This is a genomic window from Brevibacillus schisleri (assembly GCF_055685845.1).
Genome location: NZ_JBVNDM010000001.1, coordinates 5,031,030 through 5,146,372, shown reverse-complemented (window position 1 = coordinate 5,146,372; position 115,343 = coordinate 5,031,030). Strand labels below are relative to the sequence as shown.

The following is a 115,343-nucleotide window of genomic DNA, read 5'->3' as shown; positions in this document are numbered from 1 at the left end:
ATCTACAATCCTTCTCGCTGGGGAAGCGAGTATACCGAGCTGATTGCGACAAGTGATCCGGGAGAACCGGAGTTCCGCGGCATTTTCCTCACGGCGCACTATGGAAAAGGGACGTACACCTACAGCTCGCTTGCCTGGTTCCGCGAGATTCCACAGCTAGTCCCTGGCGCTTTTCGCTTGTTCGTCAACATGATCAGTCAGAAGCAGTAATGCCCCATCCACTCCGGGCCAACCGTGGGTCGATCCATGGCTACATCAATGAAATGCATACGTACAGACCGCCATGATTGATATAGACATCAATCTGAATGGAATGGAGGAGTTGTTCATTGAGTAAGGGGAAACTTGCCAAGCTGTACACGATTACGACTGCTGCGGTGCTGGCCATGAGTCTGATTATGCCGATAGCACCCGAGACCGCCCATGCAGACCGCGGGGTTGTCGACCTGTGGAAAGCCATTAAGCCGCTCACCACGATTGCCAGTGCGATGAACACTGGAGCACATCCGGACGATGAGCACAGTTCAATGCTCGCGTACTTGTCGCTTGGCAAAGGGGTGGACACATCCAGTGTCATTGCGAACCGAGGCGAGGGAGGACAGAACGAGATAGGCAGCGAGCTGGGAAATGCGCTGGGGATCATTCGTACCCGCGAATTGCAGGAAGCTTCCAAAATCACGAACATCCATCTGGAGAACCTCAGTGAAAAAATCGATGACCCTATTTTTGACTTCGGCTTTTCCAAAAGCCCGGATGAAACCTTGCAAAAATGGGGCGAGGATGTCGCGTATGAAAAGCTCATCCGTCGTATCCGAACACTGAGACCCGATGTCGTGATTCCCGCATTTTTGAACGAACCTTCGACTCACGGCCATCATCGCGCCATTAATGTTATTACGGTGCGGGCATTCAAGGATGCCGCAGATCCAAACGTTTTTCCACAGCATGCAAAGGAAGGCTTGGCTTCTTGGCAGGTGAAGAAGCTGTATCTGCCTGCAAAGGAACAGGATTACTCGGTTAAGGTGCCTGTGGGCGACTATGACGAAATTTATGGTGCCTCGTACGTCCAGCTCGGCGAAGAATCCCGTTTCATGCATAAGAGCCAGGGAATGGGACGTCACTATGACGAAGGGCCAAGCTTCAATTATTACAAGCTCGATCAATCTATCGTGGAGACAAAAGACAAGGAAGCAGACTTTTTTGAGGGAATCGCCTATTCGTTTGACGATTTAGCCAAGGAAGTTGCCGGCCAGTCTGGCGGGGAAAAAGTCGCAGGCGAACTGAAAAAGCTGCAAAAGGATGCCGCTGAGGTCATTGCTGCGTACCCAAGCTTTGCCTCCGTAGCCAAGGAAGCGCATGAGATGTTGGCGGATGTGGAAAAAGCGACGGCAGCAGCCGAAGCCTCCTCCTTGCCAACTGACACAAAAACAGACTTGCGTCATCGTTTGGGAGTGAAGAAATCCCAGCTGAACAAAGCCAGTGCCGAAGCGCTCTCGCTCGTAACCAAAGTAAAGCCTGAGACAACTGAGCTGGTAGCAGGTCAAACCACGAAAGTAACGGTCACGGCTTACAACGGCGGCCAAGCAAAAGTCGGGAAGATCAATCTCGCGCTGAATGTACCAAAAGGCTGGCAAGCCAAGCCGCAATCGACCACCAGCTTTTCATCGCTAGGCTACAATCAGACGGTGAAAACGACATTTGATGTCACAGTTCCTTCTGATGCCGCTCTGTTCCAACCGTATGCCGCTCCTGCCATTACAGCAGACGTCAGCTACAGCTTTGCAGGCGCGACGGCGAATAGCCATGTGACACCAGCAGATGCCATTGCAGTTCTTCCATCTTTTTCTATGGTGCTGAGTCCAAATGCGACGGTTTTGAATACGCAGAAGCCAGAGGAGCCAATCCCGGTTAAGGTTACGGTGAAAAACTACAATCCAGGTGCAGCGAAAACAACCATCTCTCTCGATGTACCAAAAGGCTGGAGCGTAGAACCACAAGCAGCACCGCTCGCCTTTGAAGCCAAGGGAGAAACGAAGTCGGTTGCCTTTACGGTCAAAGCAGATGCCTCCGTTCAACCGGACAAGTACACGGTGACAGCCGTAGCGTCTGGCAGTGGAAAAGAGAGCCGACATGGAGCCCAAGTCATCCGTTACCCGCATATCGGCACGACTTACTTTGTCCAACCAGCGACGCTTGCCATCCAGGCATTTGACCTGAAGGTGCCGGAAGGATTGAAGGTCGGTTACGTATCCAGTGGCTTTGACAATATCGATCAGTATTTGTCTCAATTGGGGGTCAATGTGACCAATCTGTCGGCAAAAGACATTGAGTCTGGCGATCTGGATCAATACGATACGATCGTGCTGGGCATTCGCGCTTATGGTTTCCGACCTGAGCTGATTCCTTCGAATGCACGCTTGCTGAAATACGTGGAAAACGGCGGTAATCTGGTCGTGCAATACCACAAGCCTGAGGATAAATGGAAGCCGGAGCTGGCCCCTTATCCGATCAAAATCGGTGCTCCGCTGATTCAATGGCGTGTCACAGACGAAAACTCCAAAGTGACAGTATTGGCGCCTGATCATGCCTTGTTTCACTTGCCAAACAAAATCACGGAGAAAGATTGGGACAACTGGATTCAGGATCGTTCCGCTTACAATCCATCCGAGTGGGGCAAGGAATACACCGAGCTAATCTCGAATGGCGACGAAGGCGAGAAGGAATTTACGGGTACGTACCTCACTGCCAAGTATGGAAAAGGAACATATACCTATAGCTCGCTTGTGTGGTATCGCGAAATTCCGTCACTCGTACCAGGTGCGATCCGATTGTTTGTCAACATGATCAGCCCACAGCAGTAATCATAGTAGAAGGGAAGGCGATCGTTCAGGCGGTCGCCTCCCTCCCAAAAGAAGATCAGACGCAAAAATAGAAGCAGCTTACGAATGGGTAGGGAAGGAGATGCAAGAAAGATGAATTACAGAGAGCGAATTTTTCAACAGGAGGGAGCCAGTTTCCCTGGCAAGACATACGTGGAGGCGGTTTTGGAGCCTGCATTTAATGAAGCAAAGCACCATTTGTTGCATCCGATGATGGCGATCAACAAGGCACATTTGATCATGCTTCGTGAACAAGAATTGCTCACCGACGATGAGGCCAAAAGAATTGCTGGTGCACTGTGTGGGATCGAAATGGAAGAGCTGCGCCAATCGCATTACACCGGGCAGTTTGAAGATTTGTTCTTTCAGGTAGAGAGCCGTTTGCTGGAACTGGCTCCTGATGTGGCAGGAAATCTGCATCTGGCTCGCAGCCGCAATGATATGGGGATTACCATATACCGCATGGTGCTGCGCGAAAAATTGTTGGTGACCTTGACTTCTGCCCTCTATCTGAAAGAGCATTTGCTCCTCTTTGCAAATGAGCATGTGGATACGATTATGATTGGCTACACACATACACAGCAGGCACAGCCGACGACAATGGCGCATTACATCATGGCGGCTACTGACATGCTCAGCCGTGATATCAAGCGACTGATTCAAGCCTATCACACAGTCAATCGCTCACCCATGGGGGCAGCGGCATTGACGACTTCTGGCTTTGCGATCAGCCGGGAGCGGATGCGCGAATTGCTCGGATTTGATGAGTTGGTGGAAAATTCTTATGATGCAGTCTGCGGCGCGGATTATTTAGGGGAAGTAGCGACAGCTGTACAATTAGCAGCCATTAATTTGGGGCGTACGGTTCAAGATATGCTGCTCTGGTGCACACAGGAATTCGCGGGGTTAAAAGTCGCAAGTCCATACGTGCAGATCAGCTCCATCATGCCGCAAAAGCGCAATCCGGTTTCCTTTGAGCATATGCGCTCGCTGTTGTCCAGTGCGGCAGGCAATGCGACGACAGTGCTTACGATGATGCACAATACGCCTTTTGGCGATATCGTGGATACCGAGGATGACATGCAGCCATACGCGTGGCGGAGCATGGGCGTGCTCGAACAGATGTATCGCTTGATGGCGAGCGTTGTGGGGACGATGGAAGTGAACAAGGACGTCCTTTTGGAGCGGGCAAAGGGCAGCTTTGCGACCGTCACCGAGCTCGCGGATACATTGGTGCGCACGGATCAGCTTTCGTTCCGCAAATCTCATCACATCGTGAGTCGTGTGGTAAAAGAAGCGATGAGCGAGCAGCTCGCTGCAAACCAAATCAGCTTGGAGCTGGTAAACCGTGCAGCCGTGGAAGTAATCGGGCGGGAGCTGTCGCTCACAGCAGAAGAGCTCAGACTGGCGCTTGACCCCGTTCATTTTGTAATGATCCGCAAGCTTCCAGGTGGACCAAATCCAGAGGAAATGAAGCGCATGATCGCCGTTCGCCAAGCGGTACTTCAGCAGGAAACAGAATGGCTGACACAGAAAAAACAGGCGAATGCGAATGTGATGAAAGGGCTTGATCAGATGACAGCTGAATGGAGTGTGGGGTAATGGCAGTGGTGCGAATACCTCTTCTGGCAGTGGACGGAGGGGGCACCAAGTGTCTGGCGGTACTGGTGGACCGCTCCAGAAATGAAATCGGTGCAGGACGCTCCGGTTCATGCAATTATCAAGGGATCGGGGAGGAAGCGGCAGCTCGTGAGTTGGTTGCAGCGATCAGCCAAGCTCTGGCCGATGCAATCGCTCGTCAGACCGTTGCTCCCTTTATGAGCGGCACTCCGACACCGGATGGACCAATCGAATGGGAAATCGAGTACGCGGTGTTCGGGATCGCTGGCCTGGACACGGAGTATGATCGACAGGTGATCTCGCGGATGGTGAGCAAGGTACTGCACCAGCTTGGTATTCGTGTCCAGCAGCTGATTGTGGAAAACGACGGGTTTGCGGCCTTGCTCGGTGCGACCGGAGGCAGCCCCGGCATTCTGGTCATCGCAGGCACTGGCTCGATTGCCTTTGGTGTAAACGAGGAACAGGAAACGGCACGAGCAGGAGGCTGGGGGCATCGGGTCGGTGACGAGGGGAGCGGCTACTGGATCGGCAAGCAAGCGATTATGGCGGTATTAAAAGCAGCAGATGGCCGCGGTGAGCCGACCGCATTGAAGGAGTTGCTTCTCCCGCACGTGGGACTGGGACGCGTAGATGAGTTATTTAACTGGACATATAGTGAGCATTATTCCGTCGAGAAGGTAGGAGAGCTATCGCCGCTAGTCAGCCAGGCTGCACTCGCCGGAGATAAGGTGGCAGTGGCTATCTTGCAGGTCGCAGGCGAAGAGCTTTTCGATGCTGCTCGGGCGGTCATTGATACGTTGCAAATGAAAGCCAAGCCGTTTCAGATGATTATGCAGGGAGGCGTTTTGCAAAACGATGATCGCGTTAGAGAGATCGTCGTAGAGCGCGTCCGAGAGTACGCTTCTCAGGTCGTCATCGAAAATGCGCAAAACGATCCGATTTACGGTGTCATAGCAAAAGGATTGGCTTATCTAGAACGCCAATCGGGCGGTAAGTGAGGTGCCAGAAATGAAAAAAGTAATGGTCGTTTTCCCCCACCCGGACGATGAGTCTTTTGCCTGCGGGGGAACGTTGGCAAAGTGCAAGGACGCCGGACATGAAACGTGTTATTTGTGCATTACCTCCGGCTGCAAAGGACGCAGCGGTCCATTCGATATCGATTGCAGAGAAAAGCTGGCAAAACATCGAGAGCTAGAGCTGAAAACAGCGGCGGAAGTGCTGGGAATCAGTCGTCTCGACTTGTTCCGGTACCCGGATGGTTCCTTGCAAAATGCCGATCTGAATGAGCTGGTGGGTAAGATTCGGAAAGCGATAGAAGAATGGAAGCCGAATGTCGTTGTTACGTTTCCGCCGGACGGGGTAACGGGTCATCCCGATCATATCGTCACGTGTGAGGCAACGACGCGAGCGGTCGAACAAGCGGAAGCGAGCATGACCCCGTCAGAATATCCTGATCTATACTATGTTTCGATCCCACACTACTACGATCATTGCCCGGATCATGGTCCAAAGCCAGCGGTTCCGATTACAGGCAAGGTCGATATTTCGGGCTATCGGATACAAAAAGGAGAGGCGCTGAAGGCTCACTTAAGTCAGGAGTATTCCGTGAATCGCGCTTATCCGGGTGTGATCGATGGGGACTTTGGTGTCATTGGCTGCTATGAGTACTTTACATTGGTGCGGTCGGCGGGCAAGGCGATCGAGCCCGTTAGTGTGGGTGGGAGTATTCCTCTCATTGATCTGTAACTAAAAAGTAGAAAGGGCTGACCAGCATGATTTTTGCTAGTCAGCCTTTTTCATTGGATAGCCCATCCGTCGGATTGTTTTGTCCTGCTAGATTTGTTTACAATGTTGTCAGAAGCAATTGGAAATCAAAGGGAGAGAAGACATGTCACACAGAGTCTATGTATATAACGTCAGTGAGCCTTCTCAAGCGCAAGACAACGACACGATGATGGTGGAATGGGGCTATGAAGTCCCACTACTCTTGCAGCCGCTCTTCATAGAAGGTGGTATAATCGCCGGAAACAATTACAACAACCATACCGAACCGGACAATTCTGGACTCTATTACGACGCGCAGGCAGGCATCGAAAACGTGAAGCGGTTTTACAACTTCCTGGAGAGACAGGAAGGGTTAATCGGTAACAAAGAAGCATTTTCGGAAGCGAGAAATCAGCTTTTCAGCTATCTGGAAAAACGAACGCTTCCGTATTTTCACATCGATGCCTGGGACGTATTCAATATGGATGACATCCCTCATGACGAGCAGGCGGAAACCCTGCGCGCCAATATTGCCCATAACAACGAGATCATGACAAAGGCAATGGACAACGATGACATCTCACTGCTGAACTACTCCGAATTGATGGACGTGAACCCGGGCTTTCGTTCTTTTGCCGAGCTGCTCAATTATGAGGACTACCAATACGGCTGGGGACACATCTGGCAGCCTTATGAAGAGCAACCTGACGTGGAGATTTTTGAGGAAGCTGGCTTGCTTGGTCTCAAAGACGCAGAGGGAAACGTATTGCTCGCCCCTCAGTTCGATGCCTTTTACGATTTCGCTTCCGAAGATCTGGCCGTGGTTGCCCGAGATGGTAAATACGGCTATGTACATAAATCCGGGAGAATCGTCATTCCGTTGGAGTGGGAGGATGCCTACGATTTTGAATACGGCTCTGCTTGTGCCATTGTCAAACGAAACGGTCGATATGGTCTGATCAATCTGGAAGGCCAAACGATTGTCCCTACCCACTATGAAGAGTTAGAACTGCTTGATTACCAAGGATTTTATACGGCAAAGAAAGACGGAAAATGGGGTGTGCTGGGGGGAGCTGGTTCTGTAACGATAGATTTTGAGCATGAAGAAGCTTTCAAGTGTGGGGACGGCTTTTACCATACGGCGGTCAAAGGTAGGAAGAATCGGAAAATCTTTAACGAATATTGGAAATACGTCGGGGAATTCCCTCTGGCGGCGGTGGAACAGATTGACGAAGGGCTTATCCTCGTCAAACCACACAAGGATGCAAATCATAGCACCTTGTACAAAAAAGACGGCACTATCGGCGCATCCGGCTTCGATAAATTGAATCGGCAAACCCATTTTCCGAATCTGCTCGTTCTGCGCAAGGGGAAAAAGTACGCCGCTTATGGCAAACAGCAGGAGAGCCTTTTGCTGCCGTACGAATATGATGAACTGATTGATTTACAGGTGTATACGGAGGCTGGACAGGGCAATCAGGTGCTGGCGAAAAAAGATGGAAAGCTAGGTGTTTTTCATGGGGATGCCGATCAACCAGCGTGGTTATTCCCCTTAGACGGTTATGAGAACATTTTTTGGCTGCATCAGGATGCGTATGCTTTGAAGAGAAATGGATTATGGAGCATTGCCTTATCGCCGGAAAAGCGATGGAGTGATTTCGAATTCGATCTGGTGGTGAAAAAGGCACTGGTCGAGGGTTTTGCTTATGCCTTCAAGGGCCACGACGTTTATTTAGTAAGCGAGTACGGGCTGTCGAGGGCAGATAAAACGCTCGTGCTGGAGGAAATCGAAGATCGTTATTACAGCTATTATTTTGATGCCGAGGTTCGCAAGCGACTGCTGGCCTATGCCAAAGGGGAGCAATCCGATGGTGACAGCATAGATCAGTACACGCCGGTAGAAACGTTGTACAACCTGGGCATGGAAGCGTATGAAGCAGGTGATTATGAGAAAGCCATTCTGTACGATACGCTTGCTGCTGAAAAGGGCTATGCCCCCTCCATGAACAACCTTGCTCATATTTACTACAGTCTAGAAGGCTTCGAGGATGCTGATAAAGCTTTTTACTGGTATGGATTAGGGGCTGCGGCAGGCAACCACCATGCTATGAATGGATTAGGCTGTTGCTATCGACACGGGATAGGCACGGAGCCTGATGCTGATCAGGCTATGTACTGGATGGGCAAGGCGGCAGAACACGGTCATGCGCTGGCTCACAACAATCTTGGCGCCACCTATTATGACGGGGAGCTGGTGTCGCAAGATTTGGACAAAGCTCTCTGGCATTATGAACAGGGAGAGGTATTAGGCTCTCCGGTTTTTGATTGGCTTGGCTATTTGCATGATTCAAAAGGGAATTATGAAAAGGCGCTGCATTATTATCAGCAGGATTACGAAGCAGGCAGCGATTTCAGTGCCTATAATTTGGGGATTTTCTACAGTAATGGGTATGGTACAGCCAAAAATATCGACGCCGCCATCACATATTTTCATGCTGCTTTGGAAAGAGATTACCCGCATGCGCATATCGAACTGGCAAGAATTTACCGGAACGAAGCACAATATGAGGACGAGCTTCTGGCGAAACATCACCTCGAAGAAGCAGAAAAGGCAGGTCTTGATATCCCTGAGGAGCTCACACAATCGTAGAAAAAGCAAAAAGCGGATCGACAGGAAAAGTCGTCGGTCCGCTTCCAACTAACCAGCATGCTAAACAATGGCTTCCACTTCAATTTCAACGAGCAGACGCGGGTCGATCAATGCCTTGACCTCAACCATCGTAGCGACTGGCTGAATCTCGCGGAAAAACTCTCCATGTGCTTTTCCGATCTCTTCCCACTTGCTGATATCCGTTACAAACATCCGCGTTCTTACCACATGAGACAAATCAGCATCTAGTTCTCGCAATGCTTTTTCAATCGTCTCCAGGATAAACCGCGTTTGTTCATAGGCATCGTCCAAACCAACGACTTCCCCGTCCTTCATGGCAGTAGTGCCAGCTACTTCAATACGGTCGCCGACTCGAATTGCACGGCAATAGCCCACGACAGGTTCCCAAGGCGAACCCGTGAACACTTTCTTTCGATTCATAGGAGAATGCCCCTCTCTTTTCCGCAATAATAGGAATATACTACAAAAAAGAAGGGGAGTGGAGCGGATGATGGATTTTTTTCTCACCCTTTTTTCCAAGTACAAGTGCTTGATCCACACTGCGTTTGGTCATGAAGGATACATACACGTGGTAAACAAGCTAAGTGCTCATGGCATTCGTTTTCGCACACGCATTCATTCTCATGCGCTTCGTCATTTAGGGGGAGAAATGGGGATGTTGCCCCAAGAACAAGATCATAAGCAATATGATATTTACGTGGCAAAAGAAGACGAACACCTGGCACATTTAGCGATTCATTCCCGTTGATGGGTGCCTATACGATATAATAATTGGGATTCGAATGAAAATGGTAAACCGAGGAGGAACCAGCATGTCCGTACTAGAGGCACTCAAAAACAGAAGAGCCGTACGTAATTATATTCCAAAAGAAGTAGAAACCGAAAAAATCCAAGCGTTGCTAGATTGCGCAGTGCTAGCCCCGAACGACCGCTTGCGTCAACCGTGGCATTTTTACGTGATCAGAGGGGAAGCGAAGCTACGGTTCGAGGAAATCGCGAAGGAATTTTTGCTGGAGCGTTTTCCGACCAAGCCGAATCTCGTGCAGGATTCCTTGGCTGTTCTGGAAAAAACACCGCTCGTCATTGTTGCCACTGCTGATGTGATCCCAGGGGATGAAGCATCCTCAGAGGATAATGAATACGCGGTTTGCTGCGCGATTCATTCCATGTGGCTGGCAGCGAAGGAACTGGGACTGGGCATGGTATGGCGCACGAGAGGAGTCGGCTTGGTTCGCGACGAGCGCTTGCTGCAATTCCTCGGATCGCCTGAAAATAAAAAGGTCGTAGGCACGCTGTTCATTGGCTATCCCGAGGCAGATGCTCCGGAGACAAGTCGGGTAGCAGCGGAAGAAAAGACAACCTGGCTGTAATGCTCCAGCTGGCTTTTTTGAGAAGTCTGATCATGCTGATCGGTGATGTTCTCGCAGGCCTCCTCAAAAAACTTGATGAAGCACAGTAGTTGTTTGCAACTAAGCCTCCCCACGCACGTATAAATGGTAAAGGTTACACCGTACATATCGAGGGGAGTTGTTTCATTAATGTTTGGAAAGCTTGCAGCAGACGCGCTCGGCTTGAGCAATGTGGGAATTGTGGTAAAACCAGCGGATTACGACAAGGTGGACGCTGATGATTACATCATGCATGAGGACCATGAGAAAATCTATTTTTTGATCAAATCAAAGTCCGACGAGTATTGCTTCACCAATCTGGGACTAGTTCACCTGGATGGAACGAGTGCCACCAGTAAAAAACGCATGCTGCGCCGCTATTCCTACCACACACACCCGATCTCTAACGTGTATCTGGAAACAGCCGGAACCGTCGATTTGGATGTGGAAATCAAGTTCACGATGGGCAATGAGCACTACTCGATCGATGTAAACAAAAAGCATTTGGAGGAATTAAAAGACCTCTACAAAGCACTTGTGAAGATCGCCTCGACTATGCACGATAACGAACTTGCGCTCCAACATGCAAAAGAAAGCCTCCACGTCGCCCAAAGCACACTGGGTCGCGTAACTGGCCAGCAAGCAGACGTAGCTTCACAATTCAAGTCCATCAACCAATACACCTTCGATTGGCTGGAGGACATCCGATACAAGTATGTCGTCAAAGATTTTGGTAAAGTCTTTGAAAAATATATTCATAACTAACAAAAAGAGCCTCTTTCAAAGAGGCTCAGGCTGTCGAGAAAGTCGACAGCCATTTTTATTTCACTTAGTTTTAATACGACACCGCGTTAATTTGTTATAATTCTTATAATTACATTTTATAGTAGGTGATAATTGTGCTTACCTCCAATGATAAAAATCCGCAAATGCATTACGAATTTGTGTGCCTTGATGAATTGGTCCCAGAAGACCATTTATTAAGAGTCATCCAGAAACATATAGATTTCTCCTTCATCCGGGAAAAAGTACGTCAATATTATTGCGAGGATAACGGTAGACCTTCCATTGATCCTATTGTTTTATTTAAAATGATTTTCATTGGATACCTTTACGGTATCCGCTCAGAGAGGCAGCTCGAAAAAGAAATCCAGACTAATATCGCCTATCGTTGGTTTCTTGGCCTTTCTTTAACAGATCGAGTTCCAGATCACACAACAATCAGTTGGAATCGTCGAACCCGTTTTAAAAATACAAATGTTTTTCAGGAGATTTTTGATGAAATTGTGCGCTTGGCGATTCAGCATCGAATGGTCGCTGGCCGTGTATTGATAAGTGATTCCACACATCTTAAAGCAAATGCGAATAAACGAAAATTTAAGAAGCATGTCATCGAGAAAACGAGTCGTGCCTATCTCAAAGATTTAGAGGTAGCAATTAATGAAGACCGTGAGGTACATGGAAAAAAGGATTGAAGCCTAGAGAGGGTGTGAAGGAAGAAAAGGAAATCAAGGTGAGTACCACGGATCCGGAAAGTGGCTACATGGTTCGAGACAGCAAGCCCGAAGGCTTTTTCTATCTCGATCACCGGACTGTCGATCATAAGTACAATATTATTACCGATGTCCATGTCACTGCTGGTAATGTCCATGATTCCGTTCCTTACATAGATAGGCTGAATCTCCAAATCGAGAAGTTTGGGTTTCAGGATACAATTGAAGCTATTGCATTAGATGCTGGTTATTTAACTACTCCAATCTGCAAGGCACTTCACGCTATAAATGTATTTGCTGTCATCGGTCATCGTTCCTTTACACCTGTTAAAGGTCTTTTTGCTAAATGGCGCTTTAAATATGATCCGGAGTGTGATGTGTACACATGCCCTCAAAAACATACGCTTACTTATTCGACTACCGATCGAAACGGATACAGGATGTATAAGTCCAATAAAGAAATATGTAAAACTTGTCCAAGGCTTACTGAGTGTACCCGATCTAAAAATCACCAAAAGGTGATAAGCAGGCACGTTTGGGAAGAGAGTAAGGAATGGGTTCGACAGAACCGTTTAAGTAAATCGGGGAAATATTTATATAGATTAAGATACCAAACCATAGAGCGAAGCTTTGCAGATGCTAAAGAACTGCATGGGCTTCGCTATTGTAGGTTACGCGGACGCGAAAATGTCCAAGAGCAAGTATTGATGACAGCAACAGTACAAAACATTAAAAGGATAGCACTACACCTAGCGAAAGCAAGTTAGGTGCAGGCTATCCTTTTTTCAGCACTTCGTGCTGGAACAATACCAAAAGAAATCCCCCAAAAGGGGGTTTCTCTTCAGTCTGAGCCTCTTTCAAAGAGGCTCTTTTTGTATTTTAAGCGAAATCTTCGACAAGCCCTTACTCCTTACGAGTAGTTTAAAACGAGCCACCCAAACAGCTGTACGGGAAGGTGTGTCACATGTTTGAAAGGAGACCGCCCGAACAAAGTGAGGAAAAAGGCGACTGGAAAACATGTGGCACGCCTTCCTCCCGACCACAGTAGCAGGAAGACAGCGCTCTTTCGAGCGTTACTCCTTGTGCAAAAGCTTGCCGATCTTGAGCGCCAGCTGGATTTGAAGCAGCTCCTCCGAGTTTTTCAAATCCATGTTCAAAATCTCCTTGATTTTCTCGATCCGGTAAATAAACGTATTGCGGTGAATGAACATCGCTTTCGCCGCTTCACTGACGTTTTGATTGTACAGAAAGTAATTGTCCAAGGTCACCATGAGGCTCGTACCGAACTCTTGATCATGCTCGTACAGCTTCCCCAGACGCTTCAAAAAGAAGTCTTCCAGTTCAATGTCCTTAATGTTGGAACCCAGGAAATGATAGACGGAGTAATCATCGAAATGAGAGACGTCGCCCTTGCTGTTGAACTTTTGCATCAGGCGGATCGCTTCATGTGCTTCGGTAAAGCTCTTGTGCAGCGAAGCGATGTTTTTATACTGACGTCCGACCCCAATAAAGAACAAGGTTTTCTTGATTTTGTCCACGAGAGCGCTGTACAGCTCATTCGCGAATTGCTTGGCTTCACTTGCAGACACCACAGGTTTTTGATCATTCTGTCCGATGAGGATAATGATCCGATTGTTCCGATAAAAGCAGGTGATTTCCCCAGGAGCTTTACTCGAATTGTCATAGACGAGGTCGACACATTTTTTTGCGATCCGATCCAGCTCGTATTTGCGATCGATGATATCCTCCAAATTTTCCAGCTCAATCGGCTCGATATTCATGACCATACAAAAATACATGTAGCTTGATTGCAGTCCGTGCAAATCACATAAGGTTTGCAGCGAGTCAGAGGACGTAATTTTACCTGTGAGCAAGTCATCGAAAAAGTCTTGCCTGATCTTCAGCTTCACTTCCTCGATTTCCCTCGCCTTGATCCGCTCCAGCGCCACGATTGTGGATGCCTGCTCCAACACGATGTAGTCAAATTCGGTAAGCTCCCAAACGGTTTGCCAGACGACGATGTATCCATAGATGTGATTGGCTACAGCAACGGGTAGAATCCTGCATTTAATTTCATAATCCTTCGCATGGTAGATACGCTTGATCGACTTTTTGATCTGGCTAATATTTCGCGGAACGGACTCCGTGAAGTCACGGGTAAAAACAGGCCTGTTTTTGCTTAAGGTCAGGCAGGAGTCAAGCGGAATCGGATTGTGCCAGATTTCCGTGTAATGAAGCAGATGCCAGTCCTGGTCCAGTATAAGGATCGGGTTGTTGATCGTCTCAGACAGCTCGGAGGCGATGCGATCCAGTCCGCCACCTTCAAGCGCAATGCGAAACAGGGCGTTATGCATGTCCAATGTTTTGCGGTTCAACAAATCGTAGCGACCAGAGGCTTTTTCATTAATAATGGCAATCACTTTCGACAGCGTGTATTCAAAAGGCAGGGCCAAAAGCGGGAGACCGTACTTGTTGGCATGATCAATCATGTTTTGCGGGATTTGATCGAAATAGCGATGCATCTTAATGCAGAGCCCGGAGCAGTTGATCTCCGCCAATTCCTTGATGATTGTATTTTGCAGATCGGGATTGTCCTTGAAAATATATCCGGTGGAGAGCAGTAATTCATTAGAAGACAGCCAGTCAAAAGCATCCGGGTTCTCCATGATATTGACGATGGAAATGACGTTGTTAATGCCTTGCTCTCCCGCAATGATTTTGATGCCGTCTATGGATTGAATGGTAAGCAAATCTTTGATGGTCAGCACCTTGTTCACTCCTTTGCCACAAAGGGATTCCTGTAATTGTGCAATGTGCACAAGTGAACCTCGATTTTTTTAGTTTCCATACACAATGACGATTCCATCCACCCTGTCTAAAATAATGATGGAAGTACGTGGTGCTTGTCTAATTGTTTTTTAAAAGAGCAAGCACCGAGCCAATCTTGGCGGGTTGTTCAATCACGAGATCATGGAGGGCTTACTATGACAGACAAAAGCGTAGTACAAGCATTTCTCGAGGCAGCGGCTGAGGGGAATATCGAAGCACTGAAAAAGCATCTGGAGCAGGGCGTAGATATTAACGCAAGAAACAGACAAAAGCGTACAGCGATTCTGACTGCTGCGATGAACGACAAATTGGAAGCGGTATCGTTTTTGGTAGAAGCAGGTGCAGATGTAGATTTGCAGGATGAGACATGCTTCAACCCGTTCTTGTTCGGTTGCATCAACGGCAAGCTCGAGCTCGTCAAAATGATGATCAAGGCAGGAACAAACCTGGAGCTGTTGACTCGTTTTGGTGGCGTAGGGATTACCCCAGCGTCCGAAAAAGGTCATGTGGACATCGTACGTGAGCTCGTAACGACGACTGACATCAATGTAAACCATACGAACTTTGTGGGCTGGACACCACTCATCGAAGCGATCATCTTAGGTGATGGCGGTGAAAAGCAGCAAACGATCATCAAGCTGTTGATTGAGCATGGCTGCAATGTGCACATGGTAGATAAATACGGCGTAACACCGCTTGAGCTTGCGAGAAGAAAAGGCTACACCGAGATCGAAAACATCTTGCTGGAAGCAGGAGCAAAGTAAAGCGTCCCATGTACATCCAGGCGTTGTCTGGCGATGCTGGTTTCCTTGAGCGTTTGGCACGAGCAAACTTTAGCGGGACCGTACACAGTACTTTTGAGCGCACGATCAATCTGATTTGCAACGAAAACGGGGAATTGTACACCATTGGCAACCATCAGCTAGACAATGCACCGAACACGCTCATTATTGATGTAAAAGGCTTTTCAGAGCTGGAGCTGCCCGTTAATGCTCCGGTCATCACGGAAGATGGCACGCTCGTTATCGGAGCGGATTTGCGAATATGGATTCAGCAAGCAGCAAAGTGGGAAGGGGTCCTTCCTTCCTATCCTTGTGATATAGAAGACGTAGAAGTATTGCGCCGAAATGTGGCGTTCACGAAAAACTACGTAGACGAATACGGCAAGACGGGGGGCATGAAGATGTCCTCCCAACCTGCCAGTCCGTTTGAGAAAGAGATGTCCCGTATGCTGATCCAGCGTGCAGGTATGCTTTCCGACGATCTGGCGAACAAACGCATAGAGTCAGCTACTCAGCATGCGATAAGTCTTATCGGTCTGGGGCCGGGGTTAACACCATCGGGTGACGACTTTTTAGTGGGATTGTGCAGTGTATACAAAATGCAAAACATTTCCTCTTGTTTGTCATGCCCATTTTTCGATGAAATCGTCCGTTCGTCCCAAGCATTAACGAACGAAATCAGTGCGATCACGCTGAAAAAAGCAGCCCATGGACAAGTAAGAGAGTCGCTAAATGACCTACTTTCATGCATGATATCCGGCTCCTTGAAAGAGCTTGTCCCTGCTTTAGACAAAATCATAGGGATCGGCTCGTCGTCGGGTACGGATATCCTGCTTGGCATCCTATGTGGTTTGGAACGAAATCTAGAAGCTGGAGGTAATGTATGTCTACCAAAGTCGTAATCAAGCAAAGCACGTATTTTGACTCGGTATCCCTGATGTCTCTCTCTACAAAAGCGAATCAAATTGAAGGTGTCGAACAAGCGGTTATCGCGATGGGAACCGACATGAATAAAGAGGTATTGAAAAACGTCGGTTTGCTCACACCTGAGCTGGAAGCAGCGAAAACGAGCGACTTGATGATCGTGGTGAAGGCAGCGACAGACGAGCTGAGCGAGAGCGCTCTCATCGCCATCGAAGAGCTGTTCAAGAAAAAAGGCGGCAGCAAATCTGCAACGGAGATCAAATACTCCACGATTGATTCTGCGGCAGCCAGCATTCCAGAGGCAAACCTCGCTGTCATCTCGGTAAACGGTGCATTCGCAGCGAGAGAAGCGAGAAAAGCATTGGAAAACGATCTGCATGTCATGCTGTTCAGCGATAACGTAAGCATCGAGGAAGAAATCGCCCTCAAGCAATTCGCGCACGAAAAAGGTCTCTTGATGATGGGGCCTGACTGCGGTACAGCGATTATCAGCAATGTAGCTCTGTGCTTCGGAAACGCTGTGAGAAAAGGCAGTATCGGGATTGTAGGTGCATCTGGTACAGGCAGCCAAGAGGTGAGCGTGCGTATTCACGACTTCGGCGGCGGTATCACGCAGCTGATTGGTACAGGCGGTCGCGACCTCTCCGAGCAAGTCGGCGGCATCATGATGCTCGACGGAATCAAAGCGCTGGAAGAGGATGAGGCGACAAAGGTCATCGTACTCATTTCCAAGCCACCAGCAGCAAGTGTACAGGAAAAAGTGTTGGCGCAAGTGAAAAGCTGCAAAAAACCTGTGGTTGTGTACTTCATTGGTGGAGAAGAAACGCCAGTTCTGGAAGCGGGCGGACATTTTGCCAAGACGAGCAAGGAAGCAGCCATCAAAGCAGTTGTGCTGGCTGGTGCCAACGAAGATGAGCTTAACAAGCGCGCACTCAACTGGCCGCTGATTGAAGAAGTGCGGGCAAAGCTGACACCGGAACAAAAGTACGTTCGCGGGCTGTTCTGCGGCGGTACGCTGTGCGACGAAGCCATGTACCTCGCGATGGACAAGTATGAAGACGTATACAGCAATATCCAAAAGAAAGCAGACTACAAGCTGAAAAACATCCATGAGAGCAAGGCTCACACTTTCCTCGACATGGGCGATGACGACTTTACAAATGGCAAGCCGCACCCGATGATCGATCCTTCCACGCGCATCGCAAGATTTTTGGAGGAAGCAAAAGATCCTTCCGTCGGCGTCATTCTGATGGACTTTATCTTGGGCTTCGGTTCTCACGAAGATCCTGTCGGCGTGATGCTGCCAGCGATTATGGAAGCAAAAGCGAATGCTGCCAAGGAAGGCAGACACCTGGAAATCCTGGGCTACGTGCTGGGTACAGACCTCGATACACCGAACTTTGATGAGCAAGTGAAGAAGCTCATGGATGCGGGTGTCACGATTGCGAGCAGCAGCACGAACGCAGGTCTTCTAGCTAGAGAATTTGTTGCGAAAGGGGAATAATCATGAGCAAAATCAACAAGCTGTTTAACGGGAAAATTCATGCGATCAACGTAGGGATCGAGTTTTTTAAAGACGATATCATCAAGCAAAATGCGAATGCGTCTCATCTGGATTGGAAGCCACCAGGCGGCGGAAAACCTGAGCTGATCAACGCCCTCGACAGACTGGAAAATGCAGCTGTCGCCGAGAAAATCGCTGCGGCAAACAAGCTGGCGGTAGAGCGTATCATTAACTCCCAGCCGATGCTTGTTGGCTTCGACCGAGCGATCAATGTGGTACCAGGCATGACCAAAACCACGATTCTGCACGCAGGTCCGCCGATCACTTGGGACAAAATGTGCGGCTCAATGAAAGGTGCTGTAACCGGAGCAATCGTATTCGAGGGCTTGGCAAAAGACATCGAGGAAGCTGAACAGGTAGCTGCTTCTGGCGCAATCACGTTCTCTCCATGCCACGAACACAACTGCGTAGGCTCCATGGCGGGTGTTACATCCGCTTCGATGTTCATGCATGTAGTCAAAAACAAAACGTATGGCAACGTCGCTTACACCAACCTGAGTGAGCAAATGGCTAAAATTTTGCGCATGGGTGCCAACGATGAAAGTGTTATCGCCCGCCTGAACTGGATGCGCGATGTATTGGGACCAATGCTGCGTGATGCAATGAAAATCGCTGGCGAAATCGATCTGCGTCTCATGCTGGCGCAAGCGCTGCACATGGGTGACGAATGCCACAACCGCAACAACGCAGGTACGAGCCTGTTGATTCAAGCGCTGACTCCGTACATTTTGGAGACGGATTTCACAAAAGAACAGAAGCGTGAAGTATTCGACTTCGTCGCAAGCAGTGATTACTTCTCTGGCCCGACATGGATGGCTCTGTGCAAATGCGCACTTGACGCAGCGCACGGCATCGAGAATAGCACGATTGTCACCACGATGGCGCGTAATGGCGTTGAGTTCGGTATCCGTGTAAGCGGTATGGCTGGCAACACCTGGTTTACTGGGCCAGCACAAAAGGTAGTCGGTCCGATGTTTGCAGGCTACAAGCCAGAGGATTCCGGCTTGGATATCGGGGACAGTGCGATCACCGAAACATACGGGATTGGTGGTTTCGCGATGGCGGCCGCTCCAGCGATTGTTGCACTCGTAGGCGGAACGGTTGAAGAAGCGATCGGCTTCTCCACTACAATGAAAGAAATCACGACAGCAGAAAATCCAAACGTAACGATTCCACTCTTAGACTTCCAAGGTGTCGCAACAGGAATCGATATTCGTCAGGTGATCCAAACAGGCATCCTGCCGATTATCAACACCGCTATCGCGCACAAAGACGCAGGTATCGGCATGATCGGTGCGGGTATTACCTATCCGCCAATGGAAGCTTTTGAAAAGGCATTGCTCGCAGTGACGGAAACGATTAGCCAATAGCTTTTCATCCTAGGTGACTCAGCTTTCGCAGCAAAAGAAGAGTGCGAAAGCTGGGTCGAATGAGGAAGGTGAATGAACATGGGACAGGCAACCGTAAAGGAATCATATGAAGAATTCAAGTCCTATGGATACGCGGACGATATTTTGCCAAAGATTTCCGAAAATCGAGATTGGGGCACCTTTAACTACGTAACGGTGTGGATGGGCGCTGTGCATAATCTCATGTCGTACATGACGGTAGCCGGATTCTTTGTCCTCGGATTATCCGTTCCGCAAGTCTTGTGGGCAGTCATGATTGCTGCCTTGATTGTTTCGGCGGGCTATGTGTTGAATGGCTATGCAGGACAGAAATACGGGATTGGCTATTCGATGCTGTTGCGCAGCTCCTTTGGTGTAAAAGGCTCGATCATTCCTGCTATATGTCGTGGGCTTATCGCTGGGGTTGTGTTTTTTGGGACAAAAACAATTATTGGGGCACAATCCTTTAATGTCATTTTTGAGAAAATATTCCCTGGCTATAAGAGTATGGTTCCAGGCTTTGATTTTCTCGGATTAGATTTCCCAACCATGCTGTCTTATGTGATCCTCTGGGTCATTACTGTTGGATTGTTTTTAGGTGGAATGAAAATTCTCAGTCTGTTTAGTAAATGGTCTTCACCGATCATCTATATTTTCATCGTAGGTGCAGCGATTTGGGCGATCAGCGTTGCTGGCGGATTTGGTCCAATCTTTGCTTATGCTCCTGCCAAACCGATGGAGAATTGGCTTGTATTTATCGCGTGTGTAAGTGCTTTGGTATCGAACTGGGGTGGTCCGATTGTCAATATCGCAGACCTTACGCAAAGGGCAAAACACCCGAAAGCTCCGATGATTGGTCTGCCGCTTGGAATGATTGCATCCTACATCTTGTTTGGAATTACGTGTGTAGGATTGTTGGTTGGGACGCAAATCGCGTTTGGCATCAAAGACTTTAATGTAGTCGTTGCCATTGATCAAATTGGGAATCCTGTTGCCGTCATTATCTTGTTGCTGGCACTGAATATAGGTTCGACGAGCTACGTTGTATTTGGGAATTTGCTTCCATCTGGACTGCAAATGACAGCGCTTCTTCCGAAAATGTTTACAGTGAAATCAGCAGCTATCTTGACAGCTGTATTGGGGACTGTCATTTTACCTTGGAAGCTGGTAAATGGTACGGCCGCGCTGTATATGTTCTATAGCTTTATTGGCTCCATGTACGGTCCAATTACGGGGATCATGCTAGTCAGTTTCTTCATTGAAAGAAAAAGAAAGCTAGATTTATCTGCGATCTACGTAAAACCGGGTGAAAATGGAGAATTCAAGAACGGCTTTAATATGGTGGCATGCGGCGTATTGATCGTCAGCTTCTTGATTACGCTATCCGGCTCTTTCCTGCCAAATGTGCCACTATTGGCAAACATCAGCAAGTCAGCATTCCTTAGCGGGACGATCATATCCGGCGTCTTATATGCGCTGTGCTATAAATGGAACAAACCAAGTACGATCACACAGAGTGAAACAGCTGCAAAAGCATCTTAACAAAGGGAGAAGTGCCCAGTGGAAAAACTCGTTATTGTTGCTATCGGCGGCAACTCATTAGTTAAGGATAATGGTCGCAACACGATTCAAGACCAATATGAAGCCGTATGTGAAACGGCAGCAAATATAGCAGATATGGTGCAGGAAGGGTACAACGTTGTCGTTACTCACGGCAACGGACCGCAGGTTGGATTTGCTTTGCAACGATGCGAAATCGCCAATGAAGTGTCCGGGATGCCTACGATCCCGCTAGTCAATTGCGTGGCGGATACGCAGGGCGGAATCGGCTACCAAATCCAGCAGGCACTCACCAACGAATTTGCCAAAAGAGGAATCAACAAAAAGGTTGCCAGCGTCATCACACAGGTGGAAGTTAGCAAGGATGATCCGAACTTCCAAAATCCAACGAAGCCAGTGGGCTCCTTCTTCACGCTGGAGCAAGCGGAAGAAATGCGCAAAGAGCATCCGGACTGGGTATTTATCGAGGATTCCGGTCGCGGCTACCGAAGAGTGGTTCCATCCCCTAAGCCAATCGACATCGTGGAAAAAGACGCAATCGAATCGTTGATCGAAGCGGGATATGTGGTAGTCGCTGTTGGCGGCGGTGGTATTCCGGTTGTGAAATCGGGCGAAAATACGTACGATGGGATTGATGCTGTCATCGACAAGGATTTTGCCACCAGCTTGCTGGCAGAACAAATCGATGCACAGACCTTGATCATTACGACAGGTGTTCCACAGGTATGCATTAACTTCGGCAAGCCGAATCAAAAGGCGCTGGAACGCATCACGGTAGAGGAAACGAAGCAATACGTTCGTGAAGAGCATTTCGCAAAAGGCAGCATGCTGCCGAAAATTGAGGCAAGTCTGAGCTTTTTGGAGAAAAACGGGTCAAGCGTGATCATTACGAACCCGGAGAGCCTAAAGGATGCGATTACGAACAAAGCAGGGACACACATCGTAAAATAAAGGCCTCTTAAGGGAGGATGCAAGTCTATGGATTACATGAAGCTAGCAGTGGAAAAAACGCTGGAAGGCATGAACAACAAGCTCGGCGGACCTTTTGGAGCGGCTGTCGTGAAAGGGAACGAAATCATCGCTGTATGCAGCAATCGCATGATGGCAGATATGGACCCGTCCCAGCACGCAGAGATGGTAGCCATTCGTGAAGCTTGCAAGACGCTCGGTACGATGGACCTGACAGGCTACGAAATTTACGCGACATGCGAGCCTTGCCCGATGTGCGTAGGTGCCATCATTTGGTCTGGCATCAAGGTCGTTCATTACTGCTCGACTGCGGAGGATGCGCATGAGCACGGTTTTTCGGATAAGCATCTACGCGACTATTTTTCCGGTAAGGATCAGAGTGTTTTGAACATGATCAAGGTCTAGAAGCGTGAGGACTGCGATCAGTTGTTTACGCACTTTCACCGGCTGAACAAAGTCTGAATAGCAGACAAGAAATACGGATGTTCGGAGCATGAAAAAAGGGCCTTATATGGGCCCTTTTTCAGCGTATAGGAATTTATAAGTTTGCTGTGTGCGAAAGCCCGTATCCTTTCGATAGGCGGTTATTCGTTCTGAGATAACGGTTGTGACATCTTGAAAGAACAATCACAATGATCATTCTACCGTTTTATAAGGTACCGATGAACCAACAAAGCTGGTGAGAAGAAAAAGCACAGAGCTCGTAGACCTTGACAACGCCTACCCAGTCGGAACTTCCAAAAGGGGACCAGCTTGTCGAACACTTCTTCCTTGAGAAACTTCCGCCCGTAGGGTGGCTTTGGCTCGACGGTCCCCTTTTGGAAGTGGAGACGGACACTCAATCCCCCAGCTGGCGTGTCAGAGTCGAAGAGAACTGTGCTTTTTCTTCTCCTCCGCTATGTTTACTCAAACCAAATTTTTTTGTGAGATATGTTTTCTTATCATGTGACAATCATTTCCAAATATCGTCTTATTGTGTAAGCTTCAACGTCAAGAAAAGATGGAGGATACACGTATGACCTCGACCTCTCAAAGGCGTTATCCTGTACTGGCAAGGAGCGCTCTCCTAACAGCCACACTGCTCCTGTCACCAGCCACGGGCACAGTCATGGCAAACCAGACAGGCAATCAACAAGCAGCCACTCACCTTCAGGAAAATCAGCTTAGCGAAAAGGCAAAACAAACGGAGCAAAAGCTGCAAATGCTCTTCGCAGCTCTCGATGACACATCAAGATATATTACCTTGGAAACGAAAGACCAGCAGCCTGTGTACGAGATCCGTTATGAAAAAAATAATGAATTCTTTGCCAGAGCCTATATCCATGCAGAAACCGGGAAACTGCTCACGTATTTATTGGATGACAAGGATCTTGAAAATCCTGATGACAAGCTGGCCTATAAGAGCGCCGATACCTTCATGGAGGGGTGGATCGGTGAAATGCGCAGCCTGTACAAGGTAACGCGAGCTCCGGTAGGCGATGTCATCTATAGCCGCTATGTAAATGGTATTGAGGTAGTTGGCGATGAGTTTCGGTTGTCAGTAAACAGTGCGGGACAGGTAACCCACGTTTCGGGAGGAGAAAACACGCTGACAAACATCGATCCAGCTGACTTCCTCCCCCCAGCCCAAGCGATGAAGAAAGATCAGCTCAGTCGCTTTATCCCACCTCAACTGCAACTCATGTACATCCTTGGTGAAAATAAAACCGATCTCGTCTACAACACTGTAGGCTCCCATTATTTGGACGCAGTAACAGGAGCGGAGTTGATCCCTGTTCGGCAATACATAACCTGGAGGTGGAACCCAATCTCCCTTACACCTGGTGGAAAGGTAGTAAAGGTGAAGAATGAGCAGGAGGCAACTCGGATTTATGAAAGCGAGTTTGGTATCAACTTGAAGGGTAGTACCTTCAACGGCGTCAGAGACGAGAAGGAGAGAGTCTATGTTTCCCCTGATGAAAATGAGGTTTTGTTTACGAAGGATGGCGTTGTGATCGGTTTTACAAGCTATTCGAACGCCGAACCCAAAAAAGGGAAGCCAACATTGTCGGAAAAGCAGGCTCTTGAAAAAGCTGTTCAGTTCCTGCAACCATATCTCAAACAAGAAGAAAAGGAGTTCTACTACATGGTGAATCCTGATACGCAGAATCCACACGAGTATGTAGTAGAGTTTGTGCCATCTGTTGAGGGACTTCCGCTGGAATACGGACGAAGCATTGGTATTGGTGTGAATGGAGTCACGGGGAAAATCACCGAGTACCATCAACAACTCGACCAAAGGCCTGCCAAGCTCCCGGATAAGAGGAAGGCTGTCTCCATAGATGTGGCAGCCAAGGCCTTGTTAGAGAAACCCACTGAACTGCTATACATCTACCCATTTAGTAATGGAAAGAGGTTGGTCAAACCGGTTCTTGCCTATTCCATTGATGGTAGCAATATCAATGCCCTGACAGGTAAGGTCGAAGAGTAGGACTCAAGGATGTTGTCAGGCAGAAACTGGTATGTTAAAATCGTGCTGACAATTAACGATAGGAGATGAAGAGGATAATGTAATCATTCTTGCCACTTTTTTAAAGAATAAAGCAGAATTTGTCTTATTCTTTATTGGCAAGATCGTTACCTTATTCTTTTCTCTCAGAAAATATATCCTTTTTATACCCTGCATGGGTTGGATGTGCCGTATTTTTTGAGCTACAAGAAAGGTAACTTTCTTGTAGCTCTTTTTTATTCTGACAAGAGATAAGCCATTTCTAGGAGGATGAAAGCGATGGAGATTGAGGTTGTAGATGATTATGTGAACCGGTTCTTACTGTGTGAAGCGGTTCACAAAAAAACAAATCGGTTGCCGGAGATTTACCTATTTATCGACAGATGCACGTAGATGAATGTGTCATAGTGCCAATTGACGGTTGCTTTATATGGTTTCTCCGGCGGTAAGGAGAAGACATGAAACTAACCTCGAAATATGAAACGATGCGGCAAATACTGTCCGAATGCAAGCAGCCCGAGTATCGGTATGCTCAGATTATGGACGCCATTTTCAAGCAAAACATCGGTGAATACGAACGGATGACCATCCTACCCAAATTTTTGCGCGACGAGTTGAACCGGGTACTTGGTCCGAACGTTTGCAGTATCGCTCCGGTAAAGGAACTCACGTCGAAACAGGTTAGCAAGGTGCTGTTTGCGATTCCGGGCGACGAACAGGTCGAGGCCGTACGACTTACTTATGAGCGGGGGTGGAAATCGTATTGTATTTCCACACAATGCGGCTGCGGATTCAGGTGCAAGTTTTGTGCTACCGGTACCATTGGTCTGAAACGAAATCTAACCGCTGACGAAATTACCGACCAATTGCTGTACTTTCGCTTGAACGGCCACTCTTTGGACAGTATCTCATTCATGGGCATGGGGGAGGCGCTCGCCAACCCGCATATTTTTGAGGCCATGACGATATTGACCGACCCTTCTCTCTTTGGTTTAGGACACCGACGAATTACGATTTCCACGATCGGCCTGTTGCCGGGGATCGACAAGCTGACTCGGGAGTTTCCCCAGGTCAATCTAACCTTCTCGCTACATTCACCGTTCGACGATCAGCGAAGCGAGCTGATGCCGATCAACGACCGATTCCCAGTCCGCGACGTACTGATGGCATTGGATCGCCACATCAGGGAAACAGGGAGAAAGGTATATATCGCGTATATTCTTCTTCGTGAAGTAAATGACTCGACAGCGCATGCGGAAGCAGTTGCCGAGTTGCTAAGGGGAAGGGGATCTTGGGAACATCTCTATCACGTTAACCTGATCCCATTCAATTCGACCGAAGTTACGCCAGACAGCTATCGGCAATCTGATCCTTCGCGGATTAAAGCGTTTGTTCGGATCTTGAAGTCAAAGGGGATAAGCGTCACGGTCCGAACTCAATTCGGATCGGACATAAACGCGGCATGCGGTCAGTTATACCGTTCTGAATAATGTGGTATATTGGATCATAATGGAAATGGTAAGTGATGAAGGGGGGACATGCCATGGAGAAACGCTGCGTATTGTTGATGGGGGCTAGCGGCTACTTGGGAAGTCAAATCTATCAGGAGCTTTTGCGGGATAATGCCATTGATCTGATAGGTACATGCTTTTCTGCACAAGCTGACCATCAATTGCTTCGGGTCGACGTGACTGACACCCCTTCTTTTTCAGCGATACTGCAAGAGTATTCACCGCATGTTGTCATTTGGGCGTTGATGAGTGTAACAGATGAACGAGAGCTAATAGAAAAAGGCTTGGATGTTCTGCTTTCTCAGTTGCCGGAAAAGAGCAAATTCATCTTCATCTCCACAGACGGTATTTTCGGTAGAGGGACAGGCTCTTATCGGGAAGAAGATCAGCCCGAGCCATTAAATGAGAGAAATCCGTTAGCTGCTTATTCAAATGCCAAAATACATGGGGAAGCTACAATTCGCCAGCGGCATCCCAATCATGTCATCGTGCGAGTGGGTCCGATCTATGGTCGCAATGCGGTTGGGCAATGGGATAAACGCGTCGCTTCGATGTGTGCAGATCTGGAAGCTGGGAGAGAAATAAGCCGGTCAGGTAATTTGTACAAGTCGTTTGTCCATGTGGAAGACGTGGGGAATGCCATTCACGAATTGCTGCATGGTCCTTACCTTGGAACCCTACATCTAGGCCCAGCAGAGAAAGAGAGTTATTATTCTTTTTACAAAAAGATGGCTCTAGCATTAGGGTTGAATGCTGATGGTGTAAAAGAAACCTTGTTAACAGAAGCGGAGACGCTGGAAAGAGTGATTCCGTTGGACACTTCGTTGTGTACGAAAAAGGCGCATGAACTACTAAAAACCCGTTTTCGTCAGGCGGGATGGAAAAACGCGCATGGAAACGATAACGACTAAGGAGAGTAGAGAACAATGAAAACAATCGGATTAATTGGCGGCATGAGCTGGGAGTCCTCCTTGGTCTACTACCGTTTGATCAATGAAACCGTCAAGGAGCGGCTGGGCGGTTTGCATTCGGCAAAAAGCATCCTGTATTCCGTTGATTTTGCCGAGATTGAAGAAATGCAACGAGAAGGACGATGGGAAGAAGCCGGCGAGCGGATGGCACTTGCGGCGAAAAGTCTGGAAGCGGCAGGAGCCGACCTGATCGTTCTTTGTACAAATACGATGCACAAGCTGGCGTATGCCATCGAGGAAGCGACCAGCTTGCCTTTTCTTCATATCGCAGATGCGACAGCGCAATCGATTACGAACCACGGGCATAAACGAGTGGCACTTCTTGCGACACGATTTACGATGGAGCAGGATTTCTATACAGGGCGTCTGCGTGATGTTCATGGATTAGAGGTACTGCTACCGGATGAACAAGAGCGAACACTCGTCCATGAGATCATTTACAATGAGCTGTGTGTCGGGAGCATTCGCGAAGAATCCAAGCGTACATACCAAGCGATTATTGAGCGACTGGTCAAGGAAGGCGCCGAGGCAGTCATCCTCGGTTGCACGGAAATCGGTCTATTGATCACAGCCCAAGATTGCACGGTCCCAGTCTTTGATACGACTGCGATTCATGCAGAGGCAGCTGTGGAGGCTGCTTTGCGGTAGATCATAGGCAAAAAATAAAAGACTGAGTACATTCCATTTGCTACTAGAATGGATGACTCAGTCTTTTTTTGTGCAAACGTATTTTATGAAACCAAAAGATCGCAACCAAAAACACATAAAAACAATCAATTTACGTTGCGTTCATATCCGCTTAATATTTTCCCCGTAAGATTGGTGTCGTAGGAACCAAGAAATGAACATTCCGCAAAGAGGAGAGGTTCTCATGAAGAAATGGCATTATCCTTTACTTGCTTCCGTTCTATCAATCGCGTTTTTAGCAGGATGTGGACAAGCACCAGGATCACAACCAAACACACAAACCTCCACAAAGGAAAGTACAAACGCCTCAGGTGAGATTACAGTGTATACGGCGCTTGAGGATGACCAGATCAAAACGTATTTGGAATCCTTCAAAGCGAAATATCCAGATGTAAAGGTCAATATCGTCCGCGATTCTACAGGGATCATCACAGCAAAGCTGCTGGCGGAAAAAGATAATCCACAAGCAGACGTCGTATGGGGAACAGCAGCGACAAGCCTGCTTGTACTCGAACAGCAAGGCATGCTCGAAAGCTATTCGCCGAAAGGGATCGAGAGGGTATCCCCGGAGTTTAAGGATTCCAAGGAACCTGCAAGCTGGGTAGGAATCGATGCATGGGAGACTGCGATCGCGGTCAACACCAAGGAGCTGGAAAAACGCAATTTGCCAATCCCGCGTTCATACGAAGACCTGATCAAGCCGGAGTACAAAGGGCTGATCGTGATGCCGAATCCAGCGTCCTCTGGAACTGGGCTTCTCACCGTCAACGGAATCATGCAACTAAAAGGGGAGAAAGAAGGCTGGGCGTACCTCGACAAGCTGCATGAAAACATGGCGATCTACACGCATTCCGGCTCGAAGCCAGCGAAAATGGCCGCATCGGGCGAATATCCAATCGGCATTTCCTTTGGCTACCGTTCGATTACTGAGAAGAAAAAAGGCGCACCAGTGGAAGTCGTCTTTCCAACAGAAGGCTCAGGCTGGGATGTAGAGGCGAATGCCTTGATCAAAAAGAGTCAAATCAAGCCAGAATCCAAGCTGTTCTTGGACTGGGCAATCTCGGATGAAGTCATGAAAGCTTATAACCAGAACTTCGCCATCGTCAGTGTCAAGCAAGAAGGCGCGACACTCCCGGAAGGCTACGCAGTAGATCCGATCAAGCAATTAATCAAGCTCGACCTGAATCAAGCCGCACAAAATCGCGACAACGTCTTGGCGGAGTGGGAAAAACGATACGCGACCAAGAGTGAACCCAAGTAAGCAGCGAGGAGAACAGCATGACACAATCCTATCTATCCATTCAAGGGGTCAGTAAACGCTTTGGTTTGTTTGCCGCATTGGAGCACATTTCCATCGAAATTGACAAGAATGAATTTGTCTGTCTGCTCGGTCCCAGTGGCTGCGGTAAAACGACATTACTGAGAATGCTGGCTGGATTGGAACAGCCGACAACAGGCAAGATGATTCTGGGAGGCAGGGAGATTACTTCTCTGCCTCCTGCAAAACGAAACATTGCGATGATGTTCCAGTCGTACGCCTTGTTTCCCAATTTGACGGCTGCCGAAAACATTGCCTTTGGCCTGCAAGAAAAGAAGCTAGGGAAAAAAGAGATCGCAGCCAAAGTAGAAGAGGCGCTAGACATGGGTGATTTGTCTCATGCCGCCGCCAAATATCCCAGCCAGCTCTCAGGCGGTCAACAGCAGCGAATTGCCTTGGCGCGAGCGATTGCACTATCGCCGGATATCTTGCTTTTAGATGAACCACTATCCGCATTGGATGCAAAGGTAAGACAAAAGCTGCGCCGGGAGATTCGGCGTTTGCATGAGCAGTATGGCATGACAACAGTGATGGTCACCCATGACCAGGATGAAGCATTGACCATGGCAGACAAGATCGTCGTCATGGATCACGGAGAGGTCGTTCAGGTAGGTACACCCGAGGAGATCTATAACAGACCAGCGACTCCGTTTGTTGCTGATTTTATCGGAGCGATCAACTTTTTTGAGTACAGTCGCTTTGAGAATGTGCAATCTGATCCGAATCGCTTACTTGCGATCAGACCGGAGCATGTGCGGCTTTTGCAGCAAGAATCCGAATGCACCATGCCTGCGACTATTTCCGAAATAGAGTTTCGCGGTGCTTTTTACCGAATCTTTCTGGAATGGCAAGAGGAAGGGCAGAGAAAAAAAGAGCTTCTGACAATCGATTTAATAGCGGCCGAGGCACAAAGACTTGGAATTGCCCGAGGCAAAAAGATGTGGCTGGAGTTTCCGCTAGAGAATTTGCTGACATTTGAGCATGCGCCAACCATAGAGGAACAGGAGTGAGCAGCATGAAGGAAATGACATCGATCTTCGATGGAAAAGCCATGCAAAAGTGGCTCATCGGCCTTGTCGTTCTTGGATTGTCAGCGAGTGTCCTGTTGCCACTTGGCCAGCTGTTTTCCAAAGCATTTTATAACAAGAACGGTCAGTTCATCGGCCTGGACAATTTCGTTACGTACTTTTCCACCCCAGCACTGGCAGGGTCGCTGAATAACACCTTGTATATTTCTGGGATGACCACGCTGATTGCAGTCACACTCGCTTTTTTGTTCGCGTATGCCTTGACGCGCAGCGGGATTCGCGGAAAACGAGTCTTTCGGGCGATCGCGCTGCTGCCGCTGTTTGCGCCCACGATGATGCACGGAATCGCCCTGACCTACCTTTTTGGGAATCAAGGGCTGGTGACGACAGGGATCTTTGGATTACTCCCGTTTCAATGGGACATCGATCTGTACGGCCCAGTGGGGGTTATTTTGGCGGAGATTGTCTATGTTTTCCCACAAGCGTATTTGATTCTCGCTGTTTCCCTTGCTTTTGCCGACTATCAATTGTATGAAGCGGCGGATACGCTCGGAGCGAACCATTTACGCAAGTTTTTTGTAGTGACGATTCCCAGCGTGAAATACGGTATCGTCAGCGCCTGCTTTGTTTGTTTTACTCTCTCGTTCACTGACTTCGGAGCACCAAAGGTTGTCGGCGGACAGTTTTCCGTACTGGCAACAGACGTCTATAAGCAGGTCATCGGTCAGCAAAATATGACGATGGGCGCAACGGTTGGGCTGCTATTGATCATTCCTGCTCTCGTAGCGTTTGTCGTGGACCGGATTGTTGAGCGAAAGCAGCATGCGGCTGTAACAGCCAAGTCCAAACCGTATCGAATCAAGGAAAATCGTTTGCGCGACACGTTTTACTTTATTCTTTGTTTGAGCGTCAGTGGATTTTTGCTGCTTCTTATGGCTGCGGTAGTACTAGCTTCTTTCATTAAAGTATGGCCGTACAATCTGACTTTCGGCTTGGATCATTACGATTTTTCCAACGTAGCTGGAGAAGGGATCGAGCCACTGTGGAACAGCATTCTCGTCGCCTTGCTGACGGCAGTGATCGGGACGGCGGTGACGTTTATTACGGCCTACACCATAGAAAAGTCCCAAGTGTGGAAGGGGCATCGCCAAGCGGGATACTTCCTGTCGATTCTCCCGCTGGCATTGCCGGGGATGGTCATTGGGCTAGCGTACATTTTCTTCTTCAATAATCCGTCGAATCCATTTCACGGTATGTACGGAACGCTCTGGATTTTGATTTTGGCGAACGTTATTCATTTTTTCGCAGTTGGCTTTATTACAGCAACGAGCGCATTGAAAAAGCTCGATCCCGAATTCGAGCAGGCGGCAGAATCCATGGGGATCTCGCAGACAAAGGTATTGTGGCGCGTCACGATTCCCGTTTGTATGCCGGCAATTGTCGAGATGGCGGTGTACTTTTTCATCAACTCGATGGTGACGATCTCGGCGGTTGTTTTTCTGTACGCAGCCGATTTTAAATTGGCATCTGTCTCCATCGTGAACATGGATGACGCCGGGGATGTGGCTCCCGCAGCAGCGATGTCGGTATTGATTGTGTTCCTCAACATCCTCGCACGTGCTGGTGCAGAATGGATCGCATCCAAACTTCGCAAACGGACAACAGGGTCCTACCAAGAGAAAGGTCAGGTGGCATAAAGCATGAAAGCAATAGTATTTGATTGGGCAGGAACGATGGTAGATTACGGATGTTTCGCTCCTTTAGCTGTCTTTTTACAGGTATTCAAAAAACGGGGGATCGAGCTGACAGCAGCAGAAGCACGCGAACCGATGGGGATGCTCAAGCGCGATCATATCCAGGCGCTTTGCAAAATGGAGCGGGTAGCAGCGCTATGGCAAGAGCGTTACGGTCGACTTCCGAATGAAGCGGATGTGGACGAATTGTACGCTGACTTCGAACCGATGCTGATGGCTACGCTGCACGAGTATGCCACTCCTGTTCCGGGAGCAATTGAATTGGTAGGGCGCCTGCGTGAGCAGGGCTTCAAAATCGGCTCGACCACAGGCTTCACAAGAGAAATGATGAATGTTGTAGCAGCATCGGCTAAACAACAGGGCTACGAGCCGGACGTACTGATCACCCCAAGTGAAGTGCCTGCTGGACGTCCATATCCATGGATGTGCTATCAAAATGCGATCCTTCTGGACGTATATCCAATGAACGAGATAGTCAAGGTCGGTGATACGACGAGCGATATGAAAGAAGGCAGAAACGCCGGAATGTGGACCGTTGGCGTTCTGAAGGGTGGAAGCGAGCTCGGTCTGTCCTTGGAGGAAGTGACGAGCATGCCACAGGAAGAGCTGGATAAAAAACTGGCTATCGCAACAGAACGACTGATGGCAGCGGGTGCGCACTACGTGATCGAGGAGATCGGATTCTTGGATGAGGTGCTGAAAAAGATCGAGATGCGTCATGCAGAAGGAGAGAGACCATGAATCAGACAAGACCAACCGATAATCCGTACTTGTTGCTCACCCCCGGGCCATTGACCACTTCCCCAACCGTCCGCGAGGCGATGCTGCGGGACTGGTGCACGTGGGATCGTGATTACAATGAATTGGTACAGGCAATCCGCCAAAAGCTCGTCCGATTGGCAACTTCGCAGGTAGAGGATTATACGAGCGTTTTGATACAAGGCAGCGGGTCCTTTTGTGTGGAAGCGGTGGTGAGCAGTGCGATTCCCGCAGACGGCAAGCTGCTCGTCATGACGAATGGTGCTTACGGGGATCGGATCGTGGAAATGGCACAAATTCATGGAATTGCGACGGAGGTCATTAATTTTGGCGAAGTGACAAAAGCCGATGCAGAGGCATTGGAGCAGAAACTAGCGGCGGATGCAACGATCACGCATGTGGCTGTCGTGCATTCAGAAACGACAACAGGCATGCTCAATCCCATCAAAGAAATCGGTGAAGTCGTCAAGAAATACGGAAAAGTCTATATCGTAGATGCGATGAGCAGCTTCGGTGGCATTCCAATGGATGCAGCAGAGCTCTCAATCGACTTCCTAATCTCAAGCGCGAACAAATGCATCCAAGGCGTGCCTGGCTTCGGCTTTGTCATTGCGAAAACGTCTGCGCTCATCAAATGCAAAGGGATCGCCCGTACGTTGTCCCTCGATTTGTACAGCCAATGGAAGACAATGGAGGAGCAAAACGGAAAGTGGCGCTATACTTCTCCGACTCATGTCGTGCGAGCCTTTTACCAAGCACTGATAGAGCTTGAGGCAGAGGGCGGAGTGGAAAAACGGTACGAGCGTTACCAGCGAAATCAGCAGCTACTCGCAGAAGGCATGGAGCGCATCGGTTTTTGCATCTTGTTGCCAAAAGAATCGCAATCGCCCTTCATCACATCCTTTTATTATCCCGAAAGCGAGGCATTCACCTTCGCACAGCTGTATGAGCGGCTAAAGCAGGCAGGCTTCGTCATCTATCCGGGCAAAATCTCGCAAGCGGACACGTTTCGGATTGGCAATATCGGAGAGGTTTATCCAGAGGATATCGAGCGATTAATCACCGCAATGGAAAACAATCGTTTCTGGCTGGAGTAAAGAATGAGGAGGCTATCGTGATGAAGGTGTTTTGTTTGGGTGGAGCGGGAAATATTTGTCGAGAAGCCGTGCTCGATCTCGTGATGCATTCAGATTTTGAGCAGATCACGATCGGCGATTTTCATGAAGAGGAAGGTCGCAAGGTAGTCGAGTGGCTGAACGATCCACGCGTAAATTTTGTTCCGGTAGATGTACGCGATCATGCGGATACGGTCCAAAAAATGCGCGGTTACGACATCGTCATGGACGGAACCACGATCACACTGAACGGTTTGTCTACAGCTGCGATTGCGGAGGCTGGCTGCCATGGCATCAATTTGAACGGTTTTGGGGAAGAAAACGCATCAGACGCGGTCTTCCGCGACCATGGGAAGACCTGTCTGCCAGGCTTTGGCATGACACCTGGACTGACCCAAATGATGGCGATGCATGCAGCAAACCAGCTCGATGAAGTCGACGAAGTCCGCGTCAGCCACGGTTCCTTTCGCCCGATTGCCTTTTCCAAATCGATCACGGAGACGACGACCTATGAGTATGATCCTGACTTGCCAGGGCGCGTCGTCTATGAAAATGGGGAATTTATTCAAGTCCCGCCATTTGCTCGCCCACGCGAAATAAAGCTTCCCGAGCCGTATGGAAAAACAATTCAGTACATCATTCCTCATGCAGAAACGAAGACGCTGGCACAGGCTTTGTCCCCAAAAGGGGTAAAGCTGATCGAGGTGCGCGGAACATGGCCGAAGCAAAACATGGAGCTGGTCAAAGCCCTCTATGATTATGGCTTTTTACGCAACGACCTCATCACAGTAGGGGAAACAAAGGTGGGAATCCTTGATTGTATCTCCCAATACCTCTACAATTCTAGGGAGGGAAAAGAGACGGAATTATACGGGTATTCGCTTCATGTCGAGGTAACAGGTACCAAGGACGGTCGCAAAGTAGGACACGTCCTGTATCATACACATCCGGCATCTGACGGCTCTGTAGCCGATTGGGCTGGGCTGCGCGCCTATACCCGCAACGTAGGAATCCCGCTGGCGATTGCGACTGAGCAGATCGCAAAAGGAAACGTAAAAGCTACTGGTGTCATCACACCAGAAGAAGCATTTGATCCGGCTGTGATTTTTCACGAGCTGGCAAAACGTCAGATTTACATCCATGGAGAGAAAATCGAAATGACGTAAAGTACGATATAGGGGGACATTCGTCGTGTCGTTGTTCGGGGAAGAGCGTAAGCAAATCATTTTGCAGTTAATCAATTCCAATGGCAAGGTGCGGACCAATGAACTGGTAAAAAAGCTGCAAGTCTCGTCTGAGTCGATCCGCAGGTATTTGGAAGAGCTGGAAGCGGAGAAAAAGCTGAAGCGGGTTTATGGCGGGGCGGTAAAGCTGACAGTGGAGCGCTTTGAGCCTTCTCATATTGCTCGTGAAGTCTTGCGAGCGGAAGAAAAGAAACGGATTGGACGGTTGGCAGCAGACTTGGTACAAGACAGCGATACCATTGTCATCGATGAAGGAACAACGACTCTGAAAATGATCAACTTTCTCGTGACGAAAAAAGATTTGACGATCCTCACTAGCTCGATCACGGCGCTGAATCGATTAATCGAGTACCAAAACAACGGAATGCTTGCGGCAGACATTTACTTCCTGGGTGGAAAAGTGAGTGCCAAGCATCATCGGGTCAGCGGGACCTATGCAGAGAAGATGATGAAACAATTTTATGTAGACAAGGCGTTTATTGCTGCAGACGGCATCTTGCTCCATAAAGGCTTGACCTGCTATGAGCCGGATCGAACGGAACTCGCCCGTTGTTTTATCGAAAATGCTAATGAAAGCATTGTGCTAGCGGACCACTCCAAGATCGGGGTCAGCACATTGTGCAAGATCGCAGACTTGGGAGAGGTCGACATCGTGATCAGTGATATGGCAGCACCAGCAGAATGGAATAAGGAACTCCAAGCAAAAAATGTAGCATGGATGGTAGCAGAGGAGTAGGAGCAAACAGGCCAGCGATTCCCCACGACAGGGAAGCTGGCCTGTTTGCTTTAAGAAGAATGCTGTAACCAAAAAGGCAGCATATGCAGCAACCTCTCTCTGGTAAGGGCAGCGCCGCCATTCCATTTTTGCGCTTCTACTAAATAGACATAGCCGTTTTGAACGGCAGGCAGACTGTGCCACCTATCACTTTGCATGAATGCGGCAGTAGCCTGACGCGATTGGGGGTCTTCGGACAGCAGCATAAAGATCCGATCGCCTGCGTACAGGTGGATGTCCTTCTCTTGAATTTCGATAAAGCCGTAGCCAGCTTGCAGTACTTCTTGAATTTTATCCACAGGAGTAAAACCGCTTGGATGGTAGAGGGCGGAGGAAAGTCCAGAAGTGCCCATTACGAACAGACGCCCCCCATGCTCATAGATAAAGACGGATGCAGTCTCACCAGGCACAATTTCGGAGCGGAGCTGATTCCACATAGTGGCAGCATTCGTGTGGTATTTCCTTAGCCAATCTCTCGCCTCGTTCTTTTTCCCCAGCCATTCTCCGAGTGTATGCAACCGTTCCTCCAGCGAAGCAAATGAATTAAACGTGAGCGTGGGGGCAATCCGGCTCATCTGCTTGTATTTGTCTTCTTCTGCGTTCGCGAAAATGATCAGGTCTGGCTTCAATGTCGTCAAATAGTCATAGTCAACGGGAAAGGCGATATCCTGCACGTGTTTTACTCTGTCTCGATAGATCGTTCGTTCCATCCAGGTAAAATTCCCGCCGACGATGTTTTCCACATGGAGCGCGAGCAAATCATTAAACGTCTCCCCAATATAAATAATGCGTTGTGGCTGTAGGGGGATCTCTACCTCGTGCCCAGTCCAATCCCGCACGAGCTCCATGCGTTGAGTTAGCCTGGAATATTGCCTTGGCGTGTAACCGGTCGTCTTTCGAAAGCGACGATTAAAATAATACTCATCCGTGAAGCCGACCTGCGAGGCGATGTCCCGCAATGAATCGTTCGAGCTTTTCAGGAGCTTTTTCGCTTGATAAATACGCAGCGCTGTCAAATATTCCAAAGGCTTTTTACCCGTCAACTGGCGAAAGATCAGCGTGTACTGCCACGACGGCACATTGGCCAGTTGTGCCAACTGCTTGACCGTCATGTTCTCCTGATAATTTTGCTGGATATAACGAATGCTGTTCTCGACCTCTCTGCTCTTGTTGGGAATATGGGTAGGAGATAAATTTTGCTCCAGCAAAAATCCGAGCAGCTTCTGGAACTGCAATTGCTGCCAAAAGCTGTCCATTTCAGAAGAAGTGGAACTGCCCAAGAGCAAAGCATCACATAAGCGCAAGAGCTGAGCAGAAGGGTGAGCGGACAGCTCGATACGACCATCAAGCAGTGCGTATGGGTACGGAATGGGTCTATTCTCTGCATCGAACTGAATGACGGTAAATGAGATTTGGTAGCACTCAGTCACGTTGTTGTACAAGGATTCGATAGCAAAAGGAGTAGACGGTGAAAGCAAAAAACACTTTCCTGCCAAAGGTGAAAACGTTTGGTCGTGAATACGGAGGCTGCCGTACCCTTTTGTGAAAAAGAGTAGGGTATGGAACGGAGTGGGTGAAGGACTAGCCGTCCGCTCTACTTTACACAACTGAAAATGAAGGGAACCGAGCGGGGGATTAGGTGGTATAGAGTGAAGCATCGGTTGTGCCCTCCTTATTTTGTGAGAATTATTATCATCCGTTCTATCCATCGTATACAAAAGAAAGAAGCTTTTCAATCATTGTTGAAAAGCTTCTCCTATTTCATTCCTTCGCCAAGATTTCAGGAATCTTTTGCAGGAGCCACTCTCGTGTTGTTGCATCACTGCTAGATTTTTCGATGTCGATAAAGTAGACATATCCGTTTTTTACCGCAGGGAGGTCTTTCCAGACGCGTGATTTTATCAGCTCCGTTGATTTCTCAGCTTCCTCGCTCGGCGTATTCAGAATAAAGATACGATCTCCTGCTATTTCGGGCAAACGTTCCACGGAAATGAGCTCAAATCCTTTTTGTGCATCGAGTACTTCCTGAATGGGTGCGGTGGGCTTGAATCCGTTTGTATCGTAGAGGACTTGGGAAAGCCCTGTTCTTGCCATGACAAACAGCCGATCCCCCGGATAATAGGTAAAAACAGAGGCGGTTTCTCCTTCCTTCATGCTGCCAGACTCCTTCAGCTTCTTCCACATCTCCTCCGATTGGCGCTTGTAATCGGCAAGCCATTTCGTAGCTTCCTCCGGTTTCCCAAGAATATCACCGAGCTGGGTCATCCGCTCTTCCAACGGCGCGAATGTATCAAAAATGACGGTAGGGGCGATTTTGGATAGCTGTTCATATTCTTTTTCTTCGGTATTTGCATAGATGATCAGGTCGGGCTGTAATTCCAGGACCTTTTCGAGATTAATGGGAAAACCGACATTCTCCACATCGTGCAGTTGGTCCTCAAAGATTTGATTGGTGTACCCGAATCCCCCAATTGGCTTCACGCCCAACGCGAGCATATCGCCAAAGGTCTCACCGGAATAGATGATTCGTGCAGGGGAGACCGGGATGGTGCTTGCATGCCCGAGATAATCCGTATATGGACGCGTCTGGCTTTTCTGACTTGCCTCGCTGCTCGCTGTGCTCGTTGCTTGCGAAGAAGATGGACTGCATCCGATGAGCAAGCTGCCAGCCAGTACGAAGATTCCTAGCGTTCCGCTTATGTTGCGCATGTGTTTCATTTCCGCTTTCCTCCAGTAGTCGTTTGAATCTGTTTGCTATCAATGATAATCATTATCAGATATTATCTTACCAGCTCAATGGACAAACGTCAGATAAGCATCATTGATTTTGTACAAAGGGAAGGATTCACACGGACAGTTGTGGAGTTTGGACAAAAAATAATCGAGAAAATGCATTGTCATACAGAGAGGAAACACATATGATCAGGATGCAAAAAGGTGAGAATGAGAATCAATTGGATAATTATCAACAGTTGTGAGAGAGGGTAGAAAGATGGTCAGAATGGTTCGGAAAGCAGGATTGGCATGGATGGCATTATTATTGATCATGATGCTCGTGTTAACTGCGTGTGCAGAAAAAGCAGCGGAGCCAGCATCCACTGAGCAGAAAGCATCGGCAGAGGACACCGCTGCGAAAACCAAAGTGGTGAAGGATGCCTATGGTGATGTGGAAATTCCGGTAAAGCCAGAGCGGGTAGCGGCAATTTATCAGGAGGACTTTTTGACAGCACTGGGTGTGACCCCGGTTATCCAGTGGTATCACCCGGCGTGGGGCAAACAGGATTACCTCGGTTTGGACGTGCCGCTTTTTGATATTACAGGAAGTATGGAAGCGTTACTTGCAGCCAATCCGGATATCATCATTGTGGATGGCTACGCTGATCCCAAGAAATACGAGGAATTCAGCAAGGTAGCCCCTACGTACAAGCTGCCGGATGAGCTTCGTAACGATACGATTGGCAGACTCAAGAAAATAGCCGAGGTATTAGGCGTTCCAGAAAAAGCAGACGAAGCGATCCAAAAGTACAATGAGAAAATTGCGGATACGAAGGCAAAGCTGGAAAAGGCAATTGGCAATGAAACAGTGGCTGTCATTCGTTTGAACGTGGGAAATAAGCCGAATTTGGCCCTCTTCGGAGACGGCAATGTTTACACAGGCATGCTCTATAAGGAGTTGGGCCTTACGCCGTATGCGCCTGCCAAAAATCAGGAAACCCACGTGGTATTATCAGAAGAAGCCATCCCGGCTATCGATGCAGACCATATCATTGTGTTCCCGTCGAACGGTACGTGGACTTCCGAAGAAAACAAGGATGCGCTCAAGATTTTGGAGAGCCCCATCTGGAAATCGGTTCCTGCTGTGAAAAAAGGTCATGTCTACCCAATGGAGCGGACACATTGGCAATCTGGTGCCATGCTGGCCAATATGAAGAAGGCAGACGACTTGGTCAAAGCGTTTGTAAAGTAATCGAGTTCAGGAGAGAAAGCGCGTCATATCGGTTGATGCGCTTTCTTTTTTTATTGGTGGAGCTTGTCGTCGGGGTGTTAACTCATTATAATAAAAATGATAATCATTCTCAAGATAAGGATGAGGGAGATGAATAACGAAGCATCCGGGGCCAAACTATCTCCACCATCATTCTTTGCCATGACGGCCATCCAAAAAGTAAATGTGGAAAGATGGCAGGACTACCAAGAGTCAGAAGACTACACGATGATTGTAGCAACAGACGGAGAAGGGCTCATGGAAATCGAATCGTCGACATATCGGTTCACTCGGGAGCGATGCTGGATTGCAGCACCGCGTCAGAACGTTCGGATCAGTTGCACGGGGCACGTTCTCGACTACTATTCTCTTACTTTTCGTGTCGTCCACACGGAAGCTCCGACAAAGGAACAAGCTTGCGAGGCATTTTTTTGTCTGGGAGAGTTGACCTGCACGCCTTTTTCACGTGTCGTTGAATTGATTGCGGAGATTTACAAGCATCGCGAGGCCACAGAGGCGCTGCAACGATTTTATAATCACGTGCGGTTTGAGGAATTGCTATGTGTTTTGGCCCAGCAAAATGTGCCAGGCAGAACAAGGTTGGACCCGAGGAGAGCGGTTGAACGTTCGATTGAATATGTAGAGAAACACTATCAAGAGCCGCTGACCGTAGACCAGCTAGCACAGGAAGCGAATGTGCCACGTTGGCGATATACGCAGCTCTTCAAGGAAATGACGGGAGAAATACCACTCGATTACATGAATCAGCTGCGGATCAATCGGGCGAAGCAACTCCTGCTGATGACAGGTGATCGGATCAACGAGATTGCCCAAAACGTCGGATTCAACAGCGAGTATTATTTCAGTCGTCGTTTTAAACAGCGGGTAGGGCTCGCGCCAGGAAAATATCGCAACATTCATCGGGATGATTTACGAGTCGTCTCTCTTTATATGGAGGATTATTTGCTGGCTCTTGGCATTCGACCCGTTGTTCAATGGGCGCATACATATTGGGGACAGCAGGACTACTTGGGCCTGCATGATGTACCGACGTACGATGTGCTGACAGATGACGTACAGCTCTTGTCCAGTCGAGCCCCAGATGTCATTATGCTTCGGGAGTGTACAGGCTGGAAGGCGGATGTGTATGCCCAATGTGCCCGGATTGCCCTGACATGCGTGATTCGGCAGTTCGGACCGGAGTGGCGAAAAACATTGCGCACCCTCGGTGATCGGTTGGGCCGAAGTGAATTGGCGGAGCGGTCAATCGAGCAGTATGAACAAAAAGTAAGAGCTGCCAAAAATATAATGACACACAGTCTCAAAGGGCAGAAGGTAGCCTTCTTGCGCATCTCGGCCGATCAAATCCTCGTGGAGAAAAACTACACATCGCAGGTGTTGTTTCAAGATTTGGAAATGGAGCCGGCCCTGCTGGTAAAAAAACAATTCGCCAAGCAGGTGAGAGAAGGGGTTTCGTGGGAAGAACTTTCTACGCTGGATGCCGATCATATTTTTTTCGCCTTTGACAAATGGCATCAAGGTAAACCAGGTGCCGAACAGCTACAGCTCAACCATCCCGTGTGGCAGGAGCTTCCTGCTGTCCAAAGCAAGCAGGCGTACCAGGTGGATTTCATGACCTGGATGAATCACGGTGTAATCGCCAACGGAAAAAAGGTCGACGATGTCCTAAAAGTATTAGCGTAAATCTACAAAGAAAAGCACGCAATTGTCCATTGACACTTTTTTCATGCTTCGCCTAAAATTCATATATGATAATAAGAATCAATATCACCAACAACTCAGCTCCAAACTAACGAAAAAAGGTGGCACGTATGAGTCAACACGCACATTCCCTGAATGAGGGGAATAACGAAAAGCCGGTCGCGTTTCGCTCTCGCCCTTGGGCAGCGACGCTCATTTTGACCGGCGGGGTTTTCGCATTAATACTGGGGATGTTTTTGTCTGTGTCATTTGGAGCAGCCGACATCCACTTTGCTGTCGTATGGGAAGCTATTTTTCAATTTAATCCCGCTATTACACAACACCAAATTATTCAGGAGATTCGATTGCCGCGGTTGCTCGGCGGTGCAATGGTCGGGGCTAGCCTCGCTGTTGCAGGTGCCATCATGCAAGGGATGACACGCAATCCGTTGGCAGATTCGGGTTTGCTCGGTCTGAACGCAGGTGCGGGATTTGTTTTGGCACTCTGCTTCGCTTTTTTCCCAGGTCTGCCGTTCATGTACCTGATTCTCTACAGCTTTTTGGGTGCTGGTGTAGGGGCAGGTATGGTCTACGGGATTGGTTCATTGGCAAAAGGCGGCTTGACTCCGGTGCGCCTCGTTTTGGCGGGTGCCGCATTGACCGCCCTATTGTCTGCATTAAGCGAAGGGATTGCGCTTTACTTTAAAATCGGACAGGACTTGGCCTTCTGGTATGCAGGTGGTGTGGCGGGAACCAAATGGTTTCAGCTTGAAGTCATGTTTCCGTGGATTGTCGCAGCTCTGATTGGGGCGATGATGTTGTCGCGTTCCATCACGATGCTCAGTCTTGGGGAAGATGTTGCAAAAGGCTTGGGGCAGCGCACGGCGTTAGTCAAACTGGCAGGCATGATCATCGTCCTGATTTTGGCAGGATCTGCAGTCGCCGTTGTTGGGGCTGTAGGCTTTGTTGGATTAATCGTTCCACATATGACCCGCTTTTTGGTTGGGGTCGATTACCGATGGATCATTCCTTGCTCAGCCATTTTGGGCAGCTTGCTCGTCGTATTCGCCGATTTGGCTGCAAGAATGGTAAATCCCCCGTATGAGACGCCGTTAGGGGCACTTATTGCACTATTCGGTGTACCGTTCTTCCTTTACTTGGCGCGTAAAGAAAGAAGGGAGATGTAAATGATGCAGCAAATGGTTTCCCATTACCAAACCCGTAAAAGAAATAGGGCCTTTGCGGTTATGACGATACTCGCTATCCTCATTTTTATCGCGTTTATTATCAGTATGAACACAGGCTACATACGGTTGTCACCAAGCGATCTTCTGATGACACTAATCGGTTCTGGAACAGACAAACAAAGTCTGATCTTGTTTGAATTCCGCTTGCCCCGGATTGTCATTTCTCTCCTGATTGGGGCAGGACTTGCCGTATCCGGGTGTATTATTCAAGGAATTTCCCGCAACGCGTTGGCTGAACCTGGTATTTTAGGGATCAACGCTGGTGCTGGCTTGATGGTGATGCTGTTCATTTCGTTTTATCCTTCAACGTCTGCGGCACCTGTTTTTTTGTTGCCAGTGTTGGCGTTGCTTGGGGCCAGCGTGACAGCAGCGCTGATCTTCGTATTGTCTTATAAAAGACACAAGGGATTGTCTCCGACCCGTATCATATTGACGGGGATTGCCGTGGCGGCTGGGATGAGTGCCGCGATGATCGTCTTGACGCTGAAGCTGAGTCCTGACAAGTACCAGTTTGTGGCGACTTGGCTCGCAGGTAGTATTTGGGGGACCAACTGGAAGTTCGTTCTTTCGCTCTTGCCCTGGATCGTCATTTTAATTCCCTATGTTTTTTACAAAGCACGCGTCATGAACGTGCTCAATTTGGGAGAAGAGTTGGCGAAAGGCTTGGGTGCACCCGTTGCCAAAGAGCAATTGAAGCTGCTGGCTGCTGCTGTCGGGCTTGCCGCTTCCTGCGTGGCAGTGAGTGGAGGCATCGGTTTTGTCGGGCTGATCGGTCCGCATTTGGCTCGAAGACTAGTGGGGCCAAAGCATGAGATGCTTTTGCCTACATCTGCGCTGGCGGGTGCACTACTGGTCATCGTGGCAGATACGATCGGACGCTGGATCATGCAGCCGTCAGAGATTCCGACTGGGATCGTTGTAGCTGTTATCGGTGCCCCGTATTTCTTGTACTTGCTGGCACGTTCAAAAGCATAGTTTCGCAAAAGGTGGATATAGCGAGCGTTTTCCCGAATAGTTACGGGGGAGACGCTCGTTTTTTAGATAGCGAAGTGGGGACGAGACAATTTGGGAATTGAAAAGGGGGAGAGGTTGGAGGACAATGGGGGAGAAGAAGCAACCGCCTTGTGTTTGTTATAATAACAGCATGAGCATGTATCGGGACAAAAAGGAGTAAAGGCATATGATCGATCGATTAGACCACTTGGTTTTGACGGTAAAAGACATCGAGGCAACCTGTCACTTTTACGAAAAGGTCCTGGGTATGAAGGCAGTTACCTTTGGCGACGGCAGGAGGGCTCTGCACTTCGGCCAGCAAAAAATCAATTTGCATCAAATCGGACAAGAATGGGAGCCAAAAGCGCTGCATCCAGTCGCAGGCTCCGCTAATTTGTGTCTTATCACATCGCTTCCACTGGAACAAGTCATCCAGCATATTCATACATGCGGCGTCCATTTGGTGGAAGGTCCTGTTCAAAAAACAGGGGCCATCGGGCCAATTCGATCGGTGTATTTTCGTGATCCGGATCAAAATTTAATCGAAGTCTCGCAGTACTTGCCACAGGAATCAGGGGAGGATTCCCTTGCTCCTGCCATCAAGGAGATTTCCAGGAGAGTGCAAGAACGTGAACGCGGGACGAGCGGCGCATACAGTGTCTTGCTTCCGCTTGTCAAAATGGCTGACAACCAGCTAGGCATTTTATTTGAAAAAAGAGCCAGTACGATGCGGCGACAGGCGAACGAGGTTTGTTTTCCGGGTGGGCGAGCTGAGAAGAGTGACGAATCCCGTTGGGCGACGGCTGCTCGGGAAACCTGCGAGGAGTTGGGGATTCCACTTGATCGGATTCACTATATAGGCGAGCTCGATCAGGTGATTGGGCCAGGCTCCTCTATTATTACGCCCTTTATTGGATACGTGGAAGGAATACCAGAGATGAAGCCGAATCCAGACGAGGTCGGAGAGGTCTTTATCCTTCCACTCGATCGTCTATTGGCAACAAAGCCAGCGAAGTATCTTTCCACTGTCATGTCCGAGCCCGAAGAGGATTTTCCTTATCATCTGATCCCGGGTGGCAAGCGATATCCGTGGAAAATAGGGACAGTCGAGCATTTGTTTTACGAGGTGGACGGGCGTGTCATCTGGGGGTTAACGGCCCGGGTGTTGGCTCAGTTTCTTGAATGGATTCACATCGATGACCAATCAACTGATAAACAATAAAAGCGCTTGTTCAAAAAGTTGAGGAGTGGAAAGCCATGTGGACAAACAATTCGATCACTTCGCGGTTACATTTGAAATGGCCGATTATTCAGGCGCCAATGGCAGGGGGAGCGACCACACCTGCCTTGGTAGCCGCTGTCTCAGAAGCAGGGGGACTCGGAACGCTTGGTGCAGCCTATATGTCTCCTGAGCAGATTCGTGAGGCGATCAAGTCCATTCGGGCGTTAACGGATAAACCGTTTGGCGTAAATCTATTTATCCCAGAAGATTTCGATGCTGACCAGCCGATCGCAGAAGGCGTTGCCCAGGCAATGAATGAGGTGCGCGATCGATTGGGCATCCCGCATAATCCGCAGGTGACGCAATTTACAGAGCCGTTTGCTGAGCAGATGGCTGTCGTCTTAGAGGAACAGCCTGCCGTTTTCAGCTTTACCTTTGGTGTTTTGGATCATCGCTTGATGGCAGAATTGAAGCAGCGGGGAATTACTGTCATCGGAACAGCGACAACCGTTCGTGAAGCAATTGCATTGGAAGCGAGCGGTGTCGATATGATTGCCGCGCAAGGCAGCGAAGCAGGCGGGCACCGTGGGTCCTTTTTGCCGGATTCACCAAGCAATATGATTGGAACAATGGCGCTCGTCCCGCAAATCGTAGATCGAGTCAAGATTCCCGTAATCGCGGCTGGTGGGATCATGGACGGGCGAGGGATCGCAGCAGCACTTGCGCTCGGAGCACAGGCGGCACAGCTTGGAACGGCTTTTCTGACGTGCAAGGAGAGCGGAGCACATGCCCTGCACAAGAAAGCCATTCTAGAGACGAGCGAAGAGTCCATCGTGATGACACGTGCTTTCTCTGGAAAATGGGCAAGAGGCATTCAAAATGAGTTTATGACAACGCTCGCCCCACTTGATCACGAGCTCCCGACTTATCCGGTACAAAATGCCCTGACGAAAGACATTCGAGCAGCAGCGGGGAAGCAGCAGCAACGTGCGTACATGTCGATGTGGGCCGGGCAGGCAGCTCCACTCAGCCAGGAAATCAGCGCGAGTGAGCTCGTTGAAAAGCTGGCAGCGGAGACGACGAGAATTTGCAGCAATCTGGGGCAATAAAGCCACGCCACGCTACAAACGGAGGAAATCAAAGTGAACCAGGAATACGCTCTCAAGGGGAAACTTGTCGCAGATGGACAGGAATTGCATAATGGTCTCGTAGTCGTGGGAAATGGAACGATCACCTATGCTGGCAAGGCTGATGAGTATGGAAAAGCTTTGCCAGATCATGTGGTGACAGTAGAGGATGGCTGGATTTGCCCTGGGTTCGTCGATATGCACATGCATGGGATTGACGGATACGACACGATGGACGGGACGCCTGAATCCCTTCAGGCCATCTCGACTGCACTTGCGCGGCATGGGGTGACGTCTTTTTTGGCAACGACGATGACGGCTCCTTATGCTCAGTTGGAGCAGGTGCTGGTAAACATCGCGCAGAACAGCAAGGAAGGGCTTTTGGGGGCACAAACGATCGGCATCCATCTGGAAGGCCCGTGGATCAATCCTCGCTACAAGGGGGCGCAAAAAGAAGAAAACATCGCGATACCCAAGCTCGATGCAGTGCAAAAGCTTTACGGGCTGTCAGAAGGCTTGATCAAGGTCGTGACGATTGCGCCAGAACAACCGGAAGGACTTGAAGCGATTGCTTGGTTAAAAGAGCGCGATGTCATCGTGTCTGCTGGACATACAGGCGCTACGTTCGCCCAGGCGACGGAAGCGGTAGATGCGGGCGTGCGCCATTTTACACATTGCTTCAATGCTATGACAGGGCTACATCATCGGGAGCCGGGCGTAGTGGGCGCGGCGATGTATCATGAGCAGTTGAGCACAGAGCTGATCGCAGATGGCATCCATGTGCATCCCGCAGTTATGAAGATTTTGTATCGGGTCAAAACGGCAGAACGGCTCGCGCTTGTCAGCGATTCCATGCGGGCAGCCGCGATGGGCGAGGGGACTTACGACCTTGGGGGACAAGAGGTTCACGTCCATGACAATCAGGCAAAGCTCGCAGATGGAACCCTTGCAGGAAGCATCCTGACGCTGAATCGGGCGGTCGGCAACATGGTTACGCTGAGTGGTGTCTCTTTGCCAGATGCAGTAGAAATGGCTTCCTTGACACCAGCAAGCATCCTTGGCTTTGGCGAGCGAAAAGGACGATTGGCGGCAGGGTATGATGCGGATATTACGGTATTGAATACACAATTTGACGTGACCATGACTTTTGTTGCGGGTAAAGAAGTTTATCACCAGTCAAAATAGTTTCTTAATAGAAAAAAGCAGTCCAAGGTCGCTCTTGGATTGCTTTTTTTAGTATGAAAGAATAGAGATGTCCCCGGGCGGTTGTGGTCGGGGTGAAGCCCTGCCACATGTTTTCCAGTCGCCTATATCCTCACTTCGTTCGGGCGGTCTCCTTCCAAACATGTGACAGGGCTTTCGTACAGCTTTTGGCTTCTACCTGGTTAACACCGCTTTCGAAGGTCAACTCAGGGTGAGCTTTCATAACGCATTCCTTCCAGAGCAAACTTTCAAAATGGTGTTAAAAAAGCCGCGTAGGAAGAAGTGTATTTCCAGTCCAAGCGCCTCTGGAGCCCGCCATTTTTTCCGAAGCGGACTGTGATGCCCCTTGCGGGGCGGAGGACGAAGCGTAGACTGGAAATGCACTTCTTCCTCCACGACAGCTCCGTCTCGTTACAACTGCTGCTGCAACGCATCGGGTTGAAACCAGATCTTATGAAAGTCCAGCCACCCCAACGAATTGATCGACACGCCTCGTAAAGATTTATGGAACGAAGCAAGGGTCTTTTTCTGAACCAGATACAAGACGGCATAGTTTTCCTTGATCATGGCTTCGATCCTGGCAAGATTGTGCTCACGAGCAAGCCGGTCGGGCTCCTGAAACGTCAAGCCAATCTCCTTGTTGATGGCCAAAGTCAACGATTCATCAAATGCAGGGAGAAAGTAATTTCTTTGCAAATACATCTCCAGCTCGCTGATTTGATCGCTGCTAAACACATTGCCGTACAGCTGGCAGTCATGTTCAGGCAAACAATCGCGATTCGAAAATTCCCATGGTTCTCTCACATCGACTGCCAGATTAATGTCATATTCGCCACAGCGCTGTTGAATCCATAGCGCATCTTCTTCATGGTAGGCTGTGGTCACGAGACGCAATGTTTCTCCCTGATAGCCGCTTTCCTGTAGCAGGGACATGATTTGGGCATGACAGGGCTGCTCGTTCTCTCTCGCTCTTACTTCCCTTAAAACAGGGTGATACGTGCGGAAGCCTTTTGCCGGGTAGATGCGATCACCGCCCAAATCGGCAATCATTTGATCCCGATCGATCAGCTGATCAAGTGCCTGACGGAATTTGAGGTGATTATGCGGGCCGCTCTTCCACTGGTTAAAAACGAGCAAATTACAGCAGGAAAAAAACGCCTCCGTATCGCACCAGTCCTGTCCGTCCTGAATGACCGCTTCTTTCAATGCTAGTGCTTTCGACTGGACCCCGTGCGACACCATCACAGACGCCCAATTTGGTTCTTTTAGGCGACCTGTGTCCAACTCGGGGAAGATCAAAATTTCCACACGATCCAACTGCGGTCTTCCCAGAAAATGAGCAGGAAATGCCTCGAGAATACAGATCCCCTCGGTAAGGCGGACCAGTTGAAAGGGGCCTGTTCCGATTGGTTTTTCTCCAAAGCCTTTCTCATCCTGGCGAACGATTTCTTCTGGAACAATGCTTGCGGGTATCGTCGCCAACATCCTCAGAAGTAAGTAATTCGGTTCTTTAAGCAGGATACGCACGGTTCTGTCGTCAATGGTGATGAGCTGATCTATGTCACGAAACATCCAGCTTGCTTCATATGTGTCTGGATACAAGCGAAGCCGATTCAGGGAAAAAACAACATCATGAGCAGTCAGTTCCCGTCCGTGATGAAACAGCACGTTCTTTTTCAAATAAAAGATCCATTCTCTTGCATCTGGACTGCTTTCCCATGAGTGGGCGATGGAAGGTAAAATCGAACGACTATTCAGATCATATTGGACGAGTGTATTGAAAATTTGTCCCACCAGATGTGCATCAAAGTGGTAGTAAACCAGACCAGGGTCCAGCGTCACGATCCTGCGGTACACTGGAAAGCGCAAGATATCTTGGGGCGATACCGATTGGCTTGCGAGTTGGCTGGAGAACCCCATTCCTTCCGAGAGCCAATCCATGATCTGATCTTTGGCGGCAGCTTTGCCGTAGCGATTCATGAGCTCCATCGCTTCTTGGACGTCGCCCTTGTTTATTTGCAGCTTGACCTCGGCGAGGAGGATATCATCGGAATCAGCATGAAGCGTCATGACCGAGACATTCCCGCGCCCACGCCCAGCCTTCCATTCGATCCAATCCAGCTCGACTAGCTTACGGACAATCAGCTTGGCGTGGCGAGGTGTACAGTGCCAAATCCCAGCCAGCTTTTCGATGGTGACAGGGAACGGTTTCCCGATTTCTTCTTGATGAAAAAACGAACGAAGCTCTAAAAAATGCAGAACGGTAACCATGCTGGCCCCCATTTCTCTGATGAAAATAAAAATGCATGCTTAAAAAAGGTGATCCGATTCACGCAAATCGAACCCTTTTTCCCCTTTTTCTAGTTCCCTATACTGAAGATAACACGAGAGATAACAAACGGGAATGGGAAAGAGAGATGGGGAGAATGAGATTTCATCCGGTGGCATGGGGTGTCCTTATCGGTACATTTTTGTCACGTACAGGCTTTTTTATGACACTTCCGTTCTTAGGGATTTATTTAGGAAAGGTAAAAGGAATTGATCCGGCGATCGTTGGTTCGATTCTCGCACTCAGCTTGCTTGTTGGAACGATTAGTAGCTTTGCTGGGGGAGCCCTGTCAGACCGATTGGGGAGATATCCAGTGATGATCACTGCGATGGGAGCTTGGAGCATCGTATTGATTGGATACGTTTTTGCGACGGAGACGTGGATGTTCTTTGTTTTAAGTGCTTGCAACGGCCTTTTTCGAAATGTATTTGAGCCGACAGCCCGTGCCCTGCTGGCGGATGTCACGTCGGATGATCAACGGGCAGCTGTTTTCAACGCCAGGTATTTCGCGATCAATCTGGGTGGAGCAATCGGTCCGCTCATCGGCTTGCAATTGGGAGCAGGAAGCACATCCTTGTTACCGTTCCTCGTTACCGCCATCATTTTTGCCGTGTATGCAGCTGTGTTGGTGGTATTTATGGTCATGTTCAAGGAACAGCTGAAGAAGGACGTGGCTGCTGATCCGGTCACCATGAATCAGATGGCACGCATTGTTTTTACAGACAAAGTATTTCTTTATTTGTTGCTCGGGAATTTGTTCGTTGCTGGTGCCTACTCGCATCTGGACACGACACTCTCCCTGTACATTGGGCATGATCGGATAGAGGCGTATTCCTTTTTATTTGTAGTGAATACCATCTCGGTTTTAGCACTTCAATATCCGCTCGCCAAATTTATGAAGCGCTACTCATCGATGACCGCGTTGAAGCTGGGCTGTCTATTGTTTGGGCTGGGGCTGTTCGGTTTCGGGCTATTTACGAATTTGTTTTGGCTCTCTGTGATGATGGTGGTGTTTACGATCGGCGAAATCTTGTGCTTTGTCGTTGGAGATATCCTGATCGGGGAGATTGCTCCCCAGCATTTGCGTGGAGCATATTACGGCGCCAGCGGCTTTGCCTTCCTTGGACAGAGTGTTTGCGCATGGATTGGTGGCGTGTTGCTCCAGGTACTCGGCTTTGGACAAGGACCTCTCATTTTCGCGATCCTTATGCTGTTGACCTTTATCGCGCTTCCGTTTTATCAACGCGGCCAGTACTTATGGGAGCAGCGGCAACAGCAAAGAAATAGCTGTGAAAAATCCTCACAAGTTATGATTTGAATTGGGTGCGTAACATTGAAAAGAAGCACGCTGTCGAGGCATGCTTCTTTTTATTTTGGCCATATCCAACTGACTAGTTGTTTTTCTGAATGACTCCCCACATGTTTCCGCTCGGGTCAAAAAACTTGAGCACCCATCCGAATCCATCGTTTTGGTAGTGGGTAATCGAGACTTCATGTGCCTGCAAATAATCATGCAGTGCATGCACATCGGAAGTGGTGTACAAAAAGACAGGCATGGGTTGCTGATCAACGGTAAAGGTTGTGGACCTCTGCTCATCCGTTTCCCATATCATCAAGGTGGGTCCCGCTGACAGGGCGAGAAAAGCGGAAGTACGATACCGGGCTTGCAAGGAAAAGCCAAGGTGATTGCAGTACCAGACAATGCCCTCATCCAAGTTTTTCACAGGAACTTGTACGTGAAGCAACGATTCCAAATGTGCCATGATCAATCATTCCCCTCTCCATGCTTTTCTTTATATTGCCATAATCCCCCATCTTTCGTTATCATTTTTTGAGAGGAAAGATAGGGGAGGCCATGACATGGGACAGGTAGAACGGGAAAGAGGTCTGAAAAAAGGCACGATCCTGCAAAAAGCTTATCGGATCAAAAAGATCATTTCCACAAGTGAGCTGTCGAATGTGTATGTGGTCTACCATATGAAAAGCAAGCGGACACTCATTCTCAAAGAGTTTTTCCCTCAAGCATTGGCGATGCGAGATTTGGATCACGTGAAGGTCATTTGTCGCAGACCAACGTTAAAAACCAAATTCGACAGGCTGCTAGACAGCTTTTGGCATGAGGCGTCCCTGCACAAGGAACTGAATCATCCCACTATCATCGGATACATCGACCATTTTGCCGAAAATGGCACAGGTTATCTCGTCGTGGACTATTGCATAGGGAAGACGCTGGATGCGTATGTATTGGCCCAAACCGAGCTTGATCTGGGAGCATTTTTGCATCAGACGGTACTTCCGATCTTTGACGGATTAGACTATTTGCACAAAAAAGGCATCATACATCGCGATATTAAGCCCAAAAATATCTTGGTCACAGAAGCTGGACAACCTATGCTGATTGATTTTGGCTCCGCGATCTACTTCGTGAGTGATGAACCCAAGCCGATTGTGACGACTGAAGGATATTCGCCGCTTGAGTTTTACTCGGGTCAATCCAAGCAAGGGGTAGTCTCGGATATTTACAGCCTGGCTGCCACGCTGTATTACTGTCTGACCAAAGAGCGTCCCGTTGATGTGGCGGCAAGAGTCATTGAGGACACCTTGCCGGCGATTCGAACACGGAACCCTGATGTTCCACTGCTACTGGCGAATGTCATTATGTGGGGATTGGCCGTCGACTCGAAAAAAAGATGCCCCACACTCAAGCTGTTTGCGACAGCGATTCGTGCAGAGCATCTGATTTGGAAGGGAAAGGCACGCTTCTCTCTTAAGAAGCTTCCTCACTAGACGATTTCTTAAAACGAATTTCGATCTCGGTCATCCGATCCTCGAAGGTCACATACACCTTGTCGTTGTATTGGAGGACGAGCTTTTTATGTCGGGGCATGCTTTCCTTGCCCCGCTCAACTGTGCAGTGACTATGATTGACCAAAAGCAGCGTCTGATTTTTTCCCGGCTGAAGGTAAATCTTTTGCGCTTCGGGCAAATGCTCATTCACATCCAAACTGGTGAACAGCTCCTGCAAGGTGATCCGCTGCTTCTTGCCAAAGGAGGCGAGAGGCCAAAATTTGACAGGGATGTCGTTACCGCTTGCTGTGTGCAGGAAATACCCCTCCAGACGACCTACAAACGCAGGCTTGGGACGTGTAAGCAGGTAAACACCGTAGCCGATCGCAGCTACGAGCAACACAATCATGCCGATGGTGAGGTAGCGATCCCATACCGAGTGCACCGTAATGACGAGCGGGCCTGTGACGCTTGCTCCTTCTGCATCCGTGGCGGTGATGGTGATTTCAGATGTACCGCTTTTCTCTGGTGACAGCTTCAGAGCCGTGTCTTGAATCGTAGCGACAAATCGTTCTTCCGGATCAACGGTGACGATGGTATAGGTCAGCTTGTCGTTATTGGCATCTATGAAGAACGAACCCAAATCGATAGCCTGCTCGCCGTTTTCCTTCTCGATCGTCAAGGTATTGACCGAGGCAGCAACTGGCGCGATATTCGTAATGTCATAAACGCTCGTAGCCGTTTCGCGATAAAAGTCCGGGCCGTTCATGAAGATTTTCCACTCGTACTTGCCCGTGTGAGGGAAGACGTAGTCGACTGTAAAGCTATCGCCAAGATTCTTCATCGGGACTTTCTCTTCTTTTTTCCCGACGAGATCGTTTACGATCAGTTCTGCTTGCATGGATGCGTACACATCCTTGTCATCCAGTCGTCCCTCCTGATGCTGGAGATAGGTAGTAAACGTATTCGGATTCCCTTTGATAACCGGTTCAGGCTTGACCTCTACACCAGCCATCAAGCTGTAATTCCCCAGTAAATTGATCTTCACCAAATCCCCGGGTCTACCCCTAAATTTAACGAGATAGTTCCCCTTCTTCGGCTTTTCTATTTTCATCAGTGAGTATTTTTGGGATTTCATAAAATGGACATTCTGCGATTGATAGTACACTTGCGATTCCAGCAGCGGATTGTTGGACAACAGGATGATGTTCGCTTCCTGCATGCTGGAGTTAGGTATGGTCACGGTCACTTCCTGCAAGCCACCGGTAGCTGTCATGGCCGCCACTGATACGAGCTGGGATTGAATATGCTTGGCAAAAATCTGATTGAAGATTTCCGGCAGATCATCTGTACTTTGTGTGACAAAGGAAGTTCCGCCAGTTGTTTCTGCGATTTTTTTCAATTGTTCCTTCTGGACGGAGCCATCGTTATTGAGACCAATCGTATAGATCGGATAGCCTTGCGCTTTTGCCTTCGAGATAACTGTCTCCACGTCCTTGTTGGATGCTGCCACACTCCTGCCACCCGCATTTTGCCGCAAATCTGTTCCCCCGTCTGACAGAAGGATCAAAAATGGCTTGCGAGCCGGGTCCTTTGCTTTTTCAATCATCTCTGCCCCTCTGCGCAAACCGAGTCCCAAATCCGAATACCCAGAGTAACGTAACCCTTGAATGGTTCGCTTGAGCTGTTCCCGATTTCTTGCTTCGGCCATGCTCGCCGGAGACTGAGCTTGTACAATTCGATCGTTATAGGCGACAAAGCCAATGCGGGTACGGGTGGCTTCGCTCATATCAATGAACATACTCATGACCTCTGCGGCTGTTTTGCCAGGGTCCGTTTTGTTCATGGAATTACTCGTATCAACGACAAAGACCGCGTCTACTCCCGCCTCTGCTGTTCCTTTTGCCCCAGCAGTTAGAGGGGCGGACAAGAAGAGCATGGGGAGGAGCAGTCCGACGACCACCATTCGAAAAAGTGGCGGCAGAAAGAGGGTTGACTGACGATTTTTGTACATACATTCACCTTTTTTCTGAAAAAAATTTTAAAAAGTTCATGACTTACTAAAATGGGACGATTTACCTATAAATGGTTGTTTGTATAAAAAATCGGTTTCCTACTGCCGATGTATATAAAAGTTAATTGCACCCATTTTTGTAAATATGAGGTGAATGTATAATGCTCCCCAGCGGCAACTAGGGAGAATTATCTATCAGTCCTTGTGCTTCTTTCCTAGTAAGAGAGGGGGCAAGGTGAGGCTTATCCCTATTTTTCCGAAGTCCTAGGAAAGGAGACTCTGTGTCTTCAGCATAAAACGGAAATCCAAGAAAAGGAAGATTTGTGGAATAAAATGGGTCTAAATACTGAGAATGGTCGTATTGGTATAGGAAATTTGTCACAATCCACGAAATATTGACAAATAATGCGGGCAAAGTTTAATTTAGAGGCAAGATTTTTTGTTTGTTTTTGGTATAAATGTCACGATTTGTATCCTTATTCGTGAAGTAGGACTCATCATTTATCAAGTAGGACTAAGTGGTTATGTAGACAACAGAAAGGGGCCATTTATGGACATTATTAACCAGACCAACCGAACCATGCTGTTCGAAGAGATCAACCCGGAAAAATTGGACCTGATCACCATTGTTGGAGATGTAAAAGGCATTGATAGTCTCAGCGACGACAAGATCAAGGAGATCAACGAGCATCTTCTCGTGCGCAGCTTCGATGAGTTTTTGGACAAGTTCTCCCCGAGCGTGTATTCGTTCTACAATGCAGCGAACCAAAAAGTGATGTACACCTTGAAGAAGCCTGACGGAATTGCAGAGGATGCGATTTCCGAGATCAAGATCGATCAGAGCAACGACTTCTTGAAAATGCTGTTTACCCTGATTGATACGAAGCGCAGCCAAGGGATCACCAACGTGGATTTCAAATTCGAGAATTTGCTCGATATGATTTCCCCGAAAAAAGTGATGGATGACATCCGTCAGGTGCGCAAAGAGATCCACTACTTGTACGGTCATTACGAAAAGCTCGATGATGGCGATCCGAAGAAGCTCGATCTCGGTGACAAGCTGAACACGATGTTCGAGGATGCCAGCAAAAACTACAACAACGTCATGGCGATGCTGCCGTTGGCGATTGAAGATATCAAGACACGACTGCTCTTGGGCGGCGCACAAGAGGAGAACCAATCCGAAGCGATTCAGATCGGGATGCTGACGATTGGGGAAGACGGAGAACTGAAGATCATCGAGGCACCAAAGAGTGACAGCCGCGAGCTGATGGTTCTCGATGAAAACAGCGGAAACGGACTGATGAACGTTTTCGAAGAGGATTACGAGTCGATTACTGAGACGCCATCCTCCTATGTAAAAGATCTCGTGGTGCGCACCTTCTGCCCGCTGCCGACGGTACATACCGAAGTCAACATTGAGACAGAAGTACAGAACTACAATACGTATCTCGAGTTCTACAAAAACGCCAAGGACGACTTCGTAAAAACGGTGAAGCCTTTGGTGGAGAAAATTTTGGGCGTGAAGATGTTCTTCGATCAGTACGTGACCAAGAACAAAGGCATGCAGCCAGCTATGCTGATCACGAATACGAAGCTCGACATGCTCGTGAAAAGCAGCAACATTCCACGTCTGGAGACCTATCTGAACACGGTCAACGCGAAAAACGACTTCACAGATACGATCTGGTTCGGAATTGTTCCATCCGTTGATATGGATTCCGCCGGAAAAGCACAAGTGACTCGCGAGCGTTTCCGTGGTAATGAAAAAGTCGTCAAGCAGGACGGCAATACGATGGAATCGCTCACCATGCTGCTCCAGGTCGTCAAGGACTTCAAGGTGCAAGTGTTCTTCAGCTTCAGTACAGGTGAAGAAACCACATTCAACAGCATGGCGACAGCGGGCATTGATAAATACATCGACAAGTGCGGAATTCTAGTGCGCAAGGAATTCAGTGAATTCGCAATCCCGTGCATTCCAAACTTCACGATTATTCCCAAAGATAAATCAGGAGTTGTCATCGACAGCAGAATGTTGCAAACCGAAGACGGCGTGAAGCTGTCCCAGGAAAAAGAAGACATCCTGAAGCTGTGGATCGAGGGTGTTTATGTCGGGGCCAGCTATGTAGCTGCTGGTATCGTGGCAGCGTACCAGTGTCCAGAATATTTGCGCGAAACCTTCAAAGTGGTTAGCCGCGAATATCCGGGTGTGCGCTTTGACATCGAAGCAGGTGAAAATGGATTGCGCGCCGTTACCACAATGGCCAAAGAAATCTCCGGCTTCACCAACAACATCAAGGATTCCATCAACCGCAAAAACTTTGGATTCGTCTTCTCTTCGGAAAATGCACAAATCCAAGGCAAAGATATCAAGCGCATTACGGTGTACAAGGCACGCAGCCTCGCTATGGCAGAGGACGGCTTTGATTCCATCTACAAGACACTAGTCAGCACCTATATCGAGCGGATTCTCCGCTTCCAGACGGGTGATTTCAAACACGACAACATCGTGAAGTTCTTCAGTAACAATCCGAGCAGCCAAAAAAGCAAATGGCTGGGCACACGCGGCTTCGTGAACTCCATTATTCACGACGGCGATGACATGAGCTACATCATCGATGACAAGAGCAATCTGTGCCATATCGATCTGGTGTTCAACGGCAATGTGAAAAACCTGGAGGTCACCATCACCAAAGGAACGACTCCGGTCAAAGCATAGCATTGATCCCCTGGAGAGCTGTTTATGAAACTTTTTGACACATTACGCAGGTGGTTAGAGGTGTGTTTCCCAAAACGCACCCTTACACATAAGCCTCGAAGCCAATCAGGTATTTCGAGAGCAAGATCTCATTTCAAGGAGGTTTTATCCATGGGTTTTCGACTCAAAGTAGAAGGTTCTGAAACAATTGAGCTGGGCATGGACAACATTCAGACAGTAAAGTACGACACTGACACGCCAGACGATTCCAACGCGCGCTCCACAGATGTGGGTGCAACACTGAGACTGACTGGCAAAATCATCACTGCAACAGATGGTGACAGTGCGGATGACACCATGAAGCTGGCTCTCTGGTCTTTGGTACCAGCAGAAAAAGCGGATTGCTACCGCAAAGTAACACTGGAAGTAATCGCTGCTGATCAAGTGATCCGCAAAATCTACTTCCCGAACGCATTCGTAGTAGATTACAACGAGAGCTTCGGTGATACCGAGGGTGTAGGAACATTCAGCATCTTCATCAAGCAAAAGAAAGACAAAACCGAATTCACCAAAATCGAAGGCGGCTACGCTGTTTAGGTTTTGAGAGAAGTAAGGTAGGAAGAGCCGTACCTCGAAAGCCGTGTTCGAGGTACGGCTCTACAAAATAACGAAAATCATTGCCAGACAGAGGGTGCGCACATGAAAAATTATTACGAGATTCTGGGGCTAACCAAACAAGCTTCCACGAATGACATCAAAAAAGCATACCGTCAACTGGCAAAGCAGCATCATCCGGATGTCAATGCCGGGAGCATGGAGTCAGAGCGAATCTTTAAAGAAATTACCGAGGCCTATCAGACATTGCAAGACCCGGCCTTGCGCGAGGCGTACGACGCGCGTTACGAAGCTTTTCAGCAGAAGAAGCAACAAAATGGTGGTCATACAAGCAGTACAAAACAAGGACAAAGCAAACAGCAAGCACAGTCTGCACCAGGTGTGAACTTCGAAGATTTGGGGAGCACCTTTGAACGATTTTTTGGTTTTCATCCGAAGACAGGTGAGATAAACCCAAACACCATGAAATCCGAAAAGAAAAATCCACTGGATACAACAGATATGTTTGAACAGTTTTTCCGCATGAAGAAAAAATAAGAGGGAAAAATCGGGCTTGGATGACAGCTCTTTCATGACATAGAGGTAGTAGCAACCTGCTCCTGTCTTTGGATGGATGTCCATACATACACCATTCTCCCAAAGCTCGGAGCATTTTTCTTAAGAGGAAGTCAAAAATTCGTCTTTTGAACAAGGGCATTTTGAGGTAGTTGATTGGGGGTTAAGACGTGGCGAAGAAAAAAGGGTACCAAAAATCCATCAGAGTGAAGCTCATAGAACTGTTGATTTCCATTCTTGTGATTAGTGCACTTATTTATGTCTTTGGTTATACAGACAGCAACGCTCTGAAAATTTTTACAGGAATCGCCTTCGGACTCTTTTTGTTCGGGGTCATTATCGTCAGATTCGGAAGCCCCGACGAACCGGAGCCAAAGAAAGAGGATGGCGTCACCAAACTGGTTCTATTAGATGAAGAGGGAGAGAGCGTGAAGGAGTGGTTGATCCAAGGGGAGACATCCCTTTTGATCGGCAAAAGCTCCGCGCAAAACGAGGTTGACATCGACTTGGCGGACGCGGAATACGCTGCCTTGATCAGCAAGCAGCATGCGGTTTTGAATCAAGCGTCTGGGGACTGGTTCATCGAGGATATTCATTCCAAAAACGGCACGGGCATCAAGCAGCCGAACAAACGCGACAAGAGCAAGCTAGAGATTGAACAGCCGCATAAAGTGAAGGCTGGCGACATCATTTACATAGCCAATACCCGCTTGTTGCTGAAATAACAACGGGGGAAACATCGCTTTTACACATACATATCGTCCTTGCACGGAACGAAACGGGGGAGCAGAAGAATGAGTTTGACAAGATGCGCGAATGGTCACATGTTTAGCACCAGAAAACACGGAAGCACCTGCCCTTATTGCAGTATGGTCGTCGAGCCTGGGGCGAAACCGGACAACAAAGCACTGGCGAGAGTGGCGGACGATGATAAGACGATGCCATATCTGGGGGAAACAGAAGGGATCGAACCTGTTACCGGATGGTTGGTATGTATTGAGGGACCGCAACAAGGTCAAGATTACCGCATAATGGCGGAAAAGAACTTCATCGGTCGCGCAGAGGATATGCATATCCGAATCGTCGGAGACAACGCGATCTCTCGCCGCAATCATGCGGTAATTGTCTACGATCCGAAAAAACGCAACTTTTACTTGCTCCCAGGTGATGCGTCGGGGCTTGCCTATCATAACAATGAAGCGGTGTACACACCAGTCGAGCTTACTGCGTACGATGTGCTCCAGCTCGGAAAGAGTACCTTTATTTTCATCCCGCTGTGCGGTGTTCACTTCGAGTGGGACAACTCCAACAAAGGCAAGGAATGATGAGCATGTTTCAACAGGGCGCAATCCCGTATCTGGTCGTCCTTGGCGTGATCATTGCCATTACTCTTTTGTTTCGTCTGCGTGCAGCTTTGATCCGGGAAGAAATGAATCCCGTCATCCAGATCGGAAATGGACAGACGATCGGCAGGCGAGAAGAACAGGATGATTACTTTTCGACAGCAACATCGTCTCATGGGACGATTGCGGTCTTAGCTGATGGAATCAGTGGACTGGCTAACGGCAGACTTGCTTCAACGCTTGCCGTGACTACATTTATCCGTGAATTTACTAAGCTGGACAACCCGAAGCATATCTCCCTCTTCTTTTCCCGGGCTGCTTTTCTTGCCAATTCGGAGATTTTGCAGGCCTTAAGAGGAAGTCGGGGTGGGACAACACTGGTCGCTGGCGTAATCGTTGAGGACAAGCTGTATTGGGGAGCGGTTGGAGACAGTATCATTACCGTTTTCCGGAATGGAGAATTCATTCCGATCAATCAAAAAGACATTTATGAGTCGGTGCTGGAGGCGCGTTTTCTGTCCGGTGAGATTACGAAGGACGAGGCGTTAGAGCATCCACAGAAAAAACAGTTAATCAACTACTTGGGCTACGATAACTTTCAAAATATCGAAATTGGTCGTGAGCCGTTTCCGCTTGAAAAGGGAGACAAGGTCATTCTTTGTAGTGACGGCGTTTACGATACGTTAACCGAGATGGAACTGGAGCAGATTCTGTTCCAAAATATCGCTGCCCATGACGCGGCTGACCAAATCATTGAAGCGGTGGAAAGCAAGCAAAAAGCCAATCAGGACAACGCAACCATTCTCATCCTGGAAAAAGGCTGGTAACGGGGGAGCGGGTAGTACGAATGAGAAAGGACAACAGTGAATTCATTACCGGGTTTCTATCCGAATCAGGCAGCTTCGTTCGCAACAAGGATTACTTTGCCTACGCACAGCTGGATGATATCGCGTGCTGGGTAATCGCCCGTGGATTGGATAACGATCAGGAAGTAGAGAGTGCAGAGTTGGCGGCCAAAAGCGTTCTGGGCTACTTTTTGCAGAAGCCGTCCATTTCGCGTTATCGCATTCGCCGCTATTTGCAGGAGGCGCATCGTGTCCTGCAAGCTGAGAGCCATCGCGTCAGACTAAAAGCGAGCCTGACCGTAATCGTAACGGATTATGCCAGAGTGAGGTACGGGGTCGCTGGTAACACTCGGCTGTATCAGTTTCGCAATGGCCGACTGCAATGGCAGAGCAAGGATCAGAGTCTTGCCCAACAGATGGTGGATGGGGAGGAAATTGCAGAGGACGCGCTTGATCAGCACGAGGAGCGCCATAATCTCTTGAGCTATTTGGGGACACCCAATGAATTTCGTCCGTTTGTCTCCAAGAAGCTCCCGCTCTATGACGGTGATGTTTTTCTGCTTGCTACCCCTGGTCTGTGGGAAAAGGTAAATCCGGCCGAAATGCAGGACGGGCTACAAGAGGCGAAGGATCCTGAAGCCTGGATCGATACGCTGGAGGACGTGCTTTTGAGCAAGCAGGAGCATGTCGTTCAAAACTACACGGCGGCTGCTATTTTTGCGAACAAAATTTTCAAGACAGACCCGCAAAAAAAGTGGCGGATCATCAAGAGGGTGGCACTCATCCTTCTCGTGCTTGCCTTGGCTGGAGGCGGCGCTCTGCTGTTCAAGATGAAGGAAGCGGAGCGCATTGCGGATGCTGCGACAGGGATGTTCGAGTATGAAACAGCCGGAGACGCTTTCATCGCGGAGGGCGATTATCCGAAGGCACTCAAGGCGTACAGCGATGCCCGAAATGCTGCAAATATCGTGAAAAACAAAATTCAGGCTACTCTCTTGGCCAAAAAGATTCGCATCACACAGTTGATCGTGGATGGAGATACGGCTGTAAAGGATGAGCAGTATACCAAAGCATTGGATAAGTACGACAAGGCGCTCAAAGAAATGAAAGGGCGCGATGATTTTAACGAATCGGAGATTTTGGAGAAAAAAGAAAAGACGCAATCGTATGTGCTCGTCATGCAGTGGAAAAAGGAAGGCGATCTCTTGTTTGAGGGGCAGGATTACGCTGGTGCGGAAGCCTATTACCAAAAGGCGCGCAAGCTGGCGTTGGAAACTTCCTTTGTAACAGGAGAAAAGGAGCTGCGTACCAAGCTGGACGAGGTAGCTTCCAAAAAGACCGGTATCGATAAGGAAAAGAAGACGCTCGACGGCGACAAGCTGGAGAAGCAAGGCGACGAGAGCTATGCAGCGCAAGACTTCGAGGGAGCGATCCAATCGTATACGATGGCTCAGGAAATTTACCAGGAGATTGGTGTGCTGGAGAAGGTTTTGGCGATGGAACGCAAGGTGACAAAGGCTGAGGAGAAGCTGAATCCTCCTGCTGCTCCCCCTTCGGTAGGTGCGCCAGCAGGTCAGCCTTCTGTGCAAGGGGCGGGTGCTGTGAGTCAACCTCCGGCAGTTCAGGTGAATCAAGGGGCACCAGTTAATCAGACAGCTCCTGCAAACCAGACCGCACCGGTAAATCAAACAGCTCCGGTGAATCAGACGGCACCGACGAACCAAACAGCTCCGATCAATCAGGCAGTCCCAGTCAATCCGGTGGCTCCAACGTACCAGCTAGTTCCGGTGCCCCCAGTAGTGCCGACCAATCAAGCAGCTCCGCCAGCCGCGACAGCTCCGGCGACTCAGCCAGTTCCGCCACCGCAAGCTAATCCACCAGCTACAGCCAACCCGACACAGGAGGAGGCAGCGAAAACGCCATGAAAGAGATCGTACTGGATCGTTTAAACAAAATGGAGGAGCTGGAGCAGCGCAGGTTGCTCAAGCAGATCATGAACGGTGTCTTCCTCAATCTGGTCGAGTATCAGGAGGAGATGCAGAAGAAGCTGGAGGAGCGTGTTTTTTCCGAGATCGAGGACAAGGAAGATAAGCATGACATCTATGTGACCCTCTGCCACCGCGATGACTTTGACCCAATCCACGAGTATTTATACCCGATGATTCCTGGCGATGAGGAAAAGAAGGTATGTGATCGCAAAGAGTTGGCGGTCAAGCTCAGCAACAAGGAAGAAGCGGTCATGATGACGATCTTTTTAGAGTGTGAGTACGACAAGGTTCAGGAGCTGATGATGAGCAAGCGAACCTTCAAGGGTCGTCTGAACACGGCAGGCAATCACTATCCAATCGAGGTGCGCCTCCAACAAAGTCGCGTGTATATGGATGAACTGGAAAAGCTGTACAACATGTTTCAAAAGAACGGGATGCCGTGGAAAACGGTGAATCATCCTTACGCGAGCAAGTTTTTCGATGTCATTCTGGTTGCCTGTGAGGGCACGTTTACAGAAGACGAAGAGATACTGGAAATGTCGATTACCCTCGATGAGTGGGAGCCTTACAAAAAGCTGGATGTCATCCCGTTGTGGAACATCGAACGCTTGGCTCTAAAAAACATCGGCTTTCCCGTACCTGCCATTGACCGGGTGAACTTCGAGCATGTCCTGTCGTTACGTAAGACGGGTAGCGAGCACGGGTATTTGGTGGATGGAGATGAAGAGCTGATTCGCTATATCAAGCGGTCACCGGAAGAGCTGACGATCGTCTCGCCTCAAGAGAAGTCGGGTGTTTGGAATGTATGCAAAATTACGCAGCCTGTCACGACCCGCATCGGAAGACTGGATTACGAATTGGTATCCAATCGTCGCAAAAACAGCTTCATTGGGAGCTATGCACGGAAGCAGGCGATGACCGTACGGGCCAAAGGAGAGATTATCCGGATCGTCCATTCCTTTGAGGCCGCTGAACAGCTGGAGCTAGTGAATGTCGAGATTCGGGATAAAAACAATCGGCCTCCCGCCACATACGGTTTGAATCCGTTCATTAGCGATAATGTCCGCGTAGAAAATGACAAGAAGATCATGGCTCTCGGCTTTCGGAGACGTGGGGCGAACAGCTTTATTCTCCAAGACATGATGAGCTTCCTCGTTTCCGAGGTACAGATGTATTTTCCGGAATACAAGTGTGAAGGAGAATGGGCTTGAATTACATCTGGGATTTGGTTATTCGTGCAAAACGCGCCGGGATCGCCAAAAAAGACATCCAGTTCAAAGCGGCCAAAGTGTATTCGCCCTACATGGAGCTGAGTCATGAGGCCATCAACGCCAAAGCGGTGGAAAAAACGGTAGAAGTGAATCCGTACTATCGCTTCGACGATATTTTCCGTGACCTTTTTGATGCCAATTACGCAGATGATGCAGAGCTTCGGCATACCTTGTTTGATATCATCATCCATCTGCTGGCCGAGATTGATCTGTCGCAAGGGATGAACAAGCGTGAATACCACATCCGCTTTGTGATACGCGACTTGGAAGCGGGGCTCTTTGGCAGTCGGGTACAGGAAAATATCCGACTTTTTACCAAAGAGGAGCGAGAGATTATTGCGGGCAATATTTTGCGCTTGTATGAGACCGGCGAAGCGGTGTACCTGCTCAAGGATACGATGCGAAAAATATTCTCTCACTCTACCATTTACGCCAATTGCGAAGAAAAAGATGAGCTGCTGATTTACGTCGGGCAGTCGGAGAGTGAAACCGCACAGGCCAAGCTCGCTTTAATCAAGGATATTTTTCTACCGGTTCGGTTCCATACAGAGATTTATTGGCGAAACCATTTCGGCATTTTGGATGTCGAGGAAACGATGCAAATCGACAGTGTCGCACTGTACTAGAGGTTTTTGACCGATTGACCCCAACAAAAGGTCGGGAGAGAGGAGAGTTGGGATGTCTACCTATTCATATAAGCTTCATCTCCAAAAGGGCAGCAGCGGGGATGGAAATCAACGCAATCATCGAGGCGAAGCGACCTATACACGGGACGAGCTGATGGAGATGACGACCTTTCAGCTCCGCAATATTTGTTACAAGGAGAAGCTGGTCGGCTCTGTTGTGAACAATCTCGATCGGGAGGGACTGCTGAATACGATTCTACGTTTCCGCGGCGCAGAAGAAAATCTCTTGATTGAAAGTGCTGTACCAGGTGGTGTTGAACGCCTCGAAGCCGTACTCCACAAATATTTAAACACACCGATGCCAGGTGTAGATGTGATCAAAATTCCAGCGAAGATGTGCTTGTACATGGGTCTTGCCATTGGCAGGCTGGACAACTATCGCGTCGAGTCCTCCAAAGGTTTGTCCGAATCCAATGTGCTTTTGGTGAATGATCATATGGAGCTATGCGGTATTCTGCATCTGCGCAAGGACAAAGATGATAGGAGAGCCGGGCATTTTACGCTGCACGCTTGCCAAGATGCTCAACTGAGAAAAACGGTCAATCAAAACTACAGCCTGCTCTTTTTCCGCAAGCAGGATTCGGAGTATTTGTACAAGGCGTATCATCAGGACCATCCATTGCCGCCTGTCAATCTCCACTACTACAAAGTACCGGTGACTGACCTCGAGATCAGGGAATTGGAAGAAACAGACGCCGTTCTCGCGATTGATTTTGGTACCTCCTCGACGACAGCGGGTGCTTTTCTCGACCATCAATATGTCAGCTCCCCTTCCAGCAACGACTTGTTGAATGGACGTATACGCTTGAATGCGATCAATTACGTCTCCTTCCCTGATACGACGCAAAAAAACGAGGAATGGATCGAGGTGCTGCCGACGGCTGTCAGCGTGGCGGATTGCTCCTCCCCGCATGACGTTCGCTTTCACATCGGCTATGAAGCACTTCGGCACATGAAAAAGAATGGATACAGCACGAACGCGACCGTGTTTCAAGGTATCAAGCGCTGGGTGAACAGCTACCACAAGATCGAAGAGGTCATGGACAGCCAGGGGAATACCGCGACCGTGAAGCGAAGCGACATCCTGCGTCAGTACCTTCTTCACGTCATTCAAATGGCCGAGCATCAATTCAAATGCCGCTTTCGTCATCTGCATATCACAAGTCCGGTCAAGCTGAAAACGCAGTTTCTTGAGATGTTCACCGAGATTTTGCCGGAGTATCGGATTGAATCAGAGCACGCCCTCGATGAAGGAATGGCTGTCCTGTTTAATACGATTGCCGATCAAATTGACAAAAACAGCTTTCTGGACGGGGAGACCTATCAAGCGCTCGTCATCGATTGCGGCGGAGGCACGACGGATCTGTCATCCTGCCATTTCCGGATTGAGGACGGACATATCTCCTATCGCATCGATATCGAAACGACCTATGAAAACGGCGACACCAATTTTGGCGGCAACAACATTACGTATCGCATCATGCAATTTATGAAAATCGTCTTCGCCGACTATTACGGAAAAGGGCGGCAAGTGACCGACATCGACCAGATCATCGACATCCCTGGATCGGAAATATTCCGGTACGTGGATGAATACGGCGTCGACTCCATCTATGAACGCTTCCAGGCGAGATATCGGGAAGCCGAGGCGATTTTGCCGACTCGCTACAAGGAGTACGAGAACAAGAGCCGGGACGAGTATCAGCGTGTCCGCAACAATTTTCATTTTTTGTGGGACCTCGCTGACCATATGAAAAAAGAGTTTTTCCGTCAGACCGGCATTTTGCGCAATCGCTTCACATCCGATACAGAAAATCGTCAAGAGCCCGATCTAAAGCTGACGGCAGTCGAGCGATGGGTGCTGTCGATACGGGAGGATGGTCGCTTCCGGGACGTGTTTGATTTTCCTGATGTCGTTTTCAACGCCAAAGAGATCAATCACCTGATCAAGGCCGATATTTACGAGATTTTGCGCGTCTTCTTGGACGATTTTTATCAACAGGGAAGGCTGGCTGACTTCTCGATCATCAAGCTGACTGGGCAGTCGTGCCGGATTGATGTTTTCCGTGAAGCTCTTAAAGAGTTTGTCCCTGGACGCAGCATCGAGTTTCGGCAAAAGTCGGAGGATGCGGGCAAGGTGCCAGACCTGAAGCTGTCTTGCTTGCGTGGAGCACTGCGTTATCAAAGTGCCAAAAAGGCAGGTTTCATCGAAGCGCAGATTACAAATCATGCACCGATCGTCCCGTATTCTGTGACCGCCTTCACGCATAACAAGCAAGAGAGAGTGCTCATTCACAGTCAGGAAAAGCTGAGTCTCGTGCATGGCTCTATCTCGCGTCCCTACGGCGTGAGCGAGGTTGAATTTTATCTCAAGGAAAATGACGGCCAGCTGCGCCAGCGGTACTTGTACATGGATGAACCCGCTCAATACAAAACCGTATTGTATGAGGACATCGCGAGTAAGTACGGTACGCATATCCCGCAGGACGAGACTGACTCGATTCAAAATGGGGAGTCGAAATACTTCGTTTTTGCGAGCGGCAGTGAGTGGGGATTCCATGTCGTGCCAGTAGCTCGTCTGAATGAACAGCTTGCTTTGGGGAAAAAGGTTTTCTTTGCTTTTGAGAGTGACTTGTCCGAGCTTGATTTCTTTGACGGGATGAAATGAGCAAATAACCAGGCAGCTTAAATGAACAGGAAGGGGGAACAGCGGTGTTTTCCCATCTCTATCCCAATTTTCATAAAGGGCGAATTCTCAAGCGGGAGATGCTTGAGAATCTGCGTGATTACCCACGACATTTTGTCGATTTATACTTTCAAGATTATACAGACGGCATTATTTCCGGGATGGATGTAACGATTGGCGAAGGGCAACTCACTGTCGGTAGAGGGATCGTCAAGCATCAAGGACGGATTTACTTGTTTGAATGCGAAGAGCGCATCCCTTATGAGGCCACAGGTATGGAGACCGTGCTCAAGATTCGCTTTCAGGAGGAGACTTCGCTGACCGACTATTACGTTTACGAGACGTCGTATGCTCTCGATACGGAGTTAGAGTCACGCCCTGATGAGTTGGAGTTGGGGCGCTTCAAGCTCAAGCAAGGGGCAAGGCTTCGCGGGGATTATCAGGACTTAGCCGATATGGCGACCGAATTCAACACGTGGAATATCGTTCATGTCGAACATGCTGGGAGAAACGAGCCAACGCTTGCTCCCTACATCCTGCGGTATTTTGCGAATGAAATGCTGAAAACGGTCACCAATCACCCGTATGATCTCGCCTTTGCCATGCAGTGCTTGAATGCGGACAGAGTAGAGCGGGGGCTCGTTCTTCATTATATAGGCAACAGATTGGGAACGGGTTACCGCGAGTACACGAACCTGCAGATCCTCAAATACCTCGCACGCATCTTGGATGACGCCAAGAGCGGCGGAAGGTCCTCAAAAACAGAGTGGAAAACAGGCGGGCGTCAGCGGGTTATTGTTGATTAACGAGAGGATGGTGAATGGAAATGGCGCGCATGGATGAAAGCATTATCGGCATGTTGAATGAGCTTTCCGGTGAGGATGCACAGCCAGCAGCAATACGTTTTGGTCCCAAGGGCAAAAGTCGACTGGATGTGGTGAACAAATCATTGATTACAGTCGGTGAAGAGAAACTTCCCATGGAGGACAAGCGCGTCCTCGACGATCTCGTACAGATTCGAATCCCGAAGACATTTTCCATCATGAGTCCAGAAGTAGCAGCTCTAAAGTATCCATCGGAACGTAGGCCTTCCCTGATTTTTACGAACGAAACAGCTTCAATTAACCTGGCTTTTACCTATACCGAGAGCAAGCTGGCGGATTCTCCTGCGCAGCTAAAAGCCTTCATGGATGTCATGAAGCAGGTTTTGCGGAGAACACAGCCGCTCGCTCGTTGGCAGGAGGAAGGAATACGTGAGATTGCCGGGACCAGCTTCGGATTTTTTGAATTTGTTGCACCCGCATTGGATACAGACATTTACAACCTGATCAGCTTTGTCTCGCTACAGGGACGCGCTCTTCTCTGCACGTTCAATTGTACGGAGCAGGAGATGTCAGATTGGAAGCCAGTAGGCTGGGGAATCATGGATTCCTTGTCGCTCGTATCCACCAATTCGGATGAAAATGGGAAGGGAGAAGGGAAAATATGAGTCTTCCTGTCATTGCCTACAACAATTTGCAAATTTCTCCTTATCAATTGACGCATCTGGTAGAACTGACGATTACGAAAAAGATTAATGAGCATGCCCGCCTGACATTTACGGGGATCGTACCAGAAGAATTGAAGGACAGCTATGTAGAAATGACAGAAGCACAGACCCCGATCGAAATCAGTCAGGTGGATAACGACGGCAACGCCACGCCGCTTTTTGCGGGGATCGTTCTGGAGATAGGCATCAAGGCCGTACGAGACGTGTATTATTTGTACGTCGAAGCTGTCTCGCCTACGTACAATCTCGACGTGAAGCGCAAGAGCCGTTCGTTTCAAAACAAAGCCATGACCTACGGTGCCCTTTTGAAAACAATCGCAGGAGAATATCCAGGCATGGACATTATGGACATGGCCTCCAATGGTGGGAAGCTGGGCTCCTTTACCATGCAGTATCAGGAGACGGATTGGCAATTTCTCAAGCGGCTGGCTTCGCGTTTTCAGACTGGACTTATGCCAGCATCCGTTTTTGAAAAGCCGAAGTTCAGCTTCGGTGTGCCAGAGGGTGCTTCCAAGGGCAAGCTGGACGATTTTCACTACCGGGTGCGCAAAAATTTGAATGAATACCGCCATTCCTCGGAAAACGGGGTCAAGGGCGTGGATGAAAATGACTACATCTTTTACGAGGTAGAGACGGATCGCGTGCTCGATTTGGGCAACGGTGTGGATTTTAAAGGGAAGAGCCTATATGTGTATGAGGCCCATACCGAGATGAAGAAAGGCTTGCTCAAGCACAAGTATTTGCTCGCGTCCAAAAAGGGAATGAGCCAAAAGCCGCTCCACAATTCGCTAATCGTAGGGGCATCGGTGCAGGGGAAAGTCATTGAGGTCTCAAAAGACAACGTCAAAATCCACCTCGATATCGATGAGAGCCAGAACAAGAGCGAGGCGCACTGGTTTCCGTACTCTTCCGTTTATACGGCCGAAGGAAACAGCGGTTGGTATTGCATGCCGGAGCTCGATGACTACGTCCGCGTCTATTTTCCGAGCAACAAGGAGAGTGACGGGATTGCGATCAGCTCTGTCCGGAAAAATTCAGACGAGGGCGAAACGAACAAGCTCGGGAATCCCGATATCAAATACTTCCGCACAGCCAACGGAAAAGAACTGATGTTCAGCCCGTCGGAGGTATTGCTTAGCGCAAAGGACGGGGAAATCCTCATTCGCATGACCGACGCGGACGGCATTCAGATTTTCAGCAAGAAAAATATCAAGGTTGTCTCCGAAAAGGACATCCTGATGGACTCTGCCACGAAGGTGATTATCTCGGCGAAAGAGGAGATCAGTCTCACTTGTAAAGAGAGCAACATCAAGATGGACGGAAATACAAGCATCGTCGGGCAGGAGCTCAAAACCAATTGACACACATGGTTGCCACGCGGGTAACCGTGTGTTTGGTGTATGCAAAAACGGTGAGAAGAAGGGGGGATTGGCATGGAGAGAGAGGAAGCCTTGCAGCATTTCAAGGAGCACGAGGTGCCGAAGAGAACCATTGCCAGCCTGCATGCCTTGGATGCTTACTATCAGGCGAATAAAGAGAGGCTCGCAAAAGAATTTCTTCGTTCATTTGAAGCCATATGCCGACGCGTGGTTGATAAGCAGGAGCAAGGGACAAAGGGCAAATTGGCGCACTTGACCTATTCCATGCTGCGGACGGAGCTTCTTCTTGGAAGCAGTCATTATTTGCTGGAAGCTACGGACAGCAGTTGGTTTTTCGATCCGGTAGAGTGTCAAACCAGCTATGATGCGAGCTGGGCATTCCACTTTTTGGATCGGCTCGCAGACGAATGGAACGAGGCAGCCAGAGCGTATGCCGGACACGTAAGACTTCCCGATATCGAACGGATCAAGCTCGTGGAGGCAGAGAAGTTTCATCAATATGTCGTTCACCTGATCCGTTATGCCATGGTGCCGGCTGTTCAGCTGGAAGTTTTTCAACAGGTGGACAAGGAGCCGGAGCTGGAGGTGCGTGTCGGAGAATATCTCGATCAAAGCGAGATCGTGTATTGTCTGGACACTCGCCACAAAGATTCCGGGATGATCCGTACTTGGCTGGAAGAAAAGCAAGAGCTGGAATACGGCTACAAGGTTTTGGCTGGCCTCAATTTGGCACAAGGGCAATTCGATGGTTTGGACCTGCGCTATTCGGACTTGTCGGACAGTCACTTAACGAATGCAACCCTTCGCGAAAGTATTTTGGTCGGAACGAGATGGCATCGTGCTCAGCTAAAAGCGGTTGATTTCAGAGACAGTCTCATTCATGGAGCGGATTTTACCGGAGCGAATCTGCTAGGCGCGAGCTTTCGTGAAGCATCCGGGCCAAGGGGGTTGTTGGAACCAGATGCGTGGGAGACACCCGGCTTTGATGGCGTCTTGTTCGTCGGGGCGGACTTGACCGGGACTGATTTTACTGGAGCCGATCTGCGCGGAGCAGACTTTACAGATGCGATTTTGACCGGAGCGAATTTTAGCGGCGCGCTTCTGGAGAGAGCCGTATTCTCGGAGGAGGCCAGGGATTCTATTCTGTTGGAAGAGCTTCAGGAGCGACATGTCATTTGGCGAGAGGGGAGTAAGACATGAATTATTTCATCTTGTCACAGGACGAGCGAATCGCGAGTGCAGTGGAGCCAACGGGCGTTTTTGACGTCATCCGGCAGGAGTGGCTCACCACAGAATATCAGGACGAGCTGGACGAGGCGATCATCCAGTTCGACATCAAGCAAAAGAAAGAAAATGACTACCTGGATTTTCTCGACAGACCGATCCCGCTTTATTCCAACCGCTTAAAGACAATCATCCACAAGTTCGCACCGAAGCTGTTCGTCAAATCTGTCGTGTTGGTGGACATGGAGCGGATCAAGCAAGATTTGTACTGGCTGATGATCCTGCCGCGCGTGAACTGCCTGTCCGAGCAAAGCGAGTTTCACAGGGACGGCTCACTCAAAAGGCTGGTTCTCGATCCAGACAAGATTGGACGTCATACGATTTTTCAAATTGAAGGGATTCGTGAACCGTATATCATCATCGATTTGCGGCTTGCAGAGGCTTTGTTGCGACGGGACTTTTTCGGTATCCGCTTGAAAAAAGCAGAGCAAGCAGGGAGGAGAATGAGTCATGCCCATGATTGAAGATGTCGATGTTGTACCTTCGTCGGCTCCGAAGAAAAGCTACGTCGTGGCGGGAGCAATTCTCACGTGCGACTACGGGAGTCAGAAGAACAAGCTGAAAACGCCGTTTAGTCATGGCGTGTACATTCGTAATCAGGCACAGATGAACGTGAATGACTATATGCCGCAAGTGAACATCATGCCGTTCGGCAAATGCAAATGCGAGAAAAATCCAACTGTTGCAGCTGCAACTGCTGCCAACAACGGCGTACTCAAGCCGATGCCATGCATTCCAGTAGTCACCATGCCCTGGACCTGCGGCAAGGACGATGTACTCGTGGAAAATCATCCCGCCCTGTTAAACACCAGCACGAACATGTGCATATATGGAGGCTGCATTCGCATCGAAGACGACGGACAGGAGCAATAGTGAGGGGGATTGTATGAATACGACAGAGAAGCTGGCTGGATACGAGAATATTCAGTTGGTCTCACCCTTTGAAATCCAAAGCCTACAAGATGTCAGAATCGTGAAGAAAGTCAATGAGCACGCCAGGCTGTTCGTCACCGGTATCATTCCGGAGGAAAAAAGCGACCGCTACATTGAGATGGCGACGAGTGAGGATACAGTCGCGCTGAATTTGGTGGAAAACGGTTCGCTTACGAAGACACTGTTCAAAGGACTCGTGGATTCCGTCAGTGTGAACTTTGTTCGAGGCGTGTACCATTTGGAGCTCGAAGCGGTCTCGCATACGCAGCGAATGGACGGACAGCGCAAAATGCGTTCTTTTCAGCATAAACAAATGTCCTATGCTAGTCTGCTGGATGAAATTACGAAGGACTATCCTGGTTCGGATTATTTGGACCATGCTTCGAACGGTGCGCCGCTTGGGACCATCGCCATCCAGTATCAGGAGACAGATTGGGAGTTTTTAAAGCGACTGGTCTCTCGCTTTGGTTCCATTCTCGTCGCCGAGGCTGTCGCGGATACGCCAAAGTTCTGGTTCGGCTTGCCAGAGGGACGTACTGCTCAACTAACAGACGCGAGCTACACCATCAGCAAAAGGCTATCTCCCTTTATGGAAACGACAGAAAACGGCTATGCGGCAGGTATGTCGGAAAACGATTTTCTCACCTATGAAGTAGAAAGCGGACAGGTCCTCCAGCTCGGAGACCGCGTGAACTACCAAGGCAAAGAGCTGGTCGTCGCCGGGTCAACAACAAGGATCGACCATGCCCTTCTCATTCACACCTATCAGCTCATGCCCGAAGCAGGCATCCGTCAAAACCCTATCCGCAACGATGACATATGCGGCGCTGCCCTGGAAGGCAAGATCATCGACATCCAGAAGGATACCGTCAAAATCCACCTCGACATCGATCCGAAGCAGCCCAAGGTAGAAGCAAGCTGGTTCCCGTATGCTACGGTCTATTCAGCAGAGGGCAATAGCGGCTTTCACTGCATGCCGCAAATGGGCGACTCCGTCAAGCTCTACTTCTCCACACCAGATGAAGAAGGCGCCATGGCAGTCAGTTCCGTGCGAAAAGGCGGTGGCAGCACGGCGAAAACGGGCAATCCCGGCATCAAGTACTGGGGAACCAACTTCGGCAAAGAGCTGATGATGGGCGGCAAGGAGCTCGTTCTTACTGCCAAGGAGAGCAAGGAAGGCAATATTTTTATCAAGCTTCATGAAGAGGACGGCATCGAGATTCACAGCATGCATCCGATCGTATTTTCCTCGGAAAAGGATATGGAGATTACGTCAGACACCAAGGTCGAGATCAAGGCCAAGGAAGCAATCTACCTCATGTGCAGCACCAGCAGCATGATTTTGGACGGGGAAGTGGATCTTCAAGCGCCGAAGATTGAGATGGTCGGGCTGACGAAGGCGCCTGTGGTTGTGGAGGATTTGCCGCAGGAGGAGGAAGAGGAAGAAGAGGAGCAGCAGGAAGAGGAAGAGTCTGGCTGGGGTGGATTTCTGGATGGTGTACAGTTAGCGCTGGATGTTGTGGGACTCATTCCGGGTCTGGGAGAAATAGCGGACTTAGCGAATGCAGGAATCTCGCTCGCACGTGGAGACTATGCAGGAGCGGCGCTATCTCTGGCGGCGTGTATCCCTTTTGCAGGCTGGGCGGCAACCGGAGCTAAGCTGGGAGCAAAGGCGCATAAAGCACTAAAGGGAACGAAAGTGGGACAGAAAGTGCTTGAGGTAGCAGACTCAGCGGCGGATGTAGTGAAGACGGTAGCAAATGCTGTCGAAAGTACCGTAGGGAAGGTCTGGACGGCTGCCCGCAAAACACTTGACGAGATGGATGTGATGCAAGCCGTCCAGCGAATCAAGGAGCAGTTGTACGCTAGCGTCATGGCCGCAAAAGATGCTGTCATAGCCAAGGCAACACAGATGAAAGAACAGCTCAAGCAAAAGGCTAGGAAGCTACGCGATGATATGCAGGAAGGCTTGCAGAATTTAGCGGATAGTTTAGGCCCTCAGTTACAATCGGCGGAAGGGTTTCCACTAAAATTCTCGAATAAAAAAGATGTGGTAGAGCTTGCCCCTACGGAGAACCAACTGAAGTGGCGCGAAACATACGGGGGACCGAATGGGCAGAAGCCGAATCAAAAGCCGCCTGAGACTAAATCTAAACCTTCAAAAGAAGAGCAACAAAAAGCAATAGACAAAGCAATGGAAGATGCTGCTCGAAATCAACCAGCTTATACAAGAGTTCCGAATAAACCAAGAACATATAAAAACAAAGTTAGGAATGAAGATGGCACGACAACTTATACATTTGTCTCAAAGAAAAATGGAAAAGAATACAAAGTAACTTATGATAAAGCTGGGTTCCCAATATTTAATTCTAAACACGAAATTTCACTGCCTGAAAAACTGTACTTGGAGCCGGATGGAGTACAATTTGATTATTTGTCAAAAAAACTCTATGAGGAAATTATAAAGAACCCAGACCTAGCGAAAAAATTTACTAAAGAGGAGATTGAACTATTTAAAAATGGTTCCGTCCCAAAAACGTTGACATGGCATCATCATCAAGATAGTGGGAGGATGCAAATTGTTGACTATTTTGAACATCAAGTAGCTGGTCATACGGGAGGAAGAGCGATTTGGGGTGGAGGAGAGGCAGGTAGAAAGGGTCAAATCAAAAAGAAAATTCTGGAGATGTTATCATGGGATTGATTAGTTGGATGTTTGTAGAAAAAACTGTTGATGAAAAGACAATATCTTCTGTTGAGAATACGTTTGGTGTGAGGTTTCCGTCAGACTATAGGGAATGCGTTAAGAAATATAACGGTGGATACCCAAAACCCAATAAATTCGATTTTGAAAATGGGACACAGGGAGTTTTTAATGATTTAATTAGTTTTACTGATGAAGTATTAAATATTCAAATGTTTTTTGACTTTAAAGATGATCCGTGTACCATGGGAATAGTACCATTTGGCAGAGATCCGTTTGGAAATTTACTTTGCTTTGATTTTCGAAATTCTTTAGACAAACCGCAGATAGTTTTTTATGATCATGAAGAAAAAATAGAGGACGCAATAACTCCAATATGCACTTCATTTACGGAGTTACTGGAGAGAATGTATTCTTTAGAAGAAAATAAAGGTGATGGAGGGTAAAAATGGGGATTAAATTTGATTATACATTTCAAGAGTTAAATAGACAGGACATCGAAGAATTTGAGAAAAGAAATAACATAATACTCCCTAGCGACTACAAAGAATTTCTTTTGAAACATAATGGTGGAAAACCTAGTGTGAGGAGATTTGTAACTCAAGATGGTAAAATAACTTCATCAATAATGATGTATTTTCCTTTGTCAGAACAGGCAGAGATGAATTTAGAATACAAATATAGAATGTATACTATTGGTAAAATTGTACCCTCTCACTTTCTTCCTATAGGGATTGATCCAGCCGATAGTTTAATCTGTTTATCGGTAAGAGGGAATGATGTAGGAAAAGTTTATTTTTGTGACATGGATTATTTTGAGGAAGATAAGGAATTAAAAGAAGAATTTATTGTCGTAATTGCTGAAAGCTTTACAGATTTTACAAGTAAGTTGTTTATTCCTGATAACAGCTAATGTAGAAAAAGTAGAATGGATTGTAATTCGTTTTTATCTCATCTGCACAAGAACAGTGAGACAACTGCAAATGCTCATTCCGACTTAAACTCTGAGATGGAATGAGCATTTTTTGCATTTGACGGATTGTAATATGAAGTGCGACATCTATAGCTAGATAAAAAAATGGCCCATGATTGATTCGTGTAAAATGAAGTTACCACACCACATTTACACAGGAGAATCAATCATGAGTTATTCCCATCTTAGCATAACAGAGCGTTTCAGCTAGCACTCCTCCATCGCTTGGGTTGGTCTACCCGCGCTATTGCCACTGAACTTAACCGGCATCAATCCACCATTGCTCGCGAGTTAAAACGCGGGTATGGAACAGAAGAATATCAGGCTGAGGCTGCTCATGAGGCTTACGCGAAACGACGAGAGCGTTCTGAATCTAGTGGCAAATGGACAATCGGGCGTGAGCAATACATTGCAGAGAAGCTGGCACTGACCTGGTCTCCCGAGCAGATTGCCGGACGATGAGTCAAGAATGCCCTGAACAGAAGGTTTCGTTTAAGACCATCTATCGTTGGCTGTATCAAGGGCTTGTGGTCAAAGGAGATACGACTGTCCTGCCACAAAGGGAAACGCCGAGGGCCTGTCGAAACGCGTGGGCGATTCAACGTAGGGAAGTCCATTCAGCATCGCCCGAAAGATGTGAGAAGACGTCACAGTTTTGGTCACTGGGAGCTGGATACGGTTGTTTCCAGTCGGGAAAAAAGTAAAACATGCGTCGCTACGTTCGCTGAGCGTAAGACCCGCCTCTATCTTGATGTTAAGATGCCAGATCGTACCACGGTCTCTCTGGAGAAAGCATTTGGAGCGGTCGCGGATTCTTTTCCCAAGGGGACGTTTCAAACAGCCACGGTTGATCGGGGAAAAGAATTTGCTTGTTATGGACGGTTAGAGTCAGCGCATGATCTAGCTATTTACTTTGCTGATCCTTACTCTTCCTGGCAAAGAGGCACCAACGAGAACGCAAATGGTCTCCTCCGAGAATGTTTCCCCAAAGGCAAGGATTTTGCTGAGGTTTCTGAGGAAGAACTTGCTCAAGCATTGTATCTCATTAACAATCGGCCAAGAAAATGTCTGGGCTGGAAGACGGCCCACGAATCATTTATGGAAGTTCTGTCGCACTTGGCTTGACAATTCGTCAAATAAAAAGAAATAAATAAAACGAAATAAAAAAAGGAGATTTTAAAATGACAATAAATGATGCAGTTTTTGGCGAACTCGAATACAATTATGCATGGTTTAAGGATACTACTATTGAATTTTGTGGAGAAGAAGTTGAGATTGCATTAATGATAAGTGGTGAACAAGATGGTAAATTTTCCGAAAAACAATATGCAGCGTATCACTCATTGATTCAAAGTTGGGAGCAACTTCAACAAAGTATTTTACAACCAATTCTAGATTATTACGAACAGAATTATGATGCAGGACTTAACGAGAGCTACCCTTTAATTGAAACAGCCGAGCAGCTTCTTGATTATATAAGTTTAGTAGGAGTATCTATTCCCTATGCGAAAGGTTTGGAAGGCAGATACATCGGTTTAACTTTCGACTGCACATGGGACGAAGAAAATGGGTTAGGTTTACTATTAATAAATGAAGAAGTAGCCAGAGTAGGATACCAGGATGTTGCGATGTAAGTAATTTAGGATAGGGGTTCGTTGTGAATTAAGTGTAAACCCGTGTATTTCCCAAAAAACATGAATGTACAATACAATCAATTTACAAATAAGAAACACCATGATTAGTTAACTTTCAAAGGCTGATTCCATCTTTCAAGAATGATGGAATCAGCCTTTTTTACATGTTCAAAATCAAATGAGCGATTGCTCACCCCGGATTATCAGGACGAGCTGGACGAGGCCGTCATCCAGTTCGACATCAAGCAAATGGAGAGAACGACTACCTGGATTTCCTCGACAGACCGATCCCGCTCTATTCCAACCGCTTAAAGACAATCATCCACAAGTTCGCGCCGAAGCTGTTCGTCAAATCCGTCGTGCTGGTAGACAGGGAGCGGATCAAGCAGGATTTGTACTGGCTGATGATCCTGCCGCGTGTGAACTGCCTTTCCGAGCAAAGCGAGTTTCACAGGGACGGCTCACTCAAAAGGCTGGTTCTCGATCTGAAAAGATAATTTAAAAAAGTTGAACAAATCGCATCTTCGTTTGATCAGTTTTTAGATAAAATCATGAAGAATAGCGTAAACTTTTCATCATTTTAATCGAGCAGTATGAGGTGAGGCTATGTCATATGTAACGTTTGATTGTACACAGTTTATTTCATTTGATTCCGATTATGAAGCTGATGTCACTGCATCTTTGAAAGAATTTGAAGTTACCAATCATTTCAAAGTGTTACCGAAAGATAAAATTTTGCCCAAGAAGATAGCGCATCTGAGACATTTTCTTCATTCAAGCGTTTTTGAAATGGTGAATCAAGAATTCATTGGAGAGTTTGACGAGTGGTTGGAAAGAGAGAAAGTACCAGTTGATATTTTAAGTTTCAGCCGCAATATTCAATTGTTCATGCAAAACAAGCATGTGCAGAATGCCACAGTAATCCTTGTTCGATACGCTAATGAACAAAAGAATGAAGACCACATATTTGTTGGGGAATTTCATAAAGAGCATATTTTGGAAGGCTTGTACCATGCTTCTTGTTTTGGAAACGCTGGAAATATTGTTGTTTTGAAATTCAAATCGAATGATTAGAGCTAAAACATGTATAATCTGCTCATCATAAAAGTGGAACATGATGTCATTCTGCAAGTGGAAGTAGATTACACCAAGAACGGTTATATCAAATAGCTTTCTCTGAGTATCAATCCAGACCCGCCTAGGCCTTCCCTGGGCTTTTTGCGTTTTCCCCAAATCCCACACTTTCCCCTTACTTTTCACGAGGTTATCCCGAACATTCCCGGCGCCCATACGGTACGATTTATTTGCAAGAAACAATAGGAGACAGGGAGTGTTCACACATGAAAAAAATGCTTTCCGTATCTGTGATCGCAGCGTGCTTGTTGGCAACAAGTGCGGTAGGAGCTTTTGCGGCGGAGAAAGAAGGAAAAGGAACAGGGTGGAGCAGCCTGCCTGAAGTTCAATCACTAAAAGCATTGCAAGTAGAGCAAAAAGCTCTCCAAGATAAACGAAAAGCTCAAACCCAGACCAACAAACAAGCATGGGACATTCTTTGGGGCGATGTGACGCCAGAAGTACGTGAAACCGTGAAAAGCGCGCTGGCAGAGACAAAGCCACTCCGCGAAGAGAACAAAGCGCTGTCTGCTGAACTGAAAGAAGCGAAGAAAGCAAAGGATAAAGAAAAGGTAGCAAGTATCAAGGCTGAAATCGCCGCAAACCACACCGCCATCGAAGAAAAACTGGCGCACATCCAAACAGAATTGACTCAGGTAAAAGAGAAAAAAGCGTCCTTCAAAGAGATGAACCAACAATTGAAGCCAATCCGCACAGAAAAGAAAGAGAACAAAGAGCAAGCAAAAGAACTGAAAGCAAAAGAGAAGAACACAGTGAAAGAAGCAAAAGAAGTATTCAAGGCTGGTGACAAGGAGCAAGCAGCGACATCCTTGCAAGAGGCTGCTGATCTGTTGAAAGAACTGACCCAGGTACAAAGTGAAATTTTGGAGCAAAAACAAGCGATTTCCGAGATTATTCAATAAGGAACGTCTACGAAAATAATGACAGCCCGAATCCTGTTATTGACGAGACAGATGTTCCCCCTCACATAAAAGACAAAAAGCTCGTTGCACGCCAGCGGGCTTTTTGTCATTCCCCGATTCGTCAAACTCCTTTGAAGCATCTATACTAAAATGGAAGATAAAGACATAGGGGAGGAGGAGTTTCGCATGGATATTCTAGAGAGAGCAGGTACGGTTGAGAGTAGAGAGGATATGGTTCAATTCATTTCTCATTTGATTAAGGATTATCAGCAAAATAAAAAAGAGTGGGCGAATATGTCCCTGGAAGAATTCCTAAGTGGAATGGAGTCATGGATTGAGGATTGTGATAATATGTTGGCTGATCTTGAAGGGGTAGACTGGAATTTGTTTGCTACCATTTTAATTGCAGGAAGCCGTTATGAGTAAATAGGAACCGAATTCTAGGTCTTCGACGATTTTAAGGGTTATTAAAGGTACAAAGCCCTTCTCCTTGCCTCGAAATCATACCATTCAGGACTAACGACCCATTCAAAAAATCCCAAAAAATACCGATTGTAAGATTGTGTGTAAAATAATGGTCTTATTTGGAAGGGTGAATCCATTTCCCTAGAAGTATCGGAGGGAGGGGGTTCGTCTGGCAGGGAGGGGATACCATGAGCAATCGAACACTCACTTATGGAGATATACAAGTTTCGCCCTACGAATTTACGCATTTGCAAACGATGAAAGTCGTGAAAAAGATGAACGAGCATGCGCGACTGACGCTCACAGGGATTATTTCTGAAGAGCGAAAAGATAGCTACGTGAACCAGACAAATGCGCAAACACTGATCAGCGTGGCACTGGCGGATGAATTGGGCAAGCCGAAAACATGGTTCCAGGGCATCGTTTTGCGCGTCCATGTCAAAGCGGTTCGCGGTATTTATTACTTATCGCTGGAGGCTATTTCTCATACGTATTTGTTGGATGTCAAAACGAGAAAGCGCTCGTTTCAAAACCCGGCAATGACTTATGCGGGGCTCGTGAAAACGGTGCTCTCCGGGTACGGAAAAGCTGATTTTATTGACTCAGTTACGAACGGCAAGGCGTTGAATACGTTTGTGATGCAATATGAAGAAACAGATTGGCAGTTTCTGAAGAGGATGGCATCGCGTTTTTATACAGGTTTGATCCCAACAACGGCTTTTGACATTCCCAAGTTTTATTTCGGTTTGCCAAAAGGTCAAGATAAAGGAAAGCTTGCGGTTAGTCATTATACGGTGCACAAGCGTGTCGGGGATTACCAGAGTGATGCGGAGAACAAGGTTCCGGGAATCGATGACCAGGACTATACCGTTTATGAAGTGCAGAGCGAACGAGTGCTGGAGGTCGGCAATGAGGTGAACTTCAAGTCCAGACCACTTGTCGTCGGAGAAGCGGTCACGGAGGTGAAGGAAGGCATTGTCACGCACACATACAAGCTTTATCCACGGCTAGGTCTGGCGCGTAAAAAGCAGTATAACCATGCCATCATCGGGGCATCCATCCAGGGCCGGGTGTTGCAAGTCCAGAAGGATAATGTGCGGGCCAAGCTGGACATGGATGATCAGCAGGATCAGAGCACGGCATATTGGTTCCCTTACTCCACCATTTATGCCTCCGAGGATCAAACCGGATGGTATGTCATGCCAGAGCTGAACGACCAGATTCGGATTTATTTCCCGAGCAAAAAAGAAGAGGACGGTATCGCGATCAGCTCTGTTCTCAAGGAAATCCCAGACGACGACAAGCCAGCTCCCAAAAAGAAAGCCACACCGAAAAGCAATGCAGGTGGAGGTGGAGACCGAATGAAGGACCCTGCTGTAAAGACGTTTCGTACCAAATATGGCAAGGAAATCGTGCTGGCCCCTGACAAAATTGTGATCACAACAGGAGATATGTCGATCACGATCAGTGATACGAGTGGAATCGATATCAAGAGTAGCCAGAACGTGAATATAACAGCGGATAAGGACATGAAGCTATCAGCTTCTTCTCTTCATATTAGTGCGGATAAAATCGAGCTGAGTGGAAAAGGAAATACGATCAAACTGGAAGACAAGATCGAGCTGAAAGGTTCGGAAATCAAGATGAACTAGAGGGGGCACTTACATCGATGAAGAAAGAGGAAGCGCTCCAGCATCTGCACGATAACACCTTTCTACCAGCATTGGCTGAAAGTGTAGCGGCACTCGAGCACTATTTCCAGGAAAACAAGGATCAGCTCGTCCGGGAGTTCGTGGAGTCTTTTCGTCATATGCTCCAACATATTGAGTTCATGCAGAACAACCAGGAGCTTCCCCCTGTCGGTTTTATTCACTTCTCATTGCTTCGGACAACCGTATTGGATGGCACGCACACATTTTTGATAGAGGCTTATACGGAGCAATGGTACTGGGAGCCAGTGGAATGCTATGCACGGTACGATGCAGCATGGGCATTGCAAGAGGCTTCCAAGCTCATTTCGCTACTGGACGAACGCCGAAAAATGTACATGGGGATCATACAAGCTACTGATGTGGAGCTTATGGTGCTAAAGGAAATGGAGCTCTTCGGTCAGTTTGTCACAGCGCTTGCCCGAGTGGCGATTCCGGAGGCCATTCAGCTGCCCGAGTATCAACAGATCAGGAAAGCGGATCGTCTGTACATACGAGTGGGCGAATTCAAAGACATCAGCGAAGTGGTGTACATAGAAGAGCGAATCAAGCGGGAGGAGAAGGAGAGCAGAAGCCTGCTTGGGCAACCGAAAGGAACGTTTTGCACCCATGAAACATTCGCCCATATGGATCTGCCGCGAAGCAATGTAGACGCATTAGATTTGCGCTATTGCGATTTTAGTGGAAGTAATTTTGCAGACAGTCAGTTCTGTGCGTGTATCCTATTCGGAACAAGGTGGGTCAGTAGCAAGCTTCCACGCACTGATTTCAGCCATTCGCTTCTTTGTGATGCCGATTTTCGTCATGCTGACTTGAGCGGAGCCATATTCTCATATGCCGAGGGACAAGGCGTCAGTGCGGACGAGCTGCATCGTGTACCGGGCTTACTCGGTGTCCAATTTTCATATGCTGATTTGGAGGGAGCGGATTTTCGCTATTCTCGTCTGTATCATGCGAATTTTCATGGAGCGAATATGCGGAATGCCGTTTTTTTGGAGAAGGATCGTGAGCGCTTTGCATTGAGCGAAGCACAGATGCAGCAGATTGAGTGGAGAACGGAATAAAGGAGGCGGGATGACATGCGCGATTATTATTTGCTAGCAGATGACGGTCGAATGGCTCAAAAGGTCGTGCCATCGGGGCTGGGGCTGCAAAAGGAAAACACCTTCGAGCAACTCCCGCCGATCTCCGTTCTTGAGGTTAACGCGGATGGGGCCCAAGCCTACACAGATTGGTTGGAAAAGCCACTGCCGATGATTTCGGAGCGGATGAAAGCCATTACTGCCAAATACAATCCGAGCATACAATGGAAGCGCGTCGATTTGATTGACAGCGAAACCAATCTGCGTAACGTTTACTGGGCCATGCAGGTACCTGCTGTAGATTGCCTATCTATAGAGACTGATTTTCATTTGAATGGAACGGTAAAGAGACTTGTATTAGATACCGATAAGATAAAGGCACATCATTTCTTTAAAGTTCAAGGGATCTTGGAGCCGTATATCGTGGTGAGTCTGGATGCTGCGGAAAGCTTCCTTCGCAGAAGCTTGAACGGATTTGTTTTGCAAAAAGTAGAGCAGGCACTGCGGAGGGAGCTATGACGATCTACTGGGATGAAAAGATTTTGGATGTATGGAACAGCATCCAGACACGGCGTCAACTCGCTGAAATGGAAGAACAACAGGTGCAATTGACGCTTGAGGAGTGTCTGGATGGCGTGCGAAAAGGCTACCTGGAGTACGAAGGACGCAGATTCGAATTCGTGGAGAATCTCCTCTTTGACGGGCAGGTTGGCATTCAGCTGCCCCGTTCAATGCAGCTCATGCCGAGGGGACGCGGGTCAAATAGCGGCGGGAATTCTCAGCACGAGCAGATTTCCTATAAAGAGGAAGAGAGCGCGGTCATGCTCGGCATGAATTATATGGCACATCCGTTGCCGATGAGCGGCGTAGAACCGTTTGTGCAGGCGATGACAGCACAAGTCAAAAAGGCGCAGGCAGGCTTGCAGGTCGTACATCATGAGCTTATCGAGCTGGATGGGTGCAGGATTGCCTGCAGCGAATTCATCGTCCCGGTCGAGGACAAAACTTACTATCAAATCTTGTTCGCGACATCACTAAACGGGCGGGCACTACTCGGGAGTTTTCATTTTGAGTCTGAGGAAGTGCTCGTGTGGCAACCTTTGGCCCATTCGTTGATTCGCACGCTGCGGGTAGAGAACATTTGATCAAGACAGAACAGGGAGGTTTCCAATTGGAACAGCAGCAACATCAACAGCAATGGCAAGTGAGCGTGCCTGAAAATGAGCGGGTCATGTCGGTCAAAGAGTGGTTGATTACTTTTTTAATTATGATGGTGCCCGTGGTCAATCTCGTGATGTATTTTGTTTGGGCATTTGGCAGTGAAGGCAATCTAAATAGAAAGAACTGGGCAAAAGCGAACTTGCTGATTATGGGCGTTTGCATCGGGTTGTACTTATGCGTATTCTTTTTTGTTCTGATCTTAGCATTCATTGGAGCATCGGTTGAACAATAGGAGAACGGTGGATTGGCAAAAAACGTGGAGGGTATAGAATGGATCACCAAACGTATGTGGAAGGAAGCGTAGCGGAAAACGAAAAGGTCATGACGATGAAAGATTGGATAATCGTCTCGTTGTTCATGATGATTCCGATCGCGAATATTGTTTTGTTATTTGTGTGGGCTTTTGGTTCAGATGGGAATCTGAATCGTAAAAATTGGGCAAAAGCCGGCTTGTTATTAATGGCCATTCTTATGGGTTTATACTTCGTCTTTGGTACAATAACCGCAATTATCACGTTTATTTTAATAGGCATGGAAGGGCAATAAGGGACGATGCTAAGACATCGTCTTCTTTTTGCAACGATTTAGAGATCTGTTTCTTAATCTGGTATTCTGTTTATCAAAAATATTGAGACACCAGAAATTAAAAATACACAAGTACATACAGTGAAGGATGAGGAAAAAAGCAATTCGAATCAACTGAGCAAGGTATGAATCGTTTCAATCCAAGGACTTATCTAATGAAAGATAGCGAACGCTTGTATGCTTTCGAAAAGATTTAAAGGATTTCAATGAGGGTAGATGATTGGCATCATCGCTTTTTATGGCTGAAATTACTTGAAGCTTCTACAAGGCATATTCCGACTCGAGCACCGAGAAGGATTATACCTTGTTTTTTTACGCAGACCGTTACACCAGCTTTGCTTTTTTGACGTGCTTTTTCATCAACAGATTGCCGAAATAGCAGTCGAGCAATCCGCCGACAAGCGTGAGAACACTGCGGCTGCTCCTTTTACTCCCAGCAAGAATCTTTCCTCCAAAGTAGAAACCCACATTTGTTCATCACGTATTACTACAGAGAAATCCAGCCCTAACAAAGTGAGGTGTTGTACATTGGCAATAGAGATATCGAAAGTGAGTACTTCAAGAGGGAAGCTCCAATATCATTGGAGCGGAAACGGCAAACCCAATATCGTTCTCATTAACGGTGGTTCGGGACCCATAGAAGGCTGGATGAAGATACTACCGGATCTTTCAGAGACGTCATCTGTCTTTTCCTATAATCGTCTTGGTGTCTCAGGTAGTGATAAGCCGCAAGACCCCCAAGATGGACGCACGATTGTAGAAACGTTACGGGAGGCATTAACGTTAGTAGGTTTTGAACCCCCATTTTTGCTAGTCGGACATTCATTAGGGGGATTATATGCCAATTTATATGCCCGGCTTTACCCCAACGAAGTAGCAGGAGTTGTCTTTTTAGAGTCCAGCCATCCGAAAGATATCGGCCTTGAAAAATATCAAGGTAAGGTAGTCAAAACCATCAACAAAATGCTCTCCATGTTTGATTCCTTGTCTCCTCATAAACAATTCAATGAAGTTCATTTTGTCAAAAAAACAGTGGAACAAATCCATGCAATCGATTCTTTTCCCGACATCCCTGTTTATGTGATTACAGGTGGAAAAGAAAATCGTATGATGCCAGAAGAAGTACGCAAAAAACGAATCGAGCATCAGTTGGAACTGCTTTCATTATCAAGCAACAGCAAGCATATCCTCGCTGAAAAAAGTGGACATTTTCCTCAATTTACCGAGCCCGGAGTCGTCATAGATACGATCAAAGACTGTGTCGAACAAATACAACAAAAAACGTTGTAGCCCACCTGCCAAGTCGAGCTTTGCTATAGCAAATGTGTAACGAAGCTTTTCTCCTATTCGTGTTATCCTCTAGATAGCAGCAATTTCGATCACGCAGAAAGGAAGAGGTCCATGTCAGCTGAGAAAGAGAACCGACTCTGCCAACGCTCCAAACAGATTCATAACCGCACGTTTGTCGTGACCTGCCGAGAGTTTTTGGTGAAGCAAGCAGACTTTCTGCTGGACGTATTCTCTGATGTAGAAGACGAGATGGGTCCTATCAAGAACGGTGCAAAAATTCAGGTAGGTTGGACCATTCTACTGGTTTTCGAACGGGATGGGTGTATGGAGATCGTGGCACCCGACTACGACGCGAATCCTTTTTCCGAAACAACTTCTGACCTGTCTGTGTCCTTGGTCGTGCAAATGGCGCAAAACAACTGCTTGCAAACCGTGCGAGCAGAAGGGGAAGCTGCTTTGTTCCAAGATAAAATTGTGGTGGCAAAAGGTGCATTTGAACAAGAACACGTCTATTTGCAGCGTGCAGAAGATGTTCGAAAAGGAGACTCCGGGTGGTATCTTGGGCCTGTGGAAGGCGAAGTAGACGGTGACCAGCTAGAGTCATACTACGTTTACCAACTGCTAAAGCTACGTCCGTCTCTTTTGCAAGCGATGGCTCTGCCACGAGGCTACATTGTCGTTTTCCAAGGAGATCAGATTGAAGCAGTCTTGGACGAGCACGATGCTAATGTATGGCCGACACTTCATTAGCGGCTGCTATTTAACTTTTGCCGATACTTTATTCACGAGCTGATCCGCTTGCCGCGTCGTTTCGGGCAAACGGTATTTGGGTGAGAGTTTGGTGATCCATGTGCATGCAGTTGGCAAAGAGATTCCGTGTCCGATCGAGACGAAGATTGGTTTAATATTCGGTTGTGTGCGCAAGACTCCACCGATGATATCACCCTGATCGATCAACGGGGAATACGCCCCTCTTTCGTGTGCTGGCTCTTCGTATTCACCTAGTAGTCTCGTCTTTCCACAGCCAATAGTAGGAATGTCAAACAGGACGCCTAAATGACTAGCTAGTCCGAATCTTCGCGGGTGAGCGATACCTTGCCCATCGCAGACGACGAGCTGCGGTGTTGTTTTGAGCTCCTTGAATGCACGTACCAACGGAGGCAGCTCTCGAAAAGAGAACAAGCCAGGAATATACGGGAATTCGACGGTGTCTTGAATGACGACAGACTCGACGACTTGCAGGGAATTGGCGTCGAGGATTACGACACCAGCGACTAACAAATCAGACTCGGCACGATAGGCGACATCTACCCCGGCGATATAGCATACGTCCGTTAGTTGATCTTCTTTTTTTACTTGCTGGGCTAGCTGTCGCTGTAAGTTGATTGCCTCTTGCTCATTCATGTTCCAAGGATGCTGGATAATCGGCTCCATCTGGTTACCTCCGGATGATAGAAGATTTGTTCATTATATCCAATGGATGTGCTATGCTCCAAGTCTTAGGAACAATTCCGAGAAAATACGTTGACTTCTCGGATGAAAAGCACTATTTTGTAACCGACAGAATGATCATGTTCGAGATGGAACGAGGAGGGCTCGTCGTGAAAATCGCAGTAGTAGGAAGCATCAATATGGATCTCGTAACCCATGTACAACATTTGCCCAAAGCAGGAGAAACGATCGCAAGCCATCACTTCGAGCTGATCCCGGGTGGAAAGGGAGCGAATCAGGCAGTAGCAGCGTCTCGCCTGGGTGCGCATGTCTCTATGATTGGAATGGTAGGAGAAGATGAGAACGGCCGGGTCATGCTGGGAGGGTTAACGGATGCCCACGTTCACATAGAGGGGATCAAATGCTCAGGTACAACAGGCATGGCTTTTATCAATGTAAGTGATGATGGGGAAAACAACATCGTGCTTGTTCCAGGAGCGAATGCGCTCGTCAGCACCGAGCATATTGCTGAAAATCTGTCTATTTTAAAGGACAGTGACGTCGTATTGCTCCAACTGGAAATCCCGATGCCTGTCGTGGAATATACAGTCAAAGAGGCAGCTCGACTCGGCAAGCTGGTCATATTAAATCCGGCACCTGCACTCGAGCTATCCAGTGAGCTATTAACCCATGTACATACCCTAACCCCGAATGAAACAGAGCTTTCCATTCTCACAGGAATGCCTGTATCCACGATAGACGAAGTGCATGCCGCAGCCAAAAAGCTTTTGTCTGGTGGACCAAAGCGCGTCATCGTGACGTTGGGAGAAAAGGGTGCTCTCTTGATAACCGCTGATGAAGCGACCCATATCCCGGCGTTCCGCGTAGAGCCAGTGGATACAACTGCGGCAGGCGATTCCTTTACAGCAGCTTTTGCGGTTGGGATCACACAAGGAATGACCGAAACCGAAGCGGCCACTTTCGCTAGCAAAGTAGCAGCGATTGTCGTTACTAGGAACGGTGCTCAACCATCCCTGCCTACTTTCGATGAAGTACAAGCATTTTCTTTTTAATGGGGGAGAATAATGGAAAAGGTCAATGTAGCTGAAAAGTTTACGTTATTCCATGAGTATTGGAATCCCAAAATTGCAGGCGAAATCAATGACTCCTATGTAAAGCTGGTGAAATTGAAAGGAGAGTTTGTCTGGCATCAGCATGAAAATGAGGATGAGATGTTTTTCGTAGTGAAAGGGAAACTGCTTATTAAGTTTCGCGATAAAGATGTTTGGTTAAACGAAGGGGAATTTCTCATTGTTCCAAAAGGTGTAGAGCATATGCCAGTTGCAGAGGAAGAGGTTCATGTATTATTGCTTGAACCAAAGACGACGCTGAATACTGGAGATCAAGTAAACGAAAAAACAGTAACAGATTTAGAGAAGATATAATCAATGATCGAGCCTATTTTGAAAGATAATTTTCAAAATGGGCTTTTTCTATAGGCATGGTTTTGTACAGTTGCAACCATTTTATTTGTTGACCAAACGGTACATAATGTGTAAGATTTCCATAACAGTTGGAAGCGAAAGGAGGATTCCGGTGAGCAAACGCGGCAGACCACGTGATTTTGATTACACGTCCATCGTAGATGTGGCCATGAAAACATTTTGGTCAAAAGGCTACAATGGTTGTTCTACGCATGATTTATGCAGTGATACTGGACTGGGGAAAGGCAGCTTGTACAATACATTTGGCAGCAAACAGGACCTGTACCTTGCAGTAGTGGAACACTATCACGATACCGGAATTCGTGAACAGCGGGCATTATTGGAAGGTCCGAATTCCGTGAAAGAACGGTTGCAAAATTTTTTAGCGTGGGCATTCGTGGAAGACTTTGAATCAACGAATCCAAAGGGATGTTTGCTGATCAATGCGGGATTGGAACGGGCAAAAGACGATCCTAAGATTGAAGAAATCGTCTCCAGACATGTTGAACTTCTGAAGGATACCATGGAAAAAGTGATGGAGGAAGGCTTGCGAAGGGGTGAAATCTCTCAAAAACGATCTGCGGTGGATTTGGCAAGCCTATTTTTAAGCAGTTACTACGGCTTTCGTGTATTGAATACTTCCACACAGAATCGGACATTGGCTGAACAAATTATGAAGGGGACCATGGAATCTATCTTCGGCGCGTAATGCGCTCTTTTTTTGAGTGATTTTTGTACTGATTGTTACAATAATAAGTAAGGAGGGTTTCTTTATGCCGTCGATGATTTATTTGTTAGCGGTAGCGATTTTTGCAATGACGACTTCTGAATTTATGGTGGCAGGGATGATGAATGACCTTGCCGATGATTTCGGCGTATCGATCTCATCCATCGGGTATTTCATTACGGCGTATGCGGGTGCAATGGTGATAGGGGGCCCGATACTAACAGCAACGCTCCTGCACATTCGCCGAAAACAAGCGTTGCTATCATTGATTGCCGTCTTCTTTATTGGTCAAACGTTAGGAGCAATGGCTTGGAATTACGAGTCAATGATGCTTGCGCGTATCCTAACGGGTATTGCCTCATCCGCTGCGTTTGGCATCTCTGTCAGTATTTCAGCCGGCTTGGTTCCCCCTCATTCGCGGGGAAAGGCAGCTTCGATTGTTTTGGCAGGCTTAATGATTGCTACTGTTGTAGGACTCCCCCTGACAACCGTGATTGCACAATATTTCGGCTGGAGAATGAGCTTTTGGGCTGTTGCTATCGTTGTATTGCTATCAGGGATTTTGATTCAATGGCTGCTCCCTTCCTCCACACAAAAAGATCGGATGAACGCAAAGGATGAGCTTGCCAGTTTTCAAAATCCGCACCTTTGGGCCGCGTATGCAACGAGTATGCTGATCATTGGCGGTACCTTCGCAGCGTTTAGTTATTTTACTCCGATTCTTACGGATGTAACGGCATTTTCGGATGCGAGCATCCCGTATTTGCTTGCCCTTTACGGCATCGCGACCGTGATTGGAAATATCGTGATTGGCAGACTTGCTGATCGTTTTACCATGCGAATCCTTGTAACGGGATTAAGCATCCTCCTAGGGGCATTGGTTCTGTTTGCGGTAGGTGCCGAAAATAAATGGATCGCGGTGCTGTCCATTGTTCTGATTGGGTTGACGGGTGTAGCGATGAATCCGGCCATGATTGCACGCGTCATGAATACAGCAGGCAGTGGGACGATGGTAAACACAGTGCATACTTCCTTTATTACATTGGGTGTTGCCATTGGTTCTTTCTTAGGCGGGATCGGGATCAGCAGTGGCTATGGACTTGTTTCACCATTGTGGGTAGGGGCTTGTTTCGCCGTTATCGGGTTACTTTCAATCGTTCCTTACCTGCAAAAGAGCAAAGTGTAAAAAACCATACAATCCCTCTTGAAAGTCAAAAAAGGTCAAACTATAATAAAGTCAACGAAGGTCAGAAAAGGTCAAAGATCTTCTGAATTCCAAAACAACGCTTTTGGGGGGATTGAATATGCATTGTGAAATCTGCAAACAACGAGAAGCAACTGTGACTGTTCATATACGTGTACAAAATCAGCAACAAAAATACGATCTGTGCCAGGATTGCAAAACAAAGCTGACCAACAAAATGGGAGTGGGCATGGGCTTTAGTCCTTTCTCCTCCTTCTCTGGACTGGATGAGTTCCTGCAAGGCTTTGCTCAAGGCCAGATGAATCCGGGCAAAGCTTCCGGTCAACCGCAGCGACAAGCGCCAGAACGCGGTGGGGGCATCCTCGATGACCTTGGACGTAATCTAAACGATGCGGCACGTGCCGGACTGATTGACCCTGTGATTGGACGCGAACAAGAAATTGAGCGTGTCATCGAGATTTTGAACCGACGCAACAAAAACAATCCGGTTCTGATCGGGGAGCCAGGGGTCGGGAAGACGGCGATTGCGGAAGGCCTCGCTCTGCGCATTACGGAAGGGCAAGTACCGACCAAGCTGAAAAACAAGCAGGTGTACATTTTAGATGTCGCCTCTCTGGTTGCAGGGACGGGAATTCGCGGACAGTTCGAGGAAAAAATGAAGCAAGTGATTGCCGAGCTGCAAAAACGCAAAAACGTCATCCTGTTTGTGGATGAGATTCATCTACTGGTGGGGGCAGGCTCTGCGGAAGGATCCATGGATGCTGGGAACATCCTGAAGCCAGCTCTTGCTCGCGGTGAGTTGCAGCTGATTGGGGCAACTACGTTAAAAGAGTATCGCGTGATTGAAAAAGACGCTGCTCTGGAGCGCCGTCTGCAGCCAGTCATGGTCAAGGAACCAACCGTAGAACAAGCCATCGAGATTTTAAAAGGTTTGCGCCCGAAATACGAAGCATTCCACCAAGTCGCTTACTCGGATGATGTCATCCGTGCCGCCGTGGAATACTCCCATCGCTACATCCAGGATCGATTCTTACCTGACAAGGCGATTGATCTCATGGATGAAGTGGGCTCGCGTTTGAACCTGAGATCCTCCGTGGTGGATACGTCAGAGTTACATGAGCGTCTTGCGCAAATTAATCAGGAGAAAAAGGAAGCGACGGAGCAAGAAGCATACGAACGAGCTGCCCGTCTGCGAGACGAGGAAGCGGGCATTTTAGAGAAGCTGGATCAAATCGAGGGCAAGGACCAACGGGTCAAGGTTGACGTCACAGACATCCAAGCCTTGATCGAGCAAAAGACCGGGATTCCTGTTACCAAGCTGCAAAGTGATGAGCAGATGAAAATGAAAAACCTGGCAGCTCATTTGGAAGCAAAAGTCATTGGCCAGTCCGAGGCGGTCACACAAGTAGCGAAGGCGATTCGACGCAGTCGGGCAGGTCTGAAACCGAAAAACAGACCGATTGCTTCCTTCCTGTTCGTCGGTCCGACTGGCGTAGGGAAAACAGAGCTGTCCAAAGCGCTGGCAGAGGAGCTGTTTGGTACCCGTGATTCCATGATTCGCCTCGATATGAGCGAGTACATGGAGAAGCACTCGGTATCCAAATTGATCGGTTCTCCTCCTGGCTACGTCGGTCATGAGGAAGCAGGTCAGCTGACTGAGCGCGTACGCCGCAATCCGTACAGCATTATCCTGCTGGATGAGATCGAAAAAGCACATCCAGACGTGATGCACATGTTCCTGCAAATTCTGGAGGATGGCCGTCTGACAGATAGTCAGGGCCGTACGGTGAATTTTAAGGAGACGGTCATCATTGCGACGAGCAATGCCGGTGTGATCGAGCGTAAAATCTCCGTTGGCTTTGGAGCACAAGCGCCCGAGCCTGCCACCGTGCTGGATTCTCTGGGAGCGTACTTCAAGCCGGAGTTCCTGAACCGCTTCGACTCGATCATTTCCTTTGCTCATCTGGAAAAACAGGATTTGGTCAAAATCGTCGATCTGCTGCTGCAAGATGTCATGGGCAATCTGTCTGAGCAAGGAATGGAGATCAGCGTGACTGATGCCGCAAAAGAAAAGCTGGCTGAGCTGGGCTACAACCCTTCCTTCGGGGCACGTCCATTGCGCCGCGTGATTCAGCAATATGTTGAGGATGGCATTGCGGATCTGGTGATGGAAGAAGACAATGTGACAGCAATGGTCATTGATGTCGAGGATGATGTAATTCGAGTGAAAAAAGGATAACAGTTGTAAAAAAAGAAACCCCGATCTGGGGTTTCAGGCTGTCGAGAAAGTCGACAGCCATTTTTATTTCACTTAGTTTTAATACGACACCGCGTTAATTTGTTATAATTCTTATAATTACATTTTATAGTAGGTGATAATTGTGCTTACCTCCAATGATAAAAATCCGCAAATGCATTACGAATTTGTGTGCCTTGATGAATTGGTCCCAGAAGACCATTTATTAAGAGTCATCCAGAAACATATAGATTTCTCCTTCATCCGGGAAAAAGTACGTCAATATTATTGCGAGGATAACGGTAGACCTTCCATTGATCCTATTGTTTTATTTAAAATGATTTTCATTGGATACCTTTACGGTATCCGCTCAGAGAGGCAGCTCGAAAAAGAAATCCAGACTAATATCGCCTATCGTTGGTTTCTTGGCCTTTCTTTAACAGATCGAGTTCCAGATCACACAACAATCAGTTGGAATCGTCGAACCCGTTTTAAAAATACAAATGTTTTTCAGGAGATTTTTGATGAAATTGTGCGCTTGGCGATTCAGCATCGAATGGTCGCTGGCCGTGTATTGATAAGTGATTCCACACATCTTAAAGCAAATGCGAATAAACGAAAATTTAAGAAGCATGTCATCGAGAAAACGAGTCGTGCCTATCTCAAAGATTTAGAGGTAGCAATTAATGAAGACCGTGAGGTACATGGAAAAAAGGATTGAAGCCTAGAGAGGGTGTGAAGGAAGAAAAGGAAATCAAGGTGAGTACCACTGATCCGGAAAGTGGCTACATGGTTCGAGACAGCAAGCCCGAAGGCTTTTTCTATCTCGATCACCGGACTGTCGATCATAAGTACAATATTATTACCGATGTCCATGTCACTGCTGGCAATGTCCATGATTCCGTTCCTTACATAGATAGGCTGAATCTCCAAATCGAGAAGTTTGGGTTTCAGGATACAATTGAAGCTATTGCATTAGATGCTGGTTATTTAACTACTCCAATCTGCAAGGCACTTCACGATATAAATGTATTTGCTGTCATCGGTCATCGTGCCTTTACACCTGTTAAAGGTCTTTTTGCTAAATGGCGCTTTAAATATGATCTGGAGTGCGATGTGTACACATGTCCTCAAAAACATACGCTTACTTATTCGACTACCGATCGAAACGGATACAGGATGTATAAGTCCAATAAAGAAATATGTAAAACTTGTCCAAGGCTTACTGAGTGTACCCGATCTAAAAATCACCAAAAGGTGATAAGCAGGCACGTTTGGGAAGAGAGTAAGGAATGGGTTCGACAGAACCGTTTAAGTAAATCGGGGAAATATTTATATAGATTAAGATACCAAACCATAGAGCGAAGCTTTGCAGATGCTAAAGAACTGCATGGGCTTCGCTATTGTAGGTTACTCGGACGCGAAAATGTCCAAGAGCAAGTATTGATGACAGCAACAGTACAAAACATTAAAAGGATAGCACTACACCTAGCGAAAGCAAGTTAGGTGCAGGCTATCCTTTTTTCAGCACTTCGTGCTGGAACAATACCAAAAGAAATCCCCCAAAAGGGGGTTTCTCTTCAGTCTGAAGAAACCCCGATCTGGGGTTTCTTTGCTTTTTACGATCTTCTTTATTTATTCATGAGTTTCTCATTGATGCCATTGCTGACGCCAGTACTTTCCATTTTTAGCTGGCGGCGCTTGGCGACGATTTTCTTCACCCATAACCCGACCAAGATGAGCGGCACCACGGTGAGAAAGATATAGAGAGAAACGTTATGGACCATATTTTCCGCCATTTTACCGTAAAAATAGAACAAGAATCCAACTGCGTAAAATTTGACTGCCCGTCCAATCGCGGCATACCCGATCAATTTCCACAACGGGAATTTCAAGCAACCCGACATGATTGTAAATACTTTAAACGGAATCGGTGTAAACGAACCGATGAAGATCGCGACTTCGCCCTTCTTTTGAAACATCTCTGTGGCAGAGTCAATCCATTCCTTCTTGAGAAGTTTGTACAGAACGGATTTACCTAGTACTTTACCGATAAAATAACCGACGGGAGTCCCTATGAGACAAGCGATGTAGCCTACCGTAGCAATCCACAATGCCTGCGAAGGGTCAACGAGGCTGAGTGGCACTTGAAGAAAGAAGGCAGGAACGGGAAAGATGACTGCGTCTGCAAAAGAATGGATGAACATTCCTAAATAGCCGTATTCCATTAAGAAATCTAAAATGTTCTGAAGCATCTATTTCTCCTTTGTCATTCTATCGTTAACTGCCAGTCATCAACTCAATTAAGTATGTGTATAGATGCGATTCTACTTCAAACTGGCCGACTATGGAACGAATTTTTTTGATATGGATTCACTTATTATACAACGAAATACCCCAATCCCTGCATCTTGAAACAATTTATACCAGAGAATCTTCCGGGTAAACCATGTTCCTTGTATCTGATAATACGATGTAGATCGTTTTCTGGTTACTCAATAGTTCCATTATCGAGGTTTCATTGTTGTCCAAAAACACCCCCCCGCCGGATTTTATCTACGACTTAAGGCGGATAGGTTAACGGTGCATGCGGCGTAGCACATCCATCAACACGTCAATTCCTTGCTTAATCACTGTTTCCTTGGCATAGGACACATTCAGCTTTAACATATTTTCTTGCGGAAAACCCAGCAAGTAATTTTTGTCAGTAGCATCCACAAGGATCGAGCGTTTTTTGAGCTGGCTGATAACAGCAGGGACCGGAATAGAATCGTTCAACACAATATGCGTATGAATCCCCGGATACGCAAGGGGTTGAAAGGTGAACAGATGCTCTTCATTCGCCGCGAACTGGTTCAAGGACGCCATTAGCAGGTTGGATCGCCGGTGATAGGAACTGCGTATCTTTTGCTTGTGTCGCTCGAACATTCCGCTTTTTAGGTAAATTTCCAGCGCAGCTTGAGATAGCATGGAGCTGTCGATATCCATGAGTCGTTTGTGTTGGTTGAAGGAATCTTTTAGCGCATCAGGTATAACAGCTACACCCAGACGGAGCCCGGGAAAAATAATCTTGGAATAGCTTTTTACATAGATCGTGCGAGAAAAACGGTCATAGGCAAAGAGCGGATCGGCTTTGCTGTCATGCTCAAGGTCTGCCATGTAATCGTCTTCCACGAGATAGACGTCGTACTGCTGGGCAAGCTCCACAATGCGCTGTTTATCCTTTCGGCTGTATGACGTCCCGAGCGGGCTATGATAGCGAGGCATCGTATAGAAAAACTTGATTTCTCCCGTTCGGAAAATAGACTCTAGCTCTTCGAAATCGATTCCTTGGGCAGTCCGCTTGATCCCGAGAACAGGATTCTTGCGTACTTGCAAGCTTTCAATGAAAAGGTGGTAGCTGGGCTGCTCAATCAGAATCGTTTTTTTGCCATTTGGAAAAGGAAGGCTGCACAGCAAGGTTAGAGCTTGTTGGACACCGGAGGTAATGAAAATATTGCTCGGGTCCGTAAAAACCTGATGGTTCCCAAGTAGCTTGGCGATGACGGCAATGAGTGATGGCAGGCCTTGTGTGGTTCCGTATATGAAAAGATCGTTTTTATAGGTTTCAATCGCTTTATTGATGCAGTGTTGAAAGTCGACATAAGGAAAGAGGTCAGGATCGGGAGCAGAGGTCGCAAAATCGATTATCGACGTATCTGCGGGCTGTATCTTCCTTCGCTTTTTCACGACGTAGTAGCCGCTTCGGTCGACCGAATAGATGAGATGACGCTTTTCGAGTTCATCCAAGGTGCGGATCACGGTGCTTTTGCTGCATTGGTAGCGAGTGGCGAGCTCCCGAATGGAGGGAAGCCGGTCTCCGTCTTGATAGGAGAGGCTTTCAATCAACGTTTCGAGTTCATTTTGAAGCTGCAAATATTTGTGCATCTAAAAACAGTCCCTTACGCCGAATTTGTATCGGTACAGTTACTCCTTTTTTGCATTGTAGCACGATTGATCCCCCATTACTATTAACCTAAGACGGCCGTCTGTAAAAAGTCCCCAGTAGGAGAGATACATACGATGAAAGACCAACAAAAAGCGATTCTTGCGGCATTACTGAACGCAGGGATTACCGGCTTGTCGTTTTTGTTTCTGAAAATGGCACTCGCTGTAACCAATCCGGTTGATACTTTGGCACACCGTTTTACCGTGGCATTTATCGTTGCTTCTATCCCGATCTTGTTTGGGTGGATCAAGCTGTCCATCAAACCAAAAGACATGCTCACGATTATACCGCTCGCCATGCTGTACCCCATTCTGTTCTTTACCCTTCAGGCGTTTGGATTGGTGTATACCACTTCGTCTGAGGCGGGAATTATTCAAGCAACCGTTCCGATTTTTACTATGGTCATGGCGGCATTCTTTTTGGGAGAGTCTTCTACGTGGCTGCAAAAGCTGTCCACGCTTTTATCCGTCGGAGGTGTCGTGTACATTTTTGCAATGAAGGGGTTGGGTGTAAGCTCAGGCTCAGGGAGCAGTATCGGTACCATTCTCATCCTGTTATCTGCGTTTTCTTTGGCGGGGTATAGTGTTCTGGCGAGGAAAATGACAAAGTCCTTTCATTATATAGACATGACGTATATGGTGGCGTTACTCGGATTTTTGTTTTTTAACGGCTGGTCAGTCATTCGCCACAGTGCAGAGGGGACTTTATCGACCTATTTTGCTCCTTTCGCCAGTTCGACATTTATCATCTCGATTGTATTTTTGGGGATTCTGTCCTCGCTCATGACGTCCTTTATGACCAACTTTGCCTTGTCCAAGATGGAGGCATCCAAACTCAGCGTGTTTAACAATTTGTCTACGTTGGTTACGATCGTGGCAGGCGTTATCTTTTTGCAGGAACAACTGGCATACTACCATCTCATTGGCGCAGTGATGATTATTATCGGGGTGATTGGGACGAATTTCCTAGGGGCAAAATTAAAAAAACAGAAGCACACGCCTCAATCGAAATCTACATCTGTGTGAGAAAAAGAGAAAGGATACGCAACAGAGCGAATGTTTATTCATTGGCTCTGTTTGTTTTTGAGGAGGAATCGTTCGTGAAACTGTTTACAAATCGTATCATACACGATATAGTTACCTAGATTGTGAGTATAATGACATATGGTGAGATGACGGAATGAAAAAAATTATACATCTGGATTCGATTGAAAAGAGATTTGCAGATACTGTCGTCGTCCCCTCTTTTTCTCTCTCCATTGAAGAAGGGGAGTTTTTGACGTTACTCGGCCCCAGCGGCTGTGGGAAAACGACACTGCTGCGAATGATTGCTGGTTTTGAGCAGCCAACGACCGGGGAAATTTTCCTAGACGAAAAGCCCCTTAGCCATGTGCCACCGTATCAGCGCGATATGAACATGGTGTTCCAGCAATATGCTTTGTTTCCACACATGACCGTGGAGCAAAACATCCTGTTTGGCTTGAAAATGAAAAAAGTGAACACAGCTGAACAACAAAAGCGTTTGGAGGAAGTACTTCAGTACGTCCAACTGACAGAATTGCGGAAACGTACGCCAAAGCAGCTATCTGGCGGACAACAGCAGCGCGTAGCAATCGCACGGGCGATTATTAACAACCCACGCGTTCTGCTTCTGGACGAGCCATTAGGTGCTTTAGACTACCAATTGCGAAAAAGTTTGCAGCTTGAACTGAAAAACTTGCAGAAAAACCTAGGGATAACGTTCATTTACGTTACCCATGACCAAGAAGAAGCGATGGCGATGTCCGATCGAATCGCGGTCATGAACAAGGGACGAATTGAACAGATTGCTTCTCCAGCAGAGATTTACAACTCCCCGCAAACCTTGTTTGTGGCTACCTTTATTGGGGAAAACAACATTTTCCGGGAAAACGGAACGAATGCAGCGGTACGTCCGGAAAAGATCAAGTTGTACCCGGTTGACTCCGACAAGGACAAGCACAAGAAGCTGGGCACCATTGCTGACGCAGTGTTCCTCGGCAATTTGCGCAAGGTATTTATCCGCCTTGAGGGGCAGGATATGACCGTAATGGCACATCAGTACGCAGGTGACGGTCTGGACTGGCAGGTGGGAGATCAAGTGGCCATTGGCTGGGCACAGACGGACGAGGTGATCCTTCCTTGTTAAACAAGAAGCCGGTAAAACTGCTCGCGCTTCCCGCCCTTTTATGGATGGGTGCGCTTTTCGTCCTGCCTATGCTTATGATCGCCATACTGTCTTTCCTCAAAAGAGGCACGTACGGGCAAGTTGTCTATGAGTTTACCCTGAACAATTACATTCGTATTTTCGATCCGTTGTATGGCCAAATTTTTTGGGATACGTTGGTCGTAGCGGTTTTAACAACTGTATTTTCGATTTTGTGCGGCTATCCGTTGGCGTATTACATTTCACGGCTGGAAAAATCGACTCAGCAAATATGGCTGTTGCTCGTGATGATTCCGTTTTGGATCAATTTCTTGGTTCGTTCCTATGCGTGGGTAATCATCCTGCGTTCGCAAGGCGTAATCAATACGTTCCTGCAATCGCTGGGCATTATTTCGGAGCCGCTGCCACTTCTGTACAATTCGGGTTCTGTCCTGCTCGGGATGGTGTACACGCTTATGCCGTTCATGGTACTGCCGATTTATGTGTCACTGGAGCAGATGGATCGCCGCAAGCTGGAAGCAGCGTATGATCTGGGTGCAACACCTTGGAAGGCTTTCTGGCACGTGACTCTGCCAATGACCAAGACAGGTGTCGTCACTGGATCGATCCTCGTATTTGTTTCTTCCATCGGGATGTTCGTCGTTCCGGATGTCATGGGAGGAGCGAAATCGGCTCTGATCGGAAACGTCATTCAAAATCAATTTTTGTCTGCCCGTGACTGGCCGTTTGGTTCTGCCTTGTCCATCGTGCTGATGCTATTGTCCATGCTGTTGATTCTTCTTTATTTCCGCGCTACCAAAGCGAGCGAGACAAAGGAGGGATCAGCATGAAAACATTACGTCGAAACGCACTATCAGGATACTCATGGCTGATGCTGGTCTTTTTGTATCTGCCAATCTTGATCCTTGTCCTTTATTCGTTCAATGATTCACGGATCAACGCTACGTGGACTGGTTTTACGTGGAAGTGGTACGTTTCTTTGTTTGAAAACAGGCAGGTCATGCAAGCGCTGATGAACAGTTTGACGATTGGGGTTATCAGTAGCGTCATTGCAACGGTATTGGGTACGGCTGCTTCTCTGGCGGTTAAGCACTTTTCCCTGCGTTGGAGCAATATCTTCAACGGGTTAATGTACTTGCCGATCGTCATCCCGGAGATCATGATGGGGTTGGCTATGCTCGTGCTATTTAGTCAGGTACAGATGGAGCTGGGGAAAGTGACCCTGATCCTGGCGCATGTTACGTTTAGCATGCCCTATGTAATGGTTATTATTTCTGGACGTTTGGCTGATATGGGCAAAGAACTAGAAGAAGCGTCTCAAGATTTGGGAGCAACTCCATGGGAGACATTGCGCTATGTGACGCTGCCCCTGATCATGCCAGGGATCATCGCAGGCTTCCTGATGTCGTTTACCCTGTCGCTGGACGATTTCATTATTTCGTTCTTCGTGGCTGGTCCGAATTCGACTACATTGCCACTCTACATTTATGGGTTGGTAAAACGAGGCGTTTCGCCAGAAGTGAATGCACTCTCGACACTTTTGATCGTGAGCACCGTGCTGTTGGTTGTGGTGGCAGAGATTTTCCGCCGCAAAGACTCGAAAAATAATCAATCCATCTTTTAGAACCATCATGGAGTTTTCATAAGGCAATCCCATAACTGATTTGGAGGTTGAGAGGAAAAAATGAAACGTTTCAAGTCCTTGATGATCGGCGCTCTGACCGCCGTACTTGCGGTGACTGCTGTAGGCTGCTCATCGTCATCTGAGCAAGAGCAACAAGTATTGAATATTTACAGCTGGGCAGACAACTTCGACCCAGACGTCATCAAAGGTTTTGAGCAAAAATTCAACGTGAAGGTCAACTATGATGTATACGGCAGCAACGAAGAAATGCTGGCAAAAATTCAAGCAGGTGCATCTGGCTACGACCTGATTCAGCCTTCCGACTACATGGTAGGTACCATGATTCAACTGGGTCTCCTGGAAGAACTGAACAAAGCGAACATCCCGAACATGGGCAATATCGTGTCTACGTTCAAGACACCTCCTTTTGACAAAGAAAACAAGTATTCACTCGTATATACATGGGGAATTACCGGGATCGCTTACAACAAGAAATATGTAAAAGAAACCCCGACAAGCTGGAATGATCTGTGGAACGAAGCTTACAAGGGCCGTGTCATCATGCTGAATGACCCTCGTGAGGTTATGGGAATGGCATTGATCAAAAATGGCTTCTCCAATAGCACGACGAACAAAGAGGAACTGGAAAAGTCCTTTGCTGATTTGAAAAAAGTAGTACCGAATGTTGTTGCTTTTGATACAGACAACATCAAGCAAAAGATGATTGCGGAAGAAGCGTGGATCGGAACGGTTTGGTCCGGTGACGCGGCTTTCATTCACGCACAAAATCCAGATGTAGAGTACGTCATTCCAAAAGAGGGCGCAACGATCTGGGCAGACACGATGGCAATTCCAAAGGGCGCTAAGAACAAGGAAATGGCTGAGAAGTTCATCAATTACCTGATGGACCCAGAGGTCAGTGTGAAAAACTACGAGTCTATCGGTTACAGTAACCCGAACGAAAAAGCATACCCACTGCACAGTGAAGAATACCGTGCCAACAAGATGGTCTTCCTGGATACAGCAGACATTGCCCGTGCGGAGTGGCTGGTGGATGTAGGAGAAACCTTGCAGCAATACGACCGCTACTGGACTGAAATGAAGAGCGGCAGATAAATAGTGGTGAACGAACCGAGATGGAGCATTTCCGTCTCGGTTTTTTTGTTTTTATTTTGTCTGGGAGCCTACTCTTCGGCTTGAAAGGGGAATAGAGCGAGGGCATTGGAAAAATAATAAGGGGACACCATATATTGGGGCAAACATAAGATGACAACCAACATGATATCTGAATCCGTTAGCGAGACGCGAGAAAAATTATGGGATCACATGCGAAATCCGCGAATGGTGTTTCGTACCCTTTCTTGTGGAACCAATAGCTTGTTGCTAGCCTACCTACCCTATCTAGTCGATACGGTCATTCTTCAGCAGGTGTTGCTTCCTTATTTCGAAAGATTACCTGACGAAAAGATCGATCCTGATACGATTTTGGGGAATGTTCCTGTTGCTCATGTCACCAAAACCATGGATTACAGACAAGTCAGCGATTATCTGGTGAGGGGATGGGTTTACCTTCAAATCGAAGGAATAGCGTGCGGGATTCTTCTCTATGTAGCAAGAATACCGAGTCGTTCTTTGGGAGAGGCTCAGGTCGAAACCCAGATTTTCGGTCCTCAGGTTTCTTTTACAGAAGACTTGGAAACCAATTTAGGGGTTCTACAGGGATATCTTTCAACTGATTTGCTTACCAACGTAACTATTACGATTGGGAAACGTAGCTGGACGAATGTGGAAGTATGCTACATGGAGGAACTGGCGGCTCCTGAAAATGTTCAAACCTTCATTCAGCGTTTACGAGATCTAGATATAGACGGTGTGGTTGACAGCGGAAAATTGGTTCAACTGATTGATGACAATACGTTCTCTATTTTTCCACAGCTAATCCTGACAGAACGACCTGATCATGTAAGTGAAGCCCTGTTGGAAGGAAAGGTAGTCGTATTTGTCGAGGGGAGCCCGTTTGCTATCGTCGGTCCCAGTTCCTTCGTGGACTTTTTCAAGTCCAATGAAGATCTTTATATCCGGTGGCAAATGGCTTCCTTCATTCGATTGTTACGTTTCTCGGCCCTTTTTGTCTCTTTGTTTTTTACTGCTACTTACGTGGCTGCACTTACGTTCCATTATGAAATGATTCCATCTGCTCTCCTTGTATCGCTCGTAAAGTCTCGTTCCAAGGTACCTTTTCCCCCCTTGTTTGAAGCTTTGCTGCTTGAGATGATTATTGAATTCTTGCGGGAGGCTGGTGCGAGACTTCCTTTTAAAGTTGGGCAAACGATAGGGATCGTCGGCGGTATCGTAATTGGACAGGCAGCGGTTGCAGCAGGTTTTACCAGTAACATATTGATCATGATTGTGGCGCTCAGTGCATTAGCTTCCTTTACTTTTCCTTCCTACATGATGAGTACGGCAGTCCGAATCCTCCGCTTTCCGATTATCGTGTTAGCTGGGATTTGGGGAGGGTTTGGTATTATGCTAGGTGCGTCTTTTCTCTTGATACACATCCTGCGTCAATCAAGTCTGGGACGTCCGTTTTTTCTTCCCTTTTTTCCTTTTCGCTTGCAGGATATTAAAAACAGTCTGATCCGGTTTCCTTTTTACTCTCTCGGCAAGCGTCCGGCTATGACACGTTCTCCTGACGATACCCGTGTGCCTGATGAGGCCGGGAAAAAAAGACCAGTTCAGTAGTTAGGTGTTGAATGAGAATGTCAATGTCACGGTCCACTTTTCGTCGAAATACCCACATGGCTATCAGCGTATCGCTTGCGTTATTTATGGTTCATAGCAATCAGGTTGGAATCGGCATAGCGGGCGTACAACGCTTTATTTATGATAGGGTGCAGCAAGACGCCTGGATTTCGGTCATTATAGCAGGCATTATGACCCATATAGCAGCATGGTTCATGCTAAAAATCTTAGCGAAATACAAAGACATGGATTTGTATGACATTCATCAAACGGTATTTGGAAAATGGCCTGCACGCGTTCTTAATTTCATCTTTATCGTATATATCATGGGCTCTGCCTTAACGATCTTGAGAGGGTACATCGAGATCATTCAGTCATGGATGTTTCCAGGAGTGCCTTCCTGGATATTAAATGCCTCCTTGCTTTGCCTGGCCATTTATGGAGTGACGGGTGGTATTCGGGTGCTGGCTGGCATTAGCTTTTTTTCTGTCGGGTTGACGCTTTGGCAGTTACTGCTCTTGGTTTACCCCATGCAATACGCCGATTTTCATTTATTGCAGCCAGTCTTTCATCATGATCTTGTAGAGCTTATGGACGGTGCGAAGAAGATGTCTTTTTCCATCATCGGATTTGAGATTATTTTGTTCATCTATCCGTTTGTGAAGGAAAAGGAAATGCTACCGCGATATGTACATGGTGGCCTGTTCATGACCACCTTCTTGTATGTGGCAGTCATGCTGGTTACACTCTTGTACTTTCAAGGGGAACAGCTTCAGCATCTTATCTGGGCAACGCTAATGATGATGAAAATTGTAGAGTTTCCGTTTTTGGAGCGTTTTGAGTTTGTGTCCATCTCACTGTGGATGCTCATCATGCTGGATAATTTGCTGATGAACCTGTGGGTAGCCATGCGGGGGGTTCACCATATTAGTGGGGTCAAGGAGAGAATGGCCCTTATCGGGATTGTTGGTGTTATGTTTTTTGCAAGCAATTTTTTGGAAACACGCCAGTCGATTAATCTCATCACGGATATTTTCGGTGGAGTAGGTTTCTATATCATTTTTATTTATCCGATCGTGCTTTATATAGTGATTCGGCTGTTTCGGAAGGGAGCGGTCCGGACATGAAAAGGTTACGTTTGCTTGTTCACTATTTATTAGTGGTCGTGTTATTGAACGGCTGTGGGGAGCAACATGTATTAGAAAAGTTGGGACTGGCGGTTGCAGTGGGGTACGATCTTAGTAAAGACGGAAAGCTGTTAGGTACCACGGTGTTTTATCAAATTGATCCGGAGGCACGTGAGTTGGTCACTGTGATTTCTGGCACAGCCCATACAAGCAAAGGACTTACCGTTGCACAGAACAGGGAGTCTTCCAAAAAAATTGTAGGCGGTCAAATTCGCGTCGTGGTCTACCACGATGAGTTAGCACGTAAAGGAATCCTGTCTCTTGTGGAAAACTTAACGCGTGATGCCTCCATTGGAAGCAATGTCTATTTAACGGTAGCCAAAGGAAGAGCGTATGATATTTTGACACATCGCTACCCCGAGAACAGCAACATTGGAATTTACCTCTATCAAGCCATACGACAGAACGTCGAAGGAGAGAATATGATCTCCTCGAAACTTCATGAGTTCATGAAAGATTATTATGCAATGGGGAAAGATCCCGTGATGCCTTATATCGAAAGAGTAAAGAACGAATTGCATATTAATCAAATTGGTCTGTTTCGAGATCAAAAACTGGTGGCAGAGATTACAACAAGAGAAGGGTTTTTCCTCAAGATATTACGTGAGCGTTACAATAAGGGGGAATTGGAAATAAACATTTCCCTCGATAAAAAGCGTCTTTTTACTGTCATTGAACATATCTCAAGCAAAAAGCAAATTAAAGTACTGGATTTGGAGAAACCCAGATTTTCTGTGAAAGTCAAGATGACAGCGCAGATTCAGGAAATGGCTGAAAAGATTGATTTATCAAAGCCTGAGCAGTTGAAAAAGGTACAAAAAGCAATCGAACTGGCTGTGAAAAAAGAGACGGAACAATTACTGGAAAAGTTAAGAAAACACGATGTAGACCCGGTAGGATTTGGGGAAATCTACAATATAGCCATTCAAAAGAGCGGGAAAAAGAAATTGAGTAAAGATGAATGTCGGGAAATCATGAAAAAGGCGAAATATGAGGTGGATGTCGAGATCAAGATTTTACGTACAGGCGTCATTGGGTAATCGGAACAAAAATAAATAGACAAGCTACAACCCCGGGTGAGATAGTGAGGGGGAGGTGAGAAAAAATGGAAAACAGGCAGTCTGTACAAACCGGCTTTCTCGAAACAAATGGCGCACGCATTTACTATGAAGTAGCAGGGGAAGGCGAACCGCTCTTATTGATCCACGGCTTCAATCTGGATACAAGGCTATGGGATGCCCAGCTGCAAGCATTTGCACAGACGTATAAGGTCGTTCGCTTTGATATCCGCGGGTTCGGTAAAACACTGGCGACTGACGTTCCTTATACCTTGTATGACGATGTGAAAGCAGTTCTGCAAGGGCTTGGTATCGAAAAAGCGCATGTGGCTGGGCTTTCGTTTGGGGGAATGGTCGCGCAGGAGTTCGCCCTTGCTTATCCGCAGATGGTGAGCAGCTTGATTCTGGTTGCGTCCGGCTTGTTTGTCCACCCAAGAAGTGAACAAAGGCTGCACGATGTAGAACGCTTTAATCAAGTATGTCAGCGTGGCACGACAGAGGAAGCGTTGGAAATGACGGCACAAATGTGGTTTGACGGTCCTGGTCAGCCAGTAAATGAGCAAGCTCGCGAAGCGCGTAACCGCTTTAAAGAAATAAACAGACACGCCTTTTCACTGCCGGAGTTTGGAGTTGGATTGGAAACTTTATCCCCATCACCAATCGAGCGCTTGGAAGAAATCAAAGCCCCGACACTCGTTATTGCAGGAGGGCGGGATTATCCTGATTTTTTACAGATCGCCGATGTGTTAGGTGAGCGGATTACAGGCGCAAAAAAAGTCATCCTGCCTGATTCAGCGCATATCCCACCGATGGATCAACCAGAAGTATTCAACAAGCTTGTCCTGGAATTTCTCGCACAAAACATTGTAAAATCATCCTAATACAGTTTAAAAAGGCACGGATCGGACAGAATTTCCGTTCATGCCTTTTTTTGTTTTCAACACTTTGCCACAACAGATAGCCCGATGGAGCCATATAGAGTCTCGTACTAATCTGATAGGATTAAGGACGAAATAAGGAAGCAGGTGACAGGGTGACATACAACATCAGACAATATACGGTTATGTTTTTGCTCGCCTTCTTACTTGTACTGACAACGGGTATGACAACTGCTTACGCCCACGCTGGCTTAATGAGCAGCTCCCCACAAGATGGTGAGGTACTGAAGGCGAATCCAGGACAAATATCTGCGCGGTTTACCGAAACTTTGGAGCCGGATCTTGTTAACGTGCGTTTATTTGATTGGAATGGCAAGGAAATAAAACTGGAGCGGCCGACATTGCAGCCGGGTGATGCCTCACAGTTGAATGCGAATTTGCCGAGCGATTTGGCTGAGGGGACTTATTCGGTTATCGTGACGGTCGTTTCCGAGGACGGGCATCCGATCTCAGAGAAGCTCACGTTTTCCATCGGACAAAAAAGTGCAGTGGTGGTTCCCCCAAATGAGCAAAAAGCAGATTCAAGCTACTTGATCATGTACCGCTATTTGGCGCAAGGAATTATTCTCGTCGGTGGCGGGTTGTACCTGGTAGCGTGGGCAGCACAGCGTCATGGTTTGCCTTCGCTTGCCCAGCTCATCGGGATTGGCAGACAAATCGGCTGGAGTTTGGCGATCATTGGACTTATATTTTTGTGGTTCCTGTACGACGAATCGTTAACCACTGTATCACTCACGCAAGCACTGTGGCAGATGGACGGGAACTTGCTCAGTCAGTCTCCATTTGCGATCATGCTGCTGGCGTCCTTTGCCCTATTGTTATTGATTGCGATCCCCAATATGGTGTCTGGCTGGTATGTGGGAATTTGGGTTCTATTGATCTGCGCGCAAGCTTTTGGCGGTCATGCATGGGGCATTGCTCCTGTCTGGCTGTCCATTTTGCTGAGACTGTTGCATGTTTTGACGGTCGCTGTGTGGATGGGGGCACTTGTCTACTTGTTACTTACAGTCAAAGCGGTTGAACGAGGACAGGAGTCGTTCAAGAAGTTCTTTTTGCAGACAGTTGCGGTGGCGGCAGTGCTTGCCGTCGTGACGGGCGTTGTCATGCTCATCGTGCAGACGGATGTCATGAATATTATCCAGAGTGCAACAGCATGGAGTTATCTGTTATACGGAAAAATAGCAAGTGTCTGCCTCATGCTTCTTCTGGCCTTTAGGCAAACCAGACGCTGGCGGACGAAAAATTCCTTGAAGCCCGCTTACTTGCGTTGGGAGATTGTATTCGGGATTATCGCTATTCTGGCCGGACTTTGGATGAGCCAAATCAACTACCCGACTGCGACGACAAATAATCAAGCCGTAATTCAAACAGATTCCAACTAGGGAGGATTTATCTGATGAAAATGAAAAAATGGATGAGTAGTGTACTGGTAGCAGGTGCAGTTTTGACGTTGGCGACAGCAGCACAAGCACATGTGAACGTCTATCCGAAAGAGACTACTACAGGCTCCTATGAAAAATACACCGTGCGTGTCCCAGTTGAAAAAGACGTCAACACGACAAAAGTAAAGGTGGAATTCCCGGCTGGTGTGAAGGTAAATTCCGTGCAACCGATTCCGGGCTGGTCCTACGAGTTCGAGAAAGATAAAGACGGTGTGAACACAGCACTTGTGTGGACAGCCACAGAAGGCGGAATCAAGGCGCATGAGTTCCAAGAGTTCACGTTTGTCGGGGCAAACCCAAAAGAAGAGGGCCAATTGGCTTGGAAGGCTTATCAGACCTATGCAAATGGCGAGGTTGTGGAATGGACAGGGGACAAGGATTCCAACACGCCAGCGTCTGTCACTACCATTAAGGCTGGTGTAGGCGAAGCAGGGCATGAGCATGGACAAGAACAAAAGCCGACAACCGCTCCTGCTGGAGAAGCGGCTGGTGCAGGCAGCAACAATACCTTGCCATTGGTACTTTCTGGTTTGGCGTTGCTGATCTCTATCGTTGGCCTGTTTAGAAAAAAAGCGTAAGTACTTCCTAATGAAGCTGTGCAGTGTGTCCAATCATGCTGCACGGCTTTTTCCATTGTGTGGCAATTAAAAACATTCTATAATAGCTGTAATTACTTTCGGAGGTGTATATCACATGTTAAAAACACTATTCAGAGCAAGCAAGTACACGGAAGGAAAAATACGAACGGCAGCATGACGCGGACGCATTTTGCACAGTAGAGGATTGTAGAGGTACGATCAGTATGTGAAAACGGAACGCGTCATCTGCCTAAAAAAAGGTGGATACTGCTTCCATGTTCATGAATGCGACAAAAGTATATATGATCAAAAGTTTTTTGACCTCCCTGGCCAATACGACCATGTTCACGACCTATGCGCTTTACTACATTGTGACACTGGGCTTTAATCCGTTTGAATTGCTAGTGATCGGGACGGTATTGGAGTTATCCGTGTTGGTGCTTGAAGGGATAACGGGAGTAGTGGCGGATACGTACAGTCGCCGTCGCTCCGTCATTCTCGGGATGTTTTTTCTAGGAATCGGATTTGCGATGCAGGGGATCGTTCCCGCGCTTGATGCTTGGGTACCGATGATTTCTGTCTTCGGTTTGGTGCTGTTTTCGCAAGTCGTCAGTGGTCTTGGGTATACATTTATTAGTGGAGCGGATACTGCATGGATTGTGGATGAGGTCGGGGAAGAGAAGATCGGTACGATTTTCATGAAGGCCAAGCGCTACTCCTTGTTTGGGAATCTGCTCGGGATTGCACTTAGTGTGGCATTGGCAACACTCGCTCCTAATTTACCTTTCCTCATAGGTGGCCTCATGTATCTGGGGCTTGGTGTCTTTCTGATTCTGTTCATGAAGGAGACCGGATTTATTCCTCGTGAACGTGAGCAAGGTGCTTCCCACGTGAAGGAAATGATTCAGACGTGGACTTCGGGTGCCAAAGTGATTCGCAGTCAGCCGATTCTCATGCTGATCTTGTTCGTGACGCTATTTACGGGTGCAGCCTCAGAAGGGTATGACCGTTTGTGGGAAGCGCATTTGATCGCAGAAATTGGTTTTCCAGAGCTCGCTGCTATTTCGATGCCCATGTGGTTCGGGATCATTGCCGCACTCGCAAGCTTGCTCAGCCTCATCGTAGTAGGCGTTGTGGAAAAAAGGCTGGATGTGAACAATGAGCGGGTTGTCCTTGTAGGCATGTTCACGTTGACGGGGCTCAAAATTGCAGTAATGATAGCTTTTGCCTTTTCTCCTAGCTTTAGCTGGGCATTAGTTGCATTGCTGTTGATCGGTGTGATCCAGTCATTGAGCAGTCCGCTGTATGATACGTGGCTGAATGTAAACATTGAAAGCAATGTGCGAGCGACGGTTTTGTCGATGATGGGCCAGTCCAATGCTCTGGGACAAACGGCAGGTGGTCCGGCTGTCGGATGGATTGGGACGCGTTTTTCGATTCGCGCTTCGCTCGTTGCGGCGGCGATCTTGTTGGCACCGATTCTGATTGTGTTCGGACGTGCGCTTAGAAGGCGCTGATTCACATACACAGTGTAACAAGCAAAAGGCATGTGTCCATTTTTTAGGGCGCATGCTTTTTTGTTGAGGCAATCGTTGGTTTTTGCAATCAAAACTTGCGAACAAACGTTCTCTTTTGGTATGATGATCTCAACAATAAGAAGACACATTTTGTGGTGGTGACAGCCTGATGATTCAGGAGTTGAGAAGGTACGCAGCGAGGCAGCAAGCAGTGGAGATCATCTATTTGAAGAAGGATGGAGAGGCTAGCAGGCGTACGATTCGTGTGGTTCATATCGATGGGAACAAAGGGAGCTTGAAAGCATACTGTTATAGGAGAAAGGCGTATCGTGTATTTGTGTTGGAAAACATTTTGGCGATCGCACCTGCGTCAGGGTATTTTGCCGGATAAAAAGGAATCATCCTCCATGCCCCCAGCCTATTCCAGTCATACTATGTTATACTAAATAGGTAAACAACTTCAAAAAAGAGGAAGGGCGGGGACAACAATGGAGTTCTTCATTGTCATCGTCATCATGTTCTTGATCGTAGTATTTGTCTTAGCGTCCAAAGCTGCAAAAGGCGGAAGTGGGCGCTCTCATTCCTCTTCAGACAGCGGGGGCGGAGCCTTCTATGTAGACAGCTCTCACAATCACCATCATCGAAGTCACGATTCAAATGATCGTTGGGATAGCTATGACAGCGGAAGCGATAGCGGTAGTGGTGGAGACAGCGGAGGCGGCGGCGGGGGAGATTGACGCTGTTGCATTTTGTTTCATTATGGTACAATAATTGGGAAATATGATTCCAAACCTGAATGGTAGGTTTGCTAAAGGAGAGATGTTTTATGGTAGCCATCAATTTTGTTCAGAGTGTCGTAGTCGGGGTCACGGGAATCCTCCTTTCAAGCGAACAGTAATATCGTTCACCAAATGAGGATTCGACTGTGACTGGTTCTGGCTGATAGCCATATATCTAACCAATTGCAGGGGGAATCCGCAGTGAATCAAACAACCAATCAACAAGTATTGCAATCTATGGGCTGGAATGAGTATTTTGCTAATCATTTTACCCCTTATGCTGAGCAAGGCTTCAGTGTGGGACGTATCACACTTGAACATAAACGCATTTATCGTCTGTGGAGTGAGCATGGCGAGCTCCTAGGCGAGGTAACAGGTAAGCTTCGTTATGAGGCAACCGGACGAGAAGATTTTCCGGCTGTCGGGGACTGGGTAGTGATCAGTGCCCGCCCAGAGGAAATGAAAGCCTCGATCCACGGACTTCTTCCACGTAAAAGCAAGTTTTCCCGCAAGGTAGCTGGGGATACAGTGGAAGAGCAGATTGTGGCTGCGAACGTCGATACGGTTTTCCTCGTGAATTCCTTAAATAATGATTTAAATTTGCGCAGGATTGAACGTTATCTCATTCTTGCGTGGGAAAGTGGAGCCAATCCGGTGATTGTGCTTTCCAAAGCAGATTTGTGTGACGATCTGGATGCATGTATGGCAGAGATAGAATCAGTCGCGATCGGAGTGCCTGTTCATGTAGTCAGTGCTGAGCAGGGAGAAGGACTGGATCAGCTCGCACCGTATCTGGGCGAGGGCCAGACGATTGCCTTGATGGGTTCCTCTGGTGTTGGCAAATCCACGTTGATCAATAAATTGAGCGGAGCGGAGATGCAAAAAGTCAGTGGCGTGCGTGAAGGGGATGACCGTGGCCGCCATACGACGACTCATCGCGAACTGTTCCGATTGCCGAGTGGTGCTCTCATGATCGATACACCGGGCATGAGGGAACTCCAGCTCTGGGAGGCAGATGAGGGCTTCCGCGGTGCCTTTGACGATATCGAGTCCATTGCGGAAACATGCCGTTTCAACGATTGCAAGCATATGCGCGAGCCCGGCTGTGCTGTTCAAGCTGCCATCAATGATGGATCATTGGAAAAGGCACGCTTTGACAGTTACCTAAAGCTCCAACGCGAATTGGCACATCTGGCACGCAAAGAAGACGCAAGGCTTGCTGCTGCTGAAAGGGATAAATGGAAGAAGCTCAACGTTCAAATGCGGGAGAAAAAACCAAAAAGATAAGTACGTGAGCCCTTGAGAAATCAGGGCTCTTTCCTTTAGTTGGGCAAGTAAGCGCTTCCTTTTCCTTTCAGAAATTAACGCTTGCTCACAACGCTGGAGTTATGATAGATTTGGTCAATACTCGTTATTACACTTCGAAAAAGATAGGTAGCTCGTATAATTTTGGGAATAAGGCCCAACCGTTTCTACCAGGTGACCGTAAATCACCTGACTACGAGTGAAAGTGCGTCTAGGGTTCCGTCTCTTTCTTTCCTATTTCAATCATAGGGTTGAAAGAAAGCTGGTCCGAGTGGCGCAGGCACGAATGATGTGTCACACCTAAGGGATAAAAGCCCAGAGGGACAGTTTCACTTGGCGTTGGTTCGTTACGTAGCCCGCTTGTGACACTGTCCACTCTGGGCTTTCTATATTTCAGCAGGCCGCAAGTAAAAATGGCCGGAACCATATCTGAGGAGGAAGAATTGATGAAAGAATTACAAGAGCGCATCGTACAGGATGGCAAGGTACTGTCGGCATCCGTTTTGAAGGTGGATGCGTTTTTGAACCACCAGGTAGATTCGCAATTGACGATGAAGATCGGGCAACGCTTTGCCGAGTTGTTCGCTGGTGAAAACATTACAAAAGTCGTGACGATTGAGGCAAGTGGAATTCATTTTGCTATGGCAACTTCCTTTGCTTTGGGTGTTCCCTTTATTTATGCGAAAAAGAAAAAAGCTGTCACGCTGACAGAGGAAGTATATTCTGCTCCAGTTCATTCCTTTACCCGTCAGGAAACGTATCAAATCAGTGTTTCCCGTCAGTATTTGTCCAAAGAAGACCGCGTATTGATTGTCGATGATTTCTTGGCTACGGGAGCTGCTCTGGTAGGGGTTACGAATATTGTCAAAGATGCCGGTGCTCATCTCGTAGGAGTTGGCGCTGTTATTGAAAAAAGCTTCCAGGAGGGCCGCGGTCTCTTGGAGCAAGCTGGCGTACGAATCGAATCATTGGCACGTATTGAATCGATGTCACCAGAAGGCATTCATTTTATTGAAGAAGAGCCTGCTCGCGTATAATCAAAAAATCAATAGGAGGTAAGGGTTCATTCATGCTAGCCAAACATAAAATTGTTACTTTGGGCTTACAGCACATTCTTGCCATGTATGCAGGAGCCGTCGTCGTACCGTTGATTATCGGTGGTGCTTTGAATCTGACTCCTACGCAAATCGCTTATTTGATTGCTGCTGACCTTTTCACATGCGGAATCGCGACGCTCTTGCAAGTCCTTGGCACACGTTATACGGGGATTCGCCTTCCTGTTGTGCTAGGCTGTACGTTTACAGCAGTAGGACCGATCATTGCGATTGCTTCTACGAGTAATCTAGCGACCGCTTACGGTGCCATCATCATATCGGGTATATTCGTTGTCTTGGCAGCCCCACTGTTTGGCAAGTTGCTACGCTTTTTCCCAACCGTGGTACAAGGTTCAGTTGTTACGATCATTGGATTGTCACTCATTCCCGTTGCGATGAACAACGCGGCTGGCGGACAAGGCATGCCGGACTTTGGACAACCGCACAATTTGCTTTTGGCTTTAGGAACGTTGGTTATCATTTTGCTTATTAATCGTTTCTTTACCGGATTTATTCGTGCAATTTCTGTTCTGCTCGGCTTGATTGTCGGTACGGCTGTCGCTTACACGATGGGGATGGTCAGCTTCGCGAATGTTGCGGAAGCCTCTTGGTTTAGCGTGGTTGAACCGTTTTACTTCGGTACACCACAGTTCAGCATTGTGGCGATCGTTACCATGATTCTCGTCAACATCATTAGCATGGCTGAGTCCACTGGTGTTTACTTTGCACTCGGTAAAGTGACCAATACAAAAGTGACGGATCAAGATGTTGTCAAAGGATTGCGCGGAGAAGGGGTCGCAATCGTACTCGGTGGCATTTTCAACGCATTCCCTTACACGGCTTTTTCACAAAACGTCGGTTTGGTTTCCTTGACTGGCATTAAATCACGCGATGTGATGATTGGTGCCGGTGGAATCCTGGTCGTTCTCGGATTACTGCCAAAGCTGGCTGCTTTGACAACGGTCATTCCTAACGCGGTATTGGGTGGGGCGATGATCGCTATGTTCGGGATGGTTGTTGCATCAGGTATCAATATTCTTTCGCAGGTTGACCTGAGCAAAAACGAAAATCTGCTGATCGCTGCTTGCAGTATCGCTGTTGGACTAGGCTCCGCTGCGGTTCCGACGATGTTTGATCAATTACCTACGTTGGCAAAAATGATGCTGCAAAATGGTATCGTGACAGGTTCTTTGACGGCAGTCATCTTGAATATCTTGCTTGTTCATACGAATAAAAAAGCATCTCAGACTGCTCCGGCAAATGTAACTGTTTCGGAAGCGTCTTAACATTAGCAGATCATGAACCGTCGTTTCCTGGTTAGACAGTAGGTGGCGGTTTTTTCTATTATGAGGCTGCGGTGGGGAGAAGAATATTTCCAGTCTAGGCTCAGTGCTCCGTCCCGCTGAGGGTGGGACTGTCCGCTCCGAAGGGATTCGCGGGGAAACGCAAAAGTGGTAGCCGCTTCGTAGCACGGGCACGGTTGCGTTTCTGTTGCCCGCGAATCCCTTCTCCGCTAAGTAGGACTCCACAAGTCGCTACGTCTGGAAATATTCTTCTCTGTCGTAACTGATTACATTCTTCCATCTTTTTAGGCATTAAAAAATCGGATCAAACGAAAAGCTCGTAGAGGAAACAGGAGAAAACAGCGAAGATCTTAGGGACACCGCCCGAGGCGCAATGAAAAAAAGAGAAACAAGCCCTTAGCGTCCACCTCTGAGACGCTCCCAGAATGGACAACTTTGGACGCGGGTTTCGCTTTTTTTCATGGAGCCGGACAGTCAATCCCCCAGCGGGTGGCCCTAGAATCTGAGTGTTTTCTCCTGTTTCCTCCCCGGCACTACAGCAACGTACTTGAGTTTCTATGTATGTGGCTGCGGTGGGGAGAAGAATATTTCCAGTCTAGGCTCAGTGCTCCGTCCTGCTGAGGGTGGGACTGTCCGCTCCGAAGGAATTCGCGGGGAAACGCAAAAGTGGTAGCCGCTACGCCGCACGGGCACGGTTGCGTTTCTGTTGCCCGCGAATCCCTTCTCCGCTAAGTAGGACTCCACAAGTCGCTACGTCTGGAAATATTCTTCTCTGTCGTAACTGATCACATTCTTCAATCTTTTAAGTCGTTAAAAGATCGGTAAACACGAAAAGTTCGTAGAGGAAACAGGAGAAAAAAGCGAAGATCTTAGGGACACCGACCGAGGCGCAATGAAAAAA

Annotated in this window: 102 protein-coding genes, 1 pseudogene and 1 riboswitch (1 of these 104 only partly in view); of the genes and pseudogenes, 92 read left to right on the top strand and 11 right to left on the bottom strand. The window is 47.8% G+C overall.

Features of this window, described 5'->3' with window-relative positions:
* The 6 genes from ACUUHJ_RS24415 to ACUUHJ_RS24390 form a co-directional block, all read left to right on the top strand.
* A protein-coding gene (locus ACUUHJ_RS24415) for an NEW3 domain-containing protein (protein WP_472301239.1) crosses the window boundary here: on the top strand, positions 1 to 210 show its 3' end. 2,310 nt of this gene lie to the left of the window's left edge; the window shows 210 of its 2,520 coding nt (coding positions 2,311-2,520); the start codon falls outside the window, past its left edge; its stop codon occupies positions 208 to 210.
* A 119-nt stretch (positions 211 to 329) separates the two neighbouring features.
* The gene (locus tag ACUUHJ_RS24410; protein WP_472300151.1) at positions 330 to 2,861 is read left to right on the top strand and encodes an NEW3 domain-containing protein; all 2,532 of its coding nucleotides are present in this window, start codon (positions 330 to 332) and stop codon (positions 2,859 to 2,861) included.
* A 111-nt stretch (positions 2,862 to 2,972) separates the two neighbouring features.
* Positions 2,973 to 4,481 (top strand): argininosuccinate lyase, encoded by a 1,509-nt coding sequence (gene argH, locus ACUUHJ_RS24405; protein WP_087345837.1) that lies wholly within the window; start codon positions 2,973 to 2,975, stop codon positions 4,479 to 4,481.
* Positions 4,481 to 5,497, top strand: a complete 1,017-nt coding sequence (locus tag ACUUHJ_RS24400; RefSeq protein WP_289674176.1) for an N-acetylglucosamine kinase — start codon at positions 4,481 to 4,483, stop codon at positions 5,495 to 5,497. The genes argH and ACUUHJ_RS24400 overlap by 1 nt, the downstream gene beginning before the upstream one ends.
* Positions 5,498 to 5,507: 10 nt before the next feature.
* Positions 5,508 to 6,245 carry a PIG-L deacetylase family protein gene (locus ACUUHJ_RS24395; protein WP_472300150.1) on the top strand — a complete coding sequence of 246 codons (738 nt, stop codon included), beginning with the start codon at positions 5,508 to 5,510 and terminating at the stop codon, positions 6,243 to 6,245.
* A gap of 142 nt (positions 6,246 to 6,387) precedes the next feature.
* Positions 6,388 to 8,913, top strand: coding sequence for an SEL1-like repeat protein (locus tag ACUUHJ_RS24390; protein WP_472300149.1), 2,526 nt, complete (start codon positions 6,388 to 6,390; stop codon positions 8,911 to 8,913).
* Positions 8,914 to 8,973: 60 nt separating this feature from the next.
* On the opposite strand, the gene ACUUHJ_RS24385 is transcribed toward ACUUHJ_RS24390, so the two are convergent.
* Positions 8,974 to 9,354 (bottom strand): RidA family protein, encoded by a 381-nt coding sequence (locus ACUUHJ_RS24385; RefSeq protein WP_087345846.1) that lies wholly within the window; start codon positions 9,352 to 9,354, stop codon positions 8,974 to 8,976.
* Positions 9,355 to 9,421: 67 nt separating this feature from the next.
* Between ACUUHJ_RS24385 and ACUUHJ_RS24380 the strand changes: the two genes are divergently transcribed.
* From ACUUHJ_RS24380 to ACUUHJ_RS24365, 4 genes are all read left to right on the top strand, one after another.
* Positions 9,422 to 9,682 (top strand): hypothetical protein, encoded by a 261-nt coding sequence (locus ACUUHJ_RS24380; protein WP_289674173.1) that lies wholly within the window; start codon positions 9,422 to 9,424, stop codon positions 9,680 to 9,682.
* A 64-nt stretch (positions 9,683 to 9,746) separates the two neighbouring features.
* Complete coding sequence (locus ACUUHJ_RS24375; RefSeq protein ID WP_173627155.1) at positions 9,747 to 10,304, top strand: nitroreductase family protein; 558 nt, start codon at positions 9,747 to 9,749, stop codon at positions 10,302 to 10,304.
* 168 nt (positions 10,305 to 10,472) lie between these two features.
* Positions 10,473 to 11,087 carry a PH domain-containing protein gene (locus ACUUHJ_RS24370; protein WP_087345853.1) on the top strand — a complete coding sequence of 205 codons (615 nt, stop codon included), beginning with the start codon at positions 10,473 to 10,475 and terminating at the stop codon, positions 11,085 to 11,087.
* A 164-nt stretch (positions 11,088 to 11,251) separates the two neighbouring features.
* Positions 11,252 to 12,582, top strand: a protein-coding gene (locus tag ACUUHJ_RS24365; RefSeq protein ID WP_289678025.1) for an IS1182 family transposase whose coding sequence is annotated in 2 segments (ribosomal slippage) — positions 11,252 to 11,792 and positions 11,792 to 12,582 — 1,332 coding nt in all. Because the reading frame shifts where the segments join, the coding sequence is not laid out codon by codon here.
* 306 nt (positions 12,583 to 12,888) lie between these two features.
* On the opposite strand, the gene ACUUHJ_RS24360 is transcribed toward ACUUHJ_RS24365, so the two are convergent.
* Positions 12,889 to 14,583, bottom strand: a complete 1,695-nt coding sequence (locus ACUUHJ_RS24360) for a PucR family transcriptional regulator (RefSeq protein ID WP_289674170.1) — start codon at positions 14,581 to 14,583, stop codon at positions 12,889 to 12,891.
* A gap of 216 nt (positions 14,584 to 14,799) precedes the next feature.
* Between ACUUHJ_RS24360 and ACUUHJ_RS24355 the strand changes: the two genes are divergently transcribed.
* The 18 genes from ACUUHJ_RS24355 (at position 14,800) to ACUUHJ_RS24270 (ending at position 35,442) form a co-directional block, all read left to right on the top strand.
* Positions 14,800 to 15,408 (top strand): ankyrin repeat domain-containing protein, encoded by a 609-nt coding sequence (locus ACUUHJ_RS24355; RefSeq protein ID WP_064202704.1) that lies wholly within the window; start codon positions 14,800 to 14,802, stop codon positions 15,406 to 15,408.
* An 8-nt stretch (positions 15,409 to 15,416) separates the two neighbouring features.
* On the top strand, positions 15,417 to 16,328 hold the full coding sequence (locus tag ACUUHJ_RS24350; RefSeq protein WP_289674169.1) for an oxamate carbamoyltransferase subunit AllH family protein: 912 nt from the start codon (positions 15,417 to 15,419) through the stop codon (positions 16,326 to 16,328).
* A complete protein-coding gene (fdrA, locus tag ACUUHJ_RS24345) occupies positions 16,310 to 17,854 on the top strand; it encodes an acyl-CoA synthetase FdrA (RefSeq protein WP_472300148.1) in 1,545 nt (514 codons plus the stop codon). The genes ACUUHJ_RS24350 and fdrA overlap by 19 nt, the downstream gene beginning before the upstream one ends.
* 2 nt (positions 17,855 to 17,856) lie before the next feature.
* Positions 17,857 to 19,284, top strand: coding sequence for a YlbE family protein (locus tag ACUUHJ_RS24340; protein WP_289674167.1), 1,428 nt, complete (start codon positions 17,857 to 17,859; stop codon positions 19,282 to 19,284).
* 78 nt (positions 19,285 to 19,362) lie between these two features.
* Positions 19,363 to 20,844, top strand: coding sequence for a cytosine permease (locus ACUUHJ_RS24335; protein ID WP_289678141.1), 1,482 nt, complete (start codon positions 19,363 to 19,365; stop codon positions 20,842 to 20,844).
* An 18-nt stretch (positions 20,845 to 20,862) separates the two neighbouring features.
* Entirely contained in the window at positions 20,863 to 21,813 is a 951-nt protein-coding gene (gene arcC, locus ACUUHJ_RS24330; protein WP_472300146.1) for a carbamate kinase, read from the top strand.
* Positions 21,814 to 21,840: 27 nt separating this feature from the next.
* The gene (locus ACUUHJ_RS24325) at positions 21,841 to 22,236 is read left to right on the top strand and encodes a nucleoside deaminase (RefSeq protein ID WP_472300145.1); all 396 of its coding nucleotides are present in this window, start codon (positions 21,841 to 21,843) and stop codon (positions 22,234 to 22,236) included.
* A gap of 610 nt (positions 22,237 to 22,846) precedes the next feature.
* The gene (locus ACUUHJ_RS24320) at positions 22,847 to 24,301 is read left to right on the top strand and encodes a PepSY domain-containing protein (protein WP_289674165.1); all 1,455 of its coding nucleotides are present in this window, start codon (positions 22,847 to 22,849) and stop codon (positions 24,299 to 24,301) included.
* A gap of 476 nt (positions 24,302 to 24,777) precedes the next feature.
* Positions 24,778 to 25,809 (top strand): Cfr family 23S rRNA (adenine(2503)-C(8))-methyltransferase, encoded by a 1,032-nt coding sequence (locus ACUUHJ_RS24315; RefSeq protein ID WP_472300144.1) that lies wholly within the window; start codon positions 24,778 to 24,780, stop codon positions 25,807 to 25,809.
* A 53-nt stretch (positions 25,810 to 25,862) separates the two neighbouring features.
* The gene (locus ACUUHJ_RS24310) at positions 25,863 to 26,741 is read left to right on the top strand and encodes a sugar nucleotide-binding protein (protein ID WP_472300143.1); all 879 of its coding nucleotides are present in this window, start codon (positions 25,863 to 25,865) and stop codon (positions 26,739 to 26,741) included.
* 15 nt (positions 26,742 to 26,756) lie between these two features.
* On the top strand, positions 26,757 to 27,449 hold the full coding sequence (locus ACUUHJ_RS24305; protein WP_289674161.1) for an aspartate/glutamate racemase family protein: 693 nt from the start codon (positions 26,757 to 26,759) through the stop codon (positions 27,447 to 27,449).
* Positions 27,450 to 27,672: 223 nt separating this feature from the next.
* Positions 27,673 to 28,749 carry a putative 2-aminoethylphosphonate ABC transporter substrate-binding protein gene (locus tag ACUUHJ_RS24300; RefSeq protein ID WP_289674160.1) on the top strand — a complete coding sequence of 359 codons (1,077 nt, stop codon included), beginning with the start codon at positions 27,673 to 27,675 and terminating at the stop codon, positions 28,747 to 28,749.
* A 17-nt stretch (positions 28,750 to 28,766) separates the two neighbouring features.
* On the top strand, positions 28,767 to 29,816 hold the full coding sequence (locus tag ACUUHJ_RS24295; protein WP_472300141.1) for a putative 2-aminoethylphosphonate ABC transporter ATP-binding protein: 1,050 nt from the start codon (positions 28,767 to 28,769) through the stop codon (positions 29,814 to 29,816).
* A gap of 5 nt (positions 29,817 to 29,821) precedes the next feature.
* The gene (locus tag ACUUHJ_RS24290; RefSeq protein WP_472300139.1) at positions 29,822 to 31,531 is read left to right on the top strand and encodes a putative 2-aminoethylphosphonate ABC transporter permease subunit; all 1,710 of its coding nucleotides are present in this window, start codon (positions 29,822 to 29,824) and stop codon (positions 31,529 to 31,531) included.
* Positions 31,532 to 31,534: 3 nt separating this feature from the next.
* The gene (gene phnX / locus ACUUHJ_RS24285) at positions 31,535 to 32,329 is read left to right on the top strand and encodes a phosphonoacetaldehyde hydrolase (protein WP_472300138.1); all 795 of its coding nucleotides are present in this window, start codon (positions 31,535 to 31,537) and stop codon (positions 32,327 to 32,329) included.
* Positions 32,326 to 33,444, top strand: coding sequence for a 2-aminoethylphosphonate--pyruvate transaminase (gene phnW, locus ACUUHJ_RS24280; protein ID WP_472300136.1), 1,119 nt, complete (start codon positions 32,326 to 32,328; stop codon positions 33,442 to 33,444). The genes phnX and phnW overlap by 4 nt, the downstream gene beginning before the upstream one ends.
* A gap of 20 nt (positions 33,445 to 33,464) precedes the next feature.
* Positions 33,465 to 34,628 carry a saccharopine dehydrogenase family protein gene (locus ACUUHJ_RS24275; RefSeq protein WP_472301238.1) on the top strand — a complete coding sequence of 388 codons (1,164 nt, stop codon included), beginning with the start codon at positions 33,465 to 33,467 and terminating at the stop codon, positions 34,626 to 34,628.
* Positions 34,629 to 34,653: 25 nt separating this feature from the next.
* Complete coding sequence (locus tag ACUUHJ_RS24270; RefSeq protein WP_015892734.1) at positions 34,654 to 35,442, top strand: DeoR/GlpR family DNA-binding transcription regulator; 789 nt, start codon at positions 34,654 to 34,656, stop codon at positions 35,440 to 35,442.
* A gap of 50 nt (positions 35,443 to 35,492) precedes the next feature.
* Here the strand turns inward: ACUUHJ_RS24270 and ACUUHJ_RS24265 are convergent, their stop codons facing one another.
* Together ACUUHJ_RS24265 and ACUUHJ_RS24260 are read right to left on the bottom strand one after the other, a co-directional pair.
* The gene (locus ACUUHJ_RS24265) at positions 35,493 to 37,139 is read right to left on the bottom strand and encodes a helix-turn-helix domain-containing protein (RefSeq protein ID WP_472300135.1); all 1,647 of its coding nucleotides are present in this window, start codon (positions 37,137 to 37,139) and stop codon (positions 35,493 to 35,495) included.
* A 103-nt stretch (positions 37,140 to 37,242) separates the two neighbouring features.
* Complete coding sequence (locus ACUUHJ_RS24260; RefSeq protein WP_472300133.1) at positions 37,243 to 38,199, bottom strand: ABC transporter substrate-binding protein; 957 nt, start codon at positions 38,197 to 38,199, stop codon at positions 37,243 to 37,245.
* 274 nt (positions 38,200 to 38,473) lie between these two features.
* Here ACUUHJ_RS24260 and ACUUHJ_RS24255 point away from each other — a divergent pair, with 274 nt between their 5' ends.
* The 7 genes from ACUUHJ_RS24255 (at position 38,474) to nagA (ending at position 46,941) form a co-directional block, all read left to right on the top strand.
* On the top strand, positions 38,474 to 39,448 hold the full coding sequence (locus ACUUHJ_RS24255) for an ABC transporter substrate-binding protein (protein WP_472300132.1): 975 nt from the start codon (positions 38,474 to 38,476) through the stop codon (positions 39,446 to 39,448).
* Between the two features lie 129 nt (positions 39,449 to 39,577).
* Positions 39,578 to 41,170 carry a helix-turn-helix domain-containing protein gene (locus ACUUHJ_RS24250; RefSeq protein ID WP_472300131.1) on the top strand — a complete coding sequence of 531 codons (1,593 nt, stop codon included), beginning with the start codon at positions 39,578 to 39,580 and terminating at the stop codon, positions 41,168 to 41,170.
* Positions 41,171 to 41,298: 128 nt separating this feature from the next.
* Positions 41,299 to 42,354, top strand: coding sequence for a FecCD family ABC transporter permease (locus ACUUHJ_RS24245; RefSeq protein WP_472300129.1), 1,056 nt, complete (start codon positions 41,299 to 41,301; stop codon positions 42,352 to 42,354).
* A 3-nt stretch (positions 42,355 to 42,357) separates the two neighbouring features.
* Complete coding sequence (locus tag ACUUHJ_RS24240; RefSeq protein WP_015892730.1) at positions 42,358 to 43,389, top strand: FecCD family ABC transporter permease; 1,032 nt, start codon at positions 42,358 to 42,360, stop codon at positions 43,387 to 43,389.
* Between the two features lie 205 nt (positions 43,390 to 43,594).
* A complete protein-coding gene (locus tag ACUUHJ_RS24235) occupies positions 43,595 to 44,629 on the top strand; it encodes a VOC family protein (RefSeq protein ID WP_472300128.1) in 1,035 nt (344 codons plus the stop codon).
* Between the two features lie 35 nt (positions 44,630 to 44,664).
* Positions 44,665 to 45,738, top strand: a complete 1,074-nt coding sequence (locus ACUUHJ_RS24230; RefSeq protein ID WP_472300127.1) for an NAD(P)H-dependent flavin oxidoreductase — start codon at positions 44,665 to 44,667, stop codon at positions 45,736 to 45,738.
* Positions 45,739 to 45,771: 33 nt separating this feature from the next.
* On the top strand, positions 45,772 to 46,941 hold the full coding sequence (nagA, locus tag ACUUHJ_RS24225) for an N-acetylglucosamine-6-phosphate deacetylase (RefSeq protein WP_472300125.1): 1,170 nt from the start codon (positions 45,772 to 45,774) through the stop codon (positions 46,939 to 46,941).
* 429 nt (positions 46,942 to 47,370) lie between these two features.
* Here nagA and ACUUHJ_RS24220 read toward each other — a convergent pair whose 3' ends face one another.
* Positions 47,371 to 49,230 (bottom strand): ABC transporter substrate-binding protein, encoded by a 1,860-nt coding sequence (locus ACUUHJ_RS24220; protein ID WP_472300124.1) that lies wholly within the window; start codon positions 49,228 to 49,230, stop codon positions 47,371 to 47,373.
* A gap of 155 nt (positions 49,231 to 49,385) precedes the next feature.
* Here ACUUHJ_RS24220 and ACUUHJ_RS24215 point away from each other — a divergent pair, with 155 nt between their 5' ends.
* Entirely contained in the window at positions 49,386 to 50,606 is a 1,221-nt protein-coding gene (locus ACUUHJ_RS24215; protein ID WP_472300123.1) for an MDR family MFS transporter, read from the top strand.
* Positions 50,607 to 50,679: 73 nt separating this feature from the next.
* Here the strand turns inward: ACUUHJ_RS24215 and ACUUHJ_RS24210 are convergent, their stop codons facing one another.
* Entirely contained in the window at positions 50,680 to 51,051 is a 372-nt protein-coding gene (locus tag ACUUHJ_RS24210; RefSeq protein WP_472300122.1) for a VOC family protein, read from the bottom strand.
* Between the two features lie 97 nt (positions 51,052 to 51,148).
* On the opposite strand from ACUUHJ_RS24210, the gene ACUUHJ_RS24205 reads away from it, so the two are divergent.
* Positions 51,149 to 52,075, top strand: a complete 927-nt coding sequence (locus ACUUHJ_RS24205) for a serine/threonine protein kinase (RefSeq protein ID WP_472300121.1) — start codon at positions 51,149 to 51,151, stop codon at positions 52,073 to 52,075.
* Here the strand turns inward: ACUUHJ_RS24205 and ACUUHJ_RS24200 are convergent.
* A complete protein-coding gene (locus tag ACUUHJ_RS24200; RefSeq protein WP_472300120.1) occupies positions 52,056 to 54,089 on the bottom strand; it encodes a VWA domain-containing protein in 2,034 nt (677 codons plus the stop codon). The two genes, ACUUHJ_RS24205 and ACUUHJ_RS24200, sit on opposite strands and share 20 nt — an antisense overlap.
* Positions 54,090 to 54,639: 550 nt before the next feature.
* Between ACUUHJ_RS24200 and ACUUHJ_RS24195 the strand changes: the two genes are divergently transcribed.
* The 21 genes and pseudogenes from ACUUHJ_RS24195 to ACUUHJ_RS24095 all read left to right on the top strand — a co-directional run bounded on the left by ACUUHJ_RS24195 (position 54,640) and on the right by ACUUHJ_RS24095 (position 77,232).
* Entirely contained in the window at positions 54,640 to 56,808 is a 2,169-nt protein-coding gene (locus ACUUHJ_RS24195; protein ID WP_056493719.1) for a hypothetical protein, read from the top strand.
* Between the two features lie 150 nt (positions 56,809 to 56,958).
* Positions 56,959 to 57,384, top strand: coding sequence for a hypothetical protein (locus ACUUHJ_RS24190; RefSeq protein WP_015892720.1), 426 nt, complete (start codon positions 56,959 to 56,961; stop codon positions 57,382 to 57,384).
* A gap of 102 nt (positions 57,385 to 57,486) precedes the next feature.
* A complete protein-coding gene (locus ACUUHJ_RS24185; protein ID WP_472300119.1) occupies positions 57,487 to 57,939 on the top strand; it encodes a J domain-containing protein in 453 nt (150 codons plus the stop codon).
* Positions 57,940 to 58,127: 188 nt separating this feature from the next.
* Positions 58,128 to 58,682 carry an FHA domain-containing protein gene (locus tag ACUUHJ_RS24180; protein WP_064202727.1) on the top strand — a complete coding sequence of 185 codons (555 nt, stop codon included), beginning with the start codon at positions 58,128 to 58,130 and terminating at the stop codon, positions 58,680 to 58,682.
* Positions 58,683 to 58,751: 69 nt separating this feature from the next.
* Positions 58,752 to 59,282 (top strand): FHA domain-containing protein, encoded by a 531-nt coding sequence (locus tag ACUUHJ_RS24175; protein WP_015892717.1) that lies wholly within the window; start codon positions 58,752 to 58,754, stop codon positions 59,280 to 59,282.
* Between the two features lie 5 nt (positions 59,283 to 59,287).
* The gene (locus tag ACUUHJ_RS24170; RefSeq protein WP_015892716.1) at positions 59,288 to 60,127 is read left to right on the top strand and encodes a PP2C family protein-serine/threonine phosphatase; all 840 of its coding nucleotides are present in this window, start codon (positions 59,288 to 59,290) and stop codon (positions 60,125 to 60,127) included.
* Between the two features lie 20 nt (positions 60,128 to 60,147).
* Positions 60,148 to 62,070: a PP2C family protein-serine/threonine phosphatase gene (locus ACUUHJ_RS24165; RefSeq protein ID WP_472300118.1), complete on the top strand. Its 1,923-nt coding sequence runs from the start codon at positions 60,148 to 60,150 to the stop codon at positions 62,068 to 62,070.
* Positions 62,067 to 63,344: a normocyte-binding protein gene (locus tag ACUUHJ_RS24160; protein ID WP_289674137.1), complete on the top strand. Its 1,278-nt coding sequence runs from the start codon at positions 62,067 to 62,069 to the stop codon at positions 63,342 to 63,344. Before ACUUHJ_RS24165 ends, ACUUHJ_RS24160 begins: the two co-directional genes overlap by 4 nt.
* Complete coding sequence (locus ACUUHJ_RS24155) at positions 63,335 to 64,030, top strand: iron-dependent peroxidase (RefSeq protein ID WP_289674136.1); 696 nt, start codon at positions 63,335 to 63,337, stop codon at positions 64,028 to 64,030. Before ACUUHJ_RS24160 ends, ACUUHJ_RS24155 begins: the two co-directional genes overlap by 10 nt.
* A gap of 52 nt (positions 64,031 to 64,082) precedes the next feature.
* Positions 64,083 to 66,758 carry a molecular chaperone gene (locus tag ACUUHJ_RS24150; protein WP_472300117.1) on the top strand — a complete coding sequence of 892 codons (2,676 nt, stop codon included), beginning with the start codon at positions 64,083 to 64,085 and terminating at the stop codon, positions 66,756 to 66,758.
* A gap of 44 nt (positions 66,759 to 66,802) precedes the next feature.
* Positions 66,803 to 67,582 (top strand): DNA and RNA helicase, encoded by a 780-nt coding sequence (locus tag ACUUHJ_RS24145; RefSeq protein WP_289674134.1) that lies wholly within the window; start codon positions 66,803 to 66,805, stop codon positions 67,580 to 67,582.
* A gap of 14 nt (positions 67,583 to 67,596) precedes the next feature.
* A complete protein-coding gene (locus ACUUHJ_RS24140) occupies positions 67,597 to 68,265 on the top strand; it encodes a hypothetical protein (RefSeq protein WP_289674133.1) in 669 nt (222 codons plus the stop codon).
* Entirely contained in the window at positions 68,262 to 69,686 is a 1,425-nt protein-coding gene (locus tag ACUUHJ_RS24135) for a contractile injection system protein, VgrG/Pvc8 family (RefSeq protein ID WP_289674132.1), read from the top strand. Before ACUUHJ_RS24140 ends, ACUUHJ_RS24135 begins: the two co-directional genes overlap by 4 nt.
* 72 nt (positions 69,687 to 69,758) lie before the next feature.
* Positions 69,759 to 70,904: a pentapeptide repeat-containing protein gene (locus ACUUHJ_RS24130; protein ID WP_472300116.1), complete on the top strand. Its 1,146-nt coding sequence runs from the start codon at positions 69,759 to 69,761 to the stop codon at positions 70,902 to 70,904.
* Complete coding sequence (locus tag ACUUHJ_RS24125; RefSeq protein WP_472300115.1) at positions 70,901 to 71,452, top strand: imm11 family protein; 552 nt, start codon at positions 70,901 to 70,903, stop codon at positions 71,450 to 71,452. Before ACUUHJ_RS24130 ends, ACUUHJ_RS24125 begins: the two co-directional genes overlap by 4 nt.
* Positions 71,439 to 71,861, top strand: a complete 423-nt coding sequence (locus ACUUHJ_RS24120) for a DUF4280 domain-containing protein (RefSeq protein ID WP_472300114.1) — start codon at positions 71,439 to 71,441, stop codon at positions 71,859 to 71,861. The genes ACUUHJ_RS24125 and ACUUHJ_RS24120 overlap by 14 nt, the downstream gene beginning before the upstream one ends.
* Before the next feature lie 13 nt (positions 71,862 to 71,874).
* Positions 71,875 to 74,625 carry an HNH endonuclease gene (locus ACUUHJ_RS24115; protein WP_472300113.1) on the top strand — a complete coding sequence of 917 codons (2,751 nt, stop codon included), beginning with the start codon at positions 71,875 to 71,877 and terminating at the stop codon, positions 74,623 to 74,625.
* Complete coding sequence (locus ACUUHJ_RS24110) at positions 74,616 to 75,071, top strand: SMI1/KNR4 family protein (protein ID WP_472300112.1); 456 nt, start codon at positions 74,616 to 74,618, stop codon at positions 75,069 to 75,071. Before ACUUHJ_RS24115 ends, ACUUHJ_RS24110 begins: the two co-directional genes overlap by 10 nt.
* A 2-nt stretch (positions 75,072 to 75,073) precedes the next feature.
* Entirely contained in the window at positions 75,074 to 75,538 is a 465-nt protein-coding gene (locus ACUUHJ_RS24105; RefSeq protein ID WP_472300111.1) for an SMI1/KNR4 family protein, read from the top strand.
* A 229-nt stretch (positions 75,539 to 75,767) separates the two neighbouring features.
* Positions 75,768 to 76,723, top strand: a pseudogene (locus ACUUHJ_RS24100) (IS30 family transposase).
* A 56-nt stretch (positions 76,724 to 76,779) separates the two neighbouring features.
* Positions 76,780 to 77,232 (top strand): DUF6985 domain-containing protein, encoded by a 453-nt coding sequence (locus tag ACUUHJ_RS24095; protein ID WP_396475023.1) that lies wholly within the window; start codon positions 76,780 to 76,782, stop codon positions 77,230 to 77,232.
* A 308-nt stretch (positions 77,233 to 77,540) separates the two neighbouring features.
* On the opposite strand, the gene ACUUHJ_RS24090 is transcribed toward ACUUHJ_RS24095, so the two are convergent.
* Entirely contained in the window at positions 77,541 to 77,684 is a 144-nt protein-coding gene (locus tag ACUUHJ_RS24090; RefSeq protein WP_396475025.1) for a hypothetical protein, read from the bottom strand.
* A 154-nt stretch (positions 77,685 to 77,838) separates the two neighbouring features.
* Here ACUUHJ_RS24090 and ACUUHJ_RS24085 point away from each other — a divergent pair, with 154 nt between their 5' ends.
* The 11 genes from ACUUHJ_RS24085 (at position 77,839) to ACUUHJ_RS24035 (ending at position 86,370) form a co-directional block, all read left to right on the top strand.
* Positions 77,839 to 78,306: a hypothetical protein gene (locus tag ACUUHJ_RS24085; protein WP_472300110.1), complete on the top strand. Its 468-nt coding sequence runs from the start codon at positions 77,839 to 77,841 to the stop codon at positions 78,304 to 78,306.
* A gap of 266 nt (positions 78,307 to 78,572) precedes the next feature.
* Positions 78,573 to 79,268: a hypothetical protein gene (locus tag ACUUHJ_RS24080; protein ID WP_472300109.1), complete on the top strand. Its 696-nt coding sequence runs from the start codon at positions 78,573 to 78,575 to the stop codon at positions 79,266 to 79,268.
* Between the two features lie 186 nt (positions 79,269 to 79,454).
* Entirely contained in the window at positions 79,455 to 79,694 is a 240-nt protein-coding gene (locus ACUUHJ_RS24075) for a DUF7660 family protein (RefSeq protein WP_015892686.1), read from the top strand.
* A gap of 227 nt (positions 79,695 to 79,921) precedes the next feature.
* Positions 79,922 to 81,385 (top strand): contractile injection system protein, VgrG/Pvc8 family, encoded by a 1,464-nt coding sequence (locus ACUUHJ_RS24070; RefSeq protein ID WP_472300108.1) that lies wholly within the window; start codon positions 79,922 to 79,924, stop codon positions 81,383 to 81,385.
* A 17-nt stretch (positions 81,386 to 81,402) separates the two neighbouring features.
* Positions 81,403 to 82,506 carry a pentapeptide repeat-containing protein gene (locus ACUUHJ_RS24065; protein ID WP_472300107.1) on the top strand — a complete coding sequence of 368 codons (1,104 nt, stop codon included), beginning with the start codon at positions 81,403 to 81,405 and terminating at the stop codon, positions 82,504 to 82,506.
* A 15-nt stretch (positions 82,507 to 82,521) separates the two neighbouring features.
* On the top strand, positions 82,522 to 83,043 hold the full coding sequence (locus tag ACUUHJ_RS24060; RefSeq protein ID WP_472300106.1) for an imm11 family protein: 522 nt from the start codon (positions 82,522 to 82,524) through the stop codon (positions 83,041 to 83,043).
* Positions 83,040 to 83,669, top strand: coding sequence for a hypothetical protein (locus ACUUHJ_RS24055; RefSeq protein ID WP_472300105.1), 630 nt, complete (start codon positions 83,040 to 83,042; stop codon positions 83,667 to 83,669). The genes ACUUHJ_RS24060 and ACUUHJ_RS24055 overlap by 4 nt, the downstream gene beginning before the upstream one ends.
* Before the next feature lie 26 nt (positions 83,670 to 83,695).
* Entirely contained in the window at positions 83,696 to 83,977 is a 282-nt protein-coding gene (locus ACUUHJ_RS24050) for a hypothetical protein (RefSeq protein WP_041749579.1), read from the top strand.
* A gap of 38 nt (positions 83,978 to 84,015) precedes the next feature.
* Positions 84,016 to 84,291 carry a hypothetical protein gene (locus ACUUHJ_RS24045; RefSeq protein WP_088908934.1) on the top strand — a complete coding sequence of 92 codons (276 nt, stop codon included), beginning with the start codon at positions 84,016 to 84,018 and terminating at the stop codon, positions 84,289 to 84,291.
* Positions 84,292 to 84,678: 387 nt separating this feature from the next.
* Positions 84,679 to 85,620, top strand: a complete 942-nt coding sequence (locus ACUUHJ_RS24040; RefSeq protein ID WP_472300104.1) for an alpha/beta fold hydrolase — start codon at positions 84,679 to 84,681, stop codon at positions 85,618 to 85,620.
* A 111-nt stretch (positions 85,621 to 85,731) separates the two neighbouring features.
* Positions 85,732 to 86,370, top strand: a complete 639-nt coding sequence (locus ACUUHJ_RS24035) for an immunity protein Imm33 domain-containing protein (RefSeq protein ID WP_472300103.1) — start codon at positions 85,732 to 85,734, stop codon at positions 86,368 to 86,370.
* Positions 86,371 to 86,376: 6 nt separating this feature from the next.
* On the opposite strand, the gene nfi is transcribed toward ACUUHJ_RS24035, so the two are convergent.
* Positions 86,377 to 87,054 (bottom strand): deoxyribonuclease V, encoded by a 678-nt coding sequence (gene nfi, locus ACUUHJ_RS24030; RefSeq protein WP_472300102.1) that lies wholly within the window; start codon positions 87,052 to 87,054, stop codon positions 86,377 to 86,379.
* A 167-nt stretch (positions 87,055 to 87,221) separates the two neighbouring features.
* Here nfi and rbsK point away from each other — a divergent pair, with 167 nt between their 5' ends.
* The 6 genes from rbsK (at position 87,222) to ACUUHJ_RS24000 (ending at position 94,208) form a co-directional block, all read left to right on the top strand.
* Complete coding sequence (gene rbsK / locus ACUUHJ_RS24025; protein WP_472300101.1) at positions 87,222 to 88,124, top strand: ribokinase; 903 nt, start codon at positions 87,222 to 87,224, stop codon at positions 88,122 to 88,124.
* Between the two features lie 9 nt (positions 88,125 to 88,133).
* Positions 88,134 to 88,496: a cupin domain-containing protein gene (locus ACUUHJ_RS24020; protein WP_289678139.1), complete on the top strand. Its 363-nt coding sequence runs from the start codon at positions 88,134 to 88,136 to the stop codon at positions 88,494 to 88,496.
* Between the two features lie 151 nt (positions 88,497 to 88,647).
* On the top strand, positions 88,648 to 89,244 hold the full coding sequence (locus tag ACUUHJ_RS24015; RefSeq protein ID WP_289674115.1) for a TetR/AcrR family transcriptional regulator: 597 nt from the start codon (positions 88,648 to 88,650) through the stop codon (positions 89,242 to 89,244).
* 64 nt (positions 89,245 to 89,308) lie between these two features.
* Complete coding sequence (locus tag ACUUHJ_RS24010) at positions 89,309 to 90,448, top strand: MFS transporter (protein ID WP_289674114.1); 1,140 nt, start codon at positions 89,309 to 89,311, stop codon at positions 90,446 to 90,448.
* Between the two features lie 118 nt (positions 90,449 to 90,566).
* A complete protein-coding gene (locus ACUUHJ_RS24005) occupies positions 90,567 to 92,705 on the top strand; it encodes an ATP-dependent Clp protease ATP-binding subunit (protein ID WP_472300100.1) in 2,139 nt (712 codons plus the stop codon).
* A 172-nt stretch (positions 92,706 to 92,877) separates the two neighbouring features.
* Positions 92,878 to 94,208 (top strand): IS1182 family transposase gene (locus ACUUHJ_RS24000; protein WP_472301237.1). Its coding sequence is split into 2 segments (ribosomal slippage): positions 92,878 to 93,418 and positions 93,418 to 94,208, totalling 1,332 coding nucleotides; the frame shifts between segments, so codons are not numbered across the junction.
* Between the two features lie 125 nt (positions 94,209 to 94,333).
* Here the strand turns inward: ACUUHJ_RS24000 and ACUUHJ_RS23995 are convergent.
* Together ACUUHJ_RS23995 and ACUUHJ_RS23990 are read right to left on the bottom strand one after the other, a co-directional pair.
* On the bottom strand, positions 94,334 to 94,957 hold the full coding sequence (locus ACUUHJ_RS23995; protein WP_289674112.1) for a YqaA family protein: 624 nt from the start codon (positions 94,955 to 94,957) through the stop codon (positions 94,334 to 94,336).
* 322 nt (positions 94,958 to 95,279) lie between these two features.
* Positions 95,280 to 96,629: an aminotransferase-like domain-containing protein gene (locus ACUUHJ_RS23990; protein WP_472300099.1), complete on the bottom strand. Its 1,350-nt coding sequence runs from the start codon at positions 96,627 to 96,629 to the stop codon at positions 95,280 to 95,282.
* Between the two features lie 135 nt (positions 96,630 to 96,764).
* Here ACUUHJ_RS23990 and ACUUHJ_RS23985 point away from each other — a divergent pair, with 135 nt between their 5' ends.
* From ACUUHJ_RS23985 to ACUUHJ_RS23905, 17 genes are all read left to right on the top strand, one after another.
* Positions 96,765 to 97,715: a DMT family transporter gene (locus ACUUHJ_RS23985; RefSeq protein ID WP_472300098.1), complete on the top strand. Its 951-nt coding sequence runs from the start codon at positions 96,765 to 96,767 to the stop codon at positions 97,713 to 97,715.
* 154 nt (positions 97,716 to 97,869) lie between these two features.
* Positions 97,870 to 98,856, top strand: a complete 987-nt coding sequence (locus ACUUHJ_RS23980) for an ABC transporter ATP-binding protein (RefSeq protein ID WP_289674109.1) — start codon at positions 97,870 to 97,872, stop codon at positions 98,854 to 98,856.
* Between the two features lie 44 nt (positions 98,857 to 98,900).
* A complete protein-coding gene (locus tag ACUUHJ_RS23975; RefSeq protein WP_049684184.1) occupies positions 98,901 to 99,704 on the top strand; it encodes an ABC transporter permease in 804 nt (267 codons plus the stop codon).
* Positions 99,701 to 100,498 carry an ABC transporter permease gene (locus tag ACUUHJ_RS23970; protein WP_015892666.1) on the top strand — a complete coding sequence of 266 codons (798 nt, stop codon included), beginning with the start codon at positions 99,701 to 99,703 and terminating at the stop codon, positions 100,496 to 100,498. Before ACUUHJ_RS23975 ends, ACUUHJ_RS23970 begins: the two co-directional genes overlap by 4 nt.
* A gap of 60 nt (positions 100,499 to 100,558) precedes the next feature.
* Positions 100,559 to 101,614 carry an ABC transporter substrate-binding protein gene (locus tag ACUUHJ_RS23965; protein WP_015892665.1) on the top strand — a complete coding sequence of 352 codons (1,056 nt, stop codon included), beginning with the start codon at positions 100,559 to 100,561 and terminating at the stop codon, positions 101,612 to 101,614.
* Between the two features lie 150 nt (positions 101,615 to 101,764).
* A complete protein-coding gene (locus ACUUHJ_RS23960; protein WP_472300097.1) occupies positions 101,765 to 103,240 on the top strand; it encodes a spore germination protein in 1,476 nt (491 codons plus the stop codon).
* A 17-nt stretch (positions 103,241 to 103,257) separates the two neighbouring features.
* Entirely contained in the window at positions 103,258 to 104,367 is a 1,110-nt protein-coding gene (locus ACUUHJ_RS23955; RefSeq protein ID WP_289674107.1) for a GerAB/ArcD/ProY family transporter, read from the top strand.
* A complete protein-coding gene (locus tag ACUUHJ_RS23950; protein WP_289674106.1) occupies positions 104,364 to 105,467 on the top strand; it encodes a Ger(x)C family spore germination protein in 1,104 nt (367 codons plus the stop codon). Before ACUUHJ_RS23955 ends, ACUUHJ_RS23950 begins: the two co-directional genes overlap by 4 nt.
* Positions 105,468 to 105,532: 65 nt before the next feature.
* Positions 105,533 to 106,366 carry an alpha/beta fold hydrolase gene (locus tag ACUUHJ_RS23945; RefSeq protein ID WP_289674105.1) on the top strand — a complete coding sequence of 278 codons (834 nt, stop codon included), beginning with the start codon at positions 105,533 to 105,535 and terminating at the stop codon, positions 106,364 to 106,366.
* Between the two features lie 152 nt (positions 106,367 to 106,518).
* Complete coding sequence (locus ACUUHJ_RS23940; protein ID WP_472300096.1) at positions 106,519 to 107,805, top strand: copper resistance CopC/CopD family protein; 1,287 nt, start codon at positions 106,519 to 106,521, stop codon at positions 107,803 to 107,805.
* A 14-nt stretch (positions 107,806 to 107,819) separates the two neighbouring features.
* A complete protein-coding gene (locus ACUUHJ_RS23935) occupies positions 107,820 to 108,443 on the top strand; it encodes a YcnI family copper-binding membrane protein (protein WP_087345986.1) in 624 nt (207 codons plus the stop codon).
* Between the two features lie 275 nt (positions 108,444 to 108,718).
* Positions 108,719 to 109,960, top strand: a complete 1,242-nt coding sequence (locus tag ACUUHJ_RS23930; RefSeq protein WP_472300095.1) for an MFS transporter — start codon at positions 108,719 to 108,721, stop codon at positions 109,958 to 109,960.
* Positions 109,961 to 110,129: 169 nt separating this feature from the next.
* Positions 110,130 to 110,351 carry a WYL domain-containing protein gene (locus ACUUHJ_RS23925; protein WP_289674102.1) on the top strand — a complete coding sequence of 74 codons (222 nt, stop codon included), beginning with the start codon at positions 110,130 to 110,132 and terminating at the stop codon, positions 110,349 to 110,351.
* 97 nt (positions 110,352 to 110,448) lie between these two features.
* Positions 110,449 to 110,697 carry a hypothetical protein gene (locus ACUUHJ_RS23920; protein ID WP_472300094.1) on the top strand — a complete coding sequence of 83 codons (249 nt, stop codon included), beginning with the start codon at positions 110,449 to 110,451 and terminating at the stop codon, positions 110,695 to 110,697.
* Between the two features lie 243 nt (positions 110,698 to 110,940).
* Complete coding sequence (rsgA, locus tag ACUUHJ_RS23915) at positions 110,941 to 112,026, top strand: ribosome small subunit-dependent GTPase A (RefSeq protein WP_289674100.1); 1,086 nt, start codon at positions 110,941 to 110,943, stop codon at positions 112,024 to 112,026.
* 132 nt (positions 112,027 to 112,158) lie between these two features.
* Positions 112,159 to 112,260, top strand: a riboswitch (purine riboswitch).
* Between the two features lie 230 nt (positions 112,261 to 112,490).
* Positions 112,491 to 113,081: a xanthine phosphoribosyltransferase gene (locus tag ACUUHJ_RS23910; protein WP_472300093.1), complete on the top strand. Its 591-nt coding sequence runs from the start codon at positions 112,491 to 112,493 to the stop codon at positions 113,079 to 113,081.
* A gap of 32 nt (positions 113,082 to 113,113) precedes the next feature.
* Positions 113,114 to 114,424, top strand: coding sequence for a nucleobase:cation symporter-2 family protein (locus tag ACUUHJ_RS23905; protein ID WP_016743145.1), 1,311 nt, complete (start codon positions 113,114 to 113,116; stop codon positions 114,422 to 114,424).
* Positions 114,425 to 115,343 lie beyond the last annotated feature (919 nt).

Bases quoted from the DNA above. Each gene is read 5' to 3' on its own strand.
- argH (WP_087345837.1), top strand. From the start codon at position 2,973: ATGAATTACAGAGAGCGAATTTTTCAACAGGAGGGAGCCAGTTTCCCT.
- ACUUHJ_RS24400 (WP_289674176.1), top strand. From the start codon at position 4,481: ATGGCAGTGGTGCGAATACCTCTTCTGGCAGTGGACGGAGGGGGCACC.
- ACUUHJ_RS24395 (WP_472300150.1), top strand. From the start codon at position 5,508: ATGAAAAAAGTAATGGTCGTTTTCCCCCACCCGGACGATGAGTCTTTT.
- ACUUHJ_RS24390 (WP_472300149.1), top strand. From the start codon at position 6,388: ATGTCACACAGAGTCTATGTATATAACGTCAGTGAGCCTTCTCAAGCG.
- ACUUHJ_RS24385 (WP_087345846.1), bottom strand. From the start codon at position 9,354: ATGAATCGAAAGAAAGTGTTCACGGGTTCGCCTTGGGAACCTGTCGTG.
- ACUUHJ_RS24380 (WP_289674173.1), top strand. From the start codon at position 9,422: ATGATGGATTTTTTTCTCACCCTTTTTTCCAAGTACAAGTGCTTGATC.
- ACUUHJ_RS24375 (WP_173627155.1), top strand. From the start codon at position 9,747: ATGTCCGTACTAGAGGCACTCAAAAACAGAAGAGCCGTACGTAATTAT.
- ACUUHJ_RS24370 (WP_087345853.1), top strand. From the start codon at position 10,473: ATGTTTGGAAAGCTTGCAGCAGACGCGCTCGGCTTGAGCAATGTGGGA.
- ACUUHJ_RS24355 (WP_064202704.1), top strand. From the start codon at position 14,800: ATGACAGACAAAAGCGTAGTACAAGCATTTCTCGAGGCAGCGGCTGAG.
- ACUUHJ_RS24350 (WP_289674169.1), top strand. From the start codon at position 15,417: ATGTACATCCAGGCGTTGTCTGGCGATGCTGGTTTCCTTGAGCGTTTG.
- fdrA (WP_472300148.1), top strand. From the start codon at position 16,310: ATGTCTACCAAAGTCGTAATCAAGCAAAGCACGTATTTTGACTCGGTA.
- ACUUHJ_RS24340 (WP_289674167.1), top strand. From the start codon at position 17,857: ATGAGCAAAATCAACAAGCTGTTTAACGGGAAAATTCATGCGATCAAC.
- ACUUHJ_RS24335 (WP_289678141.1), top strand. From the start codon at position 19,363: ATGGGACAGGCAACCGTAAAGGAATCATATGAAGAATTCAAGTCCTAT.
- ACUUHJ_RS24325 (WP_472300145.1), top strand. From the start codon at position 21,841: ATGGATTACATGAAGCTAGCAGTGGAAAAAACGCTGGAAGGCATGAAC.
- ACUUHJ_RS24320 (WP_289674165.1), top strand. From the start codon at position 22,847: ATGACCTCGACCTCTCAAAGGCGTTATCCTGTACTGGCAAGGAGCGCT.
- ACUUHJ_RS24315 (WP_472300144.1), top strand. From the start codon at position 24,778: ATGAAACTAACCTCGAAATATGAAACGATGCGGCAAATACTGTCCGAA.
- ACUUHJ_RS24310 (WP_472300143.1), top strand. From the start codon at position 25,863: ATGGAGAAACGCTGCGTATTGTTGATGGGGGCTAGCGGCTACTTGGGA.
- ACUUHJ_RS24305 (WP_289674161.1), top strand. From the start codon at position 26,757: ATGAAAACAATCGGATTAATTGGCGGCATGAGCTGGGAGTCCTCCTTG.
- ACUUHJ_RS24300 (WP_289674160.1), top strand. From the start codon at position 27,673: ATGAAGAAATGGCATTATCCTTTACTTGCTTCCGTTCTATCAATCGCG.
- ACUUHJ_RS24295 (WP_472300141.1), top strand. From the start codon at position 28,767: ATGACACAATCCTATCTATCCATTCAAGGGGTCAGTAAACGCTTTGGT.
- ACUUHJ_RS24290 (WP_472300139.1), top strand. From the start codon at position 29,822: ATGAAGGAAATGACATCGATCTTCGATGGAAAAGCCATGCAAAAGTGG.
- phnX (WP_472300138.1), top strand. From the start codon at position 31,535: ATGAAAGCAATAGTATTTGATTGGGCAGGAACGATGGTAGATTACGGA.
- phnW (WP_472300136.1), top strand. From the start codon at position 32,326: ATGAATCAGACAAGACCAACCGATAATCCGTACTTGTTGCTCACCCCC.
- ACUUHJ_RS24275 (WP_472301238.1), top strand. From the start codon at position 33,465: ATGAAGGTGTTTTGTTTGGGTGGAGCGGGAAATATTTGTCGAGAAGCC.
- ACUUHJ_RS24265 (WP_472300135.1), bottom strand. From the start codon at position 37,139: ATGCTTCACTCTATACCACCTAATCCCCCGCTCGGTTCCCTTCATTTT.
- ACUUHJ_RS24260 (WP_472300133.1), bottom strand. From the start codon at position 38,199: ATGAAACACATGCGCAACATAAGCGGAACGCTAGGAATCTTCGTACTG.
- ACUUHJ_RS24255 (WP_472300132.1), top strand. From the start codon at position 38,474: ATGGTCAGAATGGTTCGGAAAGCAGGATTGGCATGGATGGCATTATTA.
- ACUUHJ_RS24250 (WP_472300131.1), top strand. From the start codon at position 39,578: ATGAATAACGAAGCATCCGGGGCCAAACTATCTCCACCATCATTCTTT.
- ACUUHJ_RS24245 (WP_472300129.1), top strand. From the start codon at position 41,299: ATGAGTCAACACGCACATTCCCTGAATGAGGGGAATAACGAAAAGCCG.
- ACUUHJ_RS24240 (WP_015892730.1), top strand. From the start codon at position 42,358: ATGCAGCAAATGGTTTCCCATTACCAAACCCGTAAAAGAAATAGGGCC.
- ACUUHJ_RS24235 (WP_472300128.1), top strand. From the start codon at position 43,595: ATGATCGATCGATTAGACCACTTGGTTTTGACGGTAAAAGACATCGAG.
- ACUUHJ_RS24230 (WP_472300127.1), top strand. From the start codon at position 44,665: ATGTGGACAAACAATTCGATCACTTCGCGGTTACATTTGAAATGGCCG.
- ACUUHJ_RS24220 (WP_472300124.1), bottom strand. From the start codon at position 49,230: ATGGTTACCGTTCTGCATTTTTTAGAGCTTCGTTCGTTTTTTCATCAA.
- ACUUHJ_RS24215 (WP_472300123.1), top strand. From the start codon at position 49,386: ATGAGATTTCATCCGGTGGCATGGGGTGTCCTTATCGGTACATTTTTG.
- ACUUHJ_RS24210 (WP_472300122.1), bottom strand. From the start codon at position 51,051: ATGGCACATTTGGAATCGTTGCTTCACGTACAAGTTCCTGTGAAAAAC.
- ACUUHJ_RS24205 (WP_472300121.1), top strand. From the start codon at position 51,149: ATGGGACAGGTAGAACGGGAAAGAGGTCTGAAAAAAGGCACGATCCTG.
- ACUUHJ_RS24200 (WP_472300120.1), bottom strand. From the start codon at position 54,089: ATGTACAAAAATCGTCAGTCAACCCTCTTTCTGCCGCCACTTTTTCGA.
- ACUUHJ_RS24195 (WP_056493719.1), top strand. From the start codon at position 54,640: ATGGACATTATTAACCAGACCAACCGAACCATGCTGTTCGAAGAGATC.
- ACUUHJ_RS24190 (WP_015892720.1), top strand. From the start codon at position 56,959: ATGGGTTTTCGACTCAAAGTAGAAGGTTCTGAAACAATTGAGCTGGGC.
- ACUUHJ_RS24185 (WP_472300119.1), top strand. From the start codon at position 57,487: ATGAAAAATTATTACGAGATTCTGGGGCTAACCAAACAAGCTTCCACG.
- ACUUHJ_RS24175 (WP_015892717.1), top strand. From the start codon at position 58,752: ATGAGTTTGACAAGATGCGCGAATGGTCACATGTTTAGCACCAGAAAA.
- ACUUHJ_RS24170 (WP_015892716.1), top strand. From the start codon at position 59,288: ATGTTTCAACAGGGCGCAATCCCGTATCTGGTCGTCCTTGGCGTGATC.
- ACUUHJ_RS24165 (WP_472300118.1), top strand. From the start codon at position 60,148: ATGAGAAAGGACAACAGTGAATTCATTACCGGGTTTCTATCCGAATCA.
- ACUUHJ_RS24160 (WP_289674137.1), top strand. From the start codon at position 62,067: ATGAAAGAGATCGTACTGGATCGTTTAAACAAAATGGAGGAGCTGGAG.
- ACUUHJ_RS24155 (WP_289674136.1), top strand. From the start codon at position 63,335: ATGGGCTTGAATTACATCTGGGATTTGGTTATTCGTGCAAAACGCGCC.
- ACUUHJ_RS24150 (WP_472300117.1), top strand. From the start codon at position 64,083: ATGTCTACCTATTCATATAAGCTTCATCTCCAAAAGGGCAGCAGCGGG.
- ACUUHJ_RS24140 (WP_289674133.1), top strand. From the start codon at position 67,597: ATGGAAATGGCGCGCATGGATGAAAGCATTATCGGCATGTTGAATGAG.
- ACUUHJ_RS24135 (WP_289674132.1), top strand. From the start codon at position 68,262: ATGAGTCTTCCTGTCATTGCCTACAACAATTTGCAAATTTCTCCTTAT.
- ACUUHJ_RS24130 (WP_472300116.1), top strand. From the start codon at position 69,759: ATGGAGAGAGAGGAAGCCTTGCAGCATTTCAAGGAGCACGAGGTGCCG.
- ACUUHJ_RS24125 (WP_472300115.1), top strand. From the start codon at position 70,901: ATGAATTATTTCATCTTGTCACAGGACGAGCGAATCGCGAGTGCAGTG.
- ACUUHJ_RS24120 (WP_472300114.1), top strand. From the start codon at position 71,439: ATGCCCATGATTGAAGATGTCGATGTTGTACCTTCGTCGGCTCCGAAG.
- ACUUHJ_RS24115 (WP_472300113.1), top strand. From the start codon at position 71,875: ATGAATACGACAGAGAAGCTGGCTGGATACGAGAATATTCAGTTGGTC.
- ACUUHJ_RS24110 (WP_472300112.1), top strand. From the start codon at position 74,616: ATGGGATTGATTAGTTGGATGTTTGTAGAAAAAACTGTTGATGAAAAG.
- ACUUHJ_RS24105 (WP_472300111.1), top strand. From the start codon at position 75,074: ATGGGGATTAAATTTGATTATACATTTCAAGAGTTAAATAGACAGGAC.
- ACUUHJ_RS24095 (WP_396475023.1), top strand. From the start codon at position 76,780: ATGACAATAAATGATGCAGTTTTTGGCGAACTCGAATACAATTATGCA.
- ACUUHJ_RS24085 (WP_472300110.1), top strand. From the start codon at position 77,839: ATGTCATATGTAACGTTTGATTGTACACAGTTTATTTCATTTGATTCC.
- ACUUHJ_RS24080 (WP_472300109.1), top strand. From the start codon at position 78,573: ATGAAAAAAATGCTTTCCGTATCTGTGATCGCAGCGTGCTTGTTGGCA.
- ACUUHJ_RS24075 (WP_015892686.1), top strand. From the start codon at position 79,455: ATGGATATTCTAGAGAGAGCAGGTACGGTTGAGAGTAGAGAGGATATG.
- ACUUHJ_RS24070 (WP_472300108.1), top strand. From the start codon at position 79,922: ATGAGCAATCGAACACTCACTTATGGAGATATACAAGTTTCGCCCTAC.
- ACUUHJ_RS24065 (WP_472300107.1), top strand. From the start codon at position 81,403: ATGAAGAAAGAGGAAGCGCTCCAGCATCTGCACGATAACACCTTTCTA.
- ACUUHJ_RS24060 (WP_472300106.1), top strand. From the start codon at position 82,522: ATGCGCGATTATTATTTGCTAGCAGATGACGGTCGAATGGCTCAAAAG.
- ACUUHJ_RS24055 (WP_472300105.1), top strand. From the start codon at position 83,040: ATGACGATCTACTGGGATGAAAAGATTTTGGATGTATGGAACAGCATC.
- ACUUHJ_RS24045 (WP_088908934.1), top strand. From the start codon at position 84,016: ATGGATCACCAAACGTATGTGGAAGGAAGCGTAGCGGAAAACGAAAAG.
- ACUUHJ_RS24035 (WP_472300103.1), top strand. From the start codon at position 85,732: ATGTCAGCTGAGAAAGAGAACCGACTCTGCCAACGCTCCAAACAGATT.
- nfi (WP_472300102.1), bottom strand. From the start codon at position 87,054: ATGGAGCCGATTATCCAGCATCCTTGGAACATGAATGAGCAAGAGGCA.
- ACUUHJ_RS24010 (WP_289674114.1), top strand. From the start codon at position 89,309: ATGCCGTCGATGATTTATTTGTTAGCGGTAGCGATTTTTGCAATGACG.
- ACUUHJ_RS24005 (WP_472300100.1), top strand. From the start codon at position 90,567: ATGCATTGTGAAATCTGCAAACAACGAGAAGCAACTGTGACTGTTCAT.
- ACUUHJ_RS23995 (WP_289674112.1), bottom strand. From the start codon at position 94,957: ATGCTTCAGAACATTTTAGATTTCTTAATGGAATACGGCTATTTAGGA.
- ACUUHJ_RS23990 (WP_472300099.1), bottom strand. From the start codon at position 96,629: ATGCACAAATATTTGCAGCTTCAAAATGAACTCGAAACGTTGATTGAA.
- ACUUHJ_RS23985 (WP_472300098.1), top strand. From the start codon at position 96,765: ATGAAAGACCAACAAAAAGCGATTCTTGCGGCATTACTGAACGCAGGG.
- ACUUHJ_RS23980 (WP_289674109.1), top strand. From the start codon at position 97,870: ATGAAAAAAATTATACATCTGGATTCGATTGAAAAGAGATTTGCAGAT.
- ACUUHJ_RS23975 (WP_049684184.1), top strand. From the start codon at position 98,901: ATGGGTGCGCTTTTCGTCCTGCCTATGCTTATGATCGCCATACTGTCT.
- ACUUHJ_RS23970 (WP_015892666.1), top strand. From the start codon at position 99,701: ATGAAAACATTACGTCGAAACGCACTATCAGGATACTCATGGCTGATG.
- ACUUHJ_RS23965 (WP_015892665.1), top strand. From the start codon at position 100,559: ATGAAACGTTTCAAGTCCTTGATGATCGGCGCTCTGACCGCCGTACTT.
- ACUUHJ_RS23960 (WP_472300097.1), top strand. From the start codon at position 101,765: ATGACAACCAACATGATATCTGAATCCGTTAGCGAGACGCGAGAAAAA.
- ACUUHJ_RS23955 (WP_289674107.1), top strand. From the start codon at position 103,258: ATGTCAATGTCACGGTCCACTTTTCGTCGAAATACCCACATGGCTATC.
- ACUUHJ_RS23950 (WP_289674106.1), top strand. From the start codon at position 104,364: ATGAAAAGGTTACGTTTGCTTGTTCACTATTTATTAGTGGTCGTGTTA.
- ACUUHJ_RS23945 (WP_289674105.1), top strand. From the start codon at position 105,533: ATGGAAAACAGGCAGTCTGTACAAACCGGCTTTCTCGAAACAAATGGC.
- ACUUHJ_RS23935 (WP_087345986.1), top strand. From the start codon at position 107,820: ATGAAAATGAAAAAATGGATGAGTAGTGTACTGGTAGCAGGTGCAGTT.
- ACUUHJ_RS23930 (WP_472300095.1), top strand. From the start codon at position 108,719: ATGTTCATGAATGCGACAAAAGTATATATGATCAAAAGTTTTTTGACC.
- ACUUHJ_RS23925 (WP_289674102.1), top strand. From the start codon at position 110,130: ATGATTCAGGAGTTGAGAAGGTACGCAGCGAGGCAGCAAGCAGTGGAG.
- ACUUHJ_RS23920 (WP_472300094.1), top strand. From the start codon at position 110,449: ATGGAGTTCTTCATTGTCATCGTCATCATGTTCTTGATCGTAGTATTT.
- ACUUHJ_RS23910 (WP_472300093.1), top strand. From the start codon at position 112,491: ATGAAAGAATTACAAGAGCGCATCGTACAGGATGGCAAGGTACTGTCG.
- ACUUHJ_RS23905 (WP_016743145.1), top strand. From the start codon at position 113,114: ATGCTAGCCAAACATAAAATTGTTACTTTGGGCTTACAGCACATTCTT.